Source organism: Pseudoalteromonas marina (assembly GCF_000238335.3).
Lineage (GTDB): Bacteria > Pseudomonadota > Gammaproteobacteria > Enterobacterales > Alteromonadaceae > Pseudoalteromonas > Pseudoalteromonas marina.
The window spans coordinates 115,344-207,552 of the sequence record NZ_AHCB03000010.1 but is presented as its reverse complement, the minus strand read 5'-3'; the positions used below and the strand labels follow the sequence as shown (position 1 = coordinate 207,552).

Annotated in this window: 84 protein-coding genes (1 of these 84 running past the window's edge); 25 read left to right on the top strand and 59 right to left on the bottom strand. The window is 40.5% G+C overall.

What is annotated here, in order from left to right; translation table 11 throughout:
- Positions 1-975: 975 nt before the first annotated feature.
- The 18 genes from rplQ to PMAN_RS15310 form a co-directional block, all read right to left on the bottom strand.
- A complete protein-coding gene (rplQ, locus tag PMAN_RS15395; protein WP_006794892.1) occupies positions 976-1,377 on the bottom strand; it encodes a 50S ribosomal protein L17 in 402 nt (133 codons plus the stop codon).
- A gap of 39 nt (positions 1,378-1,416) precedes the next feature.
- The gene (locus tag PMAN_RS15390) at positions 1,417-2,403 is read right to left on the bottom strand and encodes a DNA-directed RNA polymerase subunit alpha (protein WP_008127834.1); all 987 of its coding nucleotides are present in this window, start codon (positions 2,401-2,403) and stop codon (positions 1,417-1,419) included.
- A gap of 24 nt (positions 2,404-2,427) precedes the next feature.
- Positions 2,428-3,048, bottom strand: a complete 621-nt coding sequence (rpsD, locus tag PMAN_RS15385) for a 30S ribosomal protein S4 (protein WP_002959461.1) — start codon at positions 3,046-3,048, stop codon at positions 2,428-2,430.
- Between the two features lie 21 nt (positions 3,049-3,069).
- On the bottom strand, positions 3,070-3,456 hold the full coding sequence (gene rpsK / locus PMAN_RS15380; RefSeq protein ID WP_002959471.1) for a 30S ribosomal protein S11: 387 nt from the start codon (positions 3,454-3,456) through the stop codon (positions 3,070-3,072).
- Between the two features lie 12 nt (positions 3,457-3,468).
- On the bottom strand, positions 3,469-3,825 hold the full coding sequence (gene rpsM, locus PMAN_RS15375) for a 30S ribosomal protein S13 (RefSeq protein ID WP_006794252.1): 357 nt from the start codon (positions 3,823-3,825) through the stop codon (positions 3,469-3,471).
- A 125-nt stretch (positions 3,826-3,950) separates the two neighbouring features.
- Positions 3,951-4,064: a 50S ribosomal protein L36 gene (gene rpmJ / locus PMAN_RS15370; protein ID WP_002959476.1), complete on the bottom strand. Its 114-nt coding sequence runs from the start codon at positions 4,062-4,064 to the stop codon at positions 3,951-3,953.
- A 22-nt stretch (positions 4,065-4,086) separates the two neighbouring features.
- Positions 4,087-5,415: a preprotein translocase subunit SecY gene (gene secY / locus PMAN_RS15365; protein ID WP_006794251.1), complete on the bottom strand. Its 1,329-nt coding sequence runs from the start codon at positions 5,413-5,415 to the stop codon at positions 4,087-4,089.
- A 10-nt stretch (positions 5,416-5,425) separates the two neighbouring features.
- Positions 5,426-5,860 carry a 50S ribosomal protein L15 gene (gene rplO / locus PMAN_RS15360; protein ID WP_006794250.1) on the bottom strand — a complete coding sequence of 145 codons (435 nt, stop codon included), beginning with the start codon at positions 5,858-5,860 and terminating at the stop codon, positions 5,426-5,428.
- A gap of 4 nt (positions 5,861-5,864) precedes the next feature.
- Positions 5,865-6,047 carry a 50S ribosomal protein L30 gene (gene rpmD / locus PMAN_RS15355; RefSeq protein WP_002959482.1) on the bottom strand — a complete coding sequence of 61 codons (183 nt, stop codon included), beginning with the start codon at positions 6,045-6,047 and terminating at the stop codon, positions 5,865-5,867.
- Between the two features lie 2 nt (positions 6,048-6,049).
- Positions 6,050-6,556, bottom strand: coding sequence for a 30S ribosomal protein S5 (rpsE, locus tag PMAN_RS15350; RefSeq protein WP_006794249.1), 507 nt, complete (start codon positions 6,554-6,556; stop codon positions 6,050-6,052).
- Positions 6,557-6,565: 9 nt separating this feature from the next.
- Entirely contained in the window at positions 6,566-6,916 is a 351-nt protein-coding gene (gene rplR / locus PMAN_RS15345; protein ID WP_006794248.1) for a 50S ribosomal protein L18, read from the bottom strand.
- A gap of 9 nt (positions 6,917-6,925) precedes the next feature.
- Positions 6,926-7,459 (bottom strand): 50S ribosomal protein L6, encoded by a 534-nt coding sequence (gene rplF / locus PMAN_RS15340; protein ID WP_006794247.1) that lies wholly within the window; start codon positions 7,457-7,459, stop codon positions 6,926-6,928.
- Positions 7,460-7,472: 13 nt separating this feature from the next.
- Positions 7,473-7,865 carry a 30S ribosomal protein S8 gene (gene rpsH / locus PMAN_RS15335; protein WP_006794246.1) on the bottom strand — a complete coding sequence of 131 codons (393 nt, stop codon included), beginning with the start codon at positions 7,863-7,865 and terminating at the stop codon, positions 7,473-7,475.
- 21 nt (positions 7,866-7,886) lie between these two features.
- Positions 7,887-8,192, bottom strand: coding sequence for a 30S ribosomal protein S14 (rpsN, locus tag PMAN_RS15330; protein ID WP_006794245.1), 306 nt, complete (start codon positions 8,190-8,192; stop codon positions 7,887-7,889).
- A 10-nt stretch (positions 8,193-8,202) separates the two neighbouring features.
- The gene (gene rplE, locus PMAN_RS15325) at positions 8,203-8,742 is read right to left on the bottom strand and encodes a 50S ribosomal protein L5 (protein ID WP_006794244.1); all 540 of its coding nucleotides are present in this window, start codon (positions 8,740-8,742) and stop codon (positions 8,203-8,205) included.
- A 16-nt stretch (positions 8,743-8,758) separates the two neighbouring features.
- Entirely contained in the window at positions 8,759-9,073 is a 315-nt protein-coding gene (gene rplX, locus PMAN_RS15320; protein ID WP_006794243.1) for a 50S ribosomal protein L24, read from the bottom strand.
- Positions 9,074-9,083: 10 nt separating this feature from the next.
- Positions 9,084-9,452 (bottom strand): 50S ribosomal protein L14, encoded by a 369-nt coding sequence (gene rplN, locus PMAN_RS15315; RefSeq protein WP_002959498.1) that lies wholly within the window; start codon positions 9,450-9,452, stop codon positions 9,084-9,086.
- A gap of 272 nt (positions 9,453-9,724) precedes the next feature.
- A complete protein-coding gene (locus PMAN_RS15310) occupies positions 9,725-11,707 on the bottom strand; it encodes an AsmA family protein (RefSeq protein WP_010557709.1) in 1,983 nt (660 codons plus the stop codon).
- A 213-nt stretch (positions 11,708-11,920) separates the two neighbouring features.
- Here PMAN_RS15310 and PMAN_RS15305 point away from each other — a divergent pair, with 213 nt between their 5' ends.
- The 9 genes from PMAN_RS15305 (at position 11,921) to PMAN_RS15265 (ending at position 19,800) form a co-directional block, all read left to right on the top strand.
- On the top strand, positions 11,921-12,346 hold the full coding sequence (locus PMAN_RS15305; RefSeq protein WP_010557710.1) for a hypothetical protein: 426 nt from the start codon (positions 11,921-11,923) through the stop codon (positions 12,344-12,346).
- A gap of 8 nt (positions 12,347-12,354) precedes the next feature.
- Positions 12,355-12,555, top strand: coding sequence for a helix-turn-helix transcriptional regulator (locus PMAN_RS15300; RefSeq protein ID WP_010557711.1), 201 nt, complete (start codon positions 12,355-12,357; stop codon positions 12,553-12,555).
- A gap of 139 nt (positions 12,556-12,694) precedes the next feature.
- Entirely contained in the window at positions 12,695-13,858 is a 1,164-nt protein-coding gene (locus PMAN_RS15295) for a hypothetical protein (protein WP_010557712.1), read from the top strand.
- Between the two features lie 281 nt (positions 13,859-14,139).
- Entirely contained in the window at positions 14,140-14,826 is a 687-nt protein-coding gene (locus PMAN_RS15290) for a TorF family putative porin (protein WP_010557713.1), read from the top strand.
- Between the two features lie 169 nt (positions 14,827-14,995).
- Positions 14,996-15,661 (top strand): hypothetical protein, encoded by a 666-nt coding sequence (locus PMAN_RS15285; protein ID WP_010557714.1) that lies wholly within the window; start codon positions 14,996-14,998, stop codon positions 15,659-15,661.
- Between the two features lie 265 nt (positions 15,662-15,926).
- A complete protein-coding gene (locus tag PMAN_RS15280; RefSeq protein ID WP_010557715.1) occupies positions 15,927-16,640 on the top strand; it encodes a YIP1 family protein in 714 nt (237 codons plus the stop codon).
- A 55-nt stretch (positions 16,641-16,695) separates the two neighbouring features.
- Complete coding sequence (locus PMAN_RS15275; RefSeq protein WP_010557716.1) at positions 16,696-17,862, top strand: efflux RND transporter periplasmic adaptor subunit; 1,167 nt, start codon at positions 16,696-16,698, stop codon at positions 17,860-17,862.
- Positions 17,862-18,569, top strand: a complete 708-nt coding sequence (locus PMAN_RS15270) for an ABC transporter ATP-binding protein (protein WP_006794234.1) — start codon at positions 17,862-17,864, stop codon at positions 18,567-18,569. Before PMAN_RS15275 ends, PMAN_RS15270 begins: the two co-directional genes overlap by 1 nt.
- Entirely contained in the window at positions 18,562-19,800 is a 1,239-nt protein-coding gene (locus PMAN_RS15265; RefSeq protein WP_006794233.1) for an ABC transporter permease, read from the top strand. Before PMAN_RS15270 ends, PMAN_RS15265 begins: the two co-directional genes overlap by 8 nt.
- 13 nt (positions 19,801-19,813) lie before the next feature.
- On the opposite strand, the gene PMAN_RS15260 is transcribed toward PMAN_RS15265, so the two are convergent.
- The 4 genes from PMAN_RS15260 to PMAN_RS15245 form a co-directional block, all read right to left on the bottom strand.
- The gene (locus tag PMAN_RS15260) at positions 19,814-20,143 is read right to left on the bottom strand and encodes a Bor/Iss family lipoprotein (RefSeq protein ID WP_008127820.1); all 330 of its coding nucleotides are present in this window, start codon (positions 20,141-20,143) and stop codon (positions 19,814-19,816) included.
- The gene (locus PMAN_RS15255) at positions 20,140-20,451 is read right to left on the bottom strand and encodes a Bor family protein (protein WP_010557717.1); all 312 of its coding nucleotides are present in this window, start codon (positions 20,449-20,451) and stop codon (positions 20,140-20,142) included. Before PMAN_RS15255 ends, PMAN_RS15260 begins: the two co-directional genes overlap by 4 nt.
- A 170-nt stretch (positions 20,452-20,621) precedes the next feature.
- Positions 20,622-24,200 (bottom strand): ABC transporter permease/M1 family aminopeptidase, encoded by a 3,579-nt coding sequence (locus PMAN_RS15250; protein ID WP_010557718.1) that lies wholly within the window; start codon positions 24,198-24,200, stop codon positions 20,622-20,624.
- A 9-nt stretch (positions 24,201-24,209) separates the two neighbouring features.
- Positions 24,210-25,091 (bottom strand): ABC transporter ATP-binding protein, encoded by an 882-nt coding sequence (locus tag PMAN_RS15245; RefSeq protein ID WP_010557719.1) that lies wholly within the window; start codon positions 25,089-25,091, stop codon positions 24,210-24,212.
- 187 nt (positions 25,092-25,278) lie between these two features.
- On the opposite strand from PMAN_RS15245, the gene PMAN_RS15240 reads away from it, so the two are divergent.
- Positions 25,279-25,956, top strand: a complete 678-nt coding sequence (locus PMAN_RS15240; RefSeq protein WP_008130030.1) for a nitroreductase family protein — start codon at positions 25,279-25,281, stop codon at positions 25,954-25,956.
- Here the strand turns inward: PMAN_RS15240 and PMAN_RS15235 are convergent.
- The 3 genes from PMAN_RS15235 to PMAN_RS15225 are packed head-to-tail and all read right to left on the bottom strand — an operon-like array spanning position 25,949 to position 30,595.
- On the bottom strand, positions 25,949-27,022 hold the full coding sequence (locus tag PMAN_RS15235; RefSeq protein ID WP_010557720.1) for an efflux RND transporter periplasmic adaptor subunit: 1,074 nt from the start codon (positions 27,020-27,022) through the stop codon (positions 25,949-25,951). The genes PMAN_RS15240 and PMAN_RS15235 overlap by 8 nt on opposite strands.
- Entirely contained in the window at positions 27,012-30,287 is a 3,276-nt protein-coding gene (locus tag PMAN_RS15230) for an efflux RND transporter permease subunit (RefSeq protein WP_010557721.1), read from the bottom strand. The genes PMAN_RS15235 and PMAN_RS15230 overlap by 11 nt, the downstream gene beginning before the upstream one ends.
- Positions 30,288-30,292: 5 nt before the next feature.
- Complete coding sequence (locus PMAN_RS15225) at positions 30,293-30,595, bottom strand: ArsR/SmtB family transcription factor (RefSeq protein ID WP_006794225.1); 303 nt, start codon at positions 30,593-30,595, stop codon at positions 30,293-30,295.
- A gap of 131 nt (positions 30,596-30,726) precedes the next feature.
- Between PMAN_RS15225 and PMAN_RS15220 the strand changes: the two genes are divergently transcribed.
- On the top strand, positions 30,727-30,915 hold the full coding sequence (locus PMAN_RS15220) for a YgaP family membrane protein (RefSeq protein ID WP_010557722.1): 189 nt from the start codon (positions 30,727-30,729) through the stop codon (positions 30,913-30,915).
- A gap of 5 nt (positions 30,916-30,920) precedes the next feature.
- Positions 30,921-31,265: a rhodanese-like domain-containing protein gene (locus PMAN_RS15215; RefSeq protein ID WP_010557723.1), complete on the top strand. Its 345-nt coding sequence runs from the start codon at positions 30,921-30,923 to the stop codon at positions 31,263-31,265.
- Between the two features lie 80 nt (positions 31,266-31,345).
- On the opposite strand, the gene PMAN_RS15210 is transcribed toward PMAN_RS15215, so the two are convergent.
- From PMAN_RS15210 to PMAN_RS15180, 7 genes are all read right to left on the bottom strand, one after another.
- The gene (locus tag PMAN_RS15210; RefSeq protein ID WP_010557724.1) at positions 31,346-32,107 is read right to left on the bottom strand and encodes a hypothetical protein; all 762 of its coding nucleotides are present in this window, start codon (positions 32,105-32,107) and stop codon (positions 31,346-31,348) included.
- A 107-nt stretch (positions 32,108-32,214) separates the two neighbouring features.
- Positions 32,215-32,760, bottom strand: coding sequence for a PH domain-containing protein (locus PMAN_RS15205; RefSeq protein WP_010557725.1), 546 nt, complete (start codon positions 32,758-32,760; stop codon positions 32,215-32,217).
- 324 nt (positions 32,761-33,084) lie between these two features.
- On the bottom strand, positions 33,085-37,389 hold the full coding sequence (locus tag PMAN_RS15200) for an alpha-1,6-glucosidase domain-containing protein (protein WP_010557726.1): 4,305 nt from the start codon (positions 37,387-37,389) through the stop codon (positions 33,085-33,087).
- Positions 37,390-37,411: 22 nt separating this feature from the next.
- Positions 37,412-40,291 carry a TonB-dependent receptor gene (locus PMAN_RS15195; RefSeq protein WP_010557727.1) on the bottom strand — a complete coding sequence of 960 codons (2,880 nt, stop codon included), beginning with the start codon at positions 40,289-40,291 and terminating at the stop codon, positions 37,412-37,414.
- A 156-nt stretch (positions 40,292-40,447) separates the two neighbouring features.
- On the bottom strand, positions 40,448-41,065 hold the full coding sequence (locus tag PMAN_RS15190) for a LysE family translocator (RefSeq protein WP_010557728.1): 618 nt from the start codon (positions 41,063-41,065) through the stop codon (positions 40,448-40,450).
- Positions 41,066-41,248 carry a hypothetical protein gene (locus tag PMAN_RS15185; protein WP_006794217.1) on the bottom strand — a complete coding sequence of 61 codons (183 nt, stop codon included), beginning with the start codon at positions 41,246-41,248 and terminating at the stop codon, positions 41,066-41,068.
- 17 nt (positions 41,249-41,265) lie between these two features.
- Positions 41,266-41,664, bottom strand: a complete 399-nt coding sequence (locus tag PMAN_RS15180) for a DUF3224 domain-containing protein (protein ID WP_010557729.1) — start codon at positions 41,662-41,664, stop codon at positions 41,266-41,268.
- Between the two features lie 88 nt (positions 41,665-41,752).
- Between PMAN_RS15180 and PMAN_RS15175 the strand changes: the two genes are divergently transcribed.
- A complete protein-coding gene (locus PMAN_RS15175; RefSeq protein ID WP_010557730.1) occupies positions 41,753-43,531 on the top strand; it encodes an ABC transporter transmembrane domain-containing protein in 1,779 nt (592 codons plus the stop codon).
- Here PMAN_RS15175 and PMAN_RS15170 read toward each other — a convergent pair.
- On the bottom strand, positions 43,528-44,160 hold the full coding sequence (locus tag PMAN_RS15170; RefSeq protein WP_008129859.1) for a YiaD family glycine zipper/OmpA-like lipoprotein: 633 nt from the start codon (positions 44,158-44,160) through the stop codon (positions 43,528-43,530). The genes PMAN_RS15175 and PMAN_RS15170 overlap by 4 nt on opposite strands.
- Positions 44,161-44,338: 178 nt before the next feature.
- Between PMAN_RS15170 and chrA the strand changes: the two genes are divergently transcribed.
- Positions 44,339-45,493 carry a chromate efflux transporter gene (gene chrA / locus PMAN_RS15165; RefSeq protein ID WP_010557731.1) on the top strand — a complete coding sequence of 385 codons (1,155 nt, stop codon included), beginning with the start codon at positions 44,339-44,341 and terminating at the stop codon, positions 45,491-45,493.
- Here the strand turns inward: chrA and PMAN_RS15160 are convergent.
- The 4 genes from PMAN_RS15160 to speA are packed head-to-tail and all read right to left on the bottom strand — an operon-like array spanning position 45,456 to position 50,470.
- Positions 45,456-46,712, bottom strand: a complete 1,257-nt coding sequence (locus PMAN_RS15160) for a mechanosensitive ion channel family protein (protein WP_010557732.1) — start codon at positions 46,710-46,712, stop codon at positions 45,456-45,458. The genes chrA and PMAN_RS15160 overlap by 38 nt on opposite strands.
- Positions 46,709-47,629, bottom strand: coding sequence for an acetyltransferase (locus PMAN_RS15155; RefSeq protein ID WP_010557733.1), 921 nt, complete (start codon positions 47,627-47,629; stop codon positions 46,709-46,711). The genes PMAN_RS15160 and PMAN_RS15155 overlap by 4 nt, the downstream gene beginning before the upstream one ends.
- 18 nt (positions 47,630-47,647) lie before the next feature.
- Complete coding sequence (locus PMAN_RS15150; RefSeq protein WP_010557734.1) at positions 47,648-48,532, bottom strand: acyltransferase; 885 nt, start codon at positions 48,530-48,532, stop codon at positions 47,648-47,650.
- Positions 48,533-48,589: 57 nt separating this feature from the next.
- Complete coding sequence (speA, locus tag PMAN_RS15145; protein WP_010557735.1) at positions 48,590-50,470, bottom strand: biosynthetic arginine decarboxylase; 1,881 nt, start codon at positions 50,468-50,470, stop codon at positions 48,590-48,592.
- A 197-nt stretch (positions 50,471-50,667) separates the two neighbouring features.
- Between speA and speE the strand changes: the two genes are divergently transcribed.
- The gene (gene speE, locus PMAN_RS15140; protein ID WP_010557736.1) at positions 50,668-51,531 is read left to right on the top strand and encodes a polyamine aminopropyltransferase; all 864 of its coding nucleotides are present in this window, start codon (positions 50,668-50,670) and stop codon (positions 51,529-51,531) included.
- 51 nt (positions 51,532-51,582) lie between these two features.
- Here speE and PMAN_RS15135 read toward each other — a convergent pair whose 3' ends face one another.
- From PMAN_RS15135 to PMAN_RS15125, 3 genes are all read right to left on the bottom strand, one after another.
- On the bottom strand, positions 51,583-53,184 hold the full coding sequence (locus PMAN_RS15135; RefSeq protein WP_010557737.1) for a methyl-accepting chemotaxis protein: 1,602 nt from the start codon (positions 53,182-53,184) through the stop codon (positions 51,583-51,585).
- A 69-nt stretch (positions 53,185-53,253) separates the two neighbouring features.
- A complete protein-coding gene (locus tag PMAN_RS15130; RefSeq protein ID WP_010557738.1) occupies positions 53,254-54,486 on the bottom strand; it encodes a hypothetical protein in 1,233 nt (410 codons plus the stop codon).
- Positions 54,476-55,102, bottom strand: coding sequence for a methylamine utilization protein (locus PMAN_RS15125; RefSeq protein WP_033035406.1), 627 nt, complete (start codon positions 55,100-55,102; stop codon positions 54,476-54,478). Before PMAN_RS15125 ends, PMAN_RS15130 begins: the two co-directional genes overlap by 11 nt.
- Positions 55,103-55,264: 162 nt before the next feature.
- Between PMAN_RS15125 and PMAN_RS15120 the strand changes: the two genes are divergently transcribed.
- Both PMAN_RS15120 and PMAN_RS15115 read left to right on the top strand, forming a co-directional pair.
- Positions 55,265-57,301 (top strand): glycoside hydrolase family 97 protein, encoded by a 2,037-nt coding sequence (locus tag PMAN_RS15120; RefSeq protein ID WP_010557740.1) that lies wholly within the window; start codon positions 55,265-55,267, stop codon positions 57,299-57,301.
- Positions 57,302-57,786: 485 nt separating this feature from the next.
- A complete protein-coding gene (locus PMAN_RS15115; RefSeq protein WP_010557741.1) occupies positions 57,787-58,749 on the top strand; it encodes a hypothetical protein in 963 nt (320 codons plus the stop codon).
- A gap of 303 nt (positions 58,750-59,052) precedes the next feature.
- Here PMAN_RS15115 and PMAN_RS15110 read toward each other — a convergent pair whose 3' ends face one another.
- The 4 genes from PMAN_RS15110 to ompR form a co-directional block, all read right to left on the bottom strand.
- A complete protein-coding gene (locus tag PMAN_RS15110) occupies positions 59,053-59,478 on the bottom strand; it encodes a hypothetical protein (RefSeq protein WP_010557742.1) in 426 nt (141 codons plus the stop codon).
- A complete protein-coding gene (locus PMAN_RS15105; RefSeq protein ID WP_010557743.1) occupies positions 59,475-67,112 on the bottom strand; it encodes a SpvB/TcaC N-terminal domain-containing protein in 7,638 nt (2,545 codons plus the stop codon). The genes PMAN_RS15110 and PMAN_RS15105 overlap by 4 nt, the downstream gene beginning before the upstream one ends.
- A gap of 287 nt (positions 67,113-67,399) precedes the next feature.
- Complete coding sequence (gene envZ / locus PMAN_RS15100; protein WP_010557744.1) at positions 67,400-68,716, bottom strand: two-component system sensor histidine kinase EnvZ; 1,317 nt, start codon at positions 68,714-68,716, stop codon at positions 67,400-67,402.
- A gap of 5 nt (positions 68,717-68,721) precedes the next feature.
- On the bottom strand, positions 68,722-69,441 hold the full coding sequence (gene ompR, locus PMAN_RS15095; RefSeq protein WP_006793806.1) for an osmolarity response regulator transcription factor OmpR: 720 nt from the start codon (positions 69,439-69,441) through the stop codon (positions 68,722-68,724).
- Positions 69,442-69,635: 194 nt separating this feature from the next.
- Between ompR and greB the strand changes: the two genes are divergently transcribed.
- The 4 genes from greB (at position 69,636) to PMAN_RS15075 (ending at position 73,659) form a co-directional block, all read left to right on the top strand.
- On the top strand, positions 69,636-70,118 hold the full coding sequence (gene greB, locus PMAN_RS15090; protein ID WP_010557745.1) for a transcription elongation factor GreB: 483 nt from the start codon (positions 69,636-69,638) through the stop codon (positions 70,116-70,118).
- 110 nt (positions 70,119-70,228) lie between these two features.
- Positions 70,229-70,534: a hypothetical protein gene (locus PMAN_RS15085; protein WP_010557746.1), complete on the top strand. Its 306-nt coding sequence runs from the start codon at positions 70,229-70,231 to the stop codon at positions 70,532-70,534.
- A 52-nt stretch (positions 70,535-70,586) separates the two neighbouring features.
- Positions 70,587-71,168 (top strand): CBS domain-containing protein, encoded by a 582-nt coding sequence (locus PMAN_RS15080; protein WP_010557747.1) that lies wholly within the window; start codon positions 70,587-70,589, stop codon positions 71,166-71,168.
- A gap of 166 nt (positions 71,169-71,334) precedes the next feature.
- A complete protein-coding gene (locus tag PMAN_RS15075; RefSeq protein ID WP_010557748.1) occupies positions 71,335-73,659 on the top strand; it encodes a Tex family protein in 2,325 nt (774 codons plus the stop codon).
- 160 nt (positions 73,660-73,819) lie between these two features.
- Here PMAN_RS15075 and PMAN_RS15070 read toward each other — a convergent pair whose 3' ends face one another.
- The 3 genes from PMAN_RS15070 to bioH all read right to left on the bottom strand — a co-directional run bounded on the left by PMAN_RS15070 (position 73,820) and on the right by bioH (position 75,814).
- Positions 73,820-74,671: a putative metalloprotease CJM1_0395 family protein gene (locus PMAN_RS15070; RefSeq protein WP_010557749.1), complete on the bottom strand. Its 852-nt coding sequence runs from the start codon at positions 74,669-74,671 to the stop codon at positions 73,820-73,822.
- Positions 74,672-74,675: 4 nt separating this feature from the next.
- Positions 74,676-74,984 carry a hypothetical protein gene (locus PMAN_RS15065; RefSeq protein WP_006793799.1) on the bottom strand — a complete coding sequence of 103 codons (309 nt, stop codon included), beginning with the start codon at positions 74,982-74,984 and terminating at the stop codon, positions 74,676-74,678.
- An 89-nt stretch (positions 74,985-75,073) separates the two neighbouring features.
- Positions 75,074-75,814 carry a pimeloyl-ACP methyl ester esterase BioH gene (gene bioH / locus PMAN_RS15060; protein ID WP_010557750.1) on the bottom strand — a complete coding sequence of 247 codons (741 nt, stop codon included), beginning with the start codon at positions 75,812-75,814 and terminating at the stop codon, positions 75,074-75,076.
- 74 nt (positions 75,815-75,888) lie between these two features.
- On the opposite strand from bioH, the gene PMAN_RS15055 reads away from it, so the two are divergent.
- Positions 75,889-76,563 carry a ComF family protein gene (locus PMAN_RS15055; protein WP_010557751.1) on the top strand — a complete coding sequence of 225 codons (675 nt, stop codon included), beginning with the start codon at positions 75,889-75,891 and terminating at the stop codon, positions 76,561-76,563.
- A 10-nt stretch (positions 76,564-76,573) separates the two neighbouring features.
- Here the strand turns inward: PMAN_RS15055 and PMAN_RS15050 are convergent, their stop codons facing one another.
- Positions 76,574-79,123, bottom strand: coding sequence for a M14 metallopeptidase family protein (locus PMAN_RS15050; RefSeq protein WP_010557752.1), 2,550 nt, complete (start codon positions 79,121-79,123; stop codon positions 76,574-76,576).
- Positions 79,124-79,271: 148 nt separating this feature from the next.
- On the opposite strand from PMAN_RS15050, the gene nfuA reads away from it, so the two are divergent.
- Together nfuA and PMAN_RS15040 are read left to right on the top strand one after the other, a co-directional pair.
- Positions 79,272-79,847, top strand: a complete 576-nt coding sequence (gene nfuA / locus PMAN_RS15045; RefSeq protein WP_006793795.1) for a Fe-S biogenesis protein NfuA — start codon at positions 79,272-79,274, stop codon at positions 79,845-79,847.
- 9 nt (positions 79,848-79,856) lie between these two features.
- On the top strand, positions 79,857-80,126 hold the full coding sequence (locus PMAN_RS15040; protein ID WP_010557753.1) for a hypothetical protein: 270 nt from the start codon (positions 79,857-79,859) through the stop codon (positions 80,124-80,126).
- Between the two features lie 3 nt (positions 80,127-80,129).
- Here PMAN_RS15040 and PMAN_RS15035 read toward each other — a convergent pair whose 3' ends face one another.
- On the bottom strand, positions 80,130-81,401 hold the full coding sequence (locus PMAN_RS15035; RefSeq protein WP_010557754.1) for an MATE family efflux transporter: 1,272 nt from the start codon (positions 81,399-81,401) through the stop codon (positions 80,130-80,132).
- Between the two features lie 42 nt (positions 81,402-81,443).
- Between PMAN_RS15035 and PMAN_RS15030 the strand changes: the two genes are divergently transcribed.
- Entirely contained in the window at positions 81,444-82,469 is a 1,026-nt protein-coding gene (locus tag PMAN_RS15030; protein WP_010557755.1) for a polysaccharide deacetylase family protein, read from the top strand.
- Between the two features lie 15 nt (positions 82,470-82,484).
- On the opposite strand, the gene PMAN_RS15025 is transcribed toward PMAN_RS15030, so the two are convergent.
- From PMAN_RS15025 to cyoE, 10 genes are all read right to left on the bottom strand, one after another.
- Positions 82,485-83,519 carry a protein-glutamate methylesterase/protein-glutamine glutaminase gene (locus PMAN_RS15025; protein WP_010557756.1) on the bottom strand — a complete coding sequence of 345 codons (1,035 nt, stop codon included), beginning with the start codon at positions 83,517-83,519 and terminating at the stop codon, positions 82,485-82,487.
- Positions 83,520-83,527: 8 nt separating this feature from the next.
- Positions 83,528-84,145 (bottom strand): chemoreceptor glutamine deamidase CheD, encoded by a 618-nt coding sequence (gene cheD, locus PMAN_RS15020; RefSeq protein WP_006793790.1) that lies wholly within the window; start codon positions 84,143-84,145, stop codon positions 83,528-83,530.
- A complete protein-coding gene (locus tag PMAN_RS15015; RefSeq protein WP_006793789.1) occupies positions 84,135-84,959 on the bottom strand; it encodes a CheR family methyltransferase in 825 nt (274 codons plus the stop codon). The genes cheD and PMAN_RS15015 overlap by 11 nt, the downstream gene beginning before the upstream one ends.
- A gap of 72 nt (positions 84,960-85,031) precedes the next feature.
- On the bottom strand, positions 85,032-87,731 hold the full coding sequence (locus PMAN_RS15010; protein ID WP_010557757.1) for a methyl-accepting chemotaxis protein: 2,700 nt from the start codon (positions 87,729-87,731) through the stop codon (positions 85,032-85,034).
- Between the two features lie 50 nt (positions 87,732-87,781).
- Complete coding sequence (locus PMAN_RS15005; RefSeq protein ID WP_006793787.1) at positions 87,782-88,246, bottom strand: chemotaxis protein CheW; 465 nt, start codon at positions 88,244-88,246, stop codon at positions 87,782-87,784.
- Entirely contained in the window at positions 88,243-90,330 is a 2,088-nt protein-coding gene (locus tag PMAN_RS15000) for a chemotaxis protein CheA (protein WP_010557758.1), read from the bottom strand. The genes PMAN_RS15005 and PMAN_RS15000 overlap by 4 nt, the downstream gene beginning before the upstream one ends.
- A 14-nt stretch (positions 90,331-90,344) precedes the next feature.
- Entirely contained in the window at positions 90,345-90,707 is a 363-nt protein-coding gene (locus PMAN_RS14995) for a response regulator (protein ID WP_006793785.1), read from the bottom strand.
- Positions 90,708-90,715: 8 nt separating this feature from the next.
- Positions 90,716-90,988 carry an STAS domain-containing protein gene (locus PMAN_RS14990; protein WP_010557759.1) on the bottom strand — a complete coding sequence of 91 codons (273 nt, stop codon included), beginning with the start codon at positions 90,986-90,988 and terminating at the stop codon, positions 90,716-90,718.
- 173 nt (positions 90,989-91,161) lie between these two features.
- Positions 91,162-91,773 carry an SCO family protein gene (locus PMAN_RS14985; RefSeq protein ID WP_010557760.1) on the bottom strand — a complete coding sequence of 204 codons (612 nt, stop codon included), beginning with the start codon at positions 91,771-91,773 and terminating at the stop codon, positions 91,162-91,164.
- On the bottom strand, positions 91,770-92,209 hold the 3' portion of the coding sequence (gene cyoE, locus PMAN_RS14980; protein ID WP_006793782.1) for a heme o synthase. Its footprint extends 490 nt past the window's final position; the window shows 440 of its 930 coding nt (coding positions 491-930); its start codon lies beyond the right edge, outside the window — the gene reads right to left on this strand; its stop codon occupies positions 91,770-91,772. The genes PMAN_RS14985 and cyoE overlap by 4 nt, the downstream gene beginning before the upstream one ends.

Sequence of the window (92,209 nt, the reverse complement as noted above, 5' to 3'; positions counted from 1 at the left end):
GGGTCGCATTATAGGGAGATCCGAAAACAGATCAACCCTTTTTTGAAGAAAACTTGAAAAAACATGCTGTTCGATGAGTATTTGAGCTAAACGCTCAAAAACACAACTAATAGTAAGCTTTATTTATCTAATAACGCCATTTTACTAAGTGTATGATGATAAATATCTTTCTAGTGCTTATTTGAAAGGTAATTATGGTGACAACCTTTTTAGCTTATGATTTTTTCTTGGTGTAACGTTACCGTTTTTATAGTAATGCTACTCACTTAGCTAAATCATTAATGAAATAGAGCCGTGTTGTAGATGACTACAGATTAGTGGTAAATAGCTAATAGGTAATAGGTAATAGGTAATAGGTAATAGGTAATAGGTAATAGGTAATAGGTAATAGGTAATAGGTAATAGGTAATAGGTAATAGGTAATAGGTAATAGGTAATAGGTAATAGGTAATAGGTAATAGGTAATAGGTAATAGGTAATAGGTAATAGGTAATAGGTAATAGGTAATAGGTAATAGGTAATAGGTAATAGGTAATAGGTAATAGGTAATAGGTAATAGGTAATAGGTAATAGGTAATAGGTAATAGGTAATAGGTAATAGGTAATAGGTAATAGGTAATAGGTAATAGGTAATAGGTAATAGGTAATAGGTAATAGGTAATAGGTAATAGGTAATAGGTAATAGGTAATAGGTAATAGGTAATAGGTAATAGGTAATAGGTAATAGGTAATAGGTAATAGGTAATAGGTAATAGGTAATAGGTAATAGGTAATAGGTAATAGGTAATAGGTAATAGGTAATAGGTAATAGGTAATAGGTAATAGGTAATAGGTAATAGGTAATAGGTAATAGGTAATAGGTAATAGGTAATAGGTAATAGGTAATAGGTAAATATAGTAATGCAGAAATTTTATTGATAATTTCCAGGCATTAAAAAGCCGAGCATAAGCTCGGCTTTTAGGTTTCTTTAAGACTTACTCTGCAGACTGTGCGTCTTCTTGAACTTCTTCGCTAGTCGCTGGGCGACCAACTAGTTCAATATAAGCCATTGGTGCATTATCACCAGTACGGAAGCCACACTTAAGAATACGAGTGTAACCACCTGGACGATCCGCGTTACGTGGACCGATTTCACTGAATAATTTACCAACAACTTCATTGTCGCGTGTGCGAGCAAACGCTAAACGGCGGTTTGCTACACTGTCAGTCTTAGCCAGTGTGATTAAAGGTTCAATTACACGACGTAACTCTTTCGCTTTTGGCAAAGTAGTTTTGATGATTTCATGTTTCACCAAAGAACCTGCCATATTGCTGAACATCGCTTTACGATGGCTACTGTTACGGTTTAATTGACGACCACTCTTACGATGGCGCATGACCCTATCCTTCTAACTAAACTAATATAGTGATTTAGATTATTCAGCTAAACTTGCAGGTGGCCAGTTTTCTAGGCGCATACCTAGAGAAAGACCACGTGAAGCTAGCACGTCTTTAATTTCAGTTAGAGACTTCTTACCTAGATTAGGCGTTTTAAGAAGCTCAACCTCAGTGCGCTGAACTAAATCACCGATATATTGAATTTGCTCGGCTTTCAAACAATTTGCTGAGCGTACTGTTAGTTCAAGATCATCGACTGGACGAAGCAGAATAGGATCGAATTCTGGTTTCTCTTCTTTCTCTTCTGGCTCAGTTACATCGCGTAAATCTACGAATGCATCTAATTGCTCAGCTAAGATAGTAGACGCACGGCGGATCGCTTCTTCAGGATCTAATGTACCGTTTGTTTCCATATCAATGATTAATTTGTCTAAATCTGTACGTTGCTCAACTCGAGCTGATTCAACCGAGTACGCAATACGTTCAACTGGGCTGAATGATGCATCAAGCAACAATCTACCAATTGGACGCTCATCGTCATCAGAGGATAAACGACTAGATGCCGGCACATAACCACGACCGCGCTCAACACGAATACGCATGCTGATCTCGCTGTTACCTGTAGTTAAATTACAGATAACGTGATCTGGATTAGCAATTGTTACATCGCCATCGTGCTGAATATCAGCCGCAGTAACAGGGCCTACACCAGATTTAGTCAGGGTCAGAAAAACTTCATCTTTGCCTTCTAACGTTACTGCTAAACCTTTAAGGTTTAATAGTATTTCAATGATGTCTTCTTGAACGCCTTCTTTCGCGCTGTACTCATGTAATACACCGTCGATTTCTACTTCAGTTACTGCACATCCAGGCATAGATGAAAGTAATATACGGCGTAAAGCATTACCCAGAGTGTGACCAAAGCCACGCTCTAATGGCTCTAAAACTATTTTAGAACGCGTTGGGTTTATAGCGTCGATGTCGACTAACCTTGGTTTTAGAAATTCTGTAACAGAACCCTGCATTTTATCCTCTCTTAACTCTTAACTTTACTTAGAGTAAAGTTCGACGATTAGTTGTTCATTAATGTCCGCAGACAGGTCTGAACGCTCAGGTAGACGCTTAAAGCTGCCTTCCAATTTCTTACCGTCAACTTCAACCCAAGTCGGCTTTTCACGTTGCTCAGCCAACTCTAGAGCAGCGATGATACGTGCTTGTGTCTTAGACTTCTCACGGATTACTACAGTATCTTCTGGAGTAATTACGTATGAAGGAATGTTCACAACACGACCATTAACTAGAATCGCTTTATGGCTTACTAACTGACGAGCTTCAGCGCGTGTGCTAGCAAAACCCATGCGATATACAACATTGTCTAAACGTTGCTCTAAAAGCTGTAACAAGTTTTCACCTGTATTACCTTTAAGGCGAGCAGCTTCTTTATAGTAGTTACGGAATTGCTTTTCTAATACACCGTAGATACGACGTACTTTTTGCTTTTCACGTAATTGTAAACCGTAATCAGATAGACGACCTTTACGAGCGCCGTGCTGACCAGGTGCAGTCTCAAGTTTACACTTAGAGTCGATAGCTCTTACGCCGCTCTTAAGGAACAGGTCAGTACCTTCACGACGACTCAGCTTGAGCTTAGGGCCCAAATATCTTGCCATGTTATTTCTCCTAACCTATTGTTAAACGCGACGTTTCTTCGGTGGACGACAACCATTATGTGGTATTGGCGTCACGTCAGTAATGTTTGTAATACGGTAACCAGCAGCATTCAAAGCACGTACAGCAGATTCACGACCTGGACCTGGACCTTTGATGAAAACTTCTAGATTTTTTAAACCGTATTCTTGAGCAGCAGTACCTGCACGCTCTGCAGCAACCTGAGCAGCAAATGGTGTAGATTTACGTGAACCACGGAAACCTGAACCACCGGCAGTAGCCCATGATAGTGCATTACCTTGACGGTCGGTAATCGTTACAATAGTGTTGTTGAAAGAAGCATGAACATGAGCCATACCATCAGCAACTTGTTTTTTAACCTTTTTACGACGAATTGGTGTCTTAGCCATAATACTATCCCCTTATCGCTTAATAGGCTTACGAGGACCCTTACGGGTACGCGCGTTAGTCTTAGTTCTTTGACCACGTAGTGGTAAAGAGCGACGGTGACGTAGGCCACGGTAACAACCAAGGTCCATAAGGCGCTTGATATTTAATGTAACTTCACGACGAAGGTCACCTTCAACAGTGTACTTGCCAACTGCATCACGCAGTACGTCAAGTGTTTCGTCAGAAAGTTCACCGATTTTTGTGGTCTCGGCGATACCAGTCGCTGCTAAGATAGCCTTAGAGCGAGTCTTACCTATGCCATAAATAGCTGTTAAACCAATAACTGCATGTTTATGATCAGGGACGTTAATGCCAGCAATACGGGCCACTAACACATCTCCTATATTCGAATTTGGTAATCAAAAGTTTGAAAAGCCCGTAAGGATACTCAAACGAAGACCAAATCACTACTAAAAACACAGGCCGAGAAATCTCAGCCTGCACGACTGTTTACTTAGCCTTGCCTTTGCTTATGCTTAGGCTCACTGCAAATTACGCGTACTACACCAGCACGTTTAATAACTTTACAGTTACGGCATATTTTCTTAACGGAAGCACGTACTTTCATTGCTCAACTCCGTAAACTGACCTTATCGACCGTAGCCTTTAAGGTTCGCTTTTTTCAGCACAGAATCATACTGATGAGACATCAGGTGAGTCTGTACTTGTGCCATAAAGTCCATGATTACAACAACGATAATCAAAATTGATGTACCGCCGAAATAGAATGGCGTTTGCCATGCCATAGTCATGAATTCGGGCACCAGACAGATAAAGGTTATATACAAAGCACCTGCCAATGTCAGGCGTGTCATCACTTTATCAATGTATTTAGATGTCTGCTCACCTGGACGAATACCTGGGATAAATGCGCCAGATTTCTTAAGGTTATCTGCAGTTTCACGAGGGTTAAACACCAACGCTGTATAGAAAAAGCAGAAGAAGATAATTGCCGCAGCTAATACAAGTGAGTACAAGGGTTGACCTGGAGTCAACGTTGTAGCAACAGCTTGTAATGCATCAGCGACAGGACCTTCACCTTGGCCGAACCAGCTAGCAATTGTACCAGGGAACAGAATTATACTACTAGCAAAGATTGGTGGAATAACACCCGCCATGTTTACTTTTAGTGGTAAATGCGTGCTTTGAGCAGCAAATACTTGACGACCTTGTTGGCGTTTAGCGTAGTTAACAACAATACGACGTTGTCCACGTTCGAAAAACACTACAAGATAAGTAACAGCGAATACTATAACCGCAACCATAAGTAGTACAAAAACATTCAAATCACCTTGGCGCGCCATTTCGACTGTCGAACCAATAGCAGACGGCAAGTTAGCTACAATACCAACAAATATTAGAACTGAAATACCGTTACCGATACCACGTTCTGTTATTTGTTCACCCAACCACATAAGGAACATAGTACCAGTTACTAAGCTCACCACAGCGGTGAAATAGAAACCCATACCCGGATTAACAACTAATCCGTTCATCATGCCCGGTAAGCTAGTAGCAATACCGATAGATTGAATAGTAGCTAGCACAAGCGTGCCGTAGCGTGTGTACTGGCTAATTTTTTTACGCCCTTGCTCGCCTTCTTTCTTAAGCTCTATAAACGGAGGATACATATGCGTTAATAGTTGCGTAATAATCGAAGCCGAGATATACGGCATAATACCCAGCGCTAACACTGAAGCTCGCTCAAGTGCACCACCACTGAACATGTTGAACATTTCAACAATGGTGCCCTTTTGTTGCTCGAAGAAATCGGCAAGTACAGCGGCGTCAATCCCAGGGATCGGCACAAATGAACCTAGACGGTAAATTATGATAGCGCCCAATACGAAGAGTAATCGACGCTTCAATTCCGAAAGCCCACCTTGTGCACTTTGTGTATCTTGACCTGGTTTAGCCATTTGTACTTCCTTAGTCTTCTACCTTGCCTCCGGCAGCTTCAATAGCTTCGCGTGCACCCTTAGAGGCTTTAAGACCTTTAAGTGTAACAGCGCGTGAAACTTCACCAGATTTAACAACTTTAACGAAAAGAACGTTCTTTTTAACTAGACCAGCTGCTTGTAACGCGCTTAGGTCTACCACATCGCCTTCAACTTTAGCGATTTCAAAAAGGTTTACTTCTGCAGATACTAACGATTTGCGTGAAGTGAAACCAAATTTAGGTAGACGACGTTGCATAGGCATTTGACCGCCTTCAAAACCAACGCGTACTTTACCGCCAGAACGTGACTTTTGACCTTTGTGACCACGGCCACCAGTCTTACCAAGACCAGAACCGATACCACGACCAACACGTTTAGGGGCAGTTTTTGAACCTGCAGCAGGTGAAAGTGTATTCAAATGCATGAAATTAACCCTCTACCTTAACCATGTAAGAAACCTTGTTTATCATACCACGTACACATGCTGTGTCTTCTAACTCAACAGTGTGATTGATACGACGTAAACCAAGACCGCGTAATGTAGCTTTATGCTTCGGTAAACGACCGATAGAGCTTTTTACTTGTGTTACTTTTACAGTTTGATTAGCCATGGTTACCCCAGTATTTCTTCTACGCGAAGGCCACGTTTTGCAGCGATAGACTGTGGAGAATTCATATTCTCAAGAGCCGAAATCGTTGCACGTACTACGTTGATTGGGTTAGTAGAACCGTAACATTTAGATAGTACGTTCTGAACACCAGTCACTTCTAGTACTGCACGCATAGCACCACCTGCGATGATACCAGTACCTTCAGAGGCTGGTTTCATGAACACTAGTGAGCCAGCATGACGTCCCTTAACAGGATGCTGTAATGTATTGCCATTTAGGTCTACATTGATCATGTTGCGACGTGCTTTTTCCATTGCTTTTTGAATAGCAGCTGGAACTTCACGTGCTTTACCATAACCAAAACCTACTTTACCTGCGCCATCACCAACTACAGTTAGTGCAGTAAAGCTAAAGATACGACCACCTTTAACTACTTTAGACACACGGTTTACCGCTATTAGCTTTTCAGCTAGATCAGGCTGTTGTTGCTTTGCTTCTACGTTAGCCATTGTCTACTCCTAGAATTGCAAACCGGCTTCACGCGCAGCATCAGCTAGCGCCTTCACACGGCCGTGATATTTAAAGCCACTGCGATCAAAAGCAATCTTTTCGATGCCTTTGTCAGCCGCACGTTCAGCAACCGCTTTGCCAACTGCTTGCGCAGCTTCAACGTTACCGGTGCCTTTAACTGTTTCGCTAATAGCCTTCTCAACAGTAGAAGCAGCAGCCAGTACATTACCCTCAGCATTAATTACTTGAGCGTAAATGTGACGTGGCGTGCGGTGGATAACAAGACGCGTTGTGCCTTGTTCAATATAATTTCTACGAGTGCGTTTAGCACGACGTAGACGAGCTGTTTTTTTATCCATCGTCTTACCTTACTTCTTCTTAGCCTCTTTACGGCGTACATTCTCATCTGAATAGCGAACACCTTTACCTTTATAAGGCTCAGGTTTACGGTATGCACGAATGTTAGCAGCTGTTTGACCAACTAACTGCTTATCTACGCCCTTAACTAGAACTTCTGTTTGGCTTGGAGTTTCAATCGTAATTCCTTCAGGAACTGCGAAATTAACTGGGTGTGAGAAACCAAGTGTTAAGTCTAAAACTTTACCCTTAGCTGCAGCACGGTAACCAACGCCTACTAACTGAAGTTTCTTCTCGTAACCTTCATGCGTACCAACAACCATGTTGTTGATTAGAGCGCGAGCAGTACCTGCTTGTGCCCATGCATTTGCTACGCCTTCACGAGGTAAAGTTGTAATAACGTTGTCGTTAACTTGTACTTCAACTGCGTCGTTGATAGTACGAGTAAGTTCACCGTTTTTGCCTTTAACTGTGATTTCCTGGCCTTTCAATGTAACTTCTACACCGGCAGGAACATTAATTGGTGCCTTTGCTATGCGAGACATAGTTCCCCTCCGATTAAGCTACAAAGCCAATGATTTCACCACCAACACCAGCACTACGTGCTGCGCGGTCTGTCATTAGGCCTTTAGAAGTTGATACGATAGCGATACCAAGACCACCCATTACCTTCGGTAATTCGTCACGTTTCTTGTAGATACGTAAACCAGGGCGACTTACACGCTGGATATTTTCAATTACAGCTTTGCCTTCGAAGTACTTCAACTCGATAGAAAGCTCAGGTTTAACTTCACCGTTAACTGCGTAGTCTACGATGTAACCTTCGTCTTTTAGTACTTTAGCTAATGCTACTTTCAGCTTTGAAGTTGGCATCGTTACAGATACTTTCTTCGCTGATTGACCGTTACGGATACGTGTGAACAAATCCGCGATAGGATCTTGCAAGCTCATAGTCTTACTCCCATGATTCTATTACCAGCTAGCCTTTTTAAGGCCAGGAATTTCACCGCGCATAGCTGCTTCGCGAACTTTAATACGGCTCATGCCGAATTTGCGAAGGAAACCATGTGGGCGGCCCGTAATGTTACAACGATTACGTTGACGTGCAGGGCTAGAATCACGAGGTAAAGCTTGTAGCTTAAGTACCGCGTCCCAACGATCATCTTCAGATGTATTAACATCACTGATGATAGCTTTTAGTGCAGCACGCTTTTCAGCATACTGAGCAACTAGTTTTGTGCGCTTTGCTTCGCGCGCTTTCATAGAATTCTTTGCCATAACCCTACCCTTATTTCTTAAATGGGAAGTTAAACGCTTCTAACAACGCACGGCCTTCCTCATCAGATTTCGCAGAAGTAGTGATAGTGATATCCATACCGCGTACACGGTCTACTTTATCGTAATCGATTTCTGGGAAGATGATTTGTTCACGTACGCCCATGCTGTAGTTACCACGTCCATCAAAAGACTTAGCACTTACGCCACGGAAGTCACGAATACGTGGGATAGCGATTGATACCAAACGCTCAAAAAAGTCCCACATACGCTCGCCGCGTAGGGTTACTTTACAACCAATTGGGTAGCCTTCACGCACTTTAAAGCCAGCAACAGATTTACGTGCTTTAGTGATTAAAGGTTTCTGACCAGAGATTGCAGTTAAATCAGCTACAGCGTGATCTAAAATTTTCTTGTCAGCTAGGGCTTCGCCCACGCCCATATTTAATGTGATCTTTTCGATCTGAGGGACTTGCATGACAGAGCTGAAACCAAACTTCTCTTGAAGCTCAGCAACTACTTTGTCTTTATATACTTCATGCAGTTTCGCCATCATTCTACTCCAACTATTAGATAGTTTTACCAGTAGATTTAAAGATACGTAATTTCTTACCATCTTCAATCTTGAAACCTACACGATCTGCTTTACTCGTTTCCGAGTTGAAGATCGCAACGTTTGATGCGTCCATAGACGCTTCTTTCTCAACAATGCCGCCAGCTTGGTTCAATTGTGGAACCGGCTTTTGGTGTTTCTTGATCAAGTTTATGCCTTCGACAAAGATTCGACCAGATTCAGTAACAACTGAAAGCACCTTACCGCGCTTACCTTTGTCTTTACCTGCTAGTACGATTACTTCGTCACCACGACGGATTTTTGCTGCCATGATTGGCTCCTTACAGTACTTCTGGGGCTAGTGAAACGATTTTCATGAACTTGTCATTACGAAGTTCGCGAGTCACAGGGCCGAAAATACGTGTACCAATTGGCTGCAAGTTATCATTTAAGATAACAGCCGCGTTGCTGTCGAAACGGATCAGAGAACCATCTGGACGGCGAACACCTTTTCTGGTACGCACAACTACCGCGTTTTTAACATCACCTTTCTTCACTTTACCGCGAGGAATAGCTTCTTTTACAGAAACTTTAATGATGTCGCCAATCGCTGCGTAGCGACGGTGTGAACCACCAAGGACTTTTATACACTGCACTTTGCGAGCGCCGCTGTTATCAGCAACTTCCAGCTGAGTTTGCATTTGGATCATGTTAATGACCTCCGGTGTAGTAATTACAACGTGTCTTAAAATTGTTTAAAATCAAGACATTTCGATTAAATCCCACTCAAAAACAAACGAGTTGTCTCTTAAGGGCGGGCAATTGTACCAGCATTGAGCATGTAGCGATAGGTTATTTTTTAATTAATTTAAGGACTGAGGGGATTTTATTAACGTTGCTAAAGCTATGTGACTATTTTTTCAATGGTTATAAAATAAACAAGGCACTTAAAAAGTGCCTTGTTTATTTTACTAGTGGTTACTTAGCCAAATAGTCCCTTTAATTTGTCTTTTACTTTATCTTTGGCTTTCTCTTTCGCTTTTTCTTTTGCGTCATCGAGTTTCTTTTTTGCTTCATCTTTTAAGGCATTACTTACATCAAGTTTAATTCCCACATCGTGAAATGGTCCTTTTATGCGTAACGGTATTTTAAAGCCTGTACTGTCATCGGTAGTGCCTTGACCTTCTATTGAATCTACAATCCCTGTTACCAAACGGTAATCAACTTTAGTGAGAGGTAAATCCACATCTCCTTCACCGGAAATACGAATCAGAGGGCTAATTAGTGAAAGGTCAGTATTGCGTCCAACACCTTTAATAAAATTAAAGCTACCTGTAAGCGCAGAAAAATCTGTTTGTTCTGCCTCTTCAAAGCCAGTATCTAATCCTTCAGAAGCGGCGCCAAAATTACCAGATATAATCTCTTTACCTTTACGAACCATTTCAGCAATGTTCGCCCCTTTTACAGCACCATCTGCAAACTCAAATGCCAACTTACCATTTAGCGCATCGATAAACGATTTTTGACTTTGTCCAGCTGTAGATAAATTCCAATTTAAAGAACCTCTACCGAGTACCTTGTCAAAACCGGTTGCATCAGTTAATAACGGCTGGGCATTTATATCTGTTAAATTAAAGTTTGTAGCTATTTTATAAGGCGCATTTTGAGCATCAATCGTAATTACACCTTTACCAGCGCCTTCATAGGCTGAAAAGCTATCTAAACTTAATTTAGCTACACCTTTATTTAGCGCCACTGTAAACTGGTTCGCACCCAGCTTTATATCATTTGCTATTAATCCACTAGAACGAATTACTACATTAGCATCTTGTGCTTTAAGGGCGCTTAAATCAATTTGAGTGTCATCCCAAACAATTGGCTCTGCCGGTTTGCTATCGCCTTCAGTCGGCTGTTCTTTTTTAGCAACGGCATCTGGCAAATAGGGATTAAGATCGAGCATCCCCAAATCTACATTTGCATTAATGGCTAAACGATTACCTAAACTAATTTCGCTTTTACCTTTAATTTGAAGTTCATCAAGCGTTGCAGTTAACTCTTCAAGTTTGAATTTTTCACCCAGTAAATGCATTTTACCATTTACACTAAATGCATTAAACGCATTATATTTCGCATTTAGGTCAACCCCCTGCCATTTAGCAATATTTTTTACCGACTCGCCATTGAGTGCTAATTGACCTTTTATGTCTTGCCCTTGTTTTGCGATTGAGCCATTAAATGTCAATTCAACCAAGCGCGAATCTAAATTTTGCGATACATTAAAAGCCTGACCTTCAATCGCTTTGGCAGGAGTGTCGAGTTTTACATCTAGTTCAAATCGCTCCTGCATATAGGTAACCCCCCCTTTAACCTCAAGGGTTTTACGTAATGAAGGAAGTAAAATAGCCAGCTCTAAATCGCTAATTTGCTGCTTGGCGCCCGTTTGACCATCTAGATATGTAAATGTACCGCCATAAATAGCGACCTCACCCAGCTCAATATCAAAGTTAGCAGGCAGCTTAATTGCCTCACCAGGCTCAGCTTGCTCTATAGGTTGCTCTATAGGTTGCTCTGCTACAGCATCAAACAACTGCCAGTTAGCTTTGCCATTTTTATCTGTCTCTAATAAAATATCTGGTTCGTTAATAACAAACTTATCAAGCTTAAACTCACCGCCAAATAACGAGAACCAAGGTATATGTACTGCCAGCTGCTGCATACTTGCCATATCAGCTCGCGAACCTGTTTGCATATTAGCAAAGTGGACATCATTCAACTCTAACTTTAGTGCAGGAAACACACTAAGCGTTTTGTCACCATTAATTGTTAGCGTTCTTCCCGTCGTTTTTTGAACTTCCTCTGATACTTTATTAAAAATGGTATCGGTAGGAATTAAAAAAGGCGCTGCCACAATTAAAGCAATACAGAGTAAGAGTATTACACCAAAAATTTTGAGTAAGGTTTTCATGTTCGTCCTTTAAGCGGTCAAATTATGTTTTTATCATAGCGAGTGTTAAGCCTAAAAGCATTGCTGTAGATAAAAAAAGCTCATAAAAGCAGTTTACTTATTTCATATGAATCGTTCCTGAAACATTCTGATACCTTTAGGTTACAAAAAATAATTGACTCATTGATACCCCAGAGGTTACAAGAAATCAAATACTATTAAAGGATGAATACTATGAAACAACAAGATATTAAAACAGAAGAACAATTTATGAGACAAAATATACGGTTTTGTATAAGCGCTGGCGTAGTTTGTTTACTTCTCAGTGTTTACTCACTAACTAACCATAATATAGAAGAGATGATAGTTGTTGGAATGAGCGTTTTATTTTATATGGTTGTAACTGCAATTTTTATGATTAAAGCAAGCTTTCCGCTAAAAATGTATTTTAAATATGCTTATAAAGATGAGTTTCTAAACACCATTGACATTAATGCCTATAAACATACAAGTTGTGCATTTGGAGTTTGTCTTATTGGTGTTTTGTATAATAACGATTCAATACCTAGCGAGGTTTCGCATGCAAATATGGCAATATTTTACTTAGGTATTATGCTCTTAGTATATGGAGTATCAACCCTTTGGCAGAGCCGTGATTAGGAGTCAAAGTGCAAAATAACATAGCAAAATTTCGTAAAGAGGCGGGGCTTTCACAGCAAGAACTTGCCGATGCTATTAGCGTTTCACGTAAAACAATAAGTACAGTAGAAACAAATCGATTTACGCCGTCGGTCATTATAGCCCTTAAAATCGCAGCTCATTTTCACGCATCAGTTGAAAGCCTCTTCATATTAGAAGAGGCTGATTAATAACCGAGCTGGTTAGATTAACCCCGATTTTAAACACCATAATAATGCAGCGCGCAGGACAGCGCTGTTGTTATTAGTGTATTTGAGCTAAAATAAGCAATGCTAATACATATATATAAATCCGGAGTATCTACAAGGCATGAAAAAACTGCTAATTTCACCGTCAAAAATGACACTAGGCGAGCAAGAAAATCAAATCTATCAGAACATTCTGAAACAATCTTCAGAATTAAGCCTTAACCTTATGGCCGTGAAAGTAGAAAACCATCCTGATGATTTTTTACCTTGGTGTTACGAGCTATTAAACGCAAGCAGAGATCGTATTAACTACGACTTACTTGAGCCGCAACAGCTACCTGTTCTTAAAAAACTGCATGATCAGCTTATTTCGGCTATCAGCTTTTTACAAGTTAAAACGCTTCGTGTAGCCCCTTGGCCTGTGGTAAGTGTATTTATAGAGCAACATAAAGACGTTATTGCACTTGATGAACAACTTCGTTTAGCAAGTTACGTAAAAAGTATTCGTGAGCAATCATTAAAAGACATGATCCCTGAAGACCTTCTTGCTTTTACTGGCAAGCATATGGCTTCACTTGATCCAAGCACTTACGATTTTGATGTTGAGTGGTTTGCATCAACTAAGAGTGCTAAAGTTTTCCACCAACTCATTGGTGATTTACCGGGTGCGTTTGATGAAGCACTGGCTAATATTCCTCTTGAAGGTGACATTACCCATTACGAGTACCAACAGTTTGTAGCTGCTTATAGCAAAATATTTACTGATAGCAGTGAAAAGCCAACTCTTGCTCCGGCAACACGACTACTTGCAATGCGTCGCCCTGATATTTTTACGCCAATTACAAATAGCCGTTTAGACGCATTATGCTCAGCACTTGCGGTTACTAAACTTAAAAATAGTGATTTTGAGCGTTACTGGCAAGATATTGTAAAAGGCATTCAAGCTATGTCATGGTACAAAATGGCAAATGCTTCAAATGAACTAGAAGAGCAACTAGTGTCAATTAAAGCGCTTATTCCGTGCTTTTTTTACTACGCGGATAACAAAACACCAGATAGCTCTAACTATATTAAATTACTTAATAAACCAAAGCGTAGCACCACTAAAACGGGTAAAACACAACGCAGAGGTAAAGAGTCTGCTGAAATTTTAGTTGACCGCGCTTTGGCTGCCGATGATATTCCTGAGCATATTCGTAGCAAACGCGACTCAATAATCAGCGAAGTTCAAAAAGGCCGCAGTGTAAACGAAACAATTAGTCTAATGCGCACCATATTTGGCTAAATAATTCTAAACAAGCTGTACTTTCATGGTGCAGCTTGATTATTTTATGCACCAGCGATGTGCGATAAAATATTTCTTCCGCATAATCTAAAGCACCCACCCCAAACGCAAGTCATTGTTAATAAAATATAAAATTTAATTTTAAAACAAAATAAACCAAGCTGGCACACACAGTGCAATTCTATTCTCAGTTAAACAATAAAAACGCATAAATCAAAAGGCTACGGTACTTCATAATAAAAGCCTTCCTATGCAAATAATCATATAACGGGAAATGGAACATGTTAAAACTAAAAAAAACAATCGCTTTTAGCGCCGTGGCATTAATGGCTGCAACGTCACTTACATCAACAGCAGTAAATGCTGAAGTATCTGCGAATGTAGCAGCTACCTCAAATTACTTATGGCGTGGACAAGAACAAACTGGCGGCGACGCTGCTATTTCTGGTGGTATTGATTACGCTGACGAATCTGGGTTTTATGCTGGTACATGGGTATCTAATGCATCTTGGGCTGACGAAATGACCTACGAGCTAGATTTTTACGCAGGCTTTGGTGGCGATATTAGCGAAGGTGTTAGCTACGATGTAGGTTACATTTATTATGCTTACCCAGACGCGGCATCAAGCGCAGATGCTGATTTTTCAGAAGTTTACGGTAGCATCAGTGTTGAAGGCTTTACCTTTGGTGCATCAGTGCTTGCTACATCTGCTGCAAGTGGTGACGGTACAGACTTTGGTGACTCACTTTATTTGACAGCTGATTACGGCTTTGCCGTAGGCAGCAATGGTACAGAAATGGCTTTACACATAGGTCATTATTCTGGCGATTTTATTGGTGACGAAGACATCATTGATTACGGTGTGTCTGTGTCAAAAGATGGATTCACATTTGGCGTATCAGACACTGATATGGACGAGTCAGATGTAAAAGTTTACGTTGCTTACGCTGTAGACTTCAGCCTATAAACAAACATGTGTTACTTGCTGCAACTGAAGGGCCATTTGGCCCTTTTTTTATACTAAGGCAAATTTGTTTAAGTATTCATGACTGTATACCTAGAAGGTAGGTTCTTACTATGTTAAGTTGAATTGGACTTTTCAAAGCTTAGGCTTTTGATTACTAAGGACAGTAAAAATGAAACATAAAGTGTTAATTACTATTTCTGTTATTGCAGTTAGTTTTGCGATTATCTTCACATTACATTACTCACCAGAGCCTAATCTATCGGTTCAACAATCAGCTATCGAATCCAACAAAAACATCCCAGTAATTGATATGAAGCCCATACAAACTTTATCTACAGGTAAAAACGTGTTGCGCATCACCGATAAAAGCAATTCAACAACACAAGAACAGTTAGATAAACCAGAGCAACAAGTCTTAACTGCTGAAGTATTTTCTGATGAGTTTGTCTCTTCCGAAAATGGCAAAGAGTTTGTGTCAAAAAAAGCATTAGATGACGTATTTAAAAATGACACTTCACTATTACTGCAACGCATGTCTGATATTGAATACTCTGAAGTTGCCCAGATACGTAAAGATAAGTTAAACGAATTTATTATAAATGAATTAAAAGACGTTACCATTTTACAGCAAGACTTAGAGTGTGCAGGAAAGGTTTGCGCGATAGAACTTACTTATACGCAAAGTAGTAACCAAGCATCTATTGACACCCTTTCAAGCTTTTCTAAAAACTATTCTTTTCAGCAATTCACTGAAACCGAAAGTGGTGATAAAAAACTAAAAGCATTGTATATCGCAACAGATAACCCTAGCGGTCTGAGTTTATCTGATAGCTAATTAAATAAATGGCTGTATTTGCATTAGATACAGCCATAACAACGTGATTATTAAGCCCCACTCCTTATGGCTCAATCATATTAAAACCATCTGGCAACTATAGAGCTTAACAATACGTCTTTTATTAATTACTTTTATAATGCCCACCCTTGTTAACAATCGGTTACAATTGAATAAAATTAGTACATACTTTTTCCTATATTATTAATCTATCCATTGGTATCAAGTGTTTACCAAATCACATATAGGTTATTAAGGAATAATAATGAAATCACCTAACGCATTTAGCGCCCTACTCGATATTTACATTAGTCCAAGCAAAGCTTTCAATGGTGTTGAGCACGCCAAAGGTTGGTCATGGCTTGCTTTTATAACAATATCTTTAGTTTCAATGGCGAGTATTTATATTTTTTATTCTACCGTTGATATGCAGTTTTTGATTAACGAGCAATTTGCAGCTGCAAGTGTTGATGCAACAATTGGCGAGCAAAAAATGATTCGCCAAAGCATTGAACAAAATGCCGAAATACAAGTATGGATTAGCATGATATCAATCGTATTAGGTACTGCAATCATAGCCGCGATCATGGCTGTGTATTATATGCTCATTGCTAAATTAGACCCAGAGTCAGAGCACAGCTATGGTGCTTGGTATGGTTTTACTATTTGGACAATAATGCCAAATATTGTTCTAAATTTAGGTACGATAGCACTTGTACTTAGTGCAAGTACCGATCAAATATCTCAAACAGCAGTATTTAACTTTGATTCAATTAATCAGCTTGTTGTTGGGTTAGAGCCTGGTAGCGCATTTTATACATTACTAGAATCATTAAAGCTAAGTAGTCTTTGGGGGATTGGACTAGGAATGGTTGGCTTAAAATGTTGGACAAATTTTTCAACAAATAAAGCGTTACTTTTCTCGGCGCTTCCAACACTCGTTATTTTTGGTATTTGGGCAATTATTGCCGCAATGTAATTAATAAGCAGAGGTATTTTACCTTTGCGCTACTTATTCACGGACAGATGTATATATGAAAAAAGCAATAATAATAACGATAGCTATAGTCGCTTTTGTAAGCCTAATCGTCTCTAAGCAGGTGACCGGTGATAAAAAGCAAGCCCAAGTGAATATTGCGCAGGTTGAGCAAGGGAATATTGCTGATTCAATCATGGCGTCGGGCAATCTAGTTTTTAATACCCAAGTGCAATTGCGCTCTGAGGTAACTGGTCGTGTCGATAAGGTATTTGTAGAAGAAGGGCAAAGCGTTAAGCAAGGGGATATTTTAATGCGCCTTGATACAACGGCCTTCGAATCAGAAGTAAACCGAAACCAAGCCGTTCTACGCGCTACCGAAATTGAAATAAAACATAGCCAAACTCGCCTTGCTAATTTAGAGCGCCAATTAAAAAGGCAAAAAGAGCTATACGATGTTGGATTAGGAAATCAAGAAAGCTTTGAAAATATCGAAAGTGCTCGCGATCTAGCAAAAATAGATATCGAATCACGCAAAGAGTCATATAACCAAGCGCAAGCGTCGCTTCAAATTGCACAAGATCGCCTAAGTAAAAGTGTATTTAGAGCGCCAATGAGTGGCTTACTGGCATCGGTTAATATTAAAGAAGGTGAAACAGTTATTGCAGGCACAACTAATATTATTGGTTCAGACCTTATGCTTGTTGCCGACCCTAGCGCTATTTTAGCAGAGCTTAGAGTTGATGAAACAGATATAGCCAGCATAAAACTAAATCAACAAGCTGATATTTATGCCGCAGCCTACCCTAACGAACCATTTAGCGGCAAAGTGATTAATATTGGTACATCAGCTAAAAACCAACCAGGTTCGCAAGGGCTTTCTTTTAGAGTTAAAGTATTATTAGACCCAACAGATCGCCAACTTTATGCGGGTATGAGTTGCCGAGCAGAAATTGCCACCAGTATTGCCGAAAATGGTTTAAAGCTCCCTATTGAAGCAATACAAAAAGAAGAGGGTAAAACCTTTGTATGGCGCTTAAATAGCGATAATACCGTCAGTAAAGTAATAGTAAGTGTTGGTATTTCGTCTGACATTGAGCAAGCTATAACAGAGGGGCTAAGCAAAGGCGATAATGTGGTTATTGGCCCCGCTCGACCAATTAGCAAGCTGCAAGAAGGCGATGTTGTTTCACTTAAAAATGACGCAGACGAGGAAACACTATAATGTCTGCGGTAATTAAGTTAGAACACATTAACAAACAATATGTAATGGGCGAGCAAGTATTTAAAGCGTTAGATGATGTAAATATCGTCATGAATGAAAATGAATACGTAGCCATTATTGGCCCTTCAGGCTCAGGTAAATCAACTTTAATGAACTTACTTGGCTGCTTAGATACACCCACTAGTGGCGATTACTTTTTAAAAGATAAGCTTGTAAAAAGTATGACCGAAACCGAGCTTGCCCATCAACGCAATGAAAGCGTCGGATTTATTTTTCAAAGCTTTAACTTATTGCCTCGCGCATCTGCACTTGAAAATGTAATGCAGCCCTTGGTTTATCGTTTTATACCCGCAAAACAACGCAAACAAAAAGCACTTGAAGCATTGCAACGCGTTGGTCTTGGCGACAAGGTTGATCACCTATCAAGTCAGCTTTCGGGTGGGCAACGTCAACGTGTAGCCATTGCTCGCGCATTAGTAACTAAACCACATATTTTACTGGGGGATGAACCCACTGGTAATCTTGATAGTAAGACCACAGCAGAAATAATGACCTTGTTTGATGAACTGCATAATGAGGGACACACTATTATTTTAGTCACCCACGAGCAAGAAATTGCAGACCATTGCCAACGGGTTATTCGCTTAGTCGATGGTAAGGTAGTCAGTGACGTAAAAAAAGGCGAAGGAGAAAAACAACATGTTTAAATCTGCCATTGCCATTATGGAAGGAACAAAAGCAGCATTAATGGCTATTAAGGCCAACGCAATGCGCAGCGCATTAACCTGTTTAGGTATTATTATTGGTGTTGCAGCCGTTATAACTGTGGTTGCAGTTATGCAGGGCTTTACTAAACAAATTAACGATCAACTTGCTGACATGGCACCCGATGTAACCTCAATCAAACCATTTACAAGCATCGAGCAAGAAATGGTTGGTAAAAACGCAAAACTGACTTACTCCGATTTTCTAACACTAAAAGCACGTATAAAAGAAGCCGAAACACTGACCGCACTTATGTTTACGTGGCGTTTTTCTGGTGGAGCTGAATACGGAAATAAAAGCCATTCATCACGCGTGATGGGAACCGAACAAGATTACCAAAAAGCATACCGCACGTTTCCAGAATTAGGCCGCTTTATTCGCGCGGAAGATGACGAAAAACGCCGTCGGGTTGCGTTCATTGGTCCTTCTATTATTGAAAAGTTAAATTTACCCGATAACCCCGTAGGCGAATATATCAAACTTGGTGGCGAATGGTTTAGGATCATTGGAGTAGCCGAAAAACAAGGTAGCTTATTTGGCTTTGATCAAGATGATTATATAAATATTCCGATCAGTACCATGAGCGCGTTAGAGGGTGCTAGTAGCACGAGTAACGTGCAAATAATGTTTAGACTTAAAGAAGGGGTCGATGAAGAGCTTACTTTAGCTAAAATAACGCGTATTTTACGCCAATTACATAAATTAAAAGACGGTGAAGAAAACGACTTTGAATTTGAAACCGCTGAAAAAGCCCGTGCTAATGTTGATAAGTTTACAGGTAGCGCCACGGCAATCACTGCTGGTATTGTTGGTATAAGCCTTGTTGTAGGGGGGATTGGCGTAATGAATATTATGCTGGTATCGGTGACTGAACGTACCCGTGTAATAGGCACTCTTAAAGCATTGGGCGCAACACCCGGCTTTATTATGCTACAGTTTTTGGTGGAAGCCGTAGTGCTATCGTTATTTGGCGGACTCATTGGCTTAGCTATAGGTTATGGTGCTGCCGCATTGATTTCGTTTATGGTTCCCAGTATGCCGGATGCTTACATACCTGGTTGGGCTGTGATGCTATCGTTCGGTTTTACGTCACTTATCGGTATTATATTTGGCTTAGCCCCTGCTATTAAAGCGGCAAGGCTAAACCCTATTGAAGCATTACGATACGAATAATCAGCATTAATCTCTACTCAGCTTTAAAAGGTACCTTAGTGCAGCTCACTTCAACTGTTTTAGGGTACCAAGCCGGGCCTATCTGATTAACTACAACCTCCGCTACTCCATTACTAAATGACTTATACGTGTGCACCGTTTGCCATTGTCCTTGCGGGCAATGCTCACTTAAGTCAACCGCATCAGATCCCTCATACAAAGCTAAAGCAAAATTATGATGCCACTGAGAACTATTGTGCGACTGGTTATTAACTTTTTCAGGTACACCATTATCAAAGTAAATATTTGTGCAACCAGTTAACATAGCAAAAGTAATACTGCCTAAAATTAATTTAAGATTCATAACGCCTCCTGCGTATTTTGCTCTTCACACCATACCTTTATGGTATGTGGTGAATAAATGCCTAGCGTAATTAAACCCAACGCACCATCGCTAAATGTTTGTTGCGACTGCATTTGAGCCGCTTGTGTATCTGTACAAATCTGTTTTACATCTACACGTTCCTCTCCTACTAATCCCCATAAATAAAATGGACGGCTATCTTCGTAGGTCGCTTTACTTGTAATTTTTGCGATAGCGTGTGGCTGTATGGTAACCGCAGAACAGGCGCTTAAGCCTAATACTACAAACCCCATTATTAATGATTTCATGTTTGTCCTTACTTGGTACTTACTTTCAGTAAATAAACTTTACAGTAAACCAGTAAAATAATGAGTAAAAAGCTGTGCGAAAAATGTAGCCAACCTTACAGATTTCAAACAGTTTTTTACACAAAAAAGGCCGCAAAATTGCGGCCTTTGAGTAAGTTTAGTTTCAGCTATTAAAACTTAGCCAAATTATTTACATTGTCTTTATCAACCAGTTTTACGTACGGATCTACCCCTGCAAATAAAGGTTTTTCTTTTACCTTTAACTCAATAATATTAGTACCCGTTACTATTTGATGTTTTTGTGAGTAAATCACAAAATCTTCAGCGAGTAGATTTTCAGGATCGTCACTAAACAACACAATATCAATTAACTCATCGAGTGGCTGTTCTGTTTCTTCACCTTGACCATCAGCACGTTGCTTAACAGCTTCAACGTTTAACGTAACACTGTAAAAGCCCTCACTGTCGGCTTCGTCTGAAATCGAAACCTCTTTCATTTCCAGCTCATACAAAGTGATATATTTAAACTGATCGTCAATAAAGTTTTGCTCAGCTTGGGTTGCGTCTTGTTTTAAATAACTTAGTAAATCAAGTGTTGTTGGGTATGGCGTTGACTGATATCTAAACTCATTTAAAAATGCCTTAAGTGCAGCGTTTAGGCGTTTTTCACCTAGGCGATCATAAATCGCCATCATAACAACAGATCCTTTATTGTAATGAAGGTATTGCTGAGCCTGGGTTTTATATAGTGGCATCTCTTCAAACGCTTCTCCAGTGCGGCCCATTAAGTACCTATCTAGCTCGTATTTTAAAAACTTACGTAGCTTTTCTGGGCCAAAGCGTTTTTCAAGCACCATAAGCGCACTGTATTGTGAAAGCGTTTCGGACATAACTTCACTCCCCTCTACATTGGCGCCTGATACTTGATGACCCCACCATTGATGCGCTACTTCGTGTGCAGTTACGTAATAAGGCAGGTCAATTTTACTTTCATCCCTTGAGTCTGTAACAAAACCAATGCTTTCTGAATAAGGAACAGTATTAGCAAAACTTTGCGCAAATGAGCGATAGCGAGGAAATTCAATAATACGTAATTGCTTATGCTGATAGGGGCCAAATGCTTGTGTAAAATAATCTATCGAGTCTTGAACCGATTCAATCATGCGGTCAACATTCCACGCATGACTTTTATGGAAATAAACCTCAATATTTACACCATTATGCTCAACCTTTTTACTTTCCAATTCAGCCGACTGCACCGCATAAAAATTTATAATAGGTGCATCCATTTCATAAACAAAGGTTCGGCGCCCATCTTTTACGCTTTCACTTTGTAAATAACCAGGTGTAATCGCAAATTGCGATTCATCGGTCGTTACCCTGGCCCTAAAGTTAATAAACCCAGTAGCTTGACCAAAATCACTTTGTGTATAGTACTGGCTATCTTCAAGTTTATTTGCTCGTTCTAGCTCTGGTAAGCCATGTTTACGGCGCTTAAATTTATCAGCCACCTGTAAACCACGGTTGTACCCGAAGTTAGGAAAAAGCTCCCAATTATTAATAAACGTACCATTAGCCACTAACTGTGTATCGGAGCCACTATCGGTAAAGCCTGTATGCTCGCGAGTGACAGACAGCTGCCCTTCTCTTACCTCGTCTGGCATAAGGGGCTGATCAAATTCAAACCATGCAGAATAAAGCGCTGGTAATTTTTCAACAATTTTACCGCCAGCCATCGTTACATCCCAGCTTTTGGCGTGTTGCGGTGAGGTGATCAATACTCGCGAAATTGGCTCATTAGATGTATTAGTAAACTTAATTTTTGCAACTGCACTTAAAGCACGCTTTTTAGGGTAAATATCAACAGTTAAGTCAACATCGGTCACCATAGGCACTGCTAAATCTTTATATTGTGCAAACTGTTTTTCATAGCTTACTTGCTTGTCTTGAAACGCATCGCTTGTGATAAATTCGTTTAAAACACGCGTATTGTGATAAATGTTATAACCTGCACCAACAAACACCAGTGCACTAACACAAACAATTACTTGCCCCTTTAACGACATATTATAACGAAGCAGAGACAGTCGTGTACGTAGTGTTTGTGAAGGTCCTCTATGCCATAACGCAAATCCTACAATAGCCAAAACAAGACTTAACGCGCCCCAATACAATGTGTACCAATGCGCTGCTTCCAAAAAGTGTCCATAACCGTTTATATCAGAGTACGGTACGCTGCTGCTTTTCGAAAAATGATACATATGGTGTTCAAATCCATAAGAATCCATTACGATTTGGGCAATGTAATAAAGAATAAACAAACCCATCCCTACGTATTTATTTGGGCTAATAATTTGTAAAAAGAAGGCAAGCACCGTCAGCATAATCAATGGTAAAAGCGATAAATAAACAATCCTGAATAAATACTGCCCCAACTCTAAATTAAATTGCCCTTTAAATAACTGCACTGTGATTGTTAGTATCATTCCAACAATAAACAAGCCTGAAATAGCCGTGATTAACGCCAGTATTTTTGATACCCAAAAAACACTGTTATGCACAGGAAAGCTATCAACAATATCGCCCATACCACTTTGACGTTCGCGCCATACAAGTTCTGCACTATAAAAAGCGATAATAACAAACAAAAATAAACCAGAAATACCGCTAATAATATTTACCATATTCGCGGTGATCGGCCAGTTAGTTGTGCCGTAAGCGCCTATGGGCGCAAACAGCGGGATCATAAGCGTTACAATACTTACACCCGCTAAAATCATAAAAGGAGCACTAAATATAACTTGTTTAAGTTCGAATATACTGCGCATTATTAGCTGAGATGGAGTACTAACCCCCGCTGATTTATAATTTTTAGCACTGTTGATAAGTGCAGCTTGTTTATTTTGAACAAAAGCAGAGACTTTAAATTGTTTTTGCTGTTTTTTAATTACTATGCGGTTGCTTAGCTTTCCAAGACCAAAAAACATTGTAATACTGATTGCCACCCACAATATACGGTTAACTAAAAGGTCACCTGTGAGGGTTAGCACTTCTGTGTTTTTATCACTCACAGTCCAGTAACGCGTCAAATCAATTAAAGACCCCAAGCCAAATGGGTCGGCGTAAACAACTATATTTCTAAATGCTAAATCATCAAAATAAGCACTGGCTATTTGATAGGCGATAAAAATAACAACGGCTGCGACATACACCGACATCATCGTTTTAAAATAGACAGCCACACTGTTAAAAATAGCCGAAAGCACCAGCAAACTGGGTACTGCAATATAAAAATAAGGTGCAGCGTAATACACAAACTTATTTGGACCCACTAGCTCACTATCGAGCCATCCAACTGATAAGCCAAACTGCGACCCTAAAAGTACTCCTAAAGGCACGGTTAAAAATACAACCAGCACCACTAAGTAAGCACCAAAAAAGCGCCCAGTTTGATAAGGGACAGGATTAACAGGCTTACTAAAAACCAGTTCATCCATTTTAGTTTCACTATTTCTAATAGCGGAGCTGGCAACAAAGTTAACTACCAAAAACATCGCAAATACACAAAATGTAATGGTCAACATCATAATTGAAAAAGGCGAATTCATATGTACATTAGCGCCGCCTAGCGGAAATTTGCTAGAAGAGCTGATAAAAAACGCCATAAAAAAGAACATTAATGAAATGATATAAAACGAGGGCTGGCGCACAAAATAGCGCAGCTCAAACGCGAGCATATTAAAAAACATAACGCCTCCTTATGCTACTTGGCTATTACGATGATTGAGCAAAGTAGAAAAGTACACGTCTTCTAGGTTTGCATGGCTTGATTGAAAACCTTCAGGGGCTTGTTCCGCTAATACATGCAATATGGTTTGCCCAGCAAATAAGCGTTTAGAAATAACAGGTAGCTGTGGCTCAAGCTCTTGCGCTTCTTCTTGGCTCATGGCTTTGCGCCAAATTTGGCCTTGCAGCTTGTCGGTGAGGGCAATCGGGTTACCCTCTAATAAAATTTTACCACCAGCCAGTACCGCCATATTAGGGCATAGTTCAGCCACATCTTCTACTATGTGGGTTGATAATATAACGACTTTTTGCTCGCCTAAGCTTACTAACAAGTTATGAAAGCGATTTCGCTCTTCAGGGTCTAGCCCTGCGGTTGGCTCATCAACGATTAGTAAATCAGGGTCGCCCAATAACGCTTGAGCAATACCAAAACGCTGGCGCATCCCGCCCGAAAAGCCACTTACCGCTTTTGAGCGATGTTGATATAAATTAGTGTGTGCTAGTAGGCCTTCAACCGACTCTTTACGCTCCCTTTTATTATGAATCCCCTTTAAAACAGCCATATGGTCTAGCAAGTCGTAAGCACTAACACGCGAATAAACACCAAAATCTTGCGGAAGGTAACCTAAACGTTGGCGCAGTGCTTGTGGGTCTTTAAATACATCAATACCATCAAAGGTAATTGCCCCCGCGTTGGCAGATTGTAACGTTGCAATAGTGCGCATTAGCGATGACTTCCCGGCACCATTTGGCCCAAGTAGCCCAAACATGCCTTTACCTATTGATAAATCAACACCTTGCAGAGCGTGCACGCCGTTGTCGTAGGTTTTTGATAACCCTGTTATTGATAGCATTTTTTACTTCCTTGAATTGTAAGTATTATTTTTATACTGTTTTATACCACATTAAAAACGGGAACATAAGTTACGCTGTGGCCAACTTTGTAACAATAAATAAACAGCAACACACTCTAATAACACTTGCTAAGAAGTGAGCCTCTGGGTATAAAAACCACACACTATTGATAAGAAGCGAAAAGCCATGCAAGAACATAAAAACCAGCCATTGACCGATTTTATAGAATACTCACACGATGAAATGTTAGCCCGTGCAAATGAATTTTTACAAACAAGCCAGCGCCGCCATAGCATTCGCAGTTTTAGTGACCGCCCAGTGCCAAAAGAGATTATCGAAACCTGTATAAAAGCAGCGGGTACAGCACCTAGTGGTGCAAACCACCAGCCTTGGCATTTTGTGGCTATTAACAGTAGCGATGTAAAAAAACAAATACGCGACGCGGCTGAAAAGCTAGAGCGCTCTTTTTACGAAGGGCGAGCAGGCGAGGAGTGGCTGGATGCATTAAAACCATTAGGGACTGACGCGAACAAACCCTACTTAGAGCATGCACCTTGGCTTATTGCTGTGTTTAGTCAAAAAAAGGGCGGCGTGAGTACTGACGATAAAAATACAAATTACTATGTGCATGAGTCTGTTGGGTTAGCAACGGGGTTTTTAATACAAGCTCTGCACCGAGCAGGCCTTGCAACGCTTACTCACACCCCAAAACCTATGAGCTTTTTAACAGACATTTGTGGCCGCGATAAAGATAACGAGCGCCCTTATATGCTATTAATTGCAGGCTATCCGGATGAGCATGCAACAGTACCAATGCATGCACTAGATAAAAAATCGATTGATGAAATAGCCAGTTTTATTTAATCCCGTGCAAGGGGGAATAATCAATAGCAAGAATATCTCCCTCTTTAAGGCCAGCAATTACATGTTGTTTGTTATTAACCATTGTACCTAACCTTACGAAACGTTTAACTGGCGTTTCGTTTTCTAGTACATACACCATGTTTAATTGCCCAAACTCATGTACCCAACTTGGCTCAATTAAAATACCTTGAGCGCTTTTTGTAGGTAACTGCAACTGTGCGTAAAGCCCAGGAATTAACCCTAACTGTGCATTCGTATCTAGGCGAATAAGCAAGCTACGCGCGCTATTGTCGGCAACAGGGACAATCTCACTTACTACGGCAGGTGTTGTTATTGCCAAAGATGGAAGGGCCACATTTAAGCTATCTCCGAGTTTTAATTTTACAGCTTGTTGTTCACGCACATTAAATTCGAGCTGTAATTGCAATGGGTTATACACTGTAATAAGTGGCTTGCCCGGAGTGGCGGTGTCGCCGGGCTCGGTTAAACGCTCAACCACAACCCCTGAAATAGGCGCTATAATTTGAGTATAATTTAGCGCCACTTTTGCTTGTGCTTGTTGCTGCTGAGCGGCGGCTAAATTAGCAGTGAGATTATCAAATTTAGCCTTAGCCTCATCCAATTCACTAACAGGCACCAACCCCTTCGCATTTAAATCACTCATTCTAACTAATTGCTTTTGAGCTTGCGTCAACGATGCTTTCACCGCGTTAATATTCGCGTCGCTTTGTGCTAACGCCGCTTTAAAATCATCTTGCTTGAGGGTAATAAGTAAATCGCCTTTAGTGACCATATCGCCCGCTCGTACTTTTAGCTGCTCCACCTGCGCCATAACATTTGATGAAATTTGCGTATTTTGTTTTGCAATTACACTACCCGGTACCTGCTCAATACCGGTGATGCTTTGCAGCGCAATGGTGACTCGCTCACCTTGATAATTACTTTGTTGTGATTCTTTTAAACCAGCAGCTTGTTGGTCAGAAAAGCTGCCTGCCATGTAAAGCACAGCCATAATAATTACCAATAAAGCGATTAAAGCGCCGATTAGTTTTGATTTACCCTGCATGCGCTTCACCCTCTGAACTTGCAAACACTAAATAATAAACAAGTGGCACTACAAATAACGAAAATACAGTAGACGCCACAATACCAAAAATTATCGCAATCGCGAGCCCGCTGAATACCGGGTCAAGTGTGATTACTAAGTTACCCAATAAAGTCGTGCCTGCGGTTAGTAATACAGGGCGCATGCGCACTGTTCCAGCAGCAACCAGCGCATCTTTTATAGCCATACCTTGGCCTCGGGCTTGATTAATAAATTCGACTAAAATAAGCGAATTACGTACCACAATACCAGCAAGGGCAATCATCCCAATCATTGCTGTGGCGGTAAATAATACCGGCTCAGGAGCGCCAGCTATAGCACGTTCACCAAACTGATTTAATAACCAAAAACCTGGCATAATACCTATCACCGTGAGCGGAATAGCCGACATAATAATTAGCGACAAGCTCGCAGATTGTGTTTGAACACGTAAAATAATAAATATGGCACTAAGCGCAAAGGCAAATGCAATTCCCATATCCCTAAACACATCTATGGTAATACGCCACTCACCCTCACCACTAAAGTTGGCATGAGTGCCTTTAGGGAATTGCCATGGTGCAGTACCGCCATTATTAAAAAAGTGGCGGTTTATCCACGGTGTTTTTTCAAAATAGTTAGGCTCGGCGTTAAAATCAGCATTTACGTCTGCAATAACCTCTGCTGGCGTTCGCCCGTTTAGCTCAGCCATAACATAAATTACATCGCGTTGATCTTTACGAACCCGGATGTCAGCAACCTGATGTTGCGTAAATTCACCTAATTCTGAAAGCGACACTAATGGCCTAGGTGCACTTTGTAAGCCAAATTCATTACTGGTTTTAGCTAAGTCTCTATCACCCCTTACTTGCAGTGCGAGTAATTGCGAAATTTGATTACGCTCGCTGTATGGTAACTGTAATTTAATATCAACAGGCTCAGTTTCAGAGCTTACGTAAAGTACACCCATGGTTTCACCTTGTGTTGCAACACTTAACGATTGAGCAATATTTTGAGTAGAAACTGCACTGATTGCCGCTTTGCTCTTATCGGTTACAAAACGCTGTAAAGGTGAAGGTGCAACCATAGAGGTATCCACTTCGACTACGTGTGGCTCTTGCTTTAAACGTTCAGCTAATTGTTTAGCTGCTTGGTAATGAGTTTGCTCATCAACAAAATCATCTCGGTAAACCTCAGCAACTAAAGTACTTAATACCGGCGGACCAGGAGGCACTTCAACAACTTTTATTACTATGCCTTGTTTTGCTAAAGGTGCGAGCTGTTTCCGTAAGCGCATAACCACAGCATGTGATTGATGCTCGCGCTCAGACTTATCAATCAATAACACTCTTAGCTCTGCTAAATGTGTCGCCTCACGGCGATAATAGCCACGTACCATGGCATTAAAATCCATGCTTGAAGGCTTACCAACGTAGGCTGCTATTTCACTTACTTCGTTTAATTGCCAAGTGAGTGTTTGCACTTGTTTGGTAAAGGCTGCGGTTCGTTCTAAATTTGTGCCCTCTGGCATGTCTATTAATACTTGTAGCTCGTTTTTATTATCAAACGGTAATAACTTTAAAGGCACTAAACGCATCACTGGCAGCATGGCGCTAATAATAAATAAAATTAATGTACCCCATAATACCCATTTTGCGCGCTGCTTTGAGACAAGCAGTGGGCTTAATAGCGTTTGATAAATACTGATTTTGGGCTTAATTTCAGTGTGGGTATCCGTATTGGGCTTGAGTAACTTCATCGCAAGCCATGGCGTTACAAAAAACGCCACAATGGTGGATACCATCACGCTGATTGGAACGTTAAATGCCATAGGTGCCATGTATGGCCCCATCATGCCGGTAATAAATGCCAGCGGAATAAATGCCACCATAATCGTTAACGTAGACATAAGTAATGCACCGCGAATTTCGCTCATTGCACCAACTATTTGCTGCTTTTTGTTGCCTTTTTTATTTAAAAAGCGGCTTATATTATCAATGCCTGTAATTGGGTCATCTACCAATAAACCTAACGATAAAATAAGTGCAAATAACGTTACTCGGTTAATGGTATACCCAAACGCAAAATCCAGTGCTAGTGTAATGCCATAGCAAATAGGCACCGCTAATCCAACAACAATGGCGGGTCGCCAGCCCAAAAACACCCCAACAAATATCACTACCGTAAATACTGCAAACACCAAGCTTGATGTTAGATTATTTACTTTTTCATTGGCGGTTTGCCCGTAATCTCTTAATACCGAGTAGCTCACTTCTGGCGGTAAAAGCGTGCGTGATAACTCGGCCATCATTTGATGAACATGGTTTGCCATCGCCACGGCATTCGTGCCTGTTTGCTTAGCCACACTTAATGTGACCATGGGTAACTGTTGAGCATTAGAAGATTGTGCAAGCCATTGGTAATGTTCGCTCTCGCCAGGTCCGTCAATCACGCTTGCAATATCAAGTAAGTAAACACTCTTACCGTTTACTACATTTACTACAAGCTGCTCCACTGCAGACTTATTACGTAAAACGTCACCCGCTTGCAAAGCTATTTTTTGCTGACCATTTACAACACTGCCTAGTTGCGTAAGTTGATTAGATACACTTAATGCATAAAGTACATCGCTTATAGTTGTTTGGTGAGCAGCCAACGCGCTGGCATTTAAATTAATAGTGAGCGTGCGTTTACGCCCAGCAATCACTTTTACCTCGCTGGTGTTTTCAATACGCTGTAAAGCACTCGCAATTTCGTTTGCAAATCGTGTTAATTCGTAATCGCTATAGAGTTGTGGATCTTTGCTGTACAGCCCAAGCATAACAATGGGAACATCATCGACCTCAATGGGCCGAATTTGCCAATTTTTAATAACAGAAGGCATTGTATGCTGGTAACTATTAAGCTTGGCGTAGGTATCTAAAATAGCTTGTTCGCGATCATGCCCCACCTCAAACCTAAGTGTCACCACGCTAGCGCCAGTTTGTGTGGTTGAATAAATATGTTCAACACCGCCGAGCTGGGAAAGTAACTTTTCAAGAGGCTGAGTCACCAACCGTGTCACTTCGGGCGCTTCTACATTAGGAGCCGATACATATATATCAAGCATAGGCACCACTATTTGCGGCTCTTCCTCGCGAGGCGTTTGTTTTAAAGCAAACAGACCAAACAAAATTGATAACACAAAAATAATAACCGGAATACGGCCCGTTAAACTGCTTTTTACTGCGTTATCAATCATGTTCATTACCACTACCCCTTACAAAACAAACCATACAATGTGCCTAAAAGATGAATAGCATTCTGATCAATCACACGGTAATAAATAGTTTGCCCCTCACGGCGAGTAGCAACAATATTCGTTTTTCTAAGGGCAGCCAAATGCTGAGAAAGTGCCGACTGCGCTAACGGCACCGCTTCATTAAGCTGTGTCACACTCATTTCGGTATCTTGCAACGAACATAAAATCATTAAACGATTTTTATTAGCTAAAATTTTTAATAGCTGCTCTGCTTGCTCAACGTTCCCCGCCATAGCAGTAAAATCAATATTCATATAAAGCTCTAATAACCTAATGTGAACGCAGTATAAATTGTTACATTAGAAAAGTCTAATATTAGGATTTACTAATATATAAAATACGATTATAGTAATTAGGTATTTAACTGGATAAGTGACCGACTATAATGAAACTCAATAATGCGCTTCGTCTGATCGCTGGCATAATGATTGTGATCTCAATTTTATTACAAACCTATCACGATCCTAGGTGGGTATATTTTACAGTATTTATTGCCCTAAACTTGATTCAATCGGCTTTCACTAGCTGGTGCCCTATGATTACACTACTACGCAAATTTGGCGTTAAGGAATAAATATAATGCTTACTTCTATCCCCGATTTACTAAAAGTTATTACACCTAACCAACGACGTATCGACGCTGAGCAAGCAAAACAAGAGATTATCGAAAACAAGGGCTTACTTATTGATGTGCGCGAACCCGCAGAACATGCTACCAATCCTGCTGTAGGCGCTATTAATATTCCGCGTGGCTTACTTGAAATAAAGTTGATGGAAATAGAAAAAGACGCTTCCCGCCCAATTTATCTGCACTGCGCTAGTGGCGCACGCGCCACATTAAGTGCTGAAGCAATTACACGTATAGGATATGAAAACGTCACCGTTATTACTTGTAACGCAACGCAAGTGTGTGAAGCTTTTTAATTATGGTAAACCCAAATAATTAGGGCCTTAGTTAGTAGACTCGACGATAAAAATTGTCGAGTCTACTGATTCAAGTTGGCTTAATTTGTTTGAAAATAAAAGCGCGTTTCTGTTATTTTTTCAATAATGTCATACTCTAAGCCCATGTGGTTATACTCACCCTGAGTTGGTATGCTTGAACTGTAATTAACAACAACACCCCAATGGTTATCACTCACTCCTCCAAAAATTATGCTCATACTTTTGTCATCATTTTTAGTGATAGCAGCAACATTATAAGCATCCATTAACTCCCTAACTTGCTGAGTTTCTGCTGATAACTTCATTAGCTCTTCATTTTCACCTAACTTAAAAACTTTATAATTAGCTGAAGGAACAAATCCCGCATACTTAGAAGGATAATAAGTAACAAGTTGAGCTGGCGTGAAAAATGTATTATTTATTCGATAAACAAACATGTCGGTTTGCTGAATCAGATTTAGATCTTTTGACTGATTTAATTTAACAAGCTCATTCATCGTTACTCTTAAAAAGTCGTCAATTAAGCCTAACCGTTCTTCTTTGCATGCTTGTTTTTTACATATCGTAACATTAGGTAATTTGGAGAGTTGTGTCTTATTAATATTTAAGAAATTGCGCCCCAAAACACCTAAATTAAAGTTTGCAAACGCTTGTTTATCTTTCTCACTTTTAAACTTAGTTGGGTGAATATCAAGAAAACTAAAAGGATAAAATAACGGCAGATACGCTAGTGGTAAATCACTTTTAGGTAATATATCTCCAGCATGCTTTAGCAATGTTCTATATTCTGTGTCTATATCCTCATTAAAATAAGGAGGCATACCAGCGGCCTTAATAGTAGCCGCATTAATCAACAAATATAAAAACAGTCCATATCTCAGCATATTTTTTTAAGGCCCATATTAAGTGCTTTTTTGTATAGCAAAAGCTATTTTTTTTCATCAATTAGCGTAACAAGCATGTTTTCTATGTTTTTTACGCTATAGGTAAGTGCACGTATTAACTCTAGTTGGCTTTGCGGGCTTTCTTCATTTGATGATTTTGCTGGTGTGCTCGCGGTTAAGTTATCTTTTTGCTCAAGTATGGCTTCTCTGAATTCACTGGCATTTTCAACACCAAGTAATGACACCAGTGCACCGTGGCCAGACTGCCCTGCTGTTTCAAAACTTAAACGATACAGCCCAAACATGCGCATTATTGGGCCTTGACTTAGGCCTACATCGGTTATTTTTTCAAGTGGTATTGATTTTTCTTCTTTAAAAAATATCCCGCGTTTTACAACGAGTTTTTGCGTGAGCAATTGTGCTGACATAGCCGCCAATATTCGTCCTCCCACCAGCCACACAATCGCCAAAACAATAGGTAATAGCGGAATGGTCACGAGTGCTAACACACTAAAAAAAGCGGCCATTAGCATCCAATATTGCTGCACTTTGGGGTCGAAAGTTGCGCTTTTTAAAACGAGGTTATTCATAAATTTATCCTTAATTTAATTAGAGCGTATACCCTGTACTAGGTCGTTTTTACGCCTTTAGATACTCAAGTTACGTGAACAGTAACTTTAATGCAATTTAACTTCTTACATTGAAATAAATTGTCACACTTCCTTTTATAATCTCCCTTTAAACAAAAAATATCTTCAACCTCAGTTCTGAACTGGCTTCACTTTACATAAGGTTTATTTTCACATTGGAACGCGAATACCATGGGTTAACACCCGTTTTTAATATATTTTTAATTAGGCATTAAAAAAGCCGAGCAGGATTATGCTCGGCTTAGGTCTGGGAAAATATAACTGCTACTGTTTGTTTATAAGTATGCTCACATTTTCTCTATCTGGACCTATTACCTTAAAGGTGTAAGTACCTTGTTCGGTAATATTCAGTGCTATATTGGCACCAATGGCTTCGAGTGAAGTAAGCTCACCAATGGTGGCTACAGGTGCATCCCCTGTACCGCCATAATCAACGGTACTCCAATCTTCAGACGCTACTTTAAATTCATAGTCGCCCGCTTCTAGCTCTATGGATGTAGAGTAAACCGCATTACCCTCGTACATCAGTGGGTTGTCTGTTCCCCATCCATTTAAACTGCCGCGAATAAACACCGGTGTTTGTGCAAACATTTCAGCGTTAAGTACTTTGAGCGTTACGTTATTTAAATCACTGGCATCAAATACAAACTGGTATTCACCTTGCTCGGCAATATCTAAGGTCATATTTGCGCCCGCAACCGATAACTGCTCTGCTGTGCCTATCATCACACTTGCATCCCCCTCGCCAGAGCCATAATCAACCGTGCTCCAATCTTCTGATGCTATTTTAAATTCATAGCTTGCAGCGCTCAGTGTTTTAGTAAAGGTGTAAATGCCTTTGCCTTGATAGCTCAGCTCATCGGTTACTCCCCAATCATTAAGCGTACCGCGCACATAAATAGCGGTGCCTACAAATGGCTCTTCGTTGAATAAAGTAAGCGTTGGATTTTCAGGGTTTGAAGCATCAAGCGAAAATACATAAGTTGCATCAATGGCTGCATTAAAGGTCATGTTGGCACCTGAGCGCGTTAGTGGCTCACTTTGGTTTTCTACAACGTCTTTATCGGCATCAGAAAGCGCACCAAAATCAACCGTAGACCAATCTTCTGAGGCAATTTTAAATTCGTAATCGCCAGCACTGAGTGCAATTGCTATACGGTATTCACCTTCGCCAATATATTCAAATGCATCACGTGTGCCCCAGTCGTTTAACGTACCACGAACAAACACAGCGTTGCTGCCATAAGGTACTACATCAGGTGCGCCTACGGTTGCATTTGCACTTAAACCAGTACCTTGGCTCTCACCTTGGTTTTTAGTAAAAACAGCTAACGTATAAGGCGGTACAGTGAATGTGCCTTCGTTATCGCCTTCGGCAAAATTGGCGCTGGCCATGCTTGCATCAACACTGTTTTTTAATACGTCATGTAATTCAAAACCCGCTGCAGTGGCAATAGTATGGCTAAGAGTTTGCTCGGTTGCGTTAATCACCACGACAAGCGCATCAAGTGCTGGGTCTAAGTCTGTGAGTTCTTCACCATCATCAATGCTCATTACAATTAAGCCGTGCTGCTGGTTTTTACCCACATTGTGAAATCCGACACGGTCGATAACATCTTGTTCCGTTGTTAATCTAAATAACGGGCTTGCGCTGCGGATAGCCAAGAATTCTTGAAATACATCACCTGCATAAGCTATGTCTTGCGGCATTGCCTGTGCATCTGCATTAGCAGAGATAGGCATAATTTCAGACCATTTTTCTTGGTTCTTCTCTGCGTTAGGTAAACCAATGTTCCAGTTATTATTCTCTTTGGTTAAATCAACAGCATTAAACCAATCACCGGCATTATAGCTATCACGGTCCATTGACTTAGAACGCAGTAAATCAGCGCCCAATTGCATAAATGGGATGCCTTGGCTCATAAGTGGAATCGACAATGCCACATTGTGCGCGCGCACACGTTGCTCAATACTCATGCTTGATGCATGTTTGTATTGCAACTGATCCCACAGCGTTTCGTTATCGTGTTTTGATACGTAATGAATGCTGTCGGCAGGGTCAAGTGCATACGCCGTTGGTTGAGTGTTCCAAGTAAAGCTATTACCTTTAGATGAATTACCTTTAAAGTCTTTTAAAATGTAATTTTGTAAGTTGCCCGCCAGCGATAACCGTAACGTGTCTTGTTCGGCTAGGTTGCCATCTGTCGGGTTATTGCTAAACATTGCACCACCACGCACGGCTTCACGAATACGGTCGTTAAATGTGCCTACCTCTGAGCCTGCCATATCAGCTTGTTTAGCTTGTGTGAATAAACGATTGTTGGCTACTTCACCAAAATCCCAGCCCTCACCGTAAAAATAGTTGTCAGGGTCAACGGCTTGCACGGCTTCACGCGCAGCTAATATTGATGATTTAGGCATATGCCCCATAACATCAAATCTAAAACTGTCGTAGCCAAATTCACGCGCTAAAATAACCATTGAATCAGTAACAAACTTATCCATCATTACATGCTCTGTCGCTGTGTTTTCACAACAGGTTGAGCGCTCTATTTCACCACTTACTTCGCTATAACGGTGGTAGTAACCCGGCACTAGTTTATCAAATACCGACTTATCCCAAATACCCGATGATGTTGTATGGTTATAAACCACATCCAGTACAACACGAAGTCCTACTTCTTGCAGTGATTGCACCATAGCGCGTGTCTCAACTACACGAGCAATGCCATCGCTGCTTGATGCATACGAGCCTTCAGGCGCAATAAAATGATGAGGATCATAACCCCAGTTAAAGCCATCTAAATCACGCATCGCACTGGCTAATGCTTGTGCATCGTCTGAGCCAGGTAGGTAACTTTGCATAATATCGACAATAGTGCTGTTTTTATCTTCGATTTTACATGCATCAGCTTCATCGTTAATACGCTCACATAATTTACCTAAGGTGTCTGTAATTTCCACACGCTGTGAAGCATCTTCTTCAATGGTGCCAATATCAGTCACTGGCAGTAAATGAAAGTGTGTTAAGCCCTTATCTGCTAATTGCTTAAGGTGCTGCATTGGCACGCTTTCAAGTTCAGTGAATGCGAGGTATTTACCACGGTTTGCTTCGCTTACTGACTGATCACGCACACTAAAATCACGTACATGGCCTTCATAAATAACCGCATCCTCTGGGTTAGTAATAGTAGGCACGATACGCTCATCCCAGCCTTCTGGTTTAGTGTCTTCATCGGCTAAATTAATCAGCTGGCTGTATAAGCCATTGGCAGATACATTGAGTGAGTAAGGGTCTGTACTCCATAGCGACTCTATTTGCTGAGTCAGTGGGTGGTAAACATCAAAATTAAAGCGATAGTAATGGCGGTCATATTGCGTATCTAAACTTACTTGCCAAATACCTGTCTGCGTATTTAATGTCATTGGCGTGGAGTGCACTTGTGTTTTTGCATCATCAAACACGTTTAGCACCATGTTATTAGCGGTGGGTGCCCACACAGTTACATCAATCGTGTTATTACCATAATTTACGCCAAGTAATGCCTCGTTAGCATCATCTTCGCCTTGTGTGTAAAGGGCATCGAGTGCTTTAGCGGTTTGTAAAAAGGTTGCTTCTAGTAGCTTGCCATCGGCATCGTAGCCTGCAACAACAAGCTGTTGCTTTATAAGCTGCTTTGCAGCGTCTGCATCCCAACTACTTTCATAAGCAGTCCAATCCGTTAAGTGTGGTACTTTTGCAGCTTGCTCATCAGTTAACTCACTTGCAGTCAGCTCAACGGTTTCACCATTTAGCCCAGTGTCTAAATCAACCACCAAGTCAGCGGCTGCTGAAGAATGTAACTTAATGATTTGTGTAAGCTCATTACTTGGCTTATACAATACTGTATTTAAATCAATCCAATGTGCTGATGCACCATCTATCGCCACCGGACGTTCGCCCAAGCTTAAAATAGGGTATTCGAACACAGAAGGCTCACCATGAATGGTAAAGTTCATACGCTGAAACTTTTCATCGTCTTGCATAAGCGGCATGGTTAAATCAACATCACCAAACGCTTTACCCGATCCTTCTGTGCCAATGTGCACAATAAAGTTAGCACACTCGTTATAACCGTCTTTGAGGTCAATTATCCAGTAGGCACCGTAGTTTGGGTCAATCCCATCGTATTCATGGCCGTTAGCCCAATCGCTCGTGTCAAACGGAGGTGCGTAAGCATCACACACATCGTTATTCCACGAATGTAATCGGTAACCTTCGTAGTTATCGTCGGCTAAACGGTTATAAAATAAAACCGCCTCACCTTCAGCAGCAAATACAATAGGATCAGGCAATGTTGGGTCGGCGCCCACTACACAGCTTTCGTTTTTATCATCCGGTACAGTAGGCGCTGCACACGTTATAGGCTCAGGGTCCACACATTGCGAGCCTGCTTCGTTTGGTACTTGTGGCACATTACAGGTTAAAAGCTGCTGCCCCGACTCAACCTTATCTGTCCCACCACATCCTGCTAATATCATTAACCCTAAGGCTATTAGCAAATATTTAGACATTGTTATAATTTTCATTTTTAAACGCTCCGTTTGCTAATTAATGACTGTATGTAAAACCAAGATAAAACTGACGACCAAAGTACTGAGTAGTCCCTGTTCGCTGCTCTGAGCCAAAGTAACTTTGGGTTGGTTCATCGGTTAAGTTATTAACTTGCAAAAGCATGGTGAGTGAATCGCTAAAGCGATAAGACGTTTGAAAATCGATGACTGTTTCAGCATCAAAATTAACCACTTGTTCGTTAATGGCAACCTGCTCTGATACAAACTCATCGCGGTAACGTACATTAAGGCGGGTTTCAAAATCGTCTAAAGCATAAAATAACGTAGCATTAAGCACATTATTAGATAACCCAGGTAAAGATTGAACGAGAGTATCGCCCCCTAAACTGGTTATCGATTCAATTTCACTTTCGGTGTATGAGTAACTTGCATTAGCGCCTAAGCCATTAAATGGCTCTGGTAAAAAGGTAAACACTTGCGTATAGGCAAGCTCTAGCCCTCTAATGTAGCCACCTTCGCCATTATTAACTGCTGTGGTGTAAATACCGTTTGTTGTAGCAACTTGCTCACCACTGACTGGATCTTCTATAGAGTCAGGGACATTAAAACCATTACCTTTAAAGTCGAAGTTCTCAATCGATAGCGTTTCAACAAACGAGTCTATATTTTTATAAAATAACGCCGCAGCGACAGTACCGTTACCTTCTTCAAAATAATATTCGTAAGATAAGTCGTACTGGTCGGCATAAAAGGGTTTTAAAAATGGGTTGTTGTTACTTGAACCGTTAATAACACCATCGTCACTTACGTTTGCGCTGGCATCGCCCGCTAAGCGGTTAATTGGCGCACGCGACATAACTTTAGCCGCAGCAAAACGAACTAGCGAGTTGTCGTTAAGTTGCAGGTTTAAATTTAGCGAAGGCAGGTAATCTGTATATTTAGTGCCTAATACATTAGGCGCGTATAAGTCATTTACAATGCCATTCTCATCAACAATATTTTGCGCACCTAAGCGCGCATCGCCTGCTACGTTTTCAAGTACGGTTGCTGATTGGTCGGTTTCAATACGGCGCACCCCCACATTACCTGATAGGTCAAGGCCGGCAATTTGCGTGTTAATGTTTACCATAACGTACGCGGCTAGCACATCTTCAAACACCGAGCCGCTTTGTAACACTGACCACGAATAGTTCGTTGTGTAACCTTGCGCATCGTCTACACCATCGGCATTGCCCCATGTTTGAACGGGTTCTGGCGTGCCATCTGGAAACCATGCATTAAGTGCTTTATCTAAATCAATGGCTAAATACGATGGGAAATAACTAAAGTCGCCTTGCCAATCAACCACTGATGCCATATCGTCGGTTAAACGCAAAGGGGGCTGCGTTGTTGAAAATGCCCCGTCGTTACCGTACTCAAATACCGAGCGCTTTCGGCTGTATTCTCTATCTGAATAGCGTGCACCAAATTCTACTGAGCTAAAAATATCGCTTTCTAGCTCGTATTTAAAATCGAGTCTAAATGCCGTTACTTCATCTTCTGTTTGATCAGGGTAAATACCATATTTACTGACCATTACTCGGTCTATATCGCTAAAGGCGGCCGCCTGATTAAACCCAACGTCAGGTAAATTTAACCCATTTAACTGATAGTTAATTGCAACGTTGTTATCAAATACTGGCGTTTCTGCATTGGCATCTTCAGCTACTAAGCTCCACAACAAACCGTTTCTAAAATTACTTTTTGCGCGAGAAAGCGCTACATCAGCATTAACATTTAGTCTATCGGTTACTTGCCAATCGGCATTAACGCCAAAGCTGTCTACTTCGTCAAAATCTTGGTTGTCGTCATTCACTATTTCAACACGGGTATAACTTTGTGAAGTACGATTAACCGCAGCACCAATTACAGCATTGCCATCAAGTTGCGCATTTGCGTATGCTGCAGATGGGCCGCCTAACTTAACCCTAAAACCGCGGGCAAATGACTCTTTATCAAAGCGCGATAAAAACGCATCACCTTTTAATTTAAAATTATCTACCGGTGCCCACTCTATGGCAGCCAAATAGCCATTACGGGTTTCTTCACCGCCTAAATGCTGTAGCTCAAAGCCCTCGCTAATGTATTCACTTTCTGGGCTATCTATGGGGCCATTTGTGTCGTTTGGTACGCCATCAACATCTTTTCTATCGTTGTATGCAAGGCCAATAAACTGTGTTGCTACACTTGGCTGAAATAAACGCGCAAACCCCAGTGCTACACCTAATGTATCGTCTAGGTATTTGCCTTGATACGAAAAGCTAATTCGGTCACCAAACTCAGTGGCATCCGATACCTCAGATGCACGGTCGTTATACATACCGCGCACATTAGCTACAAATTTATGCGTTTGATCATTATTAAGTGGGCTGGCTGTTTCAAGCTCTACCGTACCTGCCACACCACCTTCTATAAGCGATGCCTTTGGCGATTTATATACCGCCGCAGAGCTAATTAATTCTGATGGGTATTGGTCAAACTCAATACTGCGGCTACCACTTGTAGATACCTGCTCACGACCGTTAAGTGTTGAAAATACAAAGCCGCCCGACAGCCCGCGTATATTAATTTGTGCAGCCTGCCCGCCAGTGCGCACAGCTGAAATACCTGGTAAACGAGTCAGTGCATCGGCCATTGAAATATCAGGCAATGCGCCTAGGTCATCAGCAGAAATTTGTTCTGACACCGTATCGCTAAATCGCTTTTGGTTAAGCGATTGAATTAAGCTGCGACTAAAGCCGCGCACTTCAATCACTTCTACATCGGTTTGAACTTGAGCGGTTTTGCTCGTCTCTTCAGGTAGTTCTTCAGTAGCTGCAATAGCACTATTGGCGGCAAATAATGCCAGCATGAGCGCATTTAATTTAAACTTTTGCATGTGTGTGCCTTTTGGTTATTTTTTTGTGTGGTGTGTCAGTGCAGTAAAAACACAACCAACAAATTGTAACCAAAAGGTGAATATTTTGTGATGAATACGTATGCAGTATAGCCTGCTTAGGCTGTAGCTATTTTGAGCAATTTAGCTAGCAATAGCTTAAATACTCACTACCACCCTAATGGCTAAGGCAACAAATATAAAACCCAGTACTTTGTCTAACAATGGATTGTGTTTAGTAAACCCAAAACGGTTTTTAGAAAACTCTGTTAGGGCGGCAACAAGTAAGTACCAACCGGTATCAATTACAAATACAGTTAAACACATCACCATTGCAATGCTTAGGGTAAGATTTTCTGGATCAATAAACTGTGAAAACAAGGCTAAAAAGAAAATAGCAAGTTTGGGGTTTAAAAAGGCAATGGCAAACCCATCTTGCAACGCTTTAATGCTACTCACTTCGCTATTTTGTATTTTAAGTTCATCATTATTGGGTTTAGACAATAAAATTTTAATTCCTAGGTAAGCTAAATACGCAGCGCCTAAATACACTAACACCTGATACACAGTAGGAAACTGCAGCATTAACGCGCCCAAGCCAAGTAATGAGGCTCCCGCATATAGTCCCACTCCAATACCATGACTTAGCGCCGCTAGCATGCCGTTTTTCATGCTGCCGTTGAGCGAATGCTTTAATACAACCGCAAGGCTTGGACCCGGCGACATTGCGCCCATCATACAAATAGCCACTAGGCCTAACCACATAGAAAGAGTCATTTACAGCTCGTCAATTTCAATAAATAATGTATAACCATGCACTTGCCCATAAAAACCGGTTATTGGCACTGCGCTAATTACTTTCCAGCCATCTTGGTTTAATTCCTGTATGCGATCATTCAGCGCCGCTATATTTACCCCACCCATAAAGCGGGTCTTTCTAAATTCGATTACTTTTTGCATTTAAATCCCTGTGTATCTTATAACGTGTATTGAAAATCGTAGTGATGTACACCGTTTTCAATACGTATTTTCATACTGCCCGTTAACCCTTCTAGCTCATCAGTGCCTGAGTCGGGAATTACATTTAAAATTAGGCTGTCTTGGCCTTTATCCATAGTGCCAAAATGCTGTAATACAAAACTGCCTTTTTTGCCTTCAAGTTCGCCTATTACTTGCTCTATTGCTACATAACCAGCACTGCCTTGCACAGGTGTCATAGCGCTTAACATTTCGCCTTGGCTAGAAGCATTGAGCTTGCCTTTAAATGTTTTATCAATGGACATACGCCCTAAATTAATACCGTTTTGCCCTTTGGCATAGCCATCTAGTGGGGCTAATGCCACCGTAAATTGGCCTGTTACTATGTTGCTTGTCATAACGATTCCTTATTGATGATTTTTAAAGCTATTGATTTTTAATCCAATGATGCCATATCTATACCTCAACTTATAAAAAGAATCCACTATGCCAAACAGTATCCCCGCAACCGAAAAAGCTGCCTTTAGCAGTTTATTGCCTATTTTTGCATTTATAAAACCCTATAAATGGATGGTTATAGCAGCCCTTGGCGCTTTATTAGTAACGGCTGGCGTTAATTTATCGTTAGGCCAAGGGGTTAAGTTTGTTATAGATCATGGCTTCATTGCGGGCTCTCAAGCGCAACTTCAACAAGCTGTATTGGTACTTATTGGTTTAATTAGCTTATTGGCTGTAGGCACCTTTAGCCGCTTTTATCTAATGTCGTGGATTGGCGAGCGAGTCAGTAACGATATTCGTAAAGCCGTGTTTAATCGCATTGTTACTTTGCACCCAAGCTACTTTGAAGAAAACCGCAGTGGCGAGCTTATGTCGCGTTTAACAACCGACACCACTTTGCTGCAATCAATTATTGGCTCATCGTTTTCTATGGCGCTGCGTAGCGCATTAATGCTGGTTGGCGGTTTGGTAATGTTATTAATTACCAACTTAAAGCTTACGCTCGTAGTGGTTGCGTGTGTGCCGCTGGTATTAGTGCCGATGATGGTATTTGGCAAAAAGGTGCGTAAACTTGCAAGCTCGAGTCAAGACGCCATTGCCGATATAAGCACCTATGCCGGCGAGATCATTCAAAATATTAAAGTGGTACAAAGCTATAGCCACGAAACACAAGAGCAACATGCTTTTGCACTTGAAACCGAAAAAGCCTTTAACGTTGCCAAAAGCCGCATTAAACAGCGCTCGTTTTTAATTGCCGCTGTAATATTTTTAACCTTTAGTGCCATCAGCGCAATGCTGTGGGTTGGCGGCAGTGATGTACTGGCAGGCACTATGACCGGGGGTGAACTGGGTGCGTTTGTGTTTTACGCTATTATGGTGGCAATGTCGGTGGCAACGGTTGCAGAAGTGTACGGCGAATTGCAAAGAGCGGCAGGCGCAGCCGCCCGCTTACTTGAATTACTTGCGGTAAAAAGTGAAATTGAAAATCCTGAAAACCCGCAAGACGCTCAGCTACAAAATAACGCAAGTTTACCTGCAATCTCGCTTGAAAATATCAGCTTTAATTATCCCTCTCGCCCGGATGTCAGTGCACTTAACAAAATAAGCTTAAGCATTTCGCAAGGTCAAACAGTCGCTATTGTTGGCCCATCTGGCGCAGGTAAAACAACCTTATTTGAGCTACTACAGCGCTTTTACGACCCAGCTAGTGGCGCAATAAAATTTCACGATATTGATATTAAGTCGCTCTCTTTAAACACTCTGCGCGATAAAATGGGCATGGTGGCACAAAACCCTATTTTATTTAGCTCAGATGTAATGCATAACATTCGTTACGGCAATCCAAACGCCACTGATGAACAAGTATACGCTGCTGCAAAACATGCTCATGCCGATGAATTTATTAAACAATTACCACAAGGTTACAACAGCTTTTTAGGCGAGCAAGGCGTTAGGTTATCCGGTGGGCAAAAGCAGCGTATTGTACTTGCTAGGGCTATTTTAAAAGACCCAGAAATACTCCTTCTTGATGAAGCTACCAGCGCACTTGATGCGCAAAGCGAGCACCACGTTCAAGCCGCGCTTGAGCACTTAATGCAAAATAGAACCACGCTTATAATTGCGCATAGGCTAGCAACAGTTATCCATGCAGATATGATTGTAGTTATGGAGAATGGAGAAATTATTGCAACGGGCACTCACCAAGAATTAGTCGCAAGTAACCCGTTGTATCAAAAGCTGTGTGAATTACAGTTTAATAAGGATTAACCCTCTGTGTTTGGCACTATTTGAATTTCTACACGGCGGTTTTGAGCACGGCCATTTGCAGTATCGTTAGTGGCAATTGGGCGTGTTTCACCAAAGCCGCTAGTGCTAATACGCGCTGCCATAATATCTTGGTTAGCTAAGTAAGCCTTTACACTTTGAGCACGTTCGCGCGATAAGTTCATGTTGTAGCTATCTTGGCCTGTGCTATCTGTATGCCCTTCTACGCTTAGGTAGGTTTTCTCATACTTGTTCATAACTTTAGCAATGGCGTTTAGGGTATCGTTAAACCCTGTTGAAATGTATGATTGGTCGGTTGCAAACGTAATATTAGAGGGCATAACCAAGCGTAAGTTATCACCTTCGCGTACCACCTCAACACCCGAACCTGCTAGTTCATCACGAAACGCTTCTTCTTGCTTATCCATGTAGTCACCTACAGCTGCACCTGCTAATGCACCAATAGCAGCACCAATAAATATACGCTTGTCTTTGTGGTTACCCGTTGCTTTACCTAACACGCCACCAGCAGCTGCACCAATTGCTGCGCCTTTGCCGGTGTTATTCATTTCGCAACCTGAAAGTAATACGGCTACCACTGTAACGCTTAAAAGTGATTTTGATAATGTCATGATGATGTCCTATTCATTTAGAATTTAGCAACAGTATGTAATTACCTGTATGAACAAACTATGAAGTGCGTAACAATCGCCTTATAATTTTGTTATTAACCCTACAAAATTGAGTTTTAATAAATATGTCACATTCCTTTGTGACAATTTAATGAATTCAAAAAAGGATAAAAGCGCAATGCTAATTGCTATTTTTAGACAGTTTTTTTTACTTGGCTGCATGAGCTTTGGTGGTCCAGCGGCACACTTAGGCTATTTTAAGCGCCACTTTGTAGATACACTAAATTGGATCACCAACACACGCTACGCGCAATTAATTAGTTTAAGCCAAGCATTGCCGGGGCCTGGTTCGAGCCAAGTAAGCTTTGCTATTGGCGTTGAACGCGCAGGGATATTAGGTGGTATTACCGCGTTTGTTGGTTTTACGCTGCCATCTTTTTTAATTATGGTGATATTGGCTGTTAGTGCACACCAATTTGATGCCATTTACTATGCCATTATTGCGGGTTTGAAACTATTTGCCGTGGTTATTGTAGCCGACGCCACACTGTCTATGGCTAAAAGCTTTTGTACAAGTGCGGTGCTTAAGTTACTTGCCGTATTAAGCACCTTAGCGCTTGTACTACTCCCGGTGTTAAGCACGCAAATTGCAGTTTTAGTTATTGCTGCAACTGTTGGTGCTATATGGCCTTTACTAAAATTAGGAGAGGAAAATCAAAATACTAACACCAATACAAAAAGTAATATTAACTGGGTTGCGCTGAGCTTATTTGCATTGTTACTGGCAATTAGCTTTGCCCCGCTTGGAAAAGAATTTGCATTATTTGCTCCTTTTTACCAAGCAGGCGCTATGGTGTTTGGTGGTGGGCACGTTGTATTACCCGTATTGCAAGCAGGTGTACCTGCGTTAAGTGACGATCAATTTTTAAGTGCCTATGCCAGCGCTCAAGCAATACCTGGCCCTATGTTTACTATTGCTACTTATTTAGGTGCACAACTTAATACTGCGCAGCCTTTATTTGGCGCACTGGTTGCCACGTTATTAATTTTTGCGCCCGGCTTTTTATTGATGTTAGCATTACAAAAAAGCTGGCTTAACTTGGCTAATAAACCGCGTTTTGCTAGTTCAATTGCCGCACTTAATGCCGCCGTTGTGGGCTTTTTGGCCGCAGCTTTATACTCACCTATTTGGACATCGGCAGTGCACAGCTGGTTACATATTGGGTTAGTTGTTGTAGCTTTTGCATGGCTACGACTTAAAAAGCCACCTATTTGGTGGCTATTAATATTATTTATTAGTGTGGGTCTTGCACAACATTATTGGGCACTTTAATACTGGGTTTTTCAGTTTGCCCTGCATTGGTTGGTGGGCTTAACTGCCCACTCACACTTTGATAAGCACGTAATCCAAAAATAGGCAGCACGGCAAGTAAGTGATCCATTATTTCGGCTTGCAAATGTTCGTAAGAAATCCAGCGCTTATCTTCACTAAAGCAGTAAAACTCAATAGGTAAACCGTGGTTTAAAGGTTGAAGCTCCCGCACCATTAAAGTAAGCGAAGAGTTTATTTTACTATGCTGCTTTAAATACCCTTCGGCATAACGACGAAACAGTCCTAAGTTAGACACAGGCTCTGGCAATGCCGATACACGAATATACTCGTGCAGCGGAATAGCGGCGTCTATTTGCGCTCTAAACTCGTCGTTTACTAGGCAAATGCTGTTCATATCAATATTTAGCGAGCGCTTAATACGCCTTCCACCCGACTCCTGCATACCACGCCAGTTTTTAAACGAGCCTGCCACCAGCATGTACGTAGGAATAGTCGTAATAGTGTTATCCCAGTTACGTACTTTTACCGTATTTAAGCCTAAGTCTATTACCTCACCATCGGCGCCATAATTATCAACTTGGATCCAATCGCCATAAGTTACTAATCGGTTAGCCGCAATTTGAATACTGGCAACAAACCCTAAAATCGTATCTTTAAATACTAATAAAGTGACGGCGGCAATCGCACCAAAACCCGAAAGAATATACGTCGGTGATTTTTCAAGCACAATACTAACAATTAAAATGCCACAAACAATAAAGGTAATTAGTTTTACAACTTGCACAAGGCCCTGAATGGGGACTTCTCGAGCAAAGTCTAATTGGTTATAAATAGCAGCCGCAAGACTTACAATACTGCTGATAATAAAACCGGTATAAATAATTAATAAAGCTTGGCCTATGGTTTTAAGTATTTCAGCCGCTAACTCACCAACCGGATAAAAACTGTCGAAGGTGGCTAAAAACAGTACACAACACAGTAGCCCAGCAATACGCTTATTAAGCTTAGTTAACATTGGAGAAAGCGCGCCAATACGCTCAGGCGATAACTTAGTAACCACCTTTTGAATACCTGGCAGCATAAGCCTGCGAGTAAATAAATACACAACAAATAACGAACAAATGCCAATGGCGGTAGCCGTTAGTGCACTAAAAAAAGCAGCGTCGGGGACGTTTTCAAACCAAGGGGCAATTAGCTCTTGTATATGGGTGTTGGTCATAGTGTTTTGGCTTCCTTACTAATTTGTGCATCTGGCATAGCTTGCTGAGCATAAATACCTGCCAATTGCTTATCTTTTGCAACCCATAAGTCGTTCACATACTGTTGAAAGTTAGCTTTGAACGCTTCATCTGTTTGGTAACTACCTAACATAGTGTCGGTAATAGCCATTACATCAATTGATACGTGAATAGAGTCTAGCTCACCTTTTAATAAGTTGCGGCACACATGATCTGACTTACCGCTATAGACCAAACTGGTATTTAACATAGCATCAAACTGGGTTCCAAGTACCTCAAGTGCAAATGCAATTCCACCTGCTTTTGGTTTTAGTAAATGCTTAAACGGGCTTTGCTGTTGTGCGTGTTTAGCGGGTGTATAACGCGTTCCTTCAACAAAGTTGATAATAGTTGTTGGATGGTTACGAAAGTTACGACAGCTGTTTTTGGTACGCTCTATGTCTAACCCTTTAAGCTTTGGGTTTTGAGCTATTTGCGCTTTGCTTACACGTTTCATAAATGGCATTCCCATCGCCCACGCACCTGTGCCAATAAATGGCACATACTTTAAGTCATCTTTCAAAAAAAACTTAGGAGCGGGTAACGCATGCATCGAACTAAGCACCGTAATATCTAACCAACTCATATGGTTGCAAATTAGTAAGTACCAACTTTTTGAATTTAAATCACCTTTCACATCAATTTTAATGTCTGGGCAGCCTAGCCATAAACCCAATCGATTACCATTACACCATCCCCGATAAGCGCTATGTAATAAACGATTAACAGCATGAATAGGCAGTAATAGTTTCACTAATCCTAAAAGTAATACCAACACGCCAAAAATTATAAGGTTAGTAAATAATACGCAGCCTACAATTAGGCCGTTTAGCCAATTTGGTAACCATTTTTTTAGCATAACTGTAAGCTCACCGTGTTATTTTGTACTTATTGGACCGTCAAGTGATTGCAACGTTTGTTCTTTTTCTTCCCATAAACGATTTAACTCGCTTTGAAAACGAACTCTAAATTCAGAATCACCCGTGTAATCACCAATTAGCTCGTCACTTACTGGCATGACATCCACGTGTATATTAATATTTTTTACTTTCCCACCAGCAAAGTCCATAAACGTAGGAATACCGTCAGGGTAATGCAAAGTAACATTCACCACTTGAGAAATTTGCTCACCCATTGCTTGCATAACAAAGGCAATGCCACCGGCTTTTGGTTTTAATAAATGCGGAAATGGGCTTTGCTGTTTTGCATGTTTACTTTGTGTAAAGCGCGTACCTTCAACAAAGTTAACTACCGTTACAGGCATTTCTTTAAATTTTTCGCAGGCTTTACGTGTTGTTTCTAAGTCTTTGCCACGTAATTTAGGGTTCTTTTTAAGCTGGCTTTTACTCGTGCGCGTCATAAATGGAAAGTCGAGCGCCCACCAACATAAGCCCAAAATAGGCACATAAATAAGCTCTTTCTTTAAAAAGAAATTTAAAAACGGAATTTTGCGATTAAATACACGCTGTAATACTAAAATGTCTACCCAGCTTTGATGATTGGCAATCACCAAATACCAATCTTTTAGTTTCAGAGAATCCAAGCCCGTCACGTTAAGTTTTGTTGGTGTAAACAGCCGCTGGTTTAAGGTATTAAACGACACCCAAATAGTGGCGCACTGTTTAGCAATCCAGCTCAATAACTTTTGTAATGGTTTAATAGGAATAAGCTTTAACAAGCCACATATAAAAATAGGTATAAACCAAAAAAGTGTGTTTAATGCATAAAAAATAAGACTAAAAACACTACGAATAACTGACATTACTTCTATTCCTTTACCGGTGCGCAGCAGCAAACACTGCGCATTTATACTTAAAAATTAATCTTCAAAATAGGTATAACCTTCAAGGCCCGCATTGAGCTCGGCTAAATAACCCGCTTTACACTGCTCTGAGGCATCTAGTTTATTAATTTGATAAGCAAAATTTTCGGCTAAAATAGCGCTATCGTAATCAACAAACTTTAATACATCCTTAACGCTATCACCTTTTATGGCATTGGTTAATACATAGCCGTCGTCGTTTAGCTCAACATGCACTGAATCGGTATCACCAAATAGGTTATGTAAATCGCCTAATATTTCTTGATACGCGCCCACCATAAACATAGCAAGGTGGTATTGTTCGCCATGCTTATATTCAGGAATTGGCAAGCTGGTTTCAATACCTGCACCTTCAACGTATTCGCGAATTTGCCCATCCGAGTCACAAGTAATATCTTGAATAATGGCGCGCTGAGTAAGCGGTTGCGTTAAGTTTTCGATTGGCATAACCGGAAACAACTGCTGTATGCCCCACACATCAGGTAACGACTGAAACAGTGAAAAATTAACAAACAGTTTATCGGCTAATTTTTCATTTAGATCGTCGAGTACTTCTCGGTGTGCGCGGGCGTTATTACTAAGCGACGCACGCACGCGGTGTAAAATAGTAAAATAAAGCTGCTCTATTTTCGCCCACTCTAGCATGCTTACTAAACCGTGTACGTACTGATCGTGTGCTTCGCTAAATAAGTGCATCGCGTCGTGATAAATTTCGAGCGCCATACGCGGATTCAAACGCTGTAAACATTGCCACATTTCATCAAGCACTAACACGCTGTTTTCAAGCGGTGGTTCAGGGTTTAAATGATTAGGTGCTTTTTCAACGTCAATCACATCGGTAATGAGTACCGCATGATGGGCGGTTAAAGCACGGCCTGACTCGGTAATAATAGCTGGATGGGTTAAATCGTGTTGGTCGCAAACTTCCGCAAACGCATTGACTACGTTACGGGCGTACTCTTCCACTGTGTAGTTCATTGAGCACGCACTGCGAGAGCCCGACCCTTCATAATCAACGCCTAAACCGCCACCTACATCAACCGTATTCAGTGGTACGCCTAGTTGCGTTAACTCTGCAAAGTGACGCGCACACTCACGAAGTGCGCGGTGTATATCACGAATATTGGCAATTTGAGAGCCAATATGAAAATGCACCATTTGCATTAAGTGTAATTTATTGTGTTTTTTAAGTACTTCTACTGCACTTAATACTTGCCCTGCAGTTAAACCAAACTTACCTTTTTCGCCACCGGTATTTTGCCACTTACCTTTACCCACCGAATTTAAGCGTATGCGAATACCAATTGCAGGCTCTATGCCTAAGTTATCTATTTCTTCAAGTAAGGTGGTTAGCTCTGATAGCTTTTCGACCACTATTTTTACGCTGTGCCCCATGGCCTGACCAATGCACGCTAAACGTAAAAATTCGCTGTCTTTGTAGCCGTTACATACAATGGTAATTGGCTCTTTTGCCACACCTAAAATAGCCATTAGCTCAGGTTTTGAACCCGCTTCAAGACCAACTAAACCACTTGGGTGCGCCAATAACTTACTCACCACAGAGCGCTGCTGATTTACTTTAATAGGATAAACACAGGTGTATTTGCCATTATATTCGCGGCTACTGCGCGCTTTAGTAAAAGCATTAGTAAGCGTATCTACACGATTTTTTAAAATGTCGGTAAAGCGCACTAAAACAGGCAATGTTAGCCCTTGCTGTTTAAATTGCTCTGTTAAGTCTGTTAAAGAGATTGCGGCTTTACTTTGATCGCCGTCGGGGTAGGCAACCAATTCGCCTTGTGCATTGATATCAAAATAGCCATCACTCCAATGAGCAACATTATAAGTAGCACGTGCTGTTTCTAAACCCCAGGTCATGGCAACTCTTCTTTAGTCAATTAGGTATAAAGGCGCATTTTAATACGTCGCTATCCCCTAGGCTAACAAAAATTGAACTTTCACTCACTCCTCACTAACTTTATTCGCTAAATCAGTTAAAATGTCATTGAGCAAACCGCCAAGCACTGGCAGAATTGCCCTTTTTTTACCTTAACCTAAAAAGTGTATCAGCAACTATGGCAAACTTAGATCAAAGTAAGTGGTTTACTGAAATTAGCGACCGCGACGGCAGCGCATTTTCATTACGCATTAACAAAAAGTTAGATGAAAAACAGTCTCCTTTTCAAAAAGTAGAAATGTTCGAAACCACAGACTTTGGTAATTTAATGATCATCGACGGTTGTACCATGGTATCAACCCGCGAAAACTTTTTTTATCATGAAATGATCAGCCACCCTGCACTTTTAGCACACCCAAATCCTAAAAATGTGGTTATTATTGGCGGCGGCGACTGCGGCACGTTACGTGAAGTATTAAAACACCCTGGCGTAGAAAGCGTAACGCAAATTGACATAGACGAAGTAGTCACGCAAATGTCGTTAAAATATTTCCCAGAGCTATGCGAGTCTAATAACGATGCACGCGCTACAGTTATGTTTGACGATGGCATTAAGTACATGCGCGAAGCAGCTGGCGAGTCTATCGACGTTGTTATTGTTGATGGCACCGACCCAGTAGGCCCAGGTGAAGGTTTATTTAACCATGCATTTTACACTAGCTGCTTAAACGCACTTCGCCCTGGCGGTATTTTAGTGCAACAAAGCGAATCGCCACTTATGCATATGCCACTACTGGTTGAAATGCGTGAAGCGATGTTAAGCGTGGGTTTTAACGATTTACAAACATTGCCATTCCCTCAGCCTATTTACCCAAGTGGTTTATGGTCGGTAACACTTGCTCGTAAGTCTGAAGCATTTAATGGTTTTAGAGAAGACGGCGCAGCACACGTTGCAACGCAAAGTGAATACTACAACAGTGGTATTCACCATGGCGCTTTAGCAACACCTAACTTTATGAAACGCGCGTTTGATAAAAAATAATAAGTGTTAATATTCTACAAAGGGAGCTCTACACGCTCCCTTTTTGTTACGTTAAACCTTAAACCGGTTAACTAATCGATTTAGCTCGTCTGTTAACTGCTCCATTTTATTTGATACATCTTGCGTTGTGCGCGCAAGCGACCCACCCTCTAAGGTTTGATCGTTAAGTGATGATAAGTTATGGCTTATTTCATCAGAAACCGTTGTTTGCTCTTCGGTAGCTTGCGCAGTTTGCATAGCCATATCGTTTACTTTAGTAGATGAACTTTGCATAGCATTGAGTATATCGTTAGTTTGCGAAAACGACTCCACAGCATCATCTGCAAATTGCTTACTCTCACCTATGGCATTAATCGACTGCGATACACTCGATGCAAACAACTCAATCATTTGTTGAATATCGTTGGTACTATCTTGTGTGCGCGTAGCAAGCGTTCTTACTTCGTCAGCCACAACCGCAAAGCCTCGCCCGTATTCGCCAGCACGTGCCGCCTCTATTGCTGCATTAAGTGCTAATAAGTTTGTTTGTTCTGCTATGGCACGAATCACCTCAAGGACTTTTGCGATGTTGTCAGAGCTTTGTTGCAGCTCAGTAGAGCGCGCCATAGCTTGCTCCATGTTGCTAGAGAGAGAGGTAATTCGCGAACTAGAATTAGCCACCGCACTAAGCCCTTGTTGCGCTAGTTTTAACGAATTATCGGCTTCGCTTGATGACTGCTGTGCAACCCCTGCAACCTCCTTGCTAGCAGTGCTCATTTCATGTACTGCGCTTACAATAGATTCCGACGCTTGTCCCAAGGCTTGGTTTACACTGTTATTTTGGGTAGCCACTTTGCTAAGCTCAACACCTAAACCATTTAACTCTTTAGATTGCTCTAATATATCGCGTATTAATTGCTGTAAGTTATCTAAAAAAGTATTAAATTCGGTGGCTAAGTCAGAAAACTCATCTTTAGACGTTACTTGTATTCGGCCAGTTAAATCGCCATCTCCTGAGGCAATATCACTAATTCGCTTAGTTACATAATTAATTTGGCGAGTAAGTTGTTTAGGCACACTGTAACTAAACCAACTCGCTGCAATTAAAATAATAGCAACCACTGTCAGCATCATCATTTTTGTTGAAATGATATTGGATGAAAGCGTGATGATTTCTTGCTCCGAGGTTTTTTCAGCCAGCTCACCGGCTTTATCAAGCCTAATCCTTAAAGTGGCAAATGCTTGCTCTGAATTCTTTTGTTTAGCTTGGCTATTTTTATCAGCCATGTAGCTTTTTGACGCTGCAAGCCAAGCATTAAAGTCGTTTTCAAAGCCATTTAGCTCTTTAGCTATACTGGGGTAATCTTTCATTAAAGATAAATACTGATTAATTTTATCAGTAACTTGCATTGCATTTTCTTCGTGCTCTGCCTGGTACTTTTCTGTATTTTTTGAATGAGTTACTAAATTTAATTCGGCCACTTTAGCTTGGTATAGGTCGCGGTCTGCGTTTAAAGCAAGAGACAACGCCTTAATAAATTTTTCAGACTGCACATCAAGTGCATTTTTTTGTAAGGTTATTAAATAGGTATACCCCACAATTAACGAGAGTATGGCAAGTCCTAAAACAACTATCGGAAACGACACTTTAACGCGAATACTATGCAAATTCATTTTATCACCCTACAAGGCCCTAAACGCCTCTTACAAATTAAACCTAAAATTGCAGTAGGTTGATAAAACCTAAAACTTCCATTGCGTGTTAATCATTACTTGCTGCTGCGAAGCTCGCTGCTGCAGCCCCATTGCAGCTCTATTGTCTACAAAACTTTTTAGTGCTGAGCCTTCAATACCAATTTGACCATGTTTGCTAAACGCGTAACGCCAAGAGGCTGTTACCCCTTCGCCATTGCTTGCATTTGGGTCAAATACCGTCGTGTCGTTATCGGTTACTTTAAAGTAATCGTACCGCAACGATACTCTATGCTGACCCTCTTTATGGCTTAGCATTAAATAATGGCTGTAAAAGTCGTTATCTATTAATTTGCTATGCCCCATTTCGGTTTTACCGCTTAGTACCTGTGTTATAAAACGCGTTTTATTATTAAATTTATATAACCATGCAGCACTGGTAAAACGTGTATTCCATGCATATTGCCCTGAGCTAATGTTCAGTTTAGTTGGATCGCCATTATTGTCGTAATAATAAACTCTAAATTGTGATTGTTTTAAATAATCCCAGTGAACACCAAGGTAATAACCAAAGCGTCCATCAACTTCTTCAAATGGTAAAACCTGATTTGCCTGCCAACGCAATACATATTCGCTAAGTGCTGCAACGGGTGCAAACCTAATACCTTCGTTAAATGTAGTTTGCCTGTCGTGCATGGCAAAGCCACGCCAAGATAGTAACGTGCCTGTAGGGTCGTTACCTTTAAATGTTGCACCCACTAAACTAAAACTATGCGGGCTGTTAAAACGTTTAGCGGGGCGTTTTATTGTTACCTCTGCGCCAACGGTTCTAAGCTCTTCACCTATCCAGCTATTAATTGCTGAATTGGTATAGTTGTAAGGAGATGTCCAGCCAATATCTGGGTTCTCTAACGACATTAGCGGATAAAACCCACCCACTCGTACATGCCACTTATAAGCGCTACTAGTTAATGGTTTATATGTAAAATAGGCTTGTGTTAAACCTAAACCTACATCAGGGTCCTGATTAACGTTTAACACCCCATGAGCAGACCAACTTGTTGCTAAATCGGCGCGCACGTCAATAATACCTTGCGATAATAAAACCCCATCGTTTTTAGCATCGTGTCGGTATAAGCCGGTGCCTCCTTCTTGAAAACTTTTTAGCGTATCACCTTGAACTGCACGCACTTGTAGCAGCCCTTTAACCTGTGCACTGATTGACGCGCTAAATAAAAGCACACTACTAACAACCGCACATTTAAGCATGTGGTTAATAGTCATCAAATTCATCCGTAGCAAAATCAAACTGCTCAGTTATCGCTTGTTTAATTTTATATATAAATGGAGCTTGCCCTATGGTTACTTTTTTAGACTCAACATGACTTATATCGCCAAACCCTGAATGCCAAACATTAAGGGTGTACTCACCTGGCTCTACGGTTAAATTTACATGTCCGCTGTTATCGGTAATATCAAAAATAGGGCTATCAACAACCACAATATAACCAAGCATCCAGTCATGAATGTTACATCCCAACTCAACAACACCGGTTTGATCAAACACTAATGGCGCCTTGGGTTGTTCCTTATATAACTTTAATTCAAACGTTTTTGCCTCAGAAAACGAATACACATGATGCAAAATTGAATCGGCGTTTGGAAATTCCACTTTTGCATTTTGTGGTACAACTAAAATGCGCGGCGTAAACTCCCTATCTTTTTGCACCATAGAATAAAGTGTATCTGCTTGGCTGGGGTCACTAGAAAGCACCTCAGAAGTCAGCCACACCACGGCATTAGCCATAGGCTCGTTTTTATTATTGTTAACCGTGATAGAAACCGCTTGTACCTGCCAAGTTAATAACATGACAATAATTAACGTTAAATATTTGAACATCATCTTACTATTCTTATTTTTCAAATTATTTACAGTATAGACCCATTATGTTACTTATTTCTTTCTATTTTATTGATAAATGAATACGTATGTAGATATTCGTATTTGTTAACAACAGCCTTTATTCTGACAAGTCACACTGACACAGTAAGGATCTCTTAAATGAGAACATCAGCACTTTTGCTTTTCGCTTTTTCGGGCAGCTGTTTTGCACAAACAGCCACATTACAATCGCCCAACGGCAATATTAAAATAACTATTTCTGACGAATTAACGACCCCAAGCTATTCAATCGACTTTAAAAACAAACCGGTTATTAATAGCTCCGCGCTTGGTTTTAAATTTAAACAACAAGCCCCTTTTAGCGAAGGTTTTAAAATAACCCACACACAACAAAACACACAAAACACCCAGTGGCAGCAGCCCTGGGGCGAGCGACAAACCGTTACAGACAGCCATAACGAAGTTGCTGTTACATTTAAAAAACCACAAGGCGGCGTATTTACCGTTAAATTTAGAGCGTTTAACAACGGTATAGGGTTTAGGTACGAAATACCTAAACAACCCGGTTTTGAAAATATAGAAATCACAAAAGAACTTACCGAATTTGCCATTGCCGACAGCCAAAGTGCAACAGCGTGGTGGATCCCAGCCCGAGGCTGGAACCGTTACGAATATGTTTATAACACCACCCCAGTTAACGACGCGCCCTTAGTACACACCCCTTTTACATTTAAAAATAAAGAGGGCGTACACGTTAGCATTCACGAAGCAGCCCTTGTCGATTATGCAGGTATGACCCTTAACCAGCGTCGACCAGGTGTTTTTCAAGCCGATTTAACACCATGGTCTGACGGCATTGCAGTTAAAAAACAAGGCGCATTTAATACGCCGTGGCGTACTATTCAAATAGGCAGCAAAGCGGTCGACCTGATTAACTCCGATATTATTTTAAACCTTAATGAGCCAAATAAATTAGGTGATGTTTCGTGGGTAAAACCGGGTAAATACGTCGGTATTTGGTGGGGTATGCACATAAATACGCAAACATGGGGCAGTGGTGAAAAACACGGTGCTACAACTCAAACAACCAAATACTACATGGACTTTGCCGCAGAATATGGCTTTGACGGCGTGTTAGTAGAAGGGTGGAACATAGGCTGGGATGGCGACTGGTTTTTTAATGGCGATGTGTTTAGCTTTACACAACCCTACGACGACTTTGATATTGAGGAGCTTACTCGCTACGGTAAGCAAAAAGGGGTGCAGTTAATTGGCCACCACGAAACCTCGGGCAATGTAACTAACTATCGCAATCAAATGGAAGATGCCTTTGCCCTATACGAAAAGTCAAACGTAAGCCAAGTTAAAACGGGCTATGTGGCCGATGGCGGTAACATAAAACGCATAGATGAAAACGGCATTGCCCGCCATGAGTGGCACGACGGCCAATTTATGGTTAACGAATATCTTTATAACGTAAAGCTCGCTGCTAAACATAAAATTAGTATTAACACTCACGAACCTATAAAAGACACTGGCCTGCGCCGTACCTACCCCAACTGGATTGCGCGCGAAGGCGCACGTGGGCAAGAGTTTAATGCATGGGGCACACCGCCTAACCCGCCAGAGCATATCTCTATGCTTGCGTTTACCCGCATGCTGGCAGGGCCAATGGACTTTACCCCCGGTATATTTGATATGGGCTTTAATGGCTTAGGCGATGATACAAACCGCCCGCAAACAACACTAGCCAAGCAACTTGCGTTGTATGTTGTACTGTATAGCCCGATTCAAATGGCCGCCGACCTACCTAAAAACTATTTAGCTAAACCTGATGCATTTCAATTTATTCAAGATGTACCAACCGATTGGCAGCAGAGTATTGCGCTAGATGGCGAGGTGGGCGACTTTATTATATTCGCTCGTAAAGAACGAAAACGCGATAAATACTCAGGAAACGATTGGTACTTAGGTGCAGTCACTGACGAAAAAGCCCGCACTATTGAAGTAAAACTCGACTTTTTAGAAAAAGGTAAAAAGTTTGAAGCGCATATATACCAAGACGGTAAAAACGCCGAATGGAAAAACAACCCGTACGATTTAAACATCGAAAAACGCATGGTGACCGCAAACGACAAGCTAACACTAACACTTGCCACCAGCGGCGGCACTGCCATCCGCTTTAAAGCACTTTAAGCTTCACGGTTATATCAGTTTTACAGATATATAAGTGTTACAAATAGCAAACTCCGCACAGGTTACTGTGCAGAGTTTTGTATTTTTATAGGCAGATAAATTTGTGCACTTAAGCCGCCTTCTTCGCTCATTCCCTCACGACGTAACATGATACAAAGCACCTTCGAACTCTAATATTAACGGCCTAGCCACCTTTTTACCTATCTATGCTAGTAAATGAACAACTAAAGATTAAGCACTAGTCGGCTAAAAAGCAAAAAACAAGACCTGACCCCATAATTAAGTAAGTAAGAAGTAAGTAAGTAAGCAATTAGCTGTAGACTATAAATTTAGACCTTTGATGTCTGAAGTCAAGATTTGACCCTAATCACTTTCTTTTTTAATTAAAGGCACGAGTAAAACAATGCTATATACTGTGAACATTCATATTTTCAATGTGTTAGTACTTTTGAACGGAGTTTGGCATTCAAATTGCCAAATTTTAGATGTACACCTTTGAGCATTATTTAACGCTATCGAGGCGAACAAAATCCTTAGCAACGCGATATTGGTGCGCCTGTTTAAAGGCACACCTCAACGCGAAAAGTGCTTATGAGACAAAAAGAAAGTTATTAACCGATAAAGAGTGGGGAAATAAAGGCAATGACTGGTTAAATAAGTCGTCTCGTTTTTTTAATAAAAAAGAAGCGGGTGAGCCAGTGATCCGGTTTGACGTTGTTAGGGAAATTGATGAACGCTTAAATAGTGACTTCAGCTCCTTAGCAATACTCTGTCATCCACTTTGGCAGCTTTTAGATAACACGCAGCCAACAGACCTGTTTATAAATCAAGTTTTAGCGCACTTACCCTACAATTACGCCAGTCTTTTATTCAAAGAAAACAGTCACGGCCAACTCATTAGAAAAACAAAATTGACTCAAAAAGCAAGGCAAAAGTTAACTCATAGTCATGATATTCATGCGTTAACATGCTGGCTAGCCTTTTGCCTAGAGAAAAAGGCGGTAGGATATAATCAAATTGACATCAACCAATTATGTGCAATTAAACACTTATTAAAGATAGCTATCGTTACACCATTTTCGTCAATTTCTGATGATTTTTATGCATATGTAAATGAGATGTTTAGTCCGCTGTACTCACACATGCCTGTGATGCGCTATCGTATTTTAATACCTAATAAAAATAACGACTATACCCATTTCAGCCTCCCTATGAGGTTAATATCTGGCAGCTGTTTAACCATACAGCCAACGCTTGATTTGTATAAAAAACTATGTGAACAAGCTATTAATATTGGGCTAGTTGCTAATTCTTTTGAGGGGATGAACCGTTTTTATAATTTCATTTGCCATACAGAAATCGTTGAGCTTATAAACATTTTATTCCAACCAACTCCACCAACGAGCTTAAAGGCACTCAAACAACAAATTCTGTCACGATTCATTTAATTTATTGCGAACAACCACCACATAAATACAATTCATTAAGGGCAACTTAAACCAGTACTGTGTTCATTCAAACTCAGTAAGCCGTGTCACTTAAAAACAGCAGAGCTAGCTATTTGAGCCAGCGCCACTAGCTAGTGGCACTGACACAGATTGCACGGCTTGCTGTTAGCAAGTGCGCAGTTCTACTGGGGTTGGTCGCGCACTTAATAACTTTTTTCGGCAATAAACAGGAAAAAGGCAAGACGCGACCCCACTTTCATTATTTTAATTCCAGCTTAAATCAGTAAGATACTTATGACTTGATTATTTTAATTTCTCGCTATTCATCAAACTTATTTTCTCTAACTGTTTTTCTATTACTATTTGTGTAATTTCATCATTATTATAATACTCTATTAACTCATCTATAATAGACGGTTTATTTTTATATATAACTTTTACAGCTAATTGAGGGATAGGCTCTGCATATGGAGTATCAGTTCTATCACATAAAGGAAAAAGTAACCGTATATTAAATTCATACTCCTCACGCTCTAAAGCTTGTAATAATAATATTTTTATATAATCAGAGCCTATTCCAGCTCTGTCATCTAAAATATACTCAATATAATTAGATCTCACCTTAGAAGGTAAAAAATCTACGAACGTGCTGTATGTCTTTTGGTTTACATGGACAAAAAAACCTACTATTACTATAAGTAATGTAATTATTGTTATTTTCTTAATCACTTAAATTCACTCCTTAACATACCAACCTGATGTTTAGCACCTTGTAACTCATTATGTTTATCTGGGTTAAATTGACCATGAGTCTTAATAAACTGTCCAGACAATTTATATCTCTGCCGCAAGTTCCCTATTAATTGCCTAGCTGCACCAAATTGCCTTTTAGAAATTGGGTTTTCTGTATAATCCCCTAAAAATGCTATCCCTATATTCCCTTGATTATTACCTTTCACATGTGCCCCGGAATACTCAAGCGATCGACCTTCATAGATAGTGCCATCTTTAGAAATCATAAAATGATAACCAACATCTGCATTATTATAGGCTTGTGATAATTTAACCATATCTCCTGCTTGTCGCATTATGGTTATAATCCCCTCGTTAGCCCTATGCATGTCTTCTACTTTTTTTGGCGTATCCGCTCCACCTGTGTGATGGAGAGTTACTTTGTCATAAGGTTTTACATTCTCATCCAAGTTTGTCTTATCTATTGGTAATGTGGAGTAACTAATTTTACTTTTAGTTTTATATTCATTTTCTTGTGCATATTGTTCTATATTATTGGAAATAGGATCGGATTTTGTATTATTTGCATTAGTTTGTTTCATGGAACCAATGTCCATCGTGGCTACCTTCCCACCACTGAATGTCGCTGAAAACGATTGTGTAGCCCCATTAGAGTAAGTTGCAGTTCCACTGGCACCTGTTACAACTTCTCGTTTTATCCTTGATCCAGTAACAGCGACCTTTTCAGTCTGTTCCGTGTACTCAACCTTTTCTAACTCAGGTTCTTCTGGTGAATAACCTGTTGGATCAATACCGGACAGCGGGTTGTTCATGATGTAAGAGTATGGGTTTAATCCTTGCGAACCCTCATGAACAAACGGGTCAACCGACATAAAACGCCCAAGGTTATAATCGTACACCCGACCGTTCATATGGATTAGCTCTACACTATCTAAATGCTCATGGTCAGTAAAGCCTCGATTCGTTTTTGCATCCGCCAAATCATTAAGTTTTGAATTGCCAAATGATTTTAAGCCACCACTGGCTAAACGTGGTTTGCCAAATGGGTCGTAGTTTCGCTCTGCTTCTACTTGCCCGTTGTGGTCGGTAAATACCCGTGCACTGCCTAGGCGATCGCGGTGAGTATAGCGGATGGTTGCGCCCTCACTAGTGGTTTGGCTTATTACGGCTATGTCGTCTATATAAGCCCGCCAGGTGGTTTTTGTGCCAGTAACTTCTTCTTCATATAATTTATCACTGTAAAAAGTAGTCACGCTGCCATTTACTTGTTTAAAGCGCATATGCTGCGGGCCATAAGTAAAATTGAGAGTTTTACCACTTTTTATAATTTGCGTGGGTTTGTCCATAGCGTTGTAGGTTGAACTAGTAAGCCCATCACCTCGCGTCATATTACCACGAGCATCATAGCTAAATGTTTTCCAGCTTCCACTACGGTATACGCGTTTAACTGCATTAGGCCCGCCTGTTGCGCCGCTTTCATAATCATACTGCGTTGCATAGTCTGATTTGGATAACAAATTACCCACCGCATCATAGCTATAGTTGATGGTGCTGATACCATTAACGGCATTACTCTCTAAACGGTGTAGTGCATCGTAGCTGTAAGTTTCACTAAAGCTGTGCTGATTGCCAATATTACCCGTGGTGATATCCACGGCTTTTAAATTACCAAAACCATCGTACGCGGAGTAATCGATGTTCATAATGTTGCTATTATTTTTAGCTATTGTTTTTAGGATCATTTGCCCACTTTTATTACTGTAAGCAGTATTTTCAGTGAGTCCATTACCTAGCGTATTTTGAGAGCCATTACCAAATATGTCGAATTCAGTTATATTTTTATACACATAACCACTAGCCGCATTTTTTACCTGCGTTTGATAGCCTACGTCATTGTAACTGTATTCAAGTGTGAGGTTGTTGGGGTAACGCAGCCCTTTTACGCGGCCATAATTGCTGTCGTAGAAGGTGGTTGTGGTATAGCTTTTACCACTGCCTGCAACGGTTTGACCGCTTGGACGACCGCGACTGTCGTAAGTGTAGGTTTTGGTTACGCCATTGCCTGTGGCTTGGTTTAACTGCCCTAAACCATACGTTGCGCTGTCATAGGTATACGTTAACGTATTTTCACCTGTGGCGGTGCGCCGCGTTACACGGCCTAATACGTCGGTGACATAAGTCAATGTTTTACTGCCAACGCGTGCCTCTCGTTGCAGCTCACCAAAGCCGTTGTACTCAAAATTAGTGACGCCTTGGTTAGGGTCATCCACCTGTGTTTTTTGGCCTAAGCCGTTGTAGGTTGCCTCTATGTTGTTGCCATTAGCATCTTGAATAACAATAGGTAAGCCTTGGTTATTATAGCTGTAACGAGTAACACCATTATCAGCATCCACCGTTTGCATAAGCTGTTTAAGGCTATTGTAGGTACGCGACATATCCAAGGTGATGCCATAACAACTATCATAGACCTCAATATCTGTCTTAAGTCCACTGTAGCTGTAATTAGTAGTCATGTTACCGCAATGTTGATTGGTTACTTTTTCGATTACGCGGCCAAGTGCATCGTGTTCGGTGTATGACGTACCATAAACCGCACCTCCTTCTTTATAAGGCATAGATTCAAACGTTTTATAGCCAAGGCTGTTATAATTAACGTCACTAAACACCCAGTCACCATCGAAATTCTGCACAGCTGTACGTAATGTTCGTCCCAGCGCATCTTGATAGATTTTTTGCATAGGCTGCCCTGCTGAGACATTTAACACTTGTATTATTGCATTAGCTGGTGCTTGTGCGTCAGGTATTTGCATAGCACTATAACGGGCCGGATTGCCATCAGTCTGAATACTGTAAGGGCGGTTATAATCATCGTAACCAAAGTTTGTCACTTGATAGCTATTGCTACTAAGCTGCTGACGAGTTTGGGTTATCTGCCCTGTTGCAGGGTTTACTTCGGTGTAGCTAATATGCCCTTTAGCATTAGTTTGTTTATATGGAAAATAACCGTCAGTAGCTTCAACAGTTCCATCTTTACTGTAGGTGGTTGAAGTTGAACGTGTTTGGTCAATCCAACTACCACTACTATTACGCACTTTTGTGGTTTGACTAACAGATAATGGTAGGCCGTAGGCATTATAGATAGTATCTATTTCACTCCCATAACCAGATGATGAGCCACCAAGTGTTGCTGTAGTTGATATTGTTTGTGGCTGTCTACTACCATGGTAATTACTGTATTCACTTCTAATGCTCGTTTCTTGATCTAAGTCTGCATCCGTTATTGGGTCGTTTGTACTGCGCCCAGCTACACGAGCTTTAGTTTGTATTTTAGTATTAAGTTTATTTAACCACCAGTTACTTTCGTTACCCTCATACTCGCGTGTTTCACTTGTGGTATACGTACCCCAAGCGTCTTCAACTTGCGTAGATGATGCAGTTACATTGCCATATTGATCTAACCTAGTAATATTTTTATCGATGCGTGTTAGATCTTGTTTAGTAACTAAATCTCGAGTAATTTGTGTAGTTTCATTTGGGTATAAATTATAAACGTCAGTTACACTGTGAGCTAGGTTTTCTTGCCACTCAGTATTTGAATAACTTATCGCATAGGTTTCATTATCACCAATACCTAGCTGCCCGCTTCCCCTTGTTGCATAATCATCTTCGGTAAATGTAGCTTGTCGCTTTAGCTTACCTTGATACGGAAATATTTGCTCAAAATCAGTTTGAGTGACTAAAGCACGATCTACATCTTTTTCTATAATTGATTTAAAACCCATAAAACCACGGCCTTGCGTTTGGTAAACACCATCAATGTAGTGGTATTGCTTACTACGTGTTTCACCAAGCCCGTTCGGCTGCTTAAATTTAGCAACAACTTTTTGTGAAGACCCTAGCTTTCTCAATGTCACATCAGCTAAAGGCGCATTATTAACACTGTAAATACCTGTACTCAAGTTTGCATTGCGGCCAAGTTGTTGGTATTCAAACTCTGCCACTAAACCAAAGTCATTATCAATGCGTTTTAACGTCCGACTTGTCCCACCTTCTAATGCATATGTATAAATCCCCGCATCAGGTGCTGCATCAGGATAACAATAAAAACGACCGCTTGAATAAGGTATTTGTACACCGCAAGATGTATCTGAAGAATGTTGCCTAAAGCCAAGAGCTGTAACTACTTCTTGCCAGCCATCACCGTTTACATCAACAACACTCGTTGTTGCTAAGCCGCCTAATAAATCTGCACCATCGGCTTGTAATATTATCTCTTCAAATGTTAAACCATTTTCGTTCGGTTTAAGAACACGCCAAGTCCACACATCATATTTATGATAATAACTACGCTCCCCTGTATCTTCATCCCTAATTAAACAAACTTGATTGTTGGTTGCATCCCAACAATGGTAAGCATATGCTCTTCTATAAGGGGCAAGAATATCCATTCGCCCGTCATTATCATAATCAAACACTTGTACAAAGCTATTAATTGTCGACTCTTCATATGTATTTTCACGTGCATCAGCCCACACATTAAACTCTGGTAGCCCTGTGTTTGATCCTGTTGAAAATTGCCCGCCACCAAAATTAAGGTGCATAAACCAATACAACTTGTTCGTTGACCCATCTTCTTTTAACGTCATTATATCAAGTAAGTTATCCCCGTTGACATCAAGCCATATAGCCTTTTTCATACGCGAAGGAAAGAAGTCAGGATTTATTCCTAAATCATGATTAGTGAATAACAATGTGCTACCTGCTACAGAGAGCTCAACCCACTTCCCAAAATCAGGATAATAAACATCAGGTGTACCATCCCCATTAATATCAGCAATACTAAATTTAGGAATACTTAAGGCTACGTTACCAATATGAATGAAGCCACTAATAGGCTTACCTGTAGCATCGGTGTTTCTAAGATAAACTTTGAGCTGGCCATTCGCTCTATCTTGGATGATAAAATCCGCGTAGCCATCACTGTTCATGTCTTGAGCAAAACTATTACAAGGCTCACTCATCGGATTATATCTACCATCATTAACGACAACCAAATCACACGCCGCAGGGATATTTGTAGAAAAGACATCCTCATAAGCTCCTGTCTCACGATTTAGCTCAACAATAGATAATTTTAAATTGGAGTCTAAATAAACAAAATCAGCGATGCCATTCAAGTTATAATCGATATAACCACTAATTTTATGAACATTCACAGCACCATTATTAAACTGGGAATAGTCAGGGAAACTCGTAATATCAAAAGTTGTTTGATTACCTGCAATTTCTTGCACCTGTTCAAGCATTTTTATGTCATTCAGACCATCACCAGTATAATCGCTGCTGGTGTCATAAAATGAGCCTGATGCCAAAACCATATCTGTTGGCTCTATCGCAACATTTGCATAAGGATGGTCATCGGTATTACTAAAAGAAAGCTCTTCTATATTCCATGCAAAATCAGTAGCAGCCAATTGATTGCCCGTATTGCAAGTGGATGACTTACACAGCTCTAGGCGACTTAAATAATGCTCATCATAAATAAGGTGGTAACTTTTCTCGACACTCTCCGTAGAGTCATCTGGAATGATATCTATCCTAGCAAGGTTCTGTGTGTTTTCGTATTTGCCACCCCATACATAACCAAAACCTGATTTGTAACTTGATTGATATACAAAGCTGATCATTTTATCGCCAGAACTACTTATATTAGCACTCGATTTAGTGTAATAAATACCAGTTAAAAGCTTCTCACTAACACCAAAGTCACCGTATTCATAGTTTATAAAGTTGTTCTCTGTTGCATCGTGTTGATACTGCATTAACCAAGAGTAAGTAGCCGTTTTACCACTATGAACTAACCGTGATTTTGCGTCTTTACCAAAATAAGCAACTCGGCCATTTTTATATTCAACTCTGAACCATGTAGATGAGCCATTTAGTGAACCACTTTGTGTTACACGCACAAAGCTATCTATTTCAGTACGATATTCAGTCCCTGAGCTTCCATAGCTACCTGATGTATTAATTAAACGCTGACCATCTAAGCACAGCCTGTCATTACTATTATATTGTGGGTTTTGCATGAAGCCATCTTGTGCATATGTGGCTGCGCACCTTGTAATACTTGAGCTAGCAGATAGCGACCACCCCATTCCGGAAATACCATTACCACTGCGGGATGAATAATTAAGTGATACTTCAGGCTGCATGCCAGCTCTGCCCGGCGGTAATTGGATTGGAATATGATACGTTGAGGCGCCACCACTTACACCAGCTTGTCCCTCCAAGCTACCTATTAATTGACTACTAGGAGCAACTGTGTCAATAAAGTTACTTGTATCATTTGGGGTTTGTGTAGTAAGTGTCGAGTGTGGGGTTAACAAAACAGTAAAGTCTTTGAACGTTATATCACTGTCACTCCAATTTGATTTAACTGCTTTTGCACACACTCTTTTGTTCTGAGTTAAAGAAATAACAGGAGCAGAAGACTGCCAGCCAGAATTAGTACAATTAGCATTAAGTGATATTAATTTATATTTTATAGTTGCGTTTTGATTGGAGGTTATCGTTATATCGTCGCCAGCTGTCACTTTATTTAAGTCAGGTTTAATAGATGGTTTATTTAATTTAAGTAAATAGTCTTTACTTACAGTGTCGCTACTTTTCCAACCAGCTTTTACTGTATAAGCACACACTTTTTGGCTTGCTCTAAGAGTAATTGGTGACGAATAAGAATTTACAGAACCATTTGTACAACTACTTCCTCTAGAAACTAATTTATATTTAATAGATGCATTTTGTTGAGAATAAATTGAGACTTTGGCGCCATCAACTAATGGAGTTGTTACATTAAAGATTGGAGGCTCTAATTGCAAAGTGTAACTTTTAGATTGTATGTCACTATCTTTCCACCCGCTTTTATGAGCTTTAGCACATACATTAGCTGACGAAGAAAGCTTAAATGCATTTTTGTAAACCTTCCAACCATCAAGATTTGAGCATGATGAACCTAAACCAATAGTTTTATAAAATATTGTTGCAGAAGGCTCAGAAGTAATTGAAACATAAGTGTTGTACCGAATAGTACTTGTCGACGGAGCAATAATTGGTTTAGGTAGTTTTTTTACTTCAGGAACTATTATGGGAGGGCTAACTAAATAATCACTGTACTTATTTTCGCCATTAATTTTTTTTACAGCTCGAACCCTAAATACGTGTTTGCTATATCCCGCTAATGAAAAGTAATAACTCTTGTAACTTAACCCTTCAGCTACCACCCTAAAAGAACTATCATCCTCAGAAACTTCGACCGAAAAAGTGGTTTCTGAATTACAAAAACCGCTGCACGGAAATGCTACTGCCGATGAACTACCACTACCATATAACAACCCTCCACCATCATCATAGCTTCCCCAACTCCAAGAAATTCTGATTGAACTCTCATCTTTTGTAAATGCGAAAGCTGTTGGAGCTTTTGGATTAATTGTTATTGGTTCTACTGGATAAAACATCCCCATAGAGCTTGCAGGAAAGCAAAAAACGCTTAGCAATATAGTAAAAAAAACAAGGGGTACAAGATTATTGTTGGGATAAAACGAGATTTTCACACTTTGTTCCTTAAAGTTTAACAGCCGACGCATATTAACAAAAAAAAACAAACATCAACATTTTAAACCTTAAAAGTTAACAGTTTACTGTAGTCGGCTATTTAAAAATAATTAGGAGTTAGGTGTATGGGATATAGACTTGTGTTTACAAGCTTAGTTAATGACTTACTTTTACTTAACACTTGCCACCAGCGGCGGCACTGCCATCCGCTGTAAAGCACTTTAGGCTTCACGGTTATATCAGGTTACAGATATTTAAGTGTTACAAATAGCAAATTCTGCACAGGTTACTGTGCAGAATTTTGTATTTTTATAGGCAGATAAATTTGTGCACTTAAGCCGCCTTCAGGCCGGTTTTCAAGTTTTACTTTGCCGTCGTGCATATCAACAATACGCTTAATAATAGCAAGGCCTAGGCCACTGCCCTCACTGCCTCGTGCAGCATCACCTTGTTTAAACGGTTCAAATACCGACTCTAATTCACTTTCAGGAATACCTGGGCCATTATCGTTTACAGCGATGACCACGTATTTTTTATTAGAGTTATAATAACTAAGTACCTCTATATCGCCGTCAGAATAACGAATGGCATTTTCAATCATGTTAGTTACAACACGCTTTATAGCCACGCTGCTGAGCGGAATACTCTCTATACTTGGGTTACTTTTAAAGGTGATAGAACGCTGATGCTTTAACTCACAATTAACGACTTCACCCACTAACGCGTTTATATCTTCACAACTGAGTTCTTCGCGTTTGTGGTGACGTAAATATTCAATAAATTGATCGATAATACCGTTCATATCTTCAATATCGTAAATAATCCCTTCGCGAAGATACTCGTCTTGGTCGCTCATCATCTCGGTTGCTAAACGAATACGTGTGAGTGGTGTGCGTAAATCGTGAGATACACCCGCCATAAGTAAACGGCGGTCGTTTTCAAGGGCAGCGATACCGCGCGACATTTGGTTAAACGCACGCGTTACTTCTATGACTTCAGTAGAGCCTTCTTCTTCTAGCTTGGTGCTAAAATCGCCTTTTCCTACTTTTACTGCCGCTTGTTGCAGTGCTTTAAGCGGGCGGTTTAGGTGGCGTGCAAATAACCAACCACCTAGTACACTCAAGAAGCCGATACTTGATAAGTAAAACGTTAAAAATTCGAGGTTGTTTTCTTGATACCCTGAAAGCGGAATTTTAACCCAATAGCCAGGCGCTTGCGGGGCCTCTATCCAATAAACGAGTGGGCCAGTTTGCGTAATACGCACCCGCGCCGAGCCATTTAACTGCGCAGACATACTACGTGAAAGCATTGGGTATTCACGGGTTTGACTAAGCCCTTGGCGCATGGCTTCGCGCTGGGTCATCACATCAATACCGGTTATTTCAAAAAACTTTTCTGATAAGTCGTCGTTTATTTCTATACCGTCTTCCCAGTCAATAAAAACGGTTTTAACTTGCTTAGCAAGCATTAAGTTAACTTGCTCTATGGTGGGTTTTACAACATATAAGCTAACTGTTACGTAAGATACAACTTGGTTTATAAGTAATAACGCCGCAACCAAAAATACAGTTTGCCCAAACGCACTACGCGGAAAAAATCCCATAAAAACTACTTTTCACCGTCAGGAACAAACACGTACCCTAATCCCCACACAGTTTGAATATAACGCGGGTTAGCCGCATCTATTTCAATCATGCGGCGAAGGCGCGACACTTGCACATCAATACTGCGCTCTAGGGCACTGTAATCTCGGCCACGCGCTAAGTTCATGAGTTTATCGCGGCTAAGCGGCTCTCTTGGGTGTGACACAAGCGCTTTAAGTACGGCAAACTCGCCGCTGGTTAGCGATATTGTTTTATCGCCTTCGCTCATTTCACGTGTGGCTAAATTAAGCGTAAATTTACCAAAGGCAATTAGGTTTTCTTCTGCGGCGGGCGCACCTGGCACTTCTTTAGCGCGGCGGCGCAATATGGCTTTAATGCGCGCAAGTAACTCACGAGGATTAAATGGCTTTGGAATGTAATCATCTGCGCCAAGCTCTAAACCAATGATACGATCGACTTCGTCGCCCTTTGCGGTGAGCATAACAATAGGGATTTCGTTTTCTTTTTGGCGTAACCTACGGCAAATAGATAAGCCATCTTCACCGGGAAGCATTAAGTCGAGTACCATTAAGTGAAAGTTTTCGCGCTCTAAAAGCCTATCCATTTGCTCTGAGTTTGCAGCGGTTCTAACAATAAAACCTTGCTCTACTAAATAACGCTCCAATAAGCTGCGTAAGCGCATATCGTCGTCTACAACCAATACTTTTGTCGTTTCGTGTCCCATTACCTGTTTCTTATTTTTATATCCAATTAAGTATTAATATAAATGAAAAAACAAATAATCAAAAACTAATTACGGCCTTAGATTGTTACTGAACATTTCAAACAACAATAATGGCTGCTTTAAACACTTTAAGCTCGACAAATTTTTCTAAGTTTATTACCGTGCCCATCATTAGAGCTAATAATTAAAAGTCGATGAAAACAAATTTAATTACCCGTGAAGGCTACTTGCAACTGCAACAAGAACACGACCACCTGTGGAATGTAAAACGCCCTGAAATAACAAAAATAGTCAGCTGGGCAGCAAGCTTAGGCGATCGCTCTGAAAATGCCGACTATCAATATAATAAGCGACTGCTGCGCCAAATAGACCGACGTGTTCGCTATTTGCGAAAGCGTATTCCCGATTTAAATATTATTGATTACTCCCCCGTGCAAGACGGAAAAGTATTTTTTGGTGCGTGGGTCGAAATAGAAAATGAGCAAGGCGACATAAAAAAGTTCAGAATTGTGGGCCCAGACGAAATTTATGACCGAAAAGACTATATTTCTATCGACTCACCCATGGCCCGGGCGCTTATTAAAAAACAAGTCGATGACGATTTTGAAGTAATGACACCGCAGGGAAAAAAAGAGTGGTACATAAACTCAATTGAGTATCAAAAAACGGCTAAGTAGCATTTGATTCAGATCATATTAACTTTTGATTGTTTAAATTATCGCATTAGGCTATATATAAATAGCTCGCACATAATTTTAATGTGGGATTAGCAAAGGTTGTAATGGTTATGTCAAACGTAGTACAGCGCATATTTAGTAATGCCGTATTGTTTGCACTTTTTATGAGTGTGAGTTTGACTTTGCATGCCAGCAACCAAAACACCAACCTTGAACACCCAACCGTTTTAAATAATTTAATTGCCTTAGATATTCCCGATCAGGCAACCCCTGACTTTGACGAAGATTCATTTGTTGATGTCACTTCCCTTAAGGCAGCTCAACCACTCCCTAAAGGCGCTCACTCTTTCTACAAGAGTTCATCTTTTAGCAGACCGTTTAGCACTGCGTACCAACGTGGGCCCCCTGTTATTTAATTTAATTTATTACTTTCAATTTAATTAAATTTTTAACTAATAGGTGGATATTATGTCTAACTTTAAAGAATTACGTACCCAAAATATCTCTCATGGTGTTATTGCAAAATCATTTGCTGACAATCAACCGTTGATCGATTTGACCTCACCCGCTTTAAAAATGGTGAATAACTTTACACAAAAAACACCTGTTCGAGCACAGCACGAAACAACAATCACTGACGCCCTTAAACAAACGAGCAGCCAGCAGTCTGACTTTGTATTGGTGATGGATGACGACCACAAGCTAATAGGTATTGTTTCAAGTGCTGATTTACAAAGTGCTAAAATTACTATTATTGCTCAACGTTTAAATACACCGCGAAATGAAGTGAGCCTTCGCCATGTAATGACCCCAATAAACCAGCTAATGGGTGTCAGCATGCAAAGCTTAAGTTATGCCTGTGTGGGCGATGCTTTACAAACAATGGAGCATCAAGGGGCGATGTTTTTATTAGTAACAACAGCCAATAACGAAATATGTGGATTAATTTCAGCTCGCCAAATTGCTAAAACATTGCATATTCCGCTGCACATTAGCCCAATTGCCACTTCGTTTAGCGACGTACTAGAAAGCGTAGACCACCCTCATTAGAGGTTGTTTTATCGCTTATCTATCTCAACTAAAGCAACCGTCTTAAAGCAAGTTAAATAGCTTGCTTTAAGAGCTTTTTATTACAACTTCATGTGATATTATTCAAGCAATTAGCCGACCCAGATATTTATTTCTGGTCTTATTTTTTGTTTAAAAAGGTTTTTGCATGAGCGATATCTCTGCACGTTTAGCTAGTGAGCTAAATGCACAACAACAACAAGTTGTTGCTGCAACAAAATTACTTGATGAAGGCGCAACTGTTCCCTTTATTGCCCGCTACAGAAAAGAAGTCACCGGCGGTTTAGATGACACTCAATTGCGCTTGCTAGAGCAGCGTTTATCTTACCTTCGAGAACTTGAAGAGCGTCGTAGCTTTATTTTGTCGACTATCGAATCTCAAAAGAAGCTCACCGCAGAGCTCAAAGCCGATATCACTAGCGCGCAAAGTAAAACAGAACTCGAAGATTTATATCTTCCCTATAAAGCAAAACGCCGCACCAAAGGCCAAATAGCTATAGAAGCAGGCATAGAGCCCCTAGCCGATGCGTTATTTACCGACGCGAGTTTAAATCCTGAGCAACACGCTGAGCAGTACATTAATGCTGATAAAGGCTTTGATGACACAAAAGCCGTGCTTGATGGTGCTAAATTTATTTTAATGGAGCGTTTTGCCGAAGATGCAAAATTACTCGCTAAATTAAGAAGTCACATAAGCCAAAACGGTGCAATACAAAGCACGGTAATTAAAGGTCAAGAACAAGCGGGCACTAAATATCGCGATTACTTCGATCATCAGGAGCTACTTACTAAAGTTCCTTCTCATCGTGCATTAGCTATGCTGCGAGCTCGCAACGAAGGCATACTTCAATTAAATGTAAACCCAGAGCCAAGTTCTGAAAACCCTGCTCAACTTTGTGCAAATATGATTGCACAGCACTACCGCTTAAATATTACCGACCAAACAGCGAGTGCTTGGCTTTTAAGCGTGGTGCAATGGGCTTGGAAAATTAAGCTAGGTTTACACCTAGAAAACGAATTTTTTGCAGCCATGCGCGAAAAAGCAGAAGCAGGCGCTATTGATGTATTTGCTAAAAACTTAAAAGACTTACTAATGGCGGCACCTGCAGGTCCACGCACAACACTTGGTCTTGATCCCGGTTTACGCACCGGTTGCAAAATTGCTGTTGTAGACAGCACAGGTAAACTGCTAACTACGCAAACTATTTTCCCTCATGCCCCGCAAAATCATTGGGATAAGTCGCTGCGTACACTAGAGCAACTTTGCCGCCAACACAAAGTAGAACTTATTGCCATTGGTAACGGTACAGCGTCGCGCGAGTCAGACAAATTGGTTGCTGAGCTAATGAAAGCAAATACCGAGTTAAAACTTAATAAAATTATGGTGAGCGAAGCTGGCGCGTCGGTTTACTCAGCATCTGAATTTGCAGCTAACGAATTTCCTGACTTAGATGTGTCATTACGTGGCGCGGTATCGATTGCACGTCGCTTGCAAGACCCACTTGCTGAGCTTGTTAAAATAGAGCCAAAATCAATTGGTGTAGGGCAATATCAACACGATGTGTCGCAAAGCCAACTCGGGCAAACACTGACAGCCGTTGTTGAAGACTGTGTAAACTCGGTAGGTGTTGATTTAAATATGGCGTCGGTTCCTTTACTTACACGCGTATCAGGATTAAACAAAACCTTAGCGCAAAACATTGTAAATTACCGCGATTCCAATGGATCATTTGCAAAACGTAGTGAACTAAAAAAAGTAGAACGCTTAGGGCCAAAAGCATTTGAACAAGCTGCTGGTTTCTTACGAATTAACAATGGCAGCGATCCACTTGATAACTCATCAGTTCACCCTGAAGCCTACCCTGTTGTTAAGCAAATTTGCGAAAAAAACAACGCAGAAGTAACCACGTTAATAGGTAACAGCGAATTTTTAAACAAGCTTGTTGCTAACGACTACACCAACGAAAAATTTGGTTTACCTACGGTTACCGATATTATTGCTGAGCTTGATAAGCCGGGTCGCGATCCACGTCCAGAGTTTAAAACTGCTGAGTTTAAAGCGGGTGTAGAGAAAATAAGTGACCTAAAACCAGGTATGATTTTAGAAGGTGTTGTATCGAATGTTGCTAACTTTGGTGCGTTTGTAGATGTAGGTGTTCACCAAGATGGGTTAGTACATATTTCGGCGATTACTAATAAGTTTATATCTGATCCTCGCGAAGTAGTTAAAGCGGGCGACATTGTAAAAGTTAAAGTAGTGGAGGTTGATGCTTCGCGTAAACGTATTAGCTTTACCATGCGTTTAAACGACGAAATAGACACCAGCAACAAGCCAGCCCCTGCTGCACAAAAACAACAGCCGCGCACTAACAATGCGCAACCAAAAGCTGCTAAACCTAAACGTGATAGCGGTAATGCGGTTATGGGTAACGCGTTTGCCGATGCATTTGCGAATGCCAAAGTAAAAAAATAGCAGGCCATATAGCTTGTTTAGCTTTTAAGTAAAAATCGGAAAGCGCTCTACGCTTTAAAATAAAAAAACCGCGAAAGCGGTTTTTTTATTTAATTCAAATCAGTAAACATTAAAAGTAATTTATTGAGGAGGGTTTAATATTCGGTGTTCATGCTATTCGCTAAGAGATTGCTGAAAAGCCACTTTGTGTGGATGGCGAAGTTGCCATTTGATAAAAATTAGCAATTCGTCCTGCGCGTGCTTCCACGTCTGCATCTCGTGTTTGCTCTTCACTTTCTGCCGTTTTAGTTTCTTGAGCTTCACTGCTTGTGAATGATGCTTTGCTATTGTTTTCAGCGCTGTCGTCGTCATCATTTTGAGGCCCTGCAAGTTCAGCTTGAGCTGCTACCAGCTTTTGAGTCGCGTCCGCCGCTATTGATCGGTCAGCACCCGAAGGCTCGGCAGGAGCTAGAGCTGCGGCTCTAACCGTTTGCATTTTTTCTATGGTTGCTTGGGGGTCACCTGGAATTTCAGCAACGTCAATTTGTACCTCGCCGCCCACTGCATAGTTAGTGCCGTCAGGACCACGTTGATACTCGTAACTTGGCGAACCTGCGTATTTACCGCCTACAGAAGCATGGGCTTGTTCGTGAATACGCACTTCAGTATCGCGCGCTTTTAGCTCTTTTATTTGCTGCTGCTCTTGCTCTAAAACTTGCTGTTCTTGCTCAGACTCTTGTTGCTGCGCTTTTTGCTCTTCAGACTCCTCTGGGTTCTCGGCGTTTTCATCGTCGCGCGCTTGAACCACTTTTTCGTCAGCTAACTTACCCGATGCACTATACGTTGCACCCTCATTGTTACCTGGTAATTTGGCTTTTTCAGCATCGCTTTGCGCTTTGGTTTCGGTATTACTTGCGCTATTTGCAGAAGGAGCAGGAATGACTTCCCGCAGTTGATTGTCACGACGAGCGGTTTCCGTATAAACATTGGCTGTGTTTATATTAATTGATGGAAATGGCGTGACAATATTCATTAAATTACACTTTAATATCGACTAACGTACCTAGTACGTCATCAGCTGTTTGAATTGTTTGCGCATTAGCTTTAGCGTTAAATTCTTCAACTTTTAGGTTAACAAGTGATTCGTCAATACGCGCAGGCTGAGCAACCGGCGCTGTTACTGCTTCGTCCGGCGTTGCTGCAACTAACTGTCGCTGTTGTGCAAGTTGCGCATCATCTTGCTGTTCTATACTGGCACGGTTTATTTCTGCGCTGGCCTTTTCAATACCTTGGCTTGCACGGTTAAACCCTTCAACACCATTATTAAATACAGATCCGATTGACATGGTAAACCTCCACCACCTAAATATTGTTTAATTATCGCTCAGTTTGTGCGCAAAATAAAGCTTTACGGGGCGCAATTATCGTCGCATTTTTAAAGCATTGATTTAACGATAGATAAAAACTCATTTTTGTGAGAAATAAACGGAGCATGAGATGCTTTATCTATTACTTGGTATTCAAACTCAGCATTTAGTACTGACATTTTAGCTATTGCTTTATACGGCACTAATGCATCTAAGCGACCAAATACACCCATAATTTTTACCGGACACGTTGCAAATAAATCGCGTAAATCATCATTTTGTAAAATATCTAAACCGGCGGTTAACGCCTCACTGTTAGGTGCTGAATATTGATTTAGCAATTGTTTAAGCTGCTTTATGTCATCTCTCGCTGACTCACTTCCCATAGCCTGAATAGCCAAAAAGCGCTCAATGGTTTTTTCTCTATGATTAACCAATTGGTCTTTAAACTGAGTTAGTACTTTTTCACTAATTCCCGGCCATTCACCCTGCTCTGCAAAATAAGGTGTCGATGCGACTAAAATAACCTTCGATACTTTTTCAGGCCAATGCTTTGCAATGTATAGAGCAAACAAACCACCTAAAGACCACCCCATTAAAATAGAATGAGGTTTTAACTGTTGGCTTAATTGCATAGCGGCATCATGCAAATTATACGGGGTTGGTAATGTGGTTGCGCTATTACCAAACCCAGGTAAATCAAGGCTACGTACTTGTCCTGTATATAAGTTTTCAAGCTCTGGCTGTATAAGTTGCCAAACGCCTTGATTCATTCCCCAACCATGTAAAAGTACTAACTCTTTTTGCATATTTGCATATTCTTAACCAAACTTAGGCTCATAATAACGTTTAAAAAGATGATTGCAATGGAAGGCACTATCTCATGAAAGGTCTGTTTAACTGGCTGTTCCCGTCGTATTGCGTACAGTGCAAAAGCCCTGTAAGTGCAAGCCTAGGTTTATGCGAATATTGCTTAGAAGATTTAGCATTACTAGATGTAACTAAACACCCAAATTTACTTCACCGACCTGATATTGTTGATATGTTTCCTAACTGCGAATTTGACAGGTTATTTGCTTGCGCTTTTTACCGCCCTCCATTTGAGCAGTGGCTAACCCAACTTAAATTTAGTAACCAAATACATTACAAAAAAGCACTACAGCAGGTTGTACACAAGCAGCTCGATGCGTTTTTTAAATGCAGCACGCAATCTCCTGATCTATTTATAATTTTACCTTTGCATAAAAGCCGATTTTTAAAGCGAGGTTTTAATCAAGTAAGCCAAGTATGGTCCCCTTGTTTGTGCTCTCGCGTTGTTTTAAATAATGCGCTTATTCGTAATAAAAAAACCCATGCGCAATCGCAGCTCACTAAAGCAAAACGTATTAAAAATCTAACCAATGCATTTATATGTACTGAAGATATGAGCGGTAAAACAGTCGCTATTGTTGATGACATTATGACAACCGGCGCAACATTAAATGCCGCAACTCAGGCTTTAAGGAAAGCCGGCGCTAAACAAGTGTGGGCATTCACAACCTGTTTAACGCCAATTTAGTTAATTTATGTTATTGACCATTTGCGCGGAATGTATGGCCTAAAAACAGTGCATTGCTAAGCAGTCGACTTGTACCATACCAGTAACCTCTAAATACGGGGTTGTCAGTCATAGCAATAACACTGCCGCGTCCGTACGAATGTGCTATTAAACCAGCGCCTTCAGCTACTTGTTCTACATTTACAGAGTCAGTAAAGCCAGCTAACAACGGGCGTTTTGTGTAGGTTAGTACATTTACAAAAGGGGCATCTGACGCTTCAAGTAACCATGTACTGTTTTTAAATACCGGTAAGGTGTCGCGCGTGAGTGAGAAGGTTAATGGGTGCGTTAAATCCACACTAGTGTTAAAAATAGCCCCAGCAATACGCTGACGCCCCGCTAGATGATCTTTATCGCCATAGCTTAAGCCTTCAGTTTTGAAAGCACCAGCTAAATCCTGTCGCGATAAATAATTTGCTTTAAGTAGTTGCTGGTCGACTAAAAATTTAGCGCCGCCTTTGTGGCCCCAAATAACACCGCCTTTTCTTACCCAGCTTTTAATCGCTACTTTTTCTGCATCCGTTAAGCCATTGTAATTACCGTGGGCCAACACAATATGGCTATAATCACTAAGCTCAAGTGAACTTAAACGCGTCATTTCAACAATTGTGGGGGCAACACCTACAAACCTATCTAGGTAATACCACACTTCACCTACTTCGTATTGGCTAGTGCCTTGGCCGCCAATCAGTAAAACCTTGGGTGCTTTAACAACTGCCATAGAGCGTGAACCTAAATCAGCACCTTTACTGGTTAAGCCTGTTGTAATAGGTTTTATGGCAATACCAAATTCACTTTGCGCAGTGTTTAACAAAGTAATCCAGTTTTGTTGTGTTTGTAAACCAGCCGGAATAATAATACTCCCTGGCTCAAAATTTATGTCGCCCGCGCTCGATTTTGCCGTTAAGGCGCTCAATGCCACGCGTGCTTTTATACCTTGCTTTAATAATGTATTTAGCATTTTAGGCGCTAAGTAGTCGTCCCATGCAAAACCAAATGCATACGCTGACTCTAAACTTGTTAGGGGTGCTTTAGGTGCTTTATTCCAAGGTGTGTCTGCAACGTCTAGCCCCCAGTTACTTTTTACTTTTGCAAAGGGTAGATTAAATGCGTGCGCTAATGTCCAACCAGATACATCGTAAAATGTATTGTCTGCAAAGTTTTTTTGCTCGCTAAATATCGCTTTAACTAAACGATATTGAGGCTGCGCTAAAGGCACATAATAGCTGTTGGTGGTAAAGTTTACGCCACCTGCTTTTAGTGGTTTAGTAAGTTCAAATGCCTTTATTTTATGTTGGTCTAATAGCGCTAAAAAGTCAGTAATTCGGGTGCTGTCTTTTGCACCTTCAACAACATAACCTGCAAAGTTTTCGTCACCTGCAAGCTCTGCTGCTTGATTATAAAATTTAGCTTGGTAGTCAAGCAACGCTTGACGGTTTTCAACCGCCGCTTTAAAGGTAGATAAGCTCGTTAATAACTGATTTTTTATAGTAAATGGAAACGTTAAAGGGCCATTAATGGTCTCTTGTATATGGCCTCGAGAGCTTGCTTGCTCAAACAAAATACCTATACCCCCGTTCACATCTGGGTAAGTTGAACCTTTACCGTAGTAAAAATCGTCAAAGCTTTCTTCTGTAAAATACAGTGCATTATTTTCATCCAATGTTTTAGCATGATAATTAGCAATTGCTTTGGTTAATGTTACGTTTTCAATTGGCGTAATTGGGTGCTTTCTACTTGGAATACCCGGCTGAAAAAAGTAGCTGCTGTTTGGGCCCATTTCATGAAAGTCGGTAAGTACATTTGGTTTCCACTGATGAAATTTTGCAATACGCGCACGCGACTCAGGGTGCTGTAGCAATAGCCAATCTCGGTTTAAGTCAAACCAATAATGATTAGTGCGGCTGCTTGGCCAGTTTTCGGTATGCTCTCGAGTTTTTGGATCTGACGATAAATTCATGCCGCGGTTACTGTTTGCCCAATTAGCAAAACGTGCAAGTCCGTCGGGGTTTAATGATGGGTCGAGCAAAATAACGGTATTGTTTAATAGGTTATTTATTTCATCACCTTGTGCTGCAGCTAAGTAATAAGCCGTTAAAAGCGATGCATTGCTTCCCGATGATTCGTTACCGTGCACACTGTAGCCCATCCACACAACTGCAGGTTCATCGTTTGCTTTTTTGCTGTTATTACCCAAACGAGCCAAGTGCGCTTGGCGTATTTGCTCTATTTGAGTTAATTTATTTGGCGCTGTAACCGTTAACAATACCAGTGGTCGTTGCTCATGTGTGCGGCCAATTATCTCAAAGTTTATTCTATCGCTCTTTTGAGCAAGTACTTCCATGTAGCGCACAAGTTGGTCGTGTCTTACATGCCACTCACCTACTTGATAACCCAAAACTTCTTCGGGCGTGGGAATGGCTGGGTCGAATACAACATCGTCTTCAAAATAGTATGAAAGCGGTTTTGCTACACTTGAAAAGCTCAGCATTACTACCATTATTGTTATTAATAAACGCATATAGATCACTCTAAAAATGTTTGTTAATTGCACGCTAGCATTGCTTAAAATAGATGCCAACTTTTTACGCTCAACACTAGCCGCAACACGATGAGCGGAGTATGATATGCAGTATCCGAGTAATTTAGTCAGGTATAAAGCCGTTTTTATGATTTCTATTTCCGAAACAGCACAAGCACATTTTGCTAAACTATTAGCAGATCAATCACAACAGACCAATATTCGCGTTTTTGTTGTAAACCCTGGTACATCACAAGCCGAGTGTGGTGTTTCTTATTGTCCAGAAGACGCCGTTGAAGACAACGATATTCGCTTAAATTTTAACGGATTTGATGCCGTTGTTGATGCTGAAAGTGCTCCTTTTTTAGAAGAAGCTGAAATTGATTTTGTTACCGACAAAATGGGTACTCAGCTAACGCTTAAAGCACCTAATGCAAAAGCACGTAAAATTGGTGATGATGCATCATTAAACGAACGTGTTCAGCACATGCTTGAAACAGAAGTAAACCCACAACTAGCTAACCATGGCGGCCAAGTAAGCCTAGTAGAGATTACAGCTGCTGGCGTTGCAGTACTTCAGTTTGGTGGCGGTTGTAATGGGTGTTCTATGATCGATGTAACGTTAAAAGAAGGCATCGAAAAAGAAATGATTGCTAAGTTTGACGAGATCACAGGTGTTGCAGATATTACTGATCACGAAGCTGGCGAGCACTCTTACTATTAAGCCAAGTAAATGCTAAAGCCTCTTATATACCGCTTAGGGAGCAACCCTAAGCTGAGTTTAAAGCGGTTTTTTCGCGGCGTAGCACTGTTTGTGCTAGCCGTGATTTTTATTTTTGCGGGTTACTATAGTCATTACAGTTTGCAAATTATTGGCGTTTTAATTTTAATACCTGCGCTATTTTTTGCTTTTTGGGGCTACAGTGGCATTTTTGCCAATCGCTTTTCGCAAGTAATTAAAGAAATAAGGCCCAAACATCACGATCCTGATCTGTGGAAATAAACGTTAATCTAGCAGCTGATTATTAGCTTTAAGCGTTTGATATTTTATTATTAATGTAACTCCACGCATTAGCATAAAGCAGCTCATCGCAAGCCATAGCCCATTATTTTGCCAATCATTAAATACCCAAAATACACCAAAAAACCCAACAGCTGCCGATAGCAACATACTATTTCGCATATCTTTAGCGCGCGTTAAACCAACAAATACACCATCAAATAAAAAGCAGCTCATTGCTAATAATGGCAAAGCAATTACCCATGGTAAATATTGCGTAGCCTCATTAATAACCTCAGGTACGTTGGTTAATAGCGTAATTATATAAGCGCCAAACACAGCAAAAAACACGCTATAAATCACGCCAAATAATATTCCCCAAAATACACTTATTTTTACCCACAGCTGTATTTTACTTACACTTTGCTGACCTTTAGCTTGGCCTACTTTAGCCTCACTTGCGTAAGCTATGCCATCCAGTGCAAAGCTGACTAACATTAAAAAGTTTAGTAATACTGCGTTCGCTGCAAGGGTTGTTTCGCCAATACGCGCGCCATAAAAAGTCATAAAGCTAAAACACAACTGAAGTATTAAAGAGCGAATGAAAATGTCGCGATTTAAACTCAATAACCCGGCCATTTTTTTAAAGCTAAACCAGTGCCGAGTACTTAACACTACACCTTGTTTTTTTGCGAGTTTAGTCACTAAAAACAGCGCGAATACCAGCGCAGTATAATCAGCAATTAACGATGCCCATGCCGCGCCTGCTACAGCCCAATCTAAAAAAACAACAAAATAAATATCAAGCACAATATTTACACTATTTGTTACCAACAATAAGTAAAATGGCCCTCGTCCATAATGAACGCCTAACATCCAACCCAATAAAACCAAGTTACATAGTGCCGCTGGCGCACTAAAAATTCGAATACTAAAATAAGTATAGGCCTCGCTTAGCACGGCATTATTAGCGTCTGATAAAAATGCTATTGCGTGTTTTATTAAAGGAGACATAGCAATAAGAAATAATGCCACTATGCTGGCAAGTAATAGGCTTCGTTTGAGTAAAGCAGCTAATTGGGCTAAGTCATTTTGGCCATAGGCTTGTGCAACCATGCCGGTCGTGCTCATTCTTAAAAAACCCGCGAGCCAAAATAAAATGGAGATAACAGCTGAGCCCAACGCAATACCAGCCAAATAATGAGCACTGCCTAAATGGCCAATGACCGCGGTATCAACTATTCCTAACAGTGGCACGGTGATATTTGATAATATCATTGGTCCTGCTAACAACAGCAAGCTTTTATGGTGTGCTTTATTATGTATAAGAAATTGTTTCATTTAGTTTTATTGACTCTTATTGGGTTATCTTTACGTGCTCATGCTGGTGTTATTTTACAGTACCACCATGTAAGTGAAACCCTGCCGGCGGTCACTAGTGTGAGCGAAGAAACGTTTACAGAGCATCTAAACTATTTAAAAAATAATAATTTTAATGTTATTGCCTTAAATGAACTACTTGATGCTTTAAAACAAGGCCATACCTTACCTGATAAAACCGTCGCCATCACGTTTGATGATGGTTACAACAATAATTATGATCAAGCCGCTCCAATACTCGAAAAGTTTGGCTATCCATACACAATTTTTGTTAACCCTAAGCTCATAGACGAAGGTAAACGCTATGTGATGGGGTGGGATAAACTTAAAGAACTGAGTAAAAAAGGCGCACTTATAAGTAACCACACCGCACAGCATGACTATTTACATCTAAAACTTGACGGTGAAACTAACACGCAATGGAAAAAACGTATCACCCAAGATATTGTTCATTCACAACAACGTATAAAAGAAGAGATAGGCCACAACTATAAATATTTAGCTTACCCCTACGGAGAGTTTGATAACGAGTTACAAGCTTTAGTGACAGAGCTTGGCTATATAGGCATTGGCCAGCATTCTGGTGCTCTAAATAAACACGCTAACTTTAGTCGATTACCTCGCTTTCCTGCATCTGGCGTTTATAGCGACATAAAAACACTGGCAACCAAATTAAATTCTCAGGCATTTAATATTACTCAATTAAGCTATGAAAATAGCGTAACAACCCAAAACCCACCTGTGTTAACTATTGGGTTTCAAGTTGATGATTTTAACAAGTCTCAACTGGCTTGTTATGTATCGGGTATAGGCAAAGCAAACTTGAACTGGGTGACTGATAATACGGTAGAGGTAACATCACCTAAAAAACTGAACAAAGGCCGTTCACGCTTTAATTGTACAGCGCCTTCAATTAAAAAACCGAACAGCTATTATTGGTTTTCTCAGCCTTGGGTTATTCAATAAATTTGAGCTTTCTATTTAGTTAGGTTTAACTGCTTGGCTTAATAATCGCTCAGCCATTTTATCAAGTGCAGCCACTTCATTGGCTGCATTTAAATCAATGGCGGCTTTAGGCATTCCCCACACAACTGATGAGTATTCATCTTGCGCTAACGTGTATGCACCGTTTTGCTTCAGTGCTAACAGTCCTTTAGCCCCATCAGCGCCCATACCTGTAAGTATTGCTGCCACTATATTTTTTGATCCACAATTTACAAGCGAATCAAATAGTACGTCAACGGCTGGTTTATGCCGATTTACAGGCTCACCATCGTCGAGCTGGCAATACAAAGCAATTCCTCGCTTTTTTACGCTTAAATGAAGCCCGCCGGGGGCAATATAAGCCCAACCTGGGCTTAGCTTGTCGCCATGTTGTGCCTCTTTCACATTAATTAAGCATGTTCTATCCATACGCTCAGCAAACGAGGCACTAAATACGGGAGGAATATGCTGAGTAATTACAATAGGAGGGCAATTAACTGGCATTTTTATTAGTACTTCTTTTATTGCCTCGGTACCCCCGGTAGATGCACCAATTGCAATCACTTTATTTAATAAAAATTCAGTCTCTGAACTTATAGGTTTTGTATCGGGTGGCGCTTTTTTAAAGCTGCGTATTCGTGCACCGGCGGCTATTCTTACCTTTTGTTGAACCAGTGACGCATAATGACTCAGCTGGGCTCTTACGTTACTTGTTGGCTTAGCAATAAAATCCACAGCACCTAGCTCTAACGCCTCTAATGTAATGGGCGACCCCTTCTGCGTAAGCGTAGAAATCATAACCACGGGCATAGGCCTTAGGCGCATTAGGTTTTTTAAAAAGCTAATCCCATCCATTTTTGGCATTTCTACGTCTAAGGTAAGTACATCGGGATTAAGTTTTTTTATCATTTCGCGTGCTTGGTATGGATCTTCAGCACAGCCCACTACGTTAATGTCGTTAGCTTGTTGCAGTATTTCTGTAAGCAACCCTCTAATTAAAGGGGAGTCATCGATTATTAATACATTTATCATAGCGACTCCTAAAACAACTCTATATTCGATACCACTTCTTGCTTTTTAAGGTTTTGCAAGTAACGTACTTCGCGCTTTTCAATGGTATCGTTATGTAATTTTTTAAGTTTTTTCATATACACTTTACCCGTTTGTGGATGAAAAAATATTTTTCTAGGCCACGGGCCGCCCATATCATGGGCCACTAAATTTAAGGCTTCTTCTTTGACATAGGCGGTAGCAAAACTAATATTACCCAGCCCAATATCTGTCATTGCACTAATTATTTTTCCGCCACCAAATAGCTTAATTTTTAAATTATGACGAGACGCACCGTTTTTTAATACTTCATTAATTAGGTATTCCATAGCCCAATTACCATAACGGCAGTTTAAGCCGTGTGCACTTTTAAGCTCTACGCCTTTTTGTATCGGCAGCATAAAATGATTCATCCCGCCAATACCTAACACTTCATCGTAAACACAGGCCGCAATACATGAGCCAAGTACCGTTGAAATCAATTCATTATTTTTAGATACATAAAACTCCCCTGGGAGCACTTTGGCAACAACATGATTTCTTCCTGAATCCCAGTAACGCTTAATGTGTTCAAAACTGGGTAAAACACTTCTAAATTCAGCCTGCATGTGCTCTCAATTGATACATAGTTTTTCCTAAATTTTTATAATTTGAGTGCTCTTTACCCATACTCTCTGAGTGACCTAAAAATAAGTAACCGTGATCGCTTAGAATATTTGCATAGCGTTTAAATAAATGATCTTTCGTTTCTTTATCAAAATAAATAACCACGTTGCGGCATAAAATAAGATCAAACGGCCCTTTCATTGGCCAGTCTTGCAATAGGTTTAAGCGCTTAAAAGAAATACGCTCACGCAGCGTGTCTTTCACTTTATAGTGTTCGCCATCTTTACTTTTTAAAAACCAACGCTTTAGATGAGTGGCATCTAAGCCATTTACGTTTGCCGCGGTATACACACCTTTTTGCGCTTTTTCTAACACGTTAGAATCTAAATCGGTGGCTAAAATCTTTACATCCCAATTACTTGGAAATGCATTATTTAGCGTCATTGCTAAGCTGTAGGGCTCTTCTCCTGTTGAGCAGCCTGCAGACCATATTCTGACCCGCTTGGTGTCTTTGTTCGCCTTTATTAAGTTAGGTATAAGCTCAGATTTAATAAATTCAAAATGATGAACTTCACGAAAAAAAGACGTTAAATTAGTGGTAATTGCATTTATAAACGCATCAAACTCTTGGTCTTTATGCGTATCTAAGTAGGCTAAGTAGGCTTTAAAGTCGTTTAATTTTAGCGCTCTTATCCGCCTTGCTAAACGTGAGTACACCATTTCACGTTTATGATCGCCTAATACAATACCGCATGCGTTGTAAACTAAATTGGCAATGTCTTTAAAATCGCGATCGGTACACAGAAACTCTTTCATTAGCAGCTCTCATACATAGTAGTGAGTGTGGCCTTATTGAGCGCTTTTCCAATAAGGCCTGTAATCAAATAATTAAAATTCTTCCCACTCGTCTGCCGAATCAATAAAATTATCGCCTCTTGGCTTGCTTTGTACTGCGTTACTTTGTGATTTGTGAGCTAAGCTTGGGGTATTCATTGTGGGCGACATAATAGCCATGTCTTGCTGACCCAGTGAAAAGAAATTAAGGAGTCTGCGCATTTCATTTGCTTGCTCAGCCATTGACTCACCTGCAGCCGATGCTTCTTCAACTAAGGCTGCGTTTTGCTGGGTCATTTCATCCATTTGAGATATAGCTTTATTTACTTGCTCTATACCTGCACTTTGCTCTTCAGATGCCTCTGTAATATCTGAAATCATTTGCGTCACTTTTTGTACCGACACCACAATTTCTTTAAGCGTTGCACCTGATTCATTAACAAGCTGAGAGCCATCTGCTACTTTACCTACACTATCTCTTATCAGCTCTTTAATTTCTTTAGCGGCCCCTGCTGAGCGCTGAGCTAAATTACGCACTTCACCTGCAACAACCGCAAAGCCACGCCCTTGCTCTCCCGCTCTAGCTGCTTCAACGGCCGCATTAAGTGCAAGTAAGTTAGTTTGAAATGCAATTTCGTCAATCACACCAATGATGTCAGCAATCTTTTTACTCGATTCATTAATTGCCGACATACTCGTCACAGCACGATTAACCACCTCACCACCTTGAATCGCTTTATCGCATGTTTCTTCTGCGAGTGTATTTGCCACTTTAGCATTGTCTGCATTTTGACGTACTGTACTCGTCATTTCTTCCATACTTGAGGCGGTTTCTTCCAATGATGATGCTTGCTCTTCCGTGCGCTGACTTAAATCTGCGTTCCCCTGAGAAATTTCTTCTGCGCCACTGGCCACTAATGTTGCTGATGAACTTATACGATTAATAACCTCCGTTAATTTATCTGCCGTGGTGTTTGCGTCGCGTTTTAATTTATCAAACGAGCCTTTGTATTCTTTTTCAATTCGCTTAGATAAGTCACCGGTTGCCAAGGCATCTAGCATATTGCCAGTGTCTGCGACCGCATCGTCTACAATTTTAACTAAACTGTTTAACCCTTGTGCCAAGCGTAAAAAGAACCCTTCTTTACCCTCTTCCATTACACGCGTATCAAGGTCTCCCTCTCCTGCAGCACTCACTAATTGCGCTATTTCTCTTTCTATTGCAACTTCTGCGGTTCTATCTTCCCACTCTACAACGGTGCCAATTCTCTCTTGCTCTGGGGTTATTATTGGGTTTGCAACCAAACCAAATGTGCGTCCACCAACCTTTATTTGCGTGCTATAAGTATTTTTTAACGTTGCTAATAGATTTTGTTGGTGCGCTGGGTTTTTATGAAACACATCAATATTTTGATTAAGTAGATTTTTGCTATCAAAATTAGGTAAGTCTTTTCGAAGGTCATTTTCAGCAATACGCATCATATTTCTAACAGCTTTATTCATGTACACAATGACATTTGATGAATCTGCAATCATGGTATTAGTCGCGACAGTATCAAGTGCTTGGCGCACACGAAGGTTTTCTTGTGCTATGGCACGCTCTGCGTCAGCTTTAGCAACCTTTTCAGTAATATCGTCCCACTCAACAATGGTACCGAGTTTCTTTCCTGCTTGGCTGTACCATGGCGTCGCTATTAATGTAAAAATAAGCCCCGCTAAACGCAGCTCTGCTTTATAAGGTTTATCTAAATTTTTTAATAAATCTCGTTGGTGTGACGGCTTCTTATGAAAATCATCAACACAAGTACCTACTAAATTATCAACAGAAAATTGTGGCAATACGGTTTGTAGGTCTTTTTCACGCGCTTTTAACATGTCTTGCACGCGTTCGTTTACGAATACAATATTGAGGTCTTGGTCTGCAATCATTACATTTGCTTGGCATACTTTTAAGGCGCTGGCTAAGTCTGCAGTTTTACGCGAAGATTTTTCTAACTCTTTTTGAGCTGTTATATCGGATGCGTATTTAATTACTTTAAATGGCTTGCCATTCATATCATAGATTGGGTTATAAGAGGCCTGAATCCAAACTTCCTGACCTTGTTTACCTATTCTTAAATATTCACCCGAGTCAAATTCACCGCGCCCTAATTTAGCCCAAAAAGCTTTATATTCATCACTATTTGCGTGTTCAGGTGTAACAAATAATCGGTGGTGCTGCCCTATAATGTCGTTAAGCTGGTACCCCAACGTATTTAAAAAGTTATCGTTTGCATCAATAATAGTGCCGTCTAAATTAAACTCTATTACTGCTTGAGACTTACTAATTGCATTAATTTGCCCTCTTGCCTCTGCTGCAGCGAGTTTTTGTGGTGTTATATCCGTCGCAAATTTTACAACCTTAATAACTTGCCCCTGGGAGTTTATAATTGGGTTATAAGTGGCCTGAATCCAAACCTCCTTACCACTTTTGGTAAAACGCCTAAATTCTTGAGATATAAACTCGCCGCTGTTTAATCGTACCCAAAAATGTGTGTAGTCACTCCCTTGGGCCTCGGTATTATCAACAAATAAAGAGTGATGCTGGCCTTGAATCTCTTCTAGTTGATATTCCATTACGCGAAGAAAATTAGCATTAGCGGTAATTATTTTACCGCTTGGCTCAAACTCAATCACAGCTAATGACTTATTTAATGCGCTTACAATTAAATCATTATTTGATTCAGACTGTTTTGGATTACTAAACCATCCCATGCTCATCACCACCTTTAAGTTATTTTTACTTTATTTAGCAAATACTGACTCTAAATATTCATTGTTTTTTGCAAGTCGATTAACGCCACCATTTTTTCGCCCACGTTAACTAACCCTGCCACATAATCGTCGTTATTTGTCTCTGAAATACTTGGTACCGCTTTGGCATCTTGCTCTGAAATACTGTAAACCTCAGAAACGGCATCAACGGTAATACCAATAATTTTACTGTCGTGCTCAAACTCTATTTTTACTACAATTACCACTGTAAGCGGCCCATACTCTATACTGGGCAAGCCAAATCGCAGCCTTAAATCAATAATAGGCACTATGGTGCCACGCAAATTTATAACGCCTTTTACAAATTCGGGAGCATTGGGTAAAACGGTTATCTCTTCCCAACTACGAATTTCTTGCACAGTTAAAATATCTACGCCGTACTCTTCATCAGCCATAATGAATGTTAAAAACTGTTTCACGCCCTTTTGCTGCTGCAGATTTAGCTCTGAAATCATGACGCCTCCAAAGCAGCTTGCGACTCAATACTTAACTCTTGGCTGCCCGGCTTTTTTAAACCTGAAAGCTTTATCAACCCGCTTATATCAACTATCAATGAAACCCGTCCATCGCCCAAAATAGTCGCACCGGATATACCATCTACTTTTTGGTAATTTGCCTCTAAACTTTTAATAACAACCTGTTGTTGCGATAGGAGGTCATCTACCAATAAACCCACTTTTTGATTGTCGGTTTCTACGACAACGAGCAAGGTTTTATCAAGAGACTCAATGGCGTTATCATGATTAAAAATATCGTAGAGCCTTAAAATTGGAATGTATTCATCACGCAATCTAAGTACGTCTAGGTTTTTGCCTACACGGCTTACTTTGGCAATATCAATTTGCAGCGATTCAACAATAGAAATAAGCGGAATAATATAGGTATGCTGGGCCACTTTAACTAATTGGCCATCTAAAATAGCCAGTGTAAGTGGTAATCTAATTGTAAACGTTGATCCTACACCTGGTGCGGATGTAACCTCTACAGAGCCATTTAATGACTGAATATTACGCTTAACTACATCCATACCAACACCACGGCCAGATAAGTCACTCACTTCATCCATAGTGGAAAAACCAGGCATAAATATAAGCTCGTTTATTTCCTCATTGCTAAGGTGGTTGTCGGCAGAGATCAGTCCATTAGCAATGGCTTTTTCTTGAATTTTTTTAGTGTTTAGCCCTTGCCCATCATCCATTATTTCAATAACAATATTTCCGCCTTGGTGAAATGCATTTAAAGTGACCGTTCCTACTGGATCTTTTCCGGCTTGCAGTCTTTTCTCAACCGTTTCTAGGCCATGATCTAATGAGTTTCGAACCAAATGAACCATAGGATCAGAAATTTTTTCCATCACGGTTTTGTCTAATTCGGTTTGCTCGCCTATCAGCTTTAATTCAACCTGTTTATTTAGCTTTTGCGCAATGTCGCGCACCAAACGTGGGAAACGGCTAAATACAAAATTAATTGGCAACATGCGGATACGCATTACGTTTTCTTGTAAATCGCGAGTGTTGTGCGCAAGTTGCGCTAAACCTTCTTGCAATGCCGTAATTGTTGCTGGCGTAATGTCTTGCTCGCTAAGTTGATTAAGCATAGCTTGAGTAATAACAAGCTCACCCACCATGTTTATTAATGAGTCAACTTTATCAATCCCAACGCGAATAGAAGTCGACTCGGGTGTTGTTGATTTTTTATTCGTATTAGCAGAGGTTGGCTTTATGGGCTTAGCTTGTTCCGCCTGCTTTGGCACTGGTTCTTGGATTGATGGCTCTTGATTTACTGTACTGCTGTCAGTATCAGGAGTGGGTAACTCATCAGTAAACAGGCCGCCACACAATTCAATGGTAATATCAGCGTCATCTTCAACCCATTCGAACACCTCTTTAATTGCGCTTTCACCATGGCTGGTATTTAAGAAAAAACGCCAATGTAAAAAGCACTCATCACTACTCAAATTGGTTATTTCAGGGACTTCATCATAAAAAACGGTGGTATCTAACTCGCCTAACTGCTCAAGCTCACTAATCATAATGAGTGGTTCATTACCTGTTTTAAATAAGTGATGATGAGGCTTAAAGTCTATTTGGTATGTATCGCTATCAGACTGGCTATCAGAAGTTTGAATATTGGACTCTTGCGTTGTGCTATTTATTCCTAGCACTTCTTCAAATTGTGCTCGTAGAGTATCGGCTTCAGTTAAGTCGGGCTCTTGCTCTGCCTGCAATCCAGCCAGTAACGAACGAAGGCAATCAACCGCTTTAAGTAATAAATTAACGTGCTCGGTTGTCAGGGTGCGCTCGCCTTGACGAATTTGGTCCAGTAAGGTTTCAAGTACATGAGTAAAATCAGACACCGATGAAAAACCAAATGTCCCACTTCCCCCTTTTATTGAATGAGCGGCTCTAAAAATAGTGTTAATAGTTTCTAAGTCTTCCTCACCGGGTACTAAGTTTAAAAGCTCAGCTTCCATGGTATCGAGGCCTTCAAAACTCTCTTCAAAGAAAACTTCAAAAAATTGACTTAAATCTATACTCACTTTGCGCTCCTTGACTAACGAATAACCTTTTTAATCACCGCTAGTAACTGCTCAGGATTAAATGGCTTTACTATCCAGCCTGTTGCACCAGCCGCTTTACCTTCTACCTTTTTTTCTAAGCCCGACTCGGTTGTTAGCATAAGTAATGGCGTAAATTTATAATCGGGTAATGTACGTAGCTCTCGAATTAATGTAATACCATCCATAATGGGCATGTTCACATCTGAAATAACCGCATCAAAACCTTGCTGCTTAGCAATAGCCAATGCCTCACTGCCGTCTTTGGCCTCTGTTACATCAAAGCCTGCGGTTTTTAAGGTAAAGCTCACCATCTGACGCATTGATGCTGAATCATCAACTGCTAAGATTTTTTTCATATAAACCTCTAACTATTTCTTTCGATTGTTAAATAATGACTTAAGCCAAGCTGATTAATGGTATGTGCTAATGCTGCACTACTGCCGACCCATATAATTTTGTGTTGGATGGTAAGTAAGTGTTTTTGAAGCGCACATAACAGCTGAATAGATGCAGTATCTGCAGACACTACATCGCTAATATCAAGACTTATATCGTCGTTGCTATTGAGTTCTTGTAGTAAGTCTTGGTGGAGCGTTTCAACTTGGGTAATCACAAGTTCGCTTGGAAGTTTTAACATTTAAAATTGTGTAATCCCTTTCATTTCAATTCATAACAAAAGCTTAGCTCTAGTTACTAAAATTGCCATAAAAGGATCAAAAAAGATTTTAATAAATTTATAAACAGGAATGAAAAAACAAAAAAGGGAGCCTAAAGCCCCCTTAAAATACGTGAAATTTAAAAAGTTAGTTTTTAGTAGTAGTTTGCAATAACTTTAAACTCTTGCGTTAATTTAGTTGAATTAATAAGCGGCACACTGCCTTGTTTAAACTCAGGTTTGAAAATAGCTCTTAGCGCTCCTGTATCATCAACCAACGCAACTGATGCACTATGATCAACCGCATAATCAGCTTTTGTTGTATCACTAATTGCGTAAATGAGGCCAAGCTCTCTCACCACTGGAAAAAGATCTTTATGCTCCCCTGAAACAGCCAAAAAATTCGGGTTAAAGTAATCTATATATTGTTTTCGTTTTTCTGCTGTATCTCTGTTTGGATCGACCGACACAAACCATATTTGTAATGGGTAATCAGCTTCCAGCTCTTTATAAACTGCGTTTAACTTAGCCAATGTTAACGGGCAAATATCGGGACAACTTGTGTATCCTAAAAACACTAAATTCCATTGCCCTTTAAATTGCACTTTTGTCACTGGTTCGCCGTGCTGATTTTTTAACGTAAAATCCGAAAGTGATTTAGCGTTTTCATAAACAAGTGCATTTAAATTTTGAGGATCGTTTTCACTTGAGCACGCTGATAAAAATAAACTTAAAACAACAATTACTAAAAGCCATAACCGTTTCATAAAGGAAGCCATTTATCTATAAATAAGATCACGAAGAGTACCATTAAATGCACTATCGAAAAACGAAATAAATCCATAGCCTTGTCGTTATTAGCTGCAAATTTTAACTTAATGGCTTTGTACATAAACACACTATTTAGCGCACAAGCTCCAACTAAGTAAATACCTCCTGACATACCAATTAAGTATGGCATCACACACACTAAGGCCAATAAAACTGAGTATGCAACTACACATGTTTTACAAAAGTCGATACCGTGGGTTACCGGCAACATTGGAATTTTTGCACGCTCGTAATCACTTTTTCGGGCAATGGCTAAAGCCCAAAAATGAGGAGGAGTCCAAGTAAATATAATCATAACAAGCAACCACGGCGCTGCTGCCATTTGGTTTGTTTCAGATACCCAACCAAGCAATGGCGGCATCGCTCCAGCAA

Coding starts and splice junctions, on each gene's coding strand:
- rplF (WP_006794247.1), bottom strand. CDS start 7,459: ATGTCTCGCATAGCAAAGGCACCAATTAATGTTCCTGCCGGTGTAGAA.
- PMAN_RS15115 (WP_010557741.1), top strand. CDS start 57,787: ATGTACACCTTTGAGCATTATTTAACGCTATCGAGGCGAACAAAATCC.
- PMAN_RS15055 (WP_010557751.1), top strand. CDS start 75,889: ATGAAAGGTCTGTTTAACTGGCTGTTCCCGTCGTATTGCGTACAGTGC.
- PMAN_RS15085 (WP_010557746.1), top strand. CDS start 70,229: ATGTCAAACGTAGTACAGCGCATATTTAGTAATGCCGTATTGTTTGCA.
- PMAN_RS15250 (WP_010557718.1), bottom strand. CDS start 24,200: ATGTTTTTTAATATGCTCGCGTTTGAGCTGCGCTATTTTGTGCGCCAG.
- rpsH (WP_006794246.1), bottom strand. CDS start 7,865: ATGAGCTTGCAAGATCCTATCGCGGATTTGTTCACACGTATCCGTAAC.
- rpsK (WP_002959471.1), bottom strand. CDS start 3,456: ATGGCTAAGACACCAATTCGTCGTAAAAAGGTTAAAAAACAAGTTGCT.
- envZ (WP_010557744.1), bottom strand. CDS start 68,716: ATGGGATTTTTTCCGCGTAGTGCGTTTGGGCAAACTGTATTTTTGGTT.
- speE (WP_010557736.1), top strand. CDS start 50,668: ATGGCAAACTTAGATCAAAGTAAGTGGTTTACTGAAATTAGCGACCGC.
- PMAN_RS15075 (WP_010557748.1), top strand. CDS start 71,335: ATGAGCGATATCTCTGCACGTTTAGCTAGTGAGCTAAATGCACAACAA.
- PMAN_RS15230 (WP_010557721.1), bottom strand. CDS start 30,287: ATGAACATGATTGATAACGCAGTAAAAAGCAGTTTAACGGGCCGTATT.
- PMAN_RS15155 (WP_010557733.1), bottom strand. CDS start 47,629: ATGCTAAAAAAATGGTTACCAAATTGGCTAAACGGCCTAATTGTAGGC.
- PMAN_RS15310 (WP_010557709.1), bottom strand. CDS start 11,707: ATGAAAACCTTACTCAAAATTTTTGGTGTAATACTCTTACTCTGTATT.
- PMAN_RS15025 (WP_010557756.1), bottom strand. CDS start 83,519: ATGATAAATGTATTAATAATCGATGACTCCCCTTTAATTAGAGGGTTG.
- PMAN_RS15160 (WP_010557732.1), bottom strand. CDS start 46,712: ATGACCAACACCCATATACAAGAGCTAATTGCCCCTTGGTTTGAAAAC.
- PMAN_RS15035 (WP_010557754.1), bottom strand. CDS start 81,401: ATGATATTATCAAATATCACCGTGCCACTGTTAGGAATAGTTGATACC.
- PMAN_RS15175 (WP_010557730.1), top strand. CDS start 41,753: ATGCCAAACAGTATCCCCGCAACCGAAAAAGCTGCCTTTAGCAGTTTA.
- rpmJ (WP_002959476.1), bottom strand. CDS start 4,064: ATGAAAGTACGTGCTTCCGTTAAGAAAATATGCCGTAACTGTAAAGTT.
- PMAN_RS15275 (WP_010557716.1), top strand. CDS start 16,696: ATGAAAAAAGCAATAATAATAACGATAGCTATAGTCGCTTTTGTAAGC.
- chrA (WP_010557731.1), top strand. CDS start 44,339: ATGCTAATTGCTATTTTTAGACAGTTTTTTTTACTTGGCTGCATGAGC.
- nfuA (WP_006793795.1), top strand. CDS start 79,272: ATGATTTCTATTTCCGAAACAGCACAAGCACATTTTGCTAAACTATTA.
- PMAN_RS15030 (WP_010557755.1), top strand. CDS start 81,444: ATGTATAAGAAATTGTTTCATTTAGTTTTATTGACTCTTATTGGGTTA.
- speA (WP_010557735.1), bottom strand. CDS start 50,470: ATGACCTGGGGTTTAGAAACAGCACGTGCTACTTATAATGTTGCTCAT.
- cheD (WP_006793790.1), bottom strand. CDS start 84,145: ATGCAGGCTGAATTTAGAAGTGTTTTACCCAGTTTTGAACACATTAAG.
- PMAN_RS15170 (WP_008129859.1), bottom strand. CDS start 44,160: ATGACATTATCAAAATCACTTTTAAGCGTTACAGTGGTAGCCGTATTA.
- PMAN_RS15005 (WP_006793787.1), bottom strand. CDS start 88,246: ATGATTTCAGAGCTAAATCTGCAGCAGCAAAAGGGCGTGAAACAGTTT.
- PMAN_RS15210 (WP_010557724.1), bottom strand. CDS start 32,107: ATGCCTCCTTATTTTAATGAGGATATAGACACAGAATATAGAACATTG.
- PMAN_RS15285 (WP_010557714.1), top strand. CDS start 14,996: ATGAAACATAAAGTGTTAATTACTATTTCTGTTATTGCAGTTAGTTTT.
- PMAN_RS15195 (WP_010557727.1), bottom strand. CDS start 40,291: ATGCAAAAGTTTAAATTAAATGCGCTCATGCTGGCATTATTTGCCGCC.
- PMAN_RS15015 (WP_006793789.1), bottom strand. CDS start 84,959: ATGAAAGAGTTTCTGTGTACCGATCGCGATTTTAAAGACATTGCCAAT.
- PMAN_RS15265 (WP_006794233.1), top strand. CDS start 18,562: ATGTTTAAATCTGCCATTGCCATTATGGAAGGAACAAAAGCAGCATTA.
- PMAN_RS15260 (WP_008127820.1), bottom strand. CDS start 20,143: ATGAATCTTAAATTAATTTTAGGCAGTATTACTTTTGCTATGTTAACT.
- PMAN_RS15215 (WP_010557723.1), top strand. CDS start 30,921: ATGCTTACTTCTATCCCCGATTTACTAAAAGTTATTACACCTAACCAA.
- rplX (WP_006794243.1), bottom strand. CDS start 9,073: ATGGCAGCAAAAATCCGTCGTGGTGACGAAGTAATCGTACTAGCAGGT.
- PMAN_RS15225 (WP_006794225.1), bottom strand. CDS start 30,595: ATGAATATTGATTTTACTGCTATGGCGGGGAACGTTGAGCAAGCAGAG.
- PMAN_RS15040 (WP_010557753.1), top strand. CDS start 79,857: ATGCTAAAGCCTCTTATATACCGCTTAGGGAGCAACCCTAAGCTGAGT.
- PMAN_RS15220 (WP_010557722.1), top strand. CDS start 30,727: ATGAAACTCAATAATGCGCTTCGTCTGATCGCTGGCATAATGATTGTG.
- PMAN_RS15290 (WP_010557713.1), top strand. CDS start 14,140: ATGTTAAAACTAAAAAAAACAATCGCTTTTAGCGCCGTGGCATTAATG.
- PMAN_RS15280 (WP_010557715.1), top strand. CDS start 15,927: ATGAAATCACCTAACGCATTTAGCGCCCTACTCGATATTTACATTAGT.
- PMAN_RS15130 (WP_010557738.1), bottom strand. CDS start 54,486: ATGACTATTAACCACATGCTTAAATGTGCGGTTGTTAGTAGTGTGCTT.
- rplN (WP_002959498.1), bottom strand. CDS start 9,452: ATGATCCAAATGCAAACTCAGCTGGAAGTTGCTGATAACAGCGGCGCT.
- PMAN_RS15065 (WP_006793799.1), bottom strand. CDS start 74,984: ATGTCAATCGGATCTGTATTTAATAATGGTGTTGAAGGGTTTAACCGT.
- PMAN_RS15255 (WP_010557717.1), bottom strand. CDS start 20,451: ATGAAATCATTAATAATGGGGTTTGTAGTATTAGGCTTAAGCGCCTGT.
- PMAN_RS15070 (WP_010557749.1), bottom strand. CDS start 74,671: ATGAATATTGTCACGCCATTTCCATCAATTAATATAAACACAGCCAAT.
- PMAN_RS15050 (WP_010557752.1), bottom strand. CDS start 79,123: ATGCGTTTATTAATAACAATAATGGTAGTAATGCTGAGCTTTTCAAGT.
- PMAN_RS14995 (WP_006793785.1), bottom strand. CDS start 90,707: ATGAAAAAAATCTTAGCAGTTGATGATTCAGCATCAATGCGTCAGATG.
- rplR (WP_006794248.1), bottom strand. CDS start 6,916: ATGGATAAAAAAACAGCTCGTCTACGTCGTGCTAAACGCACTCGTAGA.
- ompR (WP_006793806.1), bottom strand. CDS start 69,441: ATGGGACACGAAACGACAAAAGTATTGGTTGTAGACGACGATATGCGC.
- PMAN_RS15390 (WP_008127834.1), bottom strand. CDS start 2,403: ATGCAGGGTTCTGTTACAGAATTTCTAAAACCAAGGTTAGTCGACATC.
- rpsD (WP_002959461.1), bottom strand. CDS start 3,048: ATGGCAAGATATTTGGGCCCTAAGCTCAAGCTGAGTCGTCGTGAAGGT.
- PMAN_RS14985 (WP_010557760.1), bottom strand. CDS start 91,773: ATGAAACGGTTATGGCTTTTAGTAATTGTTGTTTTAAGTTTATTTTTA.
- PMAN_RS15190 (WP_010557728.1), bottom strand. CDS start 41,065: ATGACTCTTTCTATGTGGTTAGGCCTAGTGGCTATTTGTATGATGGGC.
- rpmD (WP_002959482.1), bottom strand. CDS start 6,047: ATGGCTAATCAAACTGTAAAAGTAACACAAGTAAAAAGCTCTATCGGT.
- PMAN_RS15010 (WP_010557757.1), bottom strand. CDS start 87,731: ATGGGATGGTTTAGTAATCCAAAACAGTCTGAATCAAATAATGATTTA.
- rpsN (WP_006794245.1), bottom strand. CDS start 8,192: ATGGCAAAGAATTCTATGAAAGCGCGCGAAGCAAAGCGCACAAAACTA.
- rplQ (WP_006794892.1), bottom strand. CDS start 1,377: ATGCGCCATCGTAAGAGTGGTCGTCAATTAAACCGTAACAGTAGCCAT.
- PMAN_RS15295 (WP_010557712.1), top strand. CDS start 12,695: ATGAAAAAACTGCTAATTTCACCGTCAAAAATGACACTAGGCGAGCAA.
- bioH (WP_010557750.1), bottom strand. CDS start 75,814: ATGCAAAAAGAGTTAGTACTTTTACATGGTTGGGGAATGAATCAAGGC.
- PMAN_RS15080 (WP_010557747.1), top strand. CDS start 70,587: ATGTCTAACTTTAAAGAATTACGTACCCAAAATATCTCTCATGGTGTT.
- PMAN_RS15235 (WP_010557720.1), bottom strand. CDS start 27,022: ATGCAGGGTAAATCAAAACTAATCGGCGCTTTAATCGCTTTATTGGTA.
- rplE (WP_006794244.1), bottom strand. CDS start 8,742: ATGGCGAAACTGCATGAAGTATATAAAGACAAAGTAGTTGCTGAGCTT.
- PMAN_RS15200 (WP_010557726.1), bottom strand. CDS start 37,389: ATGAAAATTATAACAATGTCTAAATATTTGCTAATAGCCTTAGGGTTA.
- PMAN_RS15150 (WP_010557734.1), bottom strand. CDS start 48,532: ATGTCAGTTATTCGTAGTGTTTTTAGTCTTATTTTTTATGCATTAAAC.
- PMAN_RS15205 (WP_010557725.1), bottom strand. CDS start 32,760: ATGAATAACCTCGTTTTAAAAAGCGCAACTTTCGACCCCAAAGTGCAG.
- PMAN_RS15240 (WP_008130030.1), top strand. CDS start 25,279: ATGCAAGAACATAAAAACCAGCCATTGACCGATTTTATAGAATACTCA.
- secY (WP_006794251.1), bottom strand. CDS start 5,415: ATGGCTAAACCAGGTCAAGATACACAAAGTGCACAAGGTGGGCTTTCG.
- PMAN_RS15125 (WP_033035406.1), bottom strand. CDS start 55,102: ATGTTCAAATATTTAACGTTAATTATTGTCATGTTATTAACTTGGCAG.
- PMAN_RS15305 (WP_010557710.1), top strand. CDS start 11,921: ATGAAACAACAAGATATTAAAACAGAAGAACAATTTATGAGACAAAAT.
- rpsE (WP_006794249.1), bottom strand. CDS start 6,556: ATGGCTAACGTAGAAGCAAAGCAACAACAGCCTGATCTAGCTGAAAAG.
- PMAN_RS15135 (WP_010557737.1), bottom strand. CDS start 53,184: ATGAATTTGCATAGTATTCGCGTTAAAGTGTCGTTTCCGATAGTTGTT.
- PMAN_RS14990 (WP_010557759.1), bottom strand. CDS start 90,988: ATGTTAAAACTTCCAAGCGAACTTGTGATTACCCAAGTTGAAACGCTC.
- rplO (WP_006794250.1), bottom strand. CDS start 5,860: ATGCATTTGAATACACTTTCACCTGCTGCAGGTTCAAAAACTGCCCCT.
- greB (WP_010557745.1), top strand. CDS start 69,636: ATGAAAACAAATTTAATTACCCGTGAAGGCTACTTGCAACTGCAACAA.
- PMAN_RS15185 (WP_006794217.1), bottom strand. CDS start 41,248: ATGCAAAAAGTAATCGAATTTAGAAAGACCCGCTTTATGGGTGGGGTA.
- PMAN_RS15120 (WP_010557740.1), top strand. CDS start 55,265: ATGAGAACATCAGCACTTTTGCTTTTCGCTTTTTCGGGCAGCTGTTTT.
- PMAN_RS15270 (WP_006794234.1), top strand. CDS start 17,862: ATGTCTGCGGTAATTAAGTTAGAACACATTAACAAACAATATGTAATG.
- PMAN_RS15245 (WP_010557719.1), bottom strand. CDS start 25,091: ATGCTATCAATAACAGGGTTATCAAAAACCTACGACAACGGCGTGCAC.
- PMAN_RS15180 (WP_010557729.1), bottom strand. CDS start 41,664: ATGACAAGCAACATAGTAACAGGCCAATTTACGGTGGCATTAGCCCCA.